General features: G+C 68.9%; 112 protein-coding genes and 2 tRNA genes (1 of these 114 only partly in view). 75 read left to right on the top strand and 39 right to left on the bottom strand.

Going from position 1 to position 112,506, the window contains the following annotated elements; genetic code table 11:
* The 4 genes in view from ileS to ndk are tightly spaced (at most 1 nt apart) and all read left to right on the top strand, a layout consistent with a single transcriptional unit that may run on beyond the window.
* On the top strand, positions 1-940 hold the final stretch of the coding sequence (ileS, locus tag ACWGSM_RS01365) for an isoleucine--tRNA ligase (protein ID WP_452321186.1). 2,444 nt of this gene lie to the left of the window's left edge; 940 of the gene's 3,384 nt are visible here — the last part of the coding sequence; its start codon lies beyond the left edge, outside the window; it ends in the stop codon at positions 938-940.
* Entirely contained in the window at positions 937-2,289 is a 1,353-nt protein-coding gene (locus ACWGSM_RS01360) for a bifunctional folylpolyglutamate synthase/dihydrofolate synthase (protein ID WP_452321185.1), read from the top strand. Before ileS ends, ACWGSM_RS01360 begins: the two co-directional genes overlap by 4 nt.
* Positions 2,286-2,693 (top strand): DUF4233 domain-containing protein, encoded by a 408-nt coding sequence (locus tag ACWGSM_RS01355; RefSeq protein WP_452321184.1) that lies wholly within the window; start codon positions 2,286-2,288, stop codon positions 2,691-2,693. The genes ACWGSM_RS01360 and ACWGSM_RS01355 overlap by 4 nt, the downstream gene beginning before the upstream one ends.
* 1 nt (position 2,694) lies before the next feature.
* Positions 2,695-3,111 (top strand): nucleoside-diphosphate kinase, encoded by a 417-nt coding sequence (ndk, locus tag ACWGSM_RS01350; protein ID WP_452321183.1) that lies wholly within the window; start codon positions 2,695-2,697, stop codon positions 3,109-3,111.
* A 77-nt stretch (positions 3,112-3,188) separates the two neighbouring features.
* On the opposite strand, the gene ACWGSM_RS01345 is transcribed toward ndk, so the two are convergent.
* Positions 3,189-3,800, bottom strand: a complete 612-nt coding sequence (locus tag ACWGSM_RS01345; RefSeq protein ID WP_452321182.1) for a vitamin K epoxide reductase family protein — start codon at positions 3,798-3,800, stop codon at positions 3,189-3,191.
* A 267-nt stretch (positions 3,801-4,067) separates the two neighbouring features.
* Between ACWGSM_RS01345 and ACWGSM_RS01340 the strand changes: the two genes are divergently transcribed.
* Positions 4,068-6,473: an Rne/Rng family ribonuclease gene (locus tag ACWGSM_RS01340; protein WP_452321181.1), complete on the top strand. Its 2,406-nt coding sequence runs from the start codon at positions 4,068-4,070 to the stop codon at positions 6,471-6,473.
* Positions 6,474-6,478: 5 nt separating this feature from the next.
* Here ACWGSM_RS01340 and ACWGSM_RS01335 read toward each other — a convergent pair whose 3' ends face one another.
* Entirely contained in the window at positions 6,479-6,745 is a 267-nt protein-coding gene (locus ACWGSM_RS01335; protein WP_452321180.1) for a DUF4031 domain-containing protein, read from the bottom strand.
* Between the two features lie 212 nt (positions 6,746-6,957).
* Here ACWGSM_RS01335 and rplU point away from each other — a divergent pair, with 212 nt between their 5' ends.
* The 9 genes from rplU to rsfS all read left to right on the top strand — a co-directional run bounded on the left by rplU (position 6,958) and on the right by rsfS (position 13,661).
* Positions 6,958-7,266, top strand: a complete 309-nt coding sequence (gene rplU / locus ACWGSM_RS01330) for a 50S ribosomal protein L21 (RefSeq protein ID WP_099196842.1) — start codon at positions 6,958-6,960, stop codon at positions 7,264-7,266.
* Positions 7,267-7,286: 20 nt separating this feature from the next.
* The gene (gene rpmA / locus ACWGSM_RS01325; protein ID WP_071643174.1) at positions 7,287-7,544 is read left to right on the top strand and encodes a 50S ribosomal protein L27; all 258 of its coding nucleotides are present in this window, start codon (positions 7,287-7,289) and stop codon (positions 7,542-7,544) included.
* 95 nt (positions 7,545-7,639) lie between these two features.
* Positions 7,640-9,139 carry a GTPase ObgE gene (gene obgE, locus ACWGSM_RS01320; protein ID WP_452321179.1) on the top strand — a complete coding sequence of 500 codons (1,500 nt, stop codon included), beginning with the start codon at positions 7,640-7,642 and terminating at the stop codon, positions 9,137-9,139.
* The gene (gene proB, locus ACWGSM_RS01315) at positions 9,136-9,924 is read left to right on the top strand and encodes a glutamate 5-kinase (protein ID WP_452321178.1); all 789 of its coding nucleotides are present in this window, start codon (positions 9,136-9,138) and stop codon (positions 9,922-9,924) included. The genes obgE and proB overlap by 4 nt, the downstream gene beginning before the upstream one ends.
* 54 nt (positions 9,925-9,978) lie before the next feature.
* Entirely contained in the window at positions 9,979-11,256 is a 1,278-nt protein-coding gene (locus ACWGSM_RS01310; RefSeq protein ID WP_452321177.1) for a glutamate-5-semialdehyde dehydrogenase, read from the top strand.
* A 49-nt stretch (positions 11,257-11,305) separates the two neighbouring features.
* Positions 11,306-11,518 carry a hypothetical protein gene (locus tag ACWGSM_RS01305; RefSeq protein WP_452321176.1) on the top strand — a complete coding sequence of 71 codons (213 nt, stop codon included), beginning with the start codon at positions 11,306-11,308 and terminating at the stop codon, positions 11,516-11,518.
* A gap of 6 nt (positions 11,519-11,524) precedes the next feature.
* Complete coding sequence (gene nadD, locus ACWGSM_RS01300) at positions 11,525-12,127, top strand: nicotinate-nucleotide adenylyltransferase (protein ID WP_452321175.1); 603 nt, start codon at positions 11,525-11,527, stop codon at positions 12,125-12,127.
* On the top strand, positions 12,124-13,284 hold the full coding sequence (locus ACWGSM_RS01295; protein WP_452321174.1) for a hypothetical protein: 1,161 nt from the start codon (positions 12,124-12,126) through the stop codon (positions 13,282-13,284). The genes nadD and ACWGSM_RS01295 overlap by 4 nt, the downstream gene beginning before the upstream one ends.
* Positions 13,284-13,661: a ribosome silencing factor gene (rsfS, locus tag ACWGSM_RS01290; protein WP_452321173.1), complete on the top strand. Its 378-nt coding sequence runs from the start codon at positions 13,284-13,286 to the stop codon at positions 13,659-13,661. The genes ACWGSM_RS01295 and rsfS overlap by 1 nt, the downstream gene beginning before the upstream one ends.
* A gap of 33 nt (positions 13,662-13,694) precedes the next feature.
* Here rsfS and ACWGSM_RS01285 read toward each other — a convergent pair whose 3' ends face one another.
* The gene (locus ACWGSM_RS01285; protein WP_452321172.1) at positions 13,695-13,898 is read right to left on the bottom strand and encodes a hypothetical protein; all 204 of its coding nucleotides are present in this window, start codon (positions 13,896-13,898) and stop codon (positions 13,695-13,697) included.
* Positions 13,899-14,096: 198 nt separating this feature from the next.
* Between ACWGSM_RS01285 and ACWGSM_RS01280 the strand changes: the two genes are divergently transcribed.
* The 10 genes from ACWGSM_RS01280 (at position 14,097) to ACWGSM_RS01235 (ending at position 22,627) form a co-directional block, all read left to right on the top strand.
* Positions 14,097-14,172 (top strand) — tRNA-Ala (locus tag ACWGSM_RS01280).
* A gap of 114 nt (positions 14,173-14,286) precedes the next feature.
* On the top strand, positions 14,287-15,516 hold the full coding sequence (locus ACWGSM_RS01275; RefSeq protein WP_452321171.1) for a tyrosine-type recombinase/integrase: 1,230 nt from the start codon (positions 14,287-14,289) through the stop codon (positions 15,514-15,516).
* Entirely contained in the window at positions 15,513-15,815 is a 303-nt protein-coding gene (locus ACWGSM_RS01270) for a hypothetical protein (protein ID WP_363447641.1), read from the top strand. The genes ACWGSM_RS01275 and ACWGSM_RS01270 overlap by 4 nt, the downstream gene beginning before the upstream one ends.
* A 578-nt stretch (positions 15,816-16,393) precedes the next feature.
* A complete protein-coding gene (locus ACWGSM_RS01265) occupies positions 16,394-16,636 on the top strand; it encodes an excisionase family DNA-binding protein (protein WP_363447643.1) in 243 nt (80 codons plus the stop codon).
* Between the two features lie 129 nt (positions 16,637-16,765).
* Positions 16,766-17,263 carry a hypothetical protein gene (locus ACWGSM_RS01260; protein ID WP_452321170.1) on the top strand — a complete coding sequence of 166 codons (498 nt, stop codon included), beginning with the start codon at positions 16,766-16,768 and terminating at the stop codon, positions 17,261-17,263.
* Between the two features lie 776 nt (positions 17,264-18,039).
* Positions 18,040-18,372 (top strand): hypothetical protein, encoded by a 333-nt coding sequence (locus ACWGSM_RS01255; protein ID WP_363447649.1) that lies wholly within the window; start codon positions 18,040-18,042, stop codon positions 18,370-18,372.
* Positions 18,369-19,148 carry a bifunctional DNA primase/polymerase gene (locus tag ACWGSM_RS01250; RefSeq protein ID WP_363447652.1) on the top strand — a complete coding sequence of 260 codons (780 nt, stop codon included), beginning with the start codon at positions 18,369-18,371 and terminating at the stop codon, positions 19,146-19,148. The genes ACWGSM_RS01255 and ACWGSM_RS01250 overlap by 4 nt, the downstream gene beginning before the upstream one ends.
* Positions 19,145-20,329, top strand: coding sequence for a hypothetical protein (locus ACWGSM_RS01245; protein WP_363447654.1), 1,185 nt, complete (start codon positions 19,145-19,147; stop codon positions 20,327-20,329). The genes ACWGSM_RS01250 and ACWGSM_RS01245 overlap by 4 nt, the downstream gene beginning before the upstream one ends.
* Before the next feature lie 451 nt (positions 20,330-20,780).
* Positions 20,781-21,497, top strand: coding sequence for a hypothetical protein (locus tag ACWGSM_RS01240; RefSeq protein WP_366244604.1), 717 nt, complete (start codon positions 20,781-20,783; stop codon positions 21,495-21,497).
* Positions 21,494-22,627 (top strand): DUF262 domain-containing protein, encoded by a 1,134-nt coding sequence (locus tag ACWGSM_RS01235; RefSeq protein ID WP_363447217.1) that lies wholly within the window; start codon positions 21,494-21,496, stop codon positions 22,625-22,627. Before ACWGSM_RS01240 ends, ACWGSM_RS01235 begins: the two co-directional genes overlap by 4 nt.
* Positions 22,628-22,697: 70 nt before the next feature.
* Here the strand turns inward: ACWGSM_RS01235 and ACWGSM_RS01230 are convergent, their stop codons facing one another.
* Both ACWGSM_RS01230 and ACWGSM_RS01225 read right to left on the bottom strand, forming a co-directional pair.
* A complete protein-coding gene (locus tag ACWGSM_RS01230; protein WP_363447219.1) occupies positions 22,698-23,945 on the bottom strand; it encodes a hypothetical protein in 1,248 nt (415 codons plus the stop codon).
* A gap of 441 nt (positions 23,946-24,386) precedes the next feature.
* Positions 24,387-25,526: a calcium:proton antiporter gene (locus tag ACWGSM_RS01225; protein WP_452321169.1), complete on the bottom strand. Its 1,140-nt coding sequence runs from the start codon at positions 25,524-25,526 to the stop codon at positions 24,387-24,389.
* Positions 25,527-25,668: 142 nt separating this feature from the next.
* Between ACWGSM_RS01225 and ACWGSM_RS01220 the strand changes: the two genes are divergently transcribed.
* Positions 25,669-26,841 carry a glycoside hydrolase family 3 N-terminal domain-containing protein gene (locus tag ACWGSM_RS01220; RefSeq protein ID WP_452321168.1) on the top strand — a complete coding sequence of 391 codons (1,173 nt, stop codon included), beginning with the start codon at positions 25,669-25,671 and terminating at the stop codon, positions 26,839-26,841.
* On the opposite strand, the gene ACWGSM_RS01215 is transcribed toward ACWGSM_RS01220, so the two are convergent.
* From ACWGSM_RS01215 to ACWGSM_RS01205, 3 genes are read right to left on the bottom strand one after another with little or no spacing between them, the layout of a single operon-like run.
* Positions 26,838-27,704, bottom strand: a complete 867-nt coding sequence (locus ACWGSM_RS01215; protein WP_452321167.1) for a 3-methyladenine DNA glycosylase — start codon at positions 27,702-27,704, stop codon at positions 26,838-26,840. The genes ACWGSM_RS01220 and ACWGSM_RS01215 overlap by 4 nt on opposite strands.
* Positions 27,701-28,729, bottom strand: a complete 1,029-nt coding sequence (locus ACWGSM_RS01210) for an App1 family protein (RefSeq protein ID WP_452321166.1) — start codon at positions 28,727-28,729, stop codon at positions 27,701-27,703. Before ACWGSM_RS01210 ends, ACWGSM_RS01215 begins: the two co-directional genes overlap by 4 nt.
* Positions 28,730-28,761: 32 nt before the next feature.
* The gene (locus ACWGSM_RS01205) at positions 28,762-29,439 is read right to left on the bottom strand and encodes a DedA family protein (protein ID WP_452321165.1); all 678 of its coding nucleotides are present in this window, start codon (positions 29,437-29,439) and stop codon (positions 28,762-28,764) included.
* 108 nt (positions 29,440-29,547) lie between these two features.
* Between ACWGSM_RS01205 and ACWGSM_RS01200 the strand changes: the two genes are divergently transcribed.
* The 5 genes from ACWGSM_RS01200 to holA all read left to right on the top strand — a co-directional run bounded on the left by ACWGSM_RS01200 (position 29,548) and on the right by holA (position 37,526).
* Positions 29,548-30,822, top strand: a complete 1,275-nt coding sequence (locus ACWGSM_RS01200) for an anthranilate synthase component I family protein (RefSeq protein WP_452321269.1) — start codon at positions 29,548-29,550, stop codon at positions 30,820-30,822.
* A gap of 111 nt (positions 30,823-30,933) precedes the next feature.
* Positions 30,934-33,426: a leucine--tRNA ligase gene (gene leuS, locus ACWGSM_RS01195; RefSeq protein ID WP_452321164.1), complete on the top strand. Its 2,493-nt coding sequence runs from the start codon at positions 30,934-30,936 to the stop codon at positions 33,424-33,426.
* 103 nt (positions 33,427-33,529) lie between these two features.
* Positions 33,530-34,201 carry a helix-hairpin-helix domain-containing protein gene (locus tag ACWGSM_RS01190; RefSeq protein WP_452321163.1) on the top strand — a complete coding sequence of 224 codons (672 nt, stop codon included), beginning with the start codon at positions 33,530-33,532 and terminating at the stop codon, positions 34,199-34,201.
* Positions 34,198-36,456 (top strand): ComEC/Rec2 family competence protein, encoded by a 2,259-nt coding sequence (locus tag ACWGSM_RS01185; RefSeq protein WP_452321162.1) that lies wholly within the window; start codon positions 34,198-34,200, stop codon positions 36,454-36,456. The genes ACWGSM_RS01190 and ACWGSM_RS01185 overlap by 4 nt, the downstream gene beginning before the upstream one ends.
* 29 nt (positions 36,457-36,485) lie before the next feature.
* Positions 36,486-37,526 (top strand): DNA polymerase III subunit delta, encoded by a 1,041-nt coding sequence (gene holA, locus ACWGSM_RS01180; RefSeq protein ID WP_452321161.1) that lies wholly within the window; start codon positions 36,486-36,488, stop codon positions 37,524-37,526.
* 55 nt (positions 37,527-37,581) lie between these two features.
* Here holA and rpsT read toward each other — a convergent pair whose 3' ends face one another.
* The 6 genes from rpsT to ACWGSM_RS01150 all read right to left on the bottom strand — a co-directional run bounded on the left by rpsT (position 37,582) and on the right by ACWGSM_RS01150 (position 44,454).
* The gene (gene rpsT, locus ACWGSM_RS01175; protein ID WP_313356529.1) at positions 37,582-37,842 is read right to left on the bottom strand and encodes a 30S ribosomal protein S20; all 261 of its coding nucleotides are present in this window, start codon (positions 37,840-37,842) and stop codon (positions 37,582-37,584) included.
* 163 nt (positions 37,843-38,005) lie between these two features.
* The gene (locus tag ACWGSM_RS01170; RefSeq protein ID WP_452321160.1) at positions 38,006-38,728 is read right to left on the bottom strand and encodes an alpha/beta fold hydrolase; all 723 of its coding nucleotides are present in this window, start codon (positions 38,726-38,728) and stop codon (positions 38,006-38,008) included.
* 67 nt (positions 38,729-38,795) lie between these two features.
* Positions 38,796-40,505, bottom strand: a complete 1,710-nt coding sequence (locus ACWGSM_RS01165; protein WP_452321159.1) for an ABC transporter family substrate-binding protein — start codon at positions 40,503-40,505, stop codon at positions 38,796-38,798.
* Positions 40,506-40,611: 106 nt separating this feature from the next.
* Complete coding sequence (locus tag ACWGSM_RS01160) at positions 40,612-42,540, bottom strand: ABC transporter ATP-binding protein (RefSeq protein WP_452321158.1); 1,929 nt, start codon at positions 42,538-42,540, stop codon at positions 40,612-40,614.
* Positions 42,537-43,469: an ABC transporter permease gene (locus tag ACWGSM_RS01155; protein ID WP_452321157.1), complete on the bottom strand. Its 933-nt coding sequence runs from the start codon at positions 43,467-43,469 to the stop codon at positions 42,537-42,539. The genes ACWGSM_RS01160 and ACWGSM_RS01155 overlap by 4 nt, the downstream gene beginning before the upstream one ends.
* Before the next feature lies 1 nt (position 43,470).
* The gene (locus ACWGSM_RS01150; RefSeq protein WP_452321156.1) at positions 43,471-44,454 is read right to left on the bottom strand and encodes an ABC transporter permease; all 984 of its coding nucleotides are present in this window, start codon (positions 44,452-44,454) and stop codon (positions 43,471-43,473) included.
* Positions 44,455-44,715: 261 nt separating this feature from the next.
* Between ACWGSM_RS01150 and lepA the strand changes: the two genes are divergently transcribed.
* From lepA to leuA, 13 genes are all read left to right on the top strand, one after another.
* Complete coding sequence (lepA, locus tag ACWGSM_RS01145; RefSeq protein ID WP_452321155.1) at positions 44,716-46,566, top strand: translation elongation factor 4; 1,851 nt, start codon at positions 44,716-44,718, stop codon at positions 46,564-46,566.
* A 60-nt stretch (positions 46,567-46,626) separates the two neighbouring features.
* Entirely contained in the window at positions 46,627-47,277 is a 651-nt protein-coding gene (locus ACWGSM_RS01140) for a DUF1990 family protein (RefSeq protein WP_313356521.1), read from the top strand.
* A 50-nt stretch (positions 47,278-47,327) separates the two neighbouring features.
* The gene (gene hemW, locus ACWGSM_RS01135; protein WP_452321154.1) at positions 47,328-48,554 is read left to right on the top strand and encodes a radical SAM family heme chaperone HemW; all 1,227 of its coding nucleotides are present in this window, start codon (positions 47,328-47,330) and stop codon (positions 48,552-48,554) included.
* A gap of 93 nt (positions 48,555-48,647) precedes the next feature.
* Positions 48,648-49,682 carry a heat-inducible transcriptional repressor HrcA gene (gene hrcA, locus ACWGSM_RS01130; protein WP_452321153.1) on the top strand — a complete coding sequence of 345 codons (1,035 nt, stop codon included), beginning with the start codon at positions 48,648-48,650 and terminating at the stop codon, positions 49,680-49,682.
* Positions 49,683-49,725: 43 nt separating this feature from the next.
* Positions 49,726-50,835 carry a molecular chaperone DnaJ gene (dnaJ, locus tag ACWGSM_RS01125; protein WP_452321152.1) on the top strand — a complete coding sequence of 370 codons (1,110 nt, stop codon included), beginning with the start codon at positions 49,726-49,728 and terminating at the stop codon, positions 50,833-50,835.
* A 31-nt stretch (positions 50,836-50,866) separates the two neighbouring features.
* Positions 50,867-51,595, top strand: coding sequence for a 16S rRNA (uracil(1498)-N(3))-methyltransferase (locus ACWGSM_RS01120; RefSeq protein ID WP_452321151.1), 729 nt, complete (start codon positions 50,867-50,869; stop codon positions 51,593-51,595).
* A gap of 14 nt (positions 51,596-51,609) precedes the next feature.
* Positions 51,610-51,957, top strand: a complete 348-nt coding sequence (locus tag ACWGSM_RS01115) for an HIT domain-containing protein (RefSeq protein ID WP_452321150.1) — start codon at positions 51,610-51,612, stop codon at positions 51,955-51,957.
* 85 nt (positions 51,958-52,042) lie between these two features.
* The gene (locus ACWGSM_RS01110) at positions 52,043-53,068 is read left to right on the top strand and encodes a PhoH family protein (RefSeq protein ID WP_452321268.1); all 1,026 of its coding nucleotides are present in this window, start codon (positions 52,043-52,045) and stop codon (positions 53,066-53,068) included.
* The gene (gene ybeY, locus ACWGSM_RS01105; RefSeq protein WP_313357364.1) at positions 53,065-53,523 is read left to right on the top strand and encodes an rRNA maturation RNase YbeY; all 459 of its coding nucleotides are present in this window, start codon (positions 53,065-53,067) and stop codon (positions 53,521-53,523) included. The genes ACWGSM_RS01110 and ybeY overlap by 4 nt, the downstream gene beginning before the upstream one ends.
* Positions 53,520-54,815 (top strand): hemolysin family protein, encoded by a 1,296-nt coding sequence (locus ACWGSM_RS01100; protein ID WP_452321149.1) that lies wholly within the window; start codon positions 53,520-53,522, stop codon positions 54,813-54,815. Before ybeY ends, ACWGSM_RS01100 begins: the two co-directional genes overlap by 4 nt.
* Entirely contained in the window at positions 54,808-55,713 is a 906-nt protein-coding gene (era, locus tag ACWGSM_RS01095; RefSeq protein ID WP_452321148.1) for a GTPase Era, read from the top strand. The genes ACWGSM_RS01100 and era overlap by 8 nt, the downstream gene beginning before the upstream one ends.
* A 1-nt stretch (position 55,714) precedes the next feature.
* Positions 55,715-56,251, top strand: a complete 537-nt coding sequence (locus ACWGSM_RS01090) for an alcohol dehydrogenase catalytic domain-containing protein (RefSeq protein ID WP_452321147.1) — start codon at positions 55,715-55,717, stop codon at positions 56,249-56,251.
* Between the two features lie 170 nt (positions 56,252-56,421).
* The gene (leuA, locus tag ACWGSM_RS01085) at positions 56,422-58,182 is read left to right on the top strand and encodes a 2-isopropylmalate synthase (protein WP_452321146.1); all 1,761 of its coding nucleotides are present in this window, start codon (positions 56,422-56,424) and stop codon (positions 58,180-58,182) included.
* Positions 58,183-58,198: 16 nt separating this feature from the next.
* Here leuA and ACWGSM_RS01080 read toward each other — a convergent pair whose 3' ends face one another.
* Positions 58,199-58,885 (bottom strand): trimeric intracellular cation channel family protein, encoded by a 687-nt coding sequence (locus ACWGSM_RS01080; protein WP_452321145.1) that lies wholly within the window; start codon positions 58,883-58,885, stop codon positions 58,199-58,201.
* A gap of 36 nt (positions 58,886-58,921) precedes the next feature.
* Between ACWGSM_RS01080 and recO the strand changes: the two genes are divergently transcribed.
* The 3 genes from recO to ACWGSM_RS01065 all read left to right on the top strand — a co-directional run bounded on the left by recO (position 58,922) and on the right by ACWGSM_RS01065 (position 61,588).
* Positions 58,922-59,665: a DNA repair protein RecO gene (gene recO / locus ACWGSM_RS01075; protein WP_452321144.1), complete on the top strand. Its 744-nt coding sequence runs from the start codon at positions 58,922-58,924 to the stop codon at positions 59,663-59,665.
* Positions 59,662-60,465 (top strand): isoprenyl transferase, encoded by an 804-nt coding sequence (locus tag ACWGSM_RS01070; protein WP_452321143.1) that lies wholly within the window; start codon positions 59,662-59,664, stop codon positions 60,463-60,465. The genes recO and ACWGSM_RS01070 overlap by 4 nt, the downstream gene beginning before the upstream one ends.
* A gap of 154 nt (positions 60,466-60,619) precedes the next feature.
* Positions 60,620-61,588, top strand: coding sequence for a hypothetical protein (locus tag ACWGSM_RS01065; protein WP_452321142.1), 969 nt, complete (start codon positions 60,620-60,622; stop codon positions 61,586-61,588).
* 42 nt (positions 61,589-61,630) lie between these two features.
* Here the strand turns inward: ACWGSM_RS01065 and ACWGSM_RS01060 are convergent, their stop codons facing one another.
* Entirely contained in the window at positions 61,631-62,203 is a 573-nt protein-coding gene (locus ACWGSM_RS01060; protein ID WP_452321141.1) for an AAA family ATPase, read from the bottom strand.
* A 56-nt stretch (positions 62,204-62,259) separates the two neighbouring features.
* Here ACWGSM_RS01060 and ACWGSM_RS01055 point away from each other — a divergent pair, with 56 nt between their 5' ends.
* Positions 62,260-62,928, top strand: a complete 669-nt coding sequence (locus ACWGSM_RS01055; RefSeq protein ID WP_452321140.1) for a DsbA family oxidoreductase — start codon at positions 62,260-62,262, stop codon at positions 62,926-62,928.
* A gap of 1 nt (position 62,929) precedes the next feature.
* Here the strand turns inward: ACWGSM_RS01055 and ACWGSM_RS01050 are convergent, their stop codons facing one another.
* Entirely contained in the window at positions 62,930-63,433 is a 504-nt protein-coding gene (locus tag ACWGSM_RS01050) for a glutathione peroxidase (RefSeq protein ID WP_452321139.1), read from the bottom strand.
* Between the two features lie 60 nt (positions 63,434-63,493).
* On the opposite strand from ACWGSM_RS01050, the gene dusB reads away from it, so the two are divergent.
* The 5 genes from dusB (at position 63,494) to ACWGSM_RS01025 (ending at position 68,880) form a co-directional block, all read left to right on the top strand.
* Positions 63,494-64,696: a tRNA dihydrouridine synthase DusB gene (gene dusB / locus ACWGSM_RS01045; RefSeq protein ID WP_452321138.1), complete on the top strand. Its 1,203-nt coding sequence runs from the start codon at positions 63,494-63,496 to the stop codon at positions 64,694-64,696.
* Positions 64,686-66,056, top strand: a complete 1,371-nt coding sequence (locus tag ACWGSM_RS01040) for a deoxyguanosinetriphosphate triphosphohydrolase (RefSeq protein ID WP_452321137.1) — start codon at positions 64,686-64,688, stop codon at positions 66,054-66,056. Before dusB ends, ACWGSM_RS01040 begins: the two co-directional genes overlap by 11 nt.
* Positions 66,056-67,906 carry a DNA primase gene (gene dnaG / locus ACWGSM_RS01035; RefSeq protein WP_452321136.1) on the top strand — a complete coding sequence of 617 codons (1,851 nt, stop codon included), beginning with the start codon at positions 66,056-66,058 and terminating at the stop codon, positions 67,904-67,906. The genes ACWGSM_RS01040 and dnaG overlap by 1 nt, the downstream gene beginning before the upstream one ends.
* Before the next feature lie 36 nt (positions 67,907-67,942).
* Positions 67,943-68,710 carry an ATP-binding cassette domain-containing protein gene (locus ACWGSM_RS01030; RefSeq protein ID WP_452321135.1) on the top strand — a complete coding sequence of 256 codons (768 nt, stop codon included), beginning with the start codon at positions 67,943-67,945 and terminating at the stop codon, positions 68,708-68,710.
* Positions 68,711-68,804: 94 nt separating this feature from the next.
* Positions 68,805-68,880 (top strand) — tRNA-Asn (locus ACWGSM_RS01025).
* A 186-nt stretch (positions 68,881-69,066) separates the two neighbouring features.
* Here ACWGSM_RS01025 and ACWGSM_RS01020 read toward each other — a convergent pair.
* The 3 genes from ACWGSM_RS01020 to def form a co-directional block, all read right to left on the bottom strand.
* Entirely contained in the window at positions 69,067-70,053 is a 987-nt protein-coding gene (locus ACWGSM_RS01020; protein WP_452321134.1) for a diaminopimelate dehydrogenase, read from the bottom strand.
* 43 nt (positions 70,054-70,096) lie between these two features.
* Complete coding sequence (locus ACWGSM_RS01015) at positions 70,097-70,612, bottom strand: septum formation family protein (protein ID WP_452321133.1); 516 nt, start codon at positions 70,610-70,612, stop codon at positions 70,097-70,099.
* An 87-nt stretch (positions 70,613-70,699) separates the two neighbouring features.
* Positions 70,700-71,266 carry a peptide deformylase gene (gene def, locus ACWGSM_RS01010; protein ID WP_452321132.1) on the bottom strand — a complete coding sequence of 189 codons (567 nt, stop codon included), beginning with the start codon at positions 71,264-71,266 and terminating at the stop codon, positions 70,700-70,702.
* 73 nt (positions 71,267-71,339) lie between these two features.
* On the opposite strand from def, the gene ACWGSM_RS01005 reads away from it, so the two are divergent.
* Positions 71,340-72,332, top strand: a complete 993-nt coding sequence (locus tag ACWGSM_RS01005; RefSeq protein ID WP_452321131.1) for a DMT family transporter — start codon at positions 71,340-71,342, stop codon at positions 72,330-72,332.
* Here ACWGSM_RS01005 and pgl read toward each other — a convergent pair.
* Genes pgl through tkt form a run of 6 tightly spaced genes read right to left on the bottom strand, consistent with a single transcriptional unit; the run spans position 72,326 to position 80,458 of the window.
* Positions 72,326-73,105, bottom strand: coding sequence for a 6-phosphogluconolactonase (pgl, locus tag ACWGSM_RS01000; protein WP_452321130.1), 780 nt, complete (start codon positions 73,103-73,105; stop codon positions 72,326-72,328). The genes ACWGSM_RS01005 and pgl overlap by 7 nt on opposite strands.
* A 4-nt stretch (positions 73,106-73,109) precedes the next feature.
* Positions 73,110-74,045: a glucose-6-phosphate dehydrogenase assembly protein OpcA gene (locus ACWGSM_RS00995; protein WP_452321129.1), complete on the bottom strand. Its 936-nt coding sequence runs from the start codon at positions 74,043-74,045 to the stop codon at positions 73,110-73,112.
* Complete coding sequence (gene zwf, locus ACWGSM_RS00990; protein ID WP_452321128.1) at positions 74,042-75,586, bottom strand: glucose-6-phosphate dehydrogenase; 1,545 nt, start codon at positions 75,584-75,586, stop codon at positions 74,042-74,044. Before zwf ends, ACWGSM_RS00995 begins: the two co-directional genes overlap by 4 nt.
* Before the next feature lie 32 nt (positions 75,587-75,618).
* Entirely contained in the window at positions 75,619-77,217 is a 1,599-nt protein-coding gene (locus ACWGSM_RS00985) for a glucose-6-phosphate isomerase (protein WP_452321127.1), read from the bottom strand.
* Entirely contained in the window at positions 77,214-78,326 is a 1,113-nt protein-coding gene (gene tal / locus ACWGSM_RS00980; RefSeq protein WP_452321126.1) for a transaldolase, read from the bottom strand. Before tal ends, ACWGSM_RS00985 begins: the two co-directional genes overlap by 4 nt.
* A gap of 26 nt (positions 78,327-78,352) precedes the next feature.
* Complete coding sequence (gene tkt / locus ACWGSM_RS00975) at positions 78,353-80,458, bottom strand: transketolase (RefSeq protein WP_452321125.1); 2,106 nt, start codon at positions 80,456-80,458, stop codon at positions 78,353-78,355.
* A gap of 255 nt (positions 80,459-80,713) precedes the next feature.
* On the opposite strand from tkt, the gene ACWGSM_RS00970 reads away from it, so the two are divergent.
* A complete protein-coding gene (locus ACWGSM_RS00970) occupies positions 80,714-81,649 on the top strand; it encodes a heme o synthase (protein ID WP_452321124.1) in 936 nt (311 codons plus the stop codon).
* A gap of 75 nt (positions 81,650-81,724) precedes the next feature.
* Here the strand turns inward: ACWGSM_RS00970 and ACWGSM_RS00965 are convergent, their stop codons facing one another.
* Positions 81,725-82,867 (bottom strand): COX15/CtaA family protein, encoded by a 1,143-nt coding sequence (locus ACWGSM_RS00965; RefSeq protein ID WP_452321123.1) that lies wholly within the window; start codon positions 82,865-82,867, stop codon positions 81,725-81,727.
* Between the two features lie 239 nt (positions 82,868-83,106).
* Between ACWGSM_RS00965 and sufB the strand changes: the two genes are divergently transcribed.
* The 11 genes from sufB to ACWGSM_RS00910 all read left to right on the top strand — a co-directional run bounded on the left by sufB (position 83,107) and on the right by ACWGSM_RS00910 (position 92,432).
* Positions 83,107-84,525 carry a Fe-S cluster assembly protein SufB gene (gene sufB, locus ACWGSM_RS00960; RefSeq protein ID WP_452321122.1) on the top strand — a complete coding sequence of 473 codons (1,419 nt, stop codon included), beginning with the start codon at positions 83,107-83,109 and terminating at the stop codon, positions 84,523-84,525.
* Entirely contained in the window at positions 84,525-85,721 is a 1,197-nt protein-coding gene (sufD, locus tag ACWGSM_RS00955; RefSeq protein ID WP_452321121.1) for a Fe-S cluster assembly protein SufD, read from the top strand. Before sufB ends, sufD begins: the two co-directional genes overlap by 1 nt.
* Positions 85,718-86,044 carry a non-heme iron oxygenase ferredoxin subunit gene (locus ACWGSM_RS00950; protein WP_313357811.1) on the top strand — a complete coding sequence of 109 codons (327 nt, stop codon included), beginning with the start codon at positions 85,718-85,720 and terminating at the stop codon, positions 86,042-86,044. Before sufD ends, ACWGSM_RS00950 begins: the two co-directional genes overlap by 4 nt.
* Entirely contained in the window at positions 86,045-86,815 is a 771-nt protein-coding gene (gene sufC, locus ACWGSM_RS00945) for a Fe-S cluster assembly ATPase SufC (protein ID WP_452321120.1), read from the top strand.
* Between the two features lie 9 nt (positions 86,816-86,824).
* Entirely contained in the window at positions 86,825-87,154 is a 330-nt protein-coding gene (locus ACWGSM_RS00940) for a metal-sulfur cluster assembly factor (RefSeq protein WP_313357807.1), read from the top strand.
* Between the two features lies 1 nt (position 87,155).
* Positions 87,156-87,287, top strand: coding sequence for a hypothetical protein (locus ACWGSM_RS00935; RefSeq protein ID WP_452321119.1), 132 nt, complete (start codon positions 87,156-87,158; stop codon positions 87,285-87,287).
* The gene (locus tag ACWGSM_RS00930; protein WP_452321118.1) at positions 87,284-88,693 is read left to right on the top strand and encodes an MFS transporter; all 1,410 of its coding nucleotides are present in this window, start codon (positions 87,284-87,286) and stop codon (positions 88,691-88,693) included. Before ACWGSM_RS00935 ends, ACWGSM_RS00930 begins: the two co-directional genes overlap by 4 nt.
* A gap of 135 nt (positions 88,694-88,828) precedes the next feature.
* Positions 88,829-89,431, top strand: coding sequence for a biotin transporter BioY (locus ACWGSM_RS00925; protein WP_452321117.1), 603 nt, complete (start codon positions 88,829-88,831; stop codon positions 89,429-89,431).
* Positions 89,428-90,108 (top strand): energy-coupling factor ABC transporter ATP-binding protein, encoded by a 681-nt coding sequence (locus ACWGSM_RS00920; RefSeq protein WP_452321116.1) that lies wholly within the window; start codon positions 89,428-89,430, stop codon positions 90,106-90,108. The genes ACWGSM_RS00925 and ACWGSM_RS00920 overlap by 4 nt, the downstream gene beginning before the upstream one ends.
* A complete protein-coding gene (locus ACWGSM_RS00915; protein WP_452321115.1) occupies positions 90,105-90,701 on the top strand; it encodes an energy-coupling factor transporter transmembrane component T family protein in 597 nt (198 codons plus the stop codon). The genes ACWGSM_RS00920 and ACWGSM_RS00915 overlap by 4 nt, the downstream gene beginning before the upstream one ends.
* A gap of 132 nt (positions 90,702-90,833) precedes the next feature.
* A complete protein-coding gene (locus ACWGSM_RS00910; protein WP_452321114.1) occupies positions 90,834-92,432 on the top strand; it encodes an ABC-F family ATP-binding cassette domain-containing protein in 1,599 nt (532 codons plus the stop codon).
* A gap of 18 nt (positions 92,433-92,450) precedes the next feature.
* Here the strand turns inward: ACWGSM_RS00910 and ACWGSM_RS00905 are convergent, their stop codons facing one another.
* From ACWGSM_RS00905 to ACWGSM_RS00895, 3 genes are read right to left on the bottom strand one after another with little or no spacing between them, the layout of a single operon-like run.
* Positions 92,451-93,260 (bottom strand): SURF1 family cytochrome oxidase biogenesis protein, encoded by an 810-nt coding sequence (locus ACWGSM_RS00905; protein ID WP_452321113.1) that lies wholly within the window; start codon positions 93,258-93,260, stop codon positions 92,451-92,453.
* Complete coding sequence (locus tag ACWGSM_RS00900; protein WP_313355841.1) at positions 93,257-93,454, bottom strand: hypothetical protein; 198 nt, start codon at positions 93,452-93,454, stop codon at positions 93,257-93,259. Before ACWGSM_RS00900 ends, ACWGSM_RS00905 begins: the two co-directional genes overlap by 4 nt.
* Complete coding sequence (locus tag ACWGSM_RS00895) at positions 93,451-93,810, bottom strand: DUF3099 domain-containing protein (protein ID WP_452321112.1); 360 nt, start codon at positions 93,808-93,810, stop codon at positions 93,451-93,453. Before ACWGSM_RS00895 ends, ACWGSM_RS00900 begins: the two co-directional genes overlap by 4 nt.
* A 101-nt stretch (positions 93,811-93,911) precedes the next feature.
* On the opposite strand from ACWGSM_RS00895, the gene ACWGSM_RS00890 reads away from it, so the two are divergent.
* Positions 93,912-94,622 (top strand): beta-ketoacyl-ACP reductase, encoded by a 711-nt coding sequence (locus ACWGSM_RS00890; RefSeq protein WP_452321111.1) that lies wholly within the window; start codon positions 93,912-93,914, stop codon positions 94,620-94,622.
* A gap of 30 nt (positions 94,623-94,652) precedes the next feature.
* On the opposite strand, the gene ACWGSM_RS00885 is transcribed toward ACWGSM_RS00890, so the two are convergent.
* The 3 genes from ACWGSM_RS00885 to glgC form a co-directional block, all read right to left on the bottom strand.
* The gene (locus ACWGSM_RS00885; RefSeq protein WP_452321110.1) at positions 94,653-95,348 is read right to left on the bottom strand and encodes an alpha/beta fold hydrolase; all 696 of its coding nucleotides are present in this window, start codon (positions 95,346-95,348) and stop codon (positions 94,653-94,655) included.
* A gap of 62 nt (positions 95,349-95,410) precedes the next feature.
* A complete protein-coding gene (gene serB / locus ACWGSM_RS00880; protein WP_452321109.1) occupies positions 95,411-96,046 on the bottom strand; it encodes a phosphoserine phosphatase SerB in 636 nt (211 codons plus the stop codon).
* A 16-nt stretch (positions 96,047-96,062) separates the two neighbouring features.
* Positions 96,063-97,304, bottom strand: coding sequence for a glucose-1-phosphate adenylyltransferase (gene glgC, locus ACWGSM_RS00875; RefSeq protein ID WP_452321108.1), 1,242 nt, complete (start codon positions 97,302-97,304; stop codon positions 96,063-96,065).
* A 46-nt stretch (positions 97,305-97,350) separates the two neighbouring features.
* Here glgC and glgA point away from each other — a divergent pair, with 46 nt between their 5' ends.
* The 3 genes from glgA to ACWGSM_RS00860 all read left to right on the top strand — a co-directional run bounded on the left by glgA (position 97,351) and on the right by ACWGSM_RS00860 (position 99,675).
* Positions 97,351-98,535 (top strand): glycogen synthase, encoded by a 1,185-nt coding sequence (gene glgA, locus ACWGSM_RS00870; RefSeq protein ID WP_452321107.1) that lies wholly within the window; start codon positions 97,351-97,353, stop codon positions 98,533-98,535.
* 17 nt (positions 98,536-98,552) lie between these two features.
* Positions 98,553-99,335 carry an ABC transporter ATP-binding protein gene (locus ACWGSM_RS00865; protein ID WP_452321106.1) on the top strand — a complete coding sequence of 261 codons (783 nt, stop codon included), beginning with the start codon at positions 98,553-98,555 and terminating at the stop codon, positions 99,333-99,335.
* 85 nt (positions 99,336-99,420) lie between these two features.
* Positions 99,421-99,675 carry a type B 50S ribosomal protein L31 gene (locus ACWGSM_RS00860; RefSeq protein WP_313355833.1) on the top strand — a complete coding sequence of 85 codons (255 nt, stop codon included), beginning with the start codon at positions 99,421-99,423 and terminating at the stop codon, positions 99,673-99,675.
* A gap of 89 nt (positions 99,676-99,764) precedes the next feature.
* Here ACWGSM_RS00860 and ACWGSM_RS00855 read toward each other — a convergent pair whose 3' ends face one another.
* The gene (locus ACWGSM_RS00855; protein ID WP_452321105.1) at positions 99,765-100,472 is read right to left on the bottom strand and encodes an exonuclease domain-containing protein; all 708 of its coding nucleotides are present in this window, start codon (positions 100,470-100,472) and stop codon (positions 99,765-99,767) included.
* Between the two features lie 72 nt (positions 100,473-100,544).
* On the opposite strand from ACWGSM_RS00855, the gene ACWGSM_RS00850 reads away from it, so the two are divergent.
* The 5 genes from ACWGSM_RS00850 (at position 100,545) to ACWGSM_RS00830 (ending at position 104,818) form a co-directional block, all read left to right on the top strand.
* Positions 100,545-101,168, top strand: coding sequence for a LysE family translocator (locus ACWGSM_RS00850; protein WP_452321104.1), 624 nt, complete (start codon positions 100,545-100,547; stop codon positions 101,166-101,168).
* A gap of 142 nt (positions 101,169-101,310) precedes the next feature.
* On the top strand, positions 101,311-101,844 hold the full coding sequence (locus ACWGSM_RS00845) for a single-stranded DNA-binding protein (RefSeq protein ID WP_452321103.1): 534 nt from the start codon (positions 101,311-101,313) through the stop codon (positions 101,842-101,844).
* 45 nt (positions 101,845-101,889) lie between these two features.
* The gene (locus tag ACWGSM_RS00840; protein ID WP_452321102.1) at positions 101,890-102,375 is read left to right on the top strand and encodes a DUF6993 domain-containing protein; all 486 of its coding nucleotides are present in this window, start codon (positions 101,890-101,892) and stop codon (positions 102,373-102,375) included.
* Between the two features lie 189 nt (positions 102,376-102,564).
* Positions 102,565-104,244, top strand: coding sequence for an energy-dependent translational throttle protein EttA (gene ettA, locus ACWGSM_RS00835; protein WP_452321101.1), 1,680 nt, complete (start codon positions 102,565-102,567; stop codon positions 104,242-104,244).
* A gap of 91 nt (positions 104,245-104,335) precedes the next feature.
* Positions 104,336-104,818: an acyl-CoA thioesterase gene (locus tag ACWGSM_RS00830; protein ID WP_452321100.1), complete on the top strand. Its 483-nt coding sequence runs from the start codon at positions 104,336-104,338 to the stop codon at positions 104,816-104,818.
* Positions 104,819-104,821: 3 nt separating this feature from the next.
* Here the strand turns inward: ACWGSM_RS00830 and ACWGSM_RS00825 are convergent, their stop codons facing one another.
* Complete coding sequence (locus ACWGSM_RS00825; RefSeq protein WP_452321099.1) at positions 104,822-105,712, bottom strand: acyl-CoA thioesterase; 891 nt, start codon at positions 105,710-105,712, stop codon at positions 104,822-104,824.
* Positions 105,713-105,776: 64 nt separating this feature from the next.
* Here ACWGSM_RS00825 and ACWGSM_RS00820 point away from each other — a divergent pair, with 64 nt between their 5' ends.
* A complete protein-coding gene (locus ACWGSM_RS00820; protein WP_452321098.1) occupies positions 105,777-106,445 on the top strand; it encodes a hypothetical protein in 669 nt (222 codons plus the stop codon).
* 107 nt (positions 106,446-106,552) lie between these two features.
* On the opposite strand, the gene ACWGSM_RS00815 is transcribed toward ACWGSM_RS00820, so the two are convergent.
* From ACWGSM_RS00815 to pepN, 4 genes are all read right to left on the bottom strand, one after another.
* Positions 106,553-108,217 carry an FAD-binding dehydrogenase gene (locus ACWGSM_RS00815; RefSeq protein ID WP_452321097.1) on the bottom strand — a complete coding sequence of 555 codons (1,665 nt, stop codon included), beginning with the start codon at positions 108,215-108,217 and terminating at the stop codon, positions 106,553-106,555.
* A complete protein-coding gene (locus ACWGSM_RS00810) occupies positions 108,214-108,663 on the bottom strand; it encodes a globin (protein ID WP_452321096.1) in 450 nt (149 codons plus the stop codon). The genes ACWGSM_RS00815 and ACWGSM_RS00810 overlap by 4 nt, the downstream gene beginning before the upstream one ends.
* Positions 108,660-109,733: a mechanosensitive ion channel family protein gene (locus ACWGSM_RS00805; RefSeq protein ID WP_452321095.1), complete on the bottom strand. Its 1,074-nt coding sequence runs from the start codon at positions 109,731-109,733 to the stop codon at positions 108,660-108,662. Before ACWGSM_RS00805 ends, ACWGSM_RS00810 begins: the two co-directional genes overlap by 4 nt.
* A gap of 108 nt (positions 109,734-109,841) precedes the next feature.
* Positions 109,842-112,418 (bottom strand): aminopeptidase N, encoded by a 2,577-nt coding sequence (gene pepN / locus ACWGSM_RS00800; RefSeq protein WP_452321094.1) that lies wholly within the window; start codon positions 112,416-112,418, stop codon positions 109,842-109,844.
* Positions 112,419-112,506: the final 88 nt, after the last annotated feature.

Genomic DNA, 112,506 nt, shown 5'->3' with positions numbered 1-112,506 from the left:
GCTCGAGACGCTGACGCGCGTCGCGGCGCCGCTCGTGCCGCTGATCAGCGAGCGGATCTGGCAGGGACTCACCGGTGGGCGCAGCGTGCACCTGACCGACTGGCCCGACGCCGACGCGTTCCCGGCCGCCGACGACGTGCGCGATGCGATGGATGCCGTCCGCGAGCTCTCCAGCGTCGGAAACGCGCTGCGCAAGAAGCAGAAGCTGCGCGTGCGCCTGCCGCTCGCCCGCCTCACCGTCGTGTCGCCGCTGGCGGCCGACCTCGCGCAGTTCGAGGGAATCCTCCGCGAAGAGCTCAACGTCAAGTCGGTCGAGCTCGTACAGCTGGCCGAGCACACGGCATCCGACTACGGCATCAGCCACCGGCTGAGCGTGAACGCGCGCGCTGCCGGCCCGCGCCTGGGCAAGCACGTTCAGAAGGTCATCCGCGCGGCCAAGGAGGGCGTCTGGAGCGAGGAGAACGGCGTGCTGAGCGCCGACGGCATCGCACTCGAACCGCACGAGTACGACCTCGTGCTGGAGACCTCCGGACGCCCGGAAGGTGAGGCTCTCGCGCTCGTGCCCGGCGGCGGGTTCATGCTCCTCGACACCGTGACCACCCCGGATCTGGAGGCGGAGGGCATGGCCCGCGATGCCATCCGCGTGGTGCAGGAGGCGCGCAAGAACGCGGGCCTGGACGTCAGCGACCGCATCGTGCTGGCCCTGAACGTCTCCGCCGGGAACGCCGAGGCTCTGCGGCAGCACGCCGACCTGATCGCCGCCGAAACGCTCGCGGTCGGTTTCGCGGTGCAGCCGACGGACGACATCGAGACGCTCGCCGAAAGCATCGGCAGCCCGGGCGACGGTGTGTTCCGCACGAGTGCCAAGGCGCTGGGAGCGGAGAAGGCGGCGGTCATCGTCACGATCGATGCGAACGTCTCAGAGGAGGTGGCCGGATGAGTGACGTCCAGCGAGCCGACGTCGTCTACGAGAAGCTGCTCGAACGGGCGGGGGAGCGGTGGGTCCAGCCGCGCAAGGAGCGGGTCGCCCGCATCCTGACCCTGCTCGACGACCCGCAGCGCACCTACCGCGTGGTGCACATCACGGGCACGAACGGCAAGACCTCGACCGCGCGCATGATCGAGAGCCTGCTGCGCTCGCACGGGCTGCGCACGGGGCTGTTCACCAGCCCGCACCTGAAGCGCTTCACCGAACGGATCATGATCGACGGCGAGCCGATCGCCGACGGGGCGATCGCGGACGCCTGGGACGAGATCGAGCCCTTCATCGGCATCGTCGACGCCGAGCTCGAGACGGCAGGCGACGCCCCGCTGACCTTCTTCGAGCTGCTCACCGTGCTCGCGTTCGTCGCGTCGTCGGACGCACCGGTCGACGTGCTCGTGCTCGAAGTCGGCATGGGCGGCTCGTGGGACTCCACCAACACCGCCGACGGCGACGTCGCTGTCTTCGCGCCGATCGACATGGACCACGCCGACCGTCTCGGCGACACCATCGAGGCGATCGCCGAGGTGAAGGCCGGCATCATCAAGGAGGGTGCGGCGGTCGTCTCGGCCGAGCAGAAGCCCGAGGTCGCAGCGGTGCTGCGCCGCGTCGCGGCGGAGAAGGACGCGACGATCGCGTTCGAGGGCGAGGCGTTCGGGCTCAGCGATCAGAAGCTCGCCGTGGGCGGCCAGCAGATCGGCATCCGCGGGCTCGCCGGCGAGTACGTCGACGAGTACCTGCCGCTGTACGGCGCGCACCAGGGCCACAACGCCGCTCTCGCCGTCGCCGCTGTCGAGTCGCTGATCGGCGGTGCATCCCAGCGCATCGTCGGCGACATCCTCGCCGACGGGCTGCAGAACGCGACGTCACCGGGGCGTCTGCAGCTGGTCGGCATCGCGCCGACCGTCGTCGTGGACGCCGCGCACAACCCGCACGGCGCCGCAGCCCTCGCGCGCTCGCTCGACGACAGCTTCGACTTCGACGAGTGGGGCCTCGTGCTCGGCGTCTTCGCCGACAAGGACGCGGCGGGCATCATCGGAGAGCTGCTGCCGCAGGTCGCCGAGGTGTTCGCGACGGCTCCTGATTCCGACCGGGCTGCGGATGCGGATGCCATCGCCGACCTCGTCGAGCAGCGCGGCCGCCGCGCGAGCGTGCACCCCACCCTCGCCGACGCCGTCGACGCGGCGCGTGAATGGGCGGCATCGGCCGACCGCCGTGCCGTCGTCATCGCCGGCTCCATCGTGCTGGCAGGTGAAGCCCTGCTGCTCTCGGAGGAGGAGGACTGGAAGTCGGGGTGGCGCGCGTGAGCGCCCGCGCCGCGCGACCGGCCCGCCCCCCGCGCACCCTGGTTCAGAAGCTCGGGTCGATCGTGCTCGGATTCGAGGCGATCGGCGCCCTGCTCGCCGGACTCGTGATCTTCGGACTCAGAGCGCTGCCCGCGGGCATCCCGCCGTGGTGGGGGATCGTCGCCGGGGTGGCCGTCGCGCTCGCGCTCGTCGCAGTCGCCGGCGCCATCGCGAAGCCCTGGGCGATCCCCGCAGGGTGGGCGCTGCAGGTCATCATCGCCCTCGGCGCCCTGCTCGTGCCGGCGATCGCGTTCGTCGTGCTGATTTTCGGCGGCATGTGGGCGTATGCGACGATCGGTGGGGCCCGCATCGACCGAAAGCGGCCGGCGGGCCCGCCGGCAGAACCTCACACAGAGAGCGAATGACATGGCCACTGAAGAAACCCTCGTCCTCGTCAAGCCCGACGGCGTCGCCCGCGGTCTGACCGGCGGCATCCTCGCCCGCATCGAGGCGAAGGGATACTCGCTCGTCGACCTGCGTCTCGTCGAGCCCGACCGCGACCGGCTCGCCGCGCACTACGCCGAGCACGAGGGCAAGCCCTTCTACGAGCCGCTGCTCGAGTTCATGATGTCGGGCCCGTCGGTCGCGATCCGCCTCGCCGGGAACCGCGTGATCGAGGGCTTCCGCTCCCTCGCGGGAACCACCGACCCGACCACAGCCGCCCCCGGCACCATCCGCGGCGACTTCGGTCGCGACTGGGGCCTCAAGGTGCAGCAGAACCTCGTGCACGGCTCGGACAGCCCCGAGTCCGCAGCACGCGAGCTCAGCATCTGGTTCGACTGAGCACAGACCGCAGACGGGAAGAGGGACGCCCGATCGGGCGTCCCTCTTCCCGTCTGCGCGATCTCTCGGCCGCGGGGTCAGAACACCATGTCGACGACCTCGCCGAGCAGGTCGAGTCCGGCGAGCTGCGCCATGGCGATGATGATCGCGTAGGCGAGGATCGTCGCCAGCGGCACCCACACCATCAGGCGTCCGGCGCGCGCGCGTGCCGCTGAGGACAGTCCGAGGGTGCCGTTGCGTGCGAGATGCACCGCCGTGGCGAAGAACGTGGGAATCGTCACGGCCCAGGTGGCCATGCACCACGGGCACAGGGTGTGCAGGTTGTAGATGCTCTGACCGATCAGCCAGCACACGAAGACGAACGCGCCGAGCACGCCGACCCCGAACAGAGCCCAGAACCACCGCGGGAACCGCACGCCGGCGAGCACGGCGACGCCCATCACGAGCACGGCCATCCATGCGGTCACGCCGATCAGCGGGTTGGGGAAGCCGAACACCGCCCCCTGCCACGACCCGAGGTTCTTGTCGCACTGCAGCATGACGCTCACGTAGCAGCTCGACGTCGCGCCCGGATTCTCGAGCACGTAGAACTTCTCGATCGTCAGCTGGAAAGCCGCCCACCAGCCGAGTACCGCGGCGACGATGAGCCAGATTCCGTAGCCGACGTGACGGGTGCGCGCGGTGGTCATGGCGTGATTATCCCAGCGGCGGCTATGCGGCTCGGGTGAATCGCGGCACGCGAGTCGAATGCGGTTCCGTCGTCGGGTCGCGGAGATGCGATAATGACTCAAGATGACGTCGCGCTCACACGCGATCGAATCGACAAGACTTCGGGGTGATGTGCCCCAGGAGGTCGCGCCAGAGAGCCGACCTCCAGCCGATCGAGTTCGCGGCCGCAGTTTCGCCGCACGAGTTTTCGCGGCGCACGCAGTGCCCGCGCAGGGAGCTAGCCAGAGATGGCCGATGAAAACGATGACAACAACACCCCCACCTTCGACGAGACGCCGGCGCAGCCGGTAGTCGAGGAGACCTCGCCGTCGGGGGCGGGTCAGCACGCCGCCGTGGAGTCGGATGCCGTGGAGCCGGATGCCGCCGAGCAGCAGGGCACCGACCAGCCGGTGGCCGAGCAGCAGCCGGGGATCGAGCCTGCGGCCGCTCTGCAGACGACGCGCGACGAGCCCGCCGAGGCCGCCGCAGCGTCCGCTGAGCAGTCCGCGTCACAGGCAGCCGCGCCCGCCGCTCCGGCCGAGCCTGAGGCGCCGACGCCCGCCACCGCGGTGAGCCTGGGACTGCTTCCCGAGGTGTTCGTCTCGAAGGTGTCGACCCAGCTGCACTTCTACGCACCCGAGATCGTCCCGCTGCCCGCACGCGACAGCCGCGACGACGACGAGGGCGACGATCGCGACAGCACGTTCCGCCGCGGACGCGGCCGCCGACGCGGCGACGGCGACGAGACCCGTGACGAGCCACGGCAGCGCCAGCGTCACGTCGAGTACATCACCGAGCCGAAGGCCATCAAGGGCTCCACGCGCCTCGAGGCCAAGAAGCAGCGTCGGCGGGACGGCCGCGACGCAGGTCGACGCCGTCCGGTGGTGACCGAGGCGGAGTTCCTCGCCCGCCGCGAGTCGGTCGACCGCATGATGGTCGTGCGTGCCAAGAACGGTCGCACGCAGATCGGCGTGCTGGAAGACGACGTGCTCGTCGAGCACTACGTCGCTCGCAATCAGGACGCCTCGCTGATCGGAAACGTGTACCTCGGCCGCGTGCAGAACGTGCTGCCCAGCATGGAGGCGGCGTTCGTCGACATCGGGCGCGGCCGCAACGCGGTGCTGTACTCCGGAGAGGTCGACTGGGACGGCGTCGAGACCGGCAACCAGCCCCGTCGCATCGAGCTGGCGCTCAAGGCGGGCGATCGCGTGCTCGTGCAGGTCACCAAGGATCCGATCGGTCACAAGGGTGCCCGTCTGACCAGCCAGATCTCGCTCCCGGGCCGTTACCTCGTGTACGTTCCGGGCGGCTCGATGAACGGCATCTCGCGCAAGCTCCCCGACAACGAGCGCGCTCGTCTCAAGCGCATCCTCAAAGAGGTGCTGCCCGAGTCGTCCGGCGTGATCGTGCGCACGGCTGCAGAGGGTGCCACCGAGGAGCAGCTGACCCGTGACGTGCAGCGTCTCACCGCGCAGTGGGAACACATCCAGAAGCAGGTGCAGACGCAGCAGGCCCCGGCGCTGCTGCACGCCGAGCCGGATCTGCTCGTCAAGATCGTGCGCGACGTCTTCAACGAGGACTTCACCCGCATGACCATCCAGGGTGACGACGCGCGGCAGACCATCCGTGCCTACCTCGAGAGCGTCGCTCCCGACCTGCTCGACCGCGTCGAGACATACACCGACGACGTCGATCCGTTCGACGCGTACCGCATCACCGAGCAGATCGAGAAGGCTCTCGACCGCAAGGTGTGGCTGCCTTCGGGCGGTTCGCTCGTGATCGACCGCACCGAGGCGATGACGGTCGTCGACGTCAACACCGGCAAGTTCGTCGGCTCGGGCGGAAACCTCGAAGAGACCGTCACCAAGAACAACCTCGAGGCCGCCGAGGAGATCGTCCGCCAGCTGCGCCTGCGCGACATCGGCGGCATCATCGTCGTCGACTTCATCGACATGGTGCTCGAGTCCAACCGCGACCTCGTGCTGCGCCGCCTGGTGGAGTGCTTGAGCCGTGACCGCACGAAGCACCAGGTCGCCGAGGTGACCTCGCTCGGACTCGTGCAGATGACCCGCAAGAAGCTCGGCCTCGGTCTTCTCGAGACGTTCAGCGAGGCGTGCGACGTGTGCGCCGGCCGCGGCGTGATCGTGCACCACGACCCCGTCGTGAAGCACCGCAGCAGCAGCGGATCGAACGGCGGCGGACAGAACCGCCGTTCGCGCGGGGGCTCGTCGCAGCAGTCCGCACCCGCGGCCGAGAAGCAGCCGTCCGTCAACGGCGGCACCCACAGCATCACCGAGGTCGCCAAGTCCGCCCTCGCCGCCATCGCCGCGTCGACCATCGTCGTGAACGACGACGCCGCGCAGGATCAGGTTCAGCCTCAGCCTGCTGCCGAGCCTCAGCCGGCGCCCGAGAGCGACGCCCACAACGGCGCCCAGAGTGAGCGCCCGAAGAAGCGCAAGAAGCGCGGAGGCGAGCGCAAGGGCGCTCCGAAGACGCAGACCGAGCAGCTGCTCGATTCGGTGCTCGACGCTCTTCCCGAGCCGAAGGCACCCGGTCAGGGCCGTAACCGGCGTCGGGTGACGACCGCCATGCTGACCCCGAACGCCTCGACCGACGGGTCAGCGACGGTCGCGCGCTCGAACCCGGAGTCCTGAGCGGATCAGCGACGGTCGCGGGCTCGCACCCGGAGTCCTGAGCGGATCAGCCGTCTGGTGAGCTCCTTGCCGCTCACGTGCGCCGCACCGGCGGCGAGGAGTCTCGGCAGGGCGTCGGCCGGCACGTCGTAGTGGTCGAGATCGAAGGCGCGGCGGGGGATGCCCTGCTGTGCGGCGAACGCATGCAGCTCGTCGAGACTCGAGTCGCTGACGAGATGCGCCCACAGCCTGCCGTGAGCAGGCCAGATGGCGTGGTCGACGAGAACGGTCATGCCGTGATCCTAGACGCGACCCGCGCCGGGCCCGCTTTGCGGCATCGGCGATGATCCGGTAAAGTTGTCCTTTGGTGCGAGACCCCTGGCGGCTTTGCCGATCGCAGGAGAAGTCTTGCGTCCGCATCCTTCGCCTCGCGGCGATGAACGCAAGCAACAGTCTTCCCGTGAGATTCCCGGAGCGATCCGCTCCCCAACGAAACAGGTATGAAGTGGTTTACGCAGTAGTGCGCGCCGGTGGCCGGCAGGAGAAGGTCGAGGTCGGCACGATCGTTCAGCTCGACCGTGTTCAGGCTGCCCAGGGCGAGAACATCGAGCTTCCCGCCGTGCTTCTCGTCGACGGTGCCTCTGTGACCACCGACGCCGACAAGCTGGCGAAGGTCAAGGTCACGGCTGAGGTTCTCGGCAACCTCCGCGGGCCGAAGATCGTCATCCAGAAGTTCAAGAACAAGACCGGCTACAAGAAGCGCCAGGGCCACCGTCAGGAGCTCACGCGCGTCAAGATCACCGGCATCAAGTAAGCACGGAAGAGGCTCAGCACATGGCACATAAGAAGGGCGCGAGCTCGACCCGCAACGGTCGTGACTCCAATGCACAGCGACTCGGCGTGAAGCGCTTCGGCGGTCAGACCGTCAGCGCCGGCGAGATCCTCGTCCGTCAGCGCGGCACCCACTTCCACCCCGGCGCCGGCGTCGGCCGTGGCGGCGACGACACGCTGTTCGCACTCGAGGCGGGCGCTGTCGAGTTCGGCACCAAGGGCGGCCGCAAGGTCGTCAACATCGTCGCAGCCGCTCAGTAAGAGCAGCAGACTTCCGGGACGGGGCGGGCTTCGGCTCGCCCCGTCCTCGTATCCCAGCCCTTCGACGGGCTCAGGGACCCAGTTCAAGGAGTGACATGGTCACCTTCGTCGACACCGTCACGTTGCACCTCCGCGCAGGCAAGGGCGGCAACGGCTGCGTCTCCGTCCATCGAGAGAAGTTCAAGCCGCTCGGCGGACCGGACGGCGGCAAGGGCGGCGACGGAGGCGACATCATCCTCGTCGCCGACCCGCAGGTGACGACGCTGCTGTCGTACCACCACTCGCCGCATCGCAGCGGGGGCAACGGCGGCTTCGGAATGGGCGATCACCGCTCCGGCTACGCCGGCGAGTCCCTCGAGCTGCCCGTCCCGGTGGGCACCGTGGTGAAGAGCGTCGACGGCGATGTGCTGCACGACATGATCATCCCCGGCGAGAAGTACGTGGTCGCCGAGGGCGGCCGGGGTGGGCTCGGCAACGCTGCACTCGCCTCACCCAAGCGCAAGGCTCCCGGTTTCGCGCTGCTCGGCACGCCCGGCCAGGAGCGCTCGGTCGTACTCGAGCTGAAGACCGTCGCCGACGTGGCCCTGGTGGGCTACCCGTCCGCCGGCAAGTCGAGCCTGATCGCCGCCCTGTCCGCGGCTCGTCCGAAGATCGCCGACTACCCGTTCACCACGCTGCACCCGAACCTCGGTGTGGTGCAGGCCGGTGACAGCAGGTACACGGTCGCCGACGTGCCCGGCCTGATCGAGGGCGCCAGCGAGGGCAAGGGACTCGGCCTCGAGTTCCTGCGCCACGTCGAACGCTGCAGCGCCCTGCTGCACGTGCTCGACTGCGCCACCCTCGAGCCGGGTCGCGACCCGCTCTCCGACCTCGACGTGATCCTCGCCGAACTCGCCGCCTACGAGGTGCCCGAGGGGCAGACGCCGCTGCTCGAGCGGCCGCAGATCGTCGCCCTGAACAAGGTCGACGTGCCCGAGGCGCGAGATCTCGCGGAGATGGTGCGCCCCGACATCGAAGCGCGCGGCTTCCGGGTCTTCGAGATCTCGACCGTCGCCCGCGAGGGGCTGCGCGCGCTGAGCTTCGCGCTGGCCGAGCTCGTCGACCAGCACCGCGCCGAGCTCGCCGTGGAGGTGCCGCGCGAGCGCGTCGTCATCCGGCCGAAGGGGGCGAAGGAGCAGTTCTCGATCCGCGTCGAGGGCGGCACCTACGGCAACATCTACCGCGTGCTGGGCGAGAAGCCGGTGCGCTGGGTGCAGCAGACCGACTTCCAGAACGAGGAGGCCGTGGGCTACCTCGGCGACCGCCTCGAACGTCTCGGCGTCGAGACCGCCCTGTTCAAGGCGGGTGCCGTGGCGGGTGCGACCGTCATGATCGGCACCGGCGAGAACAGCGTCGTCTTCGACTGGGAGCCGTCGATCGCCTCGACCGCCGAGCTGATGGGCTCTCCGCGCGGCACCGACATCCGCATCGGCGGCTCGAACCGCCGCACCACCGTCGAGCGTCGTGAGCAGTACCACGACATGATGGATGCCAGGGCCGCGGCCCGCGCCGAGCTCGAGGAGAAGCGCCTCGCATCCCGCGAGGACGAGGAATGACCGCGCGCAGCCGCGCAGAGCTCAGCGCCGCGAGCCGCATCGTCGTCAAGGTCGGATCCTCGTCGATCAGCGGTGAGTCGTCGTGGCGCATCCCGATGATCGTGCAGGCGCTGTCGTCGGCGCACCGTCGCGGCGCGGAGATCATCCTCGTCTCATCGGGGGCGATCGCCACCGGCATCCCGTACCTCGCTCTCGACTCGAGGCCGACTGATCTGGCCACGCAGCAGGCCGCCGCGGCCGTGGGGCAGAACGTGCTCGTCTTCCGGTACCAGGAGGCCCTGCGACCGTTCGGCATCGTCGCCGGCCAGGTGCTGCTGACGACCGGTGACCTCGAGAACCCGACCTCGCGCAGCAACGCGCGACGCGCGATGGACCGGCTGCTGTCGCTGCGCATCATGCCGATCGTCAACGAGAACGACACCGTCGCCACCCAGGAGATCCGCTTCGGCGACAACGACCGGCTCGCGGCGCTCGTCGCGCAGCTCGTCGGCGCGGATGCGCTCGTGCTGCTCAGCGACGTCGAGTCGCTGTATACCAAACCGCCGACGGACCCCACCGCGGTGCCGATCGAGGAGATCCCGGCGGATGCCGATCTGAGCGGTCTCGAGTTCGGCGCGTCCGTCGTGAACAGCGTCGGAACCGGGGGAGCGGCGACGAAGGTCTCCGCCGCGCGCATGGCCGCGGCATCCGGCATCGGCGTGCTGGTGACCAGCGCCGACCTGGTCGGCAAGGCTCTCGAGGGGGAGCAGATCGGCACGTGGTTCGCCCCGTGGGTCGTCGGGTGAACCGCCGGCGTCATGCCGGCCCGGGCCCTGGTCGGGCGTCGATACACTGACCGGATGAGCACATCCCTCGTCACCGATGCCCCCGCGGACACCGCGCAGGATCGCCTGGTGCGTGCCAAGGAGGCCTCGCGTTCGATCGCGCGGCTGACCAGCGCCGACAAGGCGCGTCTTCTCGAGGCGATCGCCCTGGCGATCGAGTCGAGCACCGCGCGGATCGTCGAGGCCAACACCCTCGACATCGAGCGCGGGCGCGCGGACGCCATCGGCGAGTCGCTCATCGACAGGCTGCGCCTGGATGAGCGGCGCGTGGCGGCACTGGCATCCGCCGTCCGCGACGTCGCGACTCTGCCCGACCCGATCGGGCAGGTGATCGGCGGGCACCGGATGCCGAACGGCGTCGCCCTCGAGCAGGTGCGGGTTCCCTTCGGCGTGGTCGGTGCGATCTACGAGGCTCGACCCAACGTGACGGTCGACATCGCCGCCCTCGCGCTGCGCGCGGGCAACGCGGTGGTGCTCCGCGGCGGCAGCGCCGCCCGCGAGTCGAACACGGTGCTGGTCGCGGTGATGCGACAGGCGCTGGCCGATCTGGGGAACGACCCCGAGGCGATCCAGAGCGTCGACGACTTCGGCCGCGACGGGGCGAAGGCGATGATGCACGCGCGCGGGCTGATCGATGTGCTGGTGCCGCGCGGCAGCGCGTCGCTCATCGAGACCGTCGTCACCGAGTCCACCGTGCCGGTCATCGAGACCGGCGCCGGAGTGGTGCACATCGTGATCGACGAGTCGGCGCCGATGGACTGGGCGCGCGACATCGTGCTGAACGCCAAGGTGCAGCGTCCGAGCGTGTGCAACGCGGTCGAGACGGTTCTGGTGCATCGTCAGGCGGCCCCTCAGCTCGTCCCGGTGATCGCGAGCGCCCTCCTCAGCGAGGGGGTCGCCATCCACGGCGACGACATGGTCGCGGGGCTGGTCGCGGGCACGATCCCCGCCACTGAGGACGACTGGGCGGCCGAGTACCTCGGGCTGGAGATCGCGATCAAGGTGGTCGACGATCTCGATGAGGCGCTGGCCCACATCCGCCGGTACAGCACAGGGCACACCGAGTCGATCATCACCACCGATTCCCGCAACGCCGAGCGGTTTCTCGCCGAGGTCGACTCCGCCGTGGTGATGGTGAACGCCTCCACACGCTTCACCGACGGCGGCGAGTTCGGGTTCGGCGCCGAGGTCGGGATCTCGACGCAGAAGCTGCATGCGCGTGGCCCGATGGGGCTCGGCGAGCTGACGAGCACGAAGTGGCTCGCGCGCGGGTCCGGTCAGATCCGCGGGTGAGGACTAGAATGGACAGGCGTTTGCTTGCCATGTCAGGAACGGAGTCAGGATGAACCTCATCGCACAGATCGCGATGGCCGCAGCCGAGACGGAGCACCACGGCAACGTGGCCGCCGAGACCTTCATCTTCGGCGCCATCGCCGCGCTGGTCTTCGCCGTGATGGGTCTGGTGACCCTGTCGTTCCGCCACGTCGCGAACCGTCACGCGGCCAAGGCCGAGGCCTACGCCCTGAGGCACGGCAGGGACGGCCACGGCCACTAGGACCGCATGCACGATTCCAGCGCTCGGGCACCGCGCATCGGCGTGATGGGTGGCACGTTCGACCCCATCCATCACGGTCACCTGGTGGCGGCGAGCGAGGTCGCGCACTCGTTCGGCCTCGATGAGGTCGTGTTCGTGCCGACCGGTCAGCCCTGGCAGAAGCAGAACGTGTCGCCGAGCGAGCACCGCTACCTGATGACGGTGATCGCGACGGCTTCGAACCCCGACTTCACGGTGAGCCGCGTCGACATGGATCGCGACGGGCCGACGTACACGATCGACACGCTGCGTGACCTGAAGGCGCAGCGTCCGGATGCCGAGCTGTTCTTCATCTCCGGCGCCGATGCCGTGGCGCAGATTCTCAGCTGGAGAGACCATGATGAACTGTGGGATCTCGCCCACTTCGTCGCCGTCTCGCGGCCGGGCCACGTGCTGAGCACGGACGGACTGCCCACCGACGATGTGAGTCAGCTCGAAGTGCCGGCGCTGTCGATCTCGTCGACGAACTGCCGAGAGCGAGTCGCCGACGGTCAGCCGGTCTGGTACCTGGTCCCGGACGGCGTGGTCCAGTACATCGCGAAGCATCATCTGTATCGGAGCAAGGCATGAGCACTGAAGAGGACGGGCACACCCTCACGCGCAAGCAGCTGCGTGAGCTCCGCCTGACCGGCTCGACACCGGTCGTCAGCGGTGAGGAGGCGGCCGCCGCGCGTGCTGCACAGACCGGGAGGCCGAACGACGCTCCCGCGGAGTCCGCGCCCGCCGAGCAGCACTCGACCGAGTCGCACGCGACCGAGCCGCACCCTGCCGTCGAGGCCGAGGCCGAGCCCGCCCCGGTCGAGTCGAACACCGCCGAGCCGACCCCCGTCGAGCCGGCTGCGTCGAGCGCGTCGCCTTCCCCCGCCTCAGCTGTTCCGCTCACCCGACGCGCCGCGCGTGCGCAGGAGCGCGGCCGCGCCGATTCCGGTGCCCCCGCCGAGCAGCCGAGTGCTGCCGAAGAGCCGGTCGAGGCCCGGCCGGTCGTCTCCCAGCCGGTCGTCGAAGAGCCGGTCGTGGAACCGGACGTCGTCGAAGAGCCGGTCGTGGAACCGGACGTCGTCGAAGAGCCGGTCGTCGAAGAGCCGGTCGTCGAAGAGCTGATCGTCGACGTGCCCGTCGCCGTCGCCCCTGCTGTCGCGTCCCAGGAGGCCCAGCCCGCGGCATCCGGTCCCGACGTCACGCCCTCCTCGCCCGCAGAAGACGTCGCGAAGACCGATGCCGAGCCCGAGCGCCCGATGGTCGGAGCCGCCTTCGGCATCGGCGTCAAGAGGTCGCCGTCGGGCCCGGGCATGCCCACGGCATTCGACGACCTGCTCGAGACCGGTTCGGCCGGTTCGCACAAGACCTCGAGCACGCTGATCTTCACGCCGTCACCCGGCGCCGGCTCCCTCTCCGGGCCTGTCGCCTCGACCGGTGAGCTGCTGATCACCGGCACCTACGCGCTGCCGGACGGCATGGGTTCGCAGGGCCACGCGCTCGGTACCACCGACGGTAAGGACGTCGACGCCGTGCTCATCGACGGCGAGCTCGCGCCCGCGTCGTCGCCGACGCCCATCGCCGCCAGCTCGGCGATCAGCACGTCGAAGCCCGCCGGCGAGGTCATCCGCCCGCCCGTGCCTGACAAGGGCAGCAAGCTCACTCTCACCCTCGCGATCGTCGCCGGGGGTCTCGCGCTCGCGCTGGCCGCAGCGCTGATCATCGCCTTCACCACAGGAGTCCTCGCTTGATGCAATCCCCTGAAACCGCCGCAGAGATGCTGCAGATCGCCGCTCGCGCAGCAGATGCCAAGGGCGGCGAGGATCTCGTCGCACTGAACGTCTCCGAGCCGTTGCCGCTCGTCGACATCTTCCTGCTGGTGACCGGGAACAGCGAGCGCAACGTCGCCGCCATCGCCGACGAGATCGAGGATCAGCTTCTCGAGGCGGGTCACCGTCGCGTGCGTCGTGAGGGCCGCGCCGAGTCGCGCTGGGTGCTGCTCGACTTCGGAGACCTCGTCGTGCACGTGTTCCACTCCGAAGAGCGCGTCTACTACGGCCTCGAGCGGCTCTGGAAGGACTGTCCGGTCGTTCCGATCGACCTTCCGACGCACGCCGCGGGGGAGTGATCCCGCGCGGTCGGTGAGCGTGTCGCCTGATCGTCAGTCGACGCGTTCGTCGCCTGCCCACGCCTCGTCTTCGTGGTCGGCCCCGGATGCCATCCGGTCGGCGTCGATGCTGTCGATCCGGTCCGGGTCGGCGTCGGGATCCAGTTCGACGTCGCCGTCGACCTCTCGGGTCGGAACGCCTGCGTTCTCTTCGAGATCGGGGTCTTCGGGAAGCATGTTCGGGGTGGGATTCGACATGATCGCTCCTGTTCATGATGACGCACTGCGCGTCGTGTGCGGCGAATCTAGCGCGGTCTGATCCGGCGGGTGGATCGGCTTGACGATGCACCTCGCAGCGGCTAGCCGAGCCGACACTCCCGACCCGGCGGCGCGATTTGGTGCTCGCCCGGCGGTGCGTAGTATGCTGATCAGGTTGCCGAGTTCGGCAGCGAAGATGGGCCTGTGGCGCAGCTGGTAGCGCACCTGCATGGCATGCAGGGGGTCGGGGGTTCGAGTCCCCCCAGGTCCACCAAAATACACCCGGTCACGGGTGATTTCGGGGAAGAGTTTAGACCTCTCCGTGGCATCCGGGCGGCACTCACGGACACTCGTGAGTCTCCCGGAGATTCCGAGAGGGATACCCGAGATGGCTACATCGCAACCCCGTTCCGCGCACCCGAAACGCAAGCGCCCCGCCGCGTGGGGCACCATACGTCGGCGCGAGTCGGGCAAGTTCGAAGCGTTCTACCGAATGGAAGGGCGCACCATCCGCGCCCCGCGCCGGTTCGACAGCGACGCGGAAGCCCAGGCATGGCTCGCCACCGAGCGGGCAGCCCACGTGACTGGCACGTGGATAGACCCCGATCGCGTGACAGTCGCCCCTGCTAGCATTCCCGGCGTGCTCACCCTGGCGAGCACGTTCGAAGCGCTGTGCGAAGCGCTCATCGCAGAGGAAGCGGCATTTGCGGAAGCGCGGCCCGCTTATCTGCATGAGCAGGCTCGACTGATCCGTCGCGTCATCGTCCCGTCGCTCGGCGCGGTGCCGATCGGAGCGGTGAAACCGAGCCTGCTAGACGCTGCCTACCAGCAGTGGCATGCTCATCGCGCCGCCCAGGCGCGCAACGCCCTCGTTGCGCTGCGAAAGGTAGTCAAGCTCGGCAAACGCCGTGACCTTTTCACATTCGACATGGCTGACAGCATCCGTGTGCACCCCCGCACGACGAAAGAGATCGTGACGTTGGAGCCGATACAGCTCGGGCAGTTCCGGCGCACCGTAGACGCGTGGCGCGACCGCCCCGACCGGTACGGCCCGCAGCCGTCCCGACTGCTCCTCGACGTAACCGACGTGATGCTGGCGACCTCGGCGCGGATCGGTGAAGCGCTCGGGCTGCGTGTGCAGGACGTCGATTTCGCGCACGCTCGCACGGTCGTCACCATCGCCGGGACGCTCATCGAGGGGCACGGCCAGCGCAAGCATTGGCAGCCTGCGACAAAGACCGAGGCCGGCATGCGCTCGATTATCGTCCCCGAGTGGGCAGTGCCGACGTTGGAACGCCTCGCCCTGGCGGCGAACCTCCACGGGACCGACTACCTGTTCCACACCAGCACCGGCCTGCCCACAGGCTCGCACTCCGTGCACCGCCAGCTGCGCGCCGTGCGCGAATGGGCAGGCTTGTCATCGGAGCTGGTGCCGCACGTGTTCCGCAAGACCGTGGCAACAACGATCGCAGACCACGAGAGCGGCGGGCTGGACGCGGCAGCGCTCACCCTAGGGCACTCTCGCTCACGCGTCACGGAACAGCACTACGCCAAACGGCGCACACTCGCACCGGACATGCGCGAAGCACTCGCGACGCTTGGGGAGGGCGCTCGATGATCGCGCCCGACGTGACGGCTCGATTCGCCTGCCCGGTGCACTGGTGCGAGGGAAACACCTGGACGCACGGCGGCGACGACGCCATGCCCGATGAGTGGCTGCACGAAAGCGCAAGCATCGCGCTACCCGGAGGAATGACGGTGCACCGACGGTCGACGGCACTGGATCCCGACGAGTGGACGCTGCACACTTCTGACCACGCCGAGATCGCCGAAGCAGCGTCACCCGACCGGCTCGCGGCCCTGCTCGACGCTGCTGCCGCACAGCTGCGGCGCATCGCCAGCGACCCGACGCCTTAGCCCACCTCGAAAAGCCCCCCCGCACAATCTCGTGCGGGGGGCTTTTTTGTGCGCGCCGTCCACTCTCGGCGACGTCGGGACGCCCTGACATGTCCTAGACATGTCATCCGCCGCAGGGGGCAACGCCTGCCAGTGCAGCGAAGTGACGGCCGAGGCCCGCCAGCTCGGCCCGCGCATCAGCTGGATGCTGCCGCCGCTGCAGCTCGACGCCGGCCCTGCACCTCGACGCCGGCTCTGCAGCTCGGCGCCGGCCCGGTCGCTGCCGGCCAGCTCGGCGCGGCGCAGCAGATGGATGCTGCCGGGCAGCTCGCTGCGCCCCGGTGAGATCTCGGCCACGGGGATGCCCGCCCCGAGCACAGCTGGACGCCCCCGGCTCTGCAGCTCGCAGCGACGCGCTCCCTGCCCGCTGACGACCACGTGGGCGCATGTTTTTCGGGTCAATTTACCTAGCGAAACGTCGCGCAATGCCGCGTGTGGGGAATTGCTGGCCCAGCGATCTCCCACGCAACATTGACCGCAACAACCCGCCCCATACCGGAGAGGGACAGACAAGACGCCCCGATGGAAGGAATACCACCATGACCGCCAGCACGATCACCACCCCCGCACCCGCCCCTGCCCCCGAGACATGGCCCGAGCTGCTGACCGTGGCCGAAGCCGCCACATACATCAACACGTCCGAGCGATTCGCCCGCCGACTGGTCTCCGACCGCCGCGTGCAGGTCGTCAAGCTCGGCAAGCACGTGCGCATCCCGCGCCCCGCGCTCGATGAGTACGTGGCGGCGAATACCCGGCAGCCGACCACTGCTGCGCGCGACTGATCCGCAAACTCCCGACCGCCCCGACAACCGCACCGAAAGAAAGAACCACTGACAATGTCTCGATTCACCCGCCCCAAGAAGTCCACGCCCGCATCCACCGCGACCACGCCCACGCCCGCCGCGCTTACCGTGCCGGCCGAGCTGGCCGAGCTGTACGCAGCCGCCACGCCCGACACGGCCGCATTCATGGAACGCGCTTCACGCGAGCTGGCTGCCGAGCGCCGCCGCCGCCAGAATCCTGATTTCGACGGCGCGATCATCGTCACTCCCGAGGATCGGCAGCGCGTCTATACCGACCGCCTGCCCGAGCTACTGGCCCGTGCCGAGCACCTGGCGCGCCTGAGCGCCGCCAGCACAGTCGTGTGGAACGCGAAGCTCGCGGCGGATCGGGCAAAGACGATCGCCGAGAAGCACACTTGCCCGATCTGCCACGAGATCAACAAAGATATCCGGCCGTACTACACGCCTGATTTCGCCGGCGGAACCGCGAGCGTCAGCGATCGCGGCCCGCGCATGTGCCCCGCGTGCCGCCACACGGCCGATCTGCTGCACTCGCAGACAACCGCGACGCCCATGCGGCAGGCAGCCGTGCAGGCGGCACTCGAGACCGCCGCACAGCGAGCCTGACCGCACAGGGGGCATGCCGACACCATCGCGCCGGCGTGCCCCCAGCACTCGAAACAATCCCCCACTGCTCACGAAAGGCCGGCGCGACGGTGATCCCCAGTTCCCGCAATGCACGACGCGCCACCCCGCCGGCCGAAGCCGCCGCCCACCCTGCGCCGCGTGATCCCGACTTCCTCGCATGGGCACTGGCAGACGATGCTCACCCCGACGATCTCGGAGAGCTGAACCGTCGAGCGCTGCGCGACCGTGCGCGCCGCGCGATGGACGCCGACGCGGAAGCGATCGCGCGCGGCATCCCGGCGCGCGGTGAGAGCCTTGAATGGCTCGCTCACCAGCTCCCGGACTATCACCCGCGCCGTGCCGCCGTCCGTGCCCTCGCACGGCGCGCCGGTGCGCCCGCCCGCCCGATTCCGCTACGAGAGCGCAGAGCTGCGCTCATCGCGGCACGCGACCGCGCCTGCGCAGAGCTGCGCGCCATGATCTCGGCTGCCGTCCCGCTCGCGCTGCGAGAGGCGCACGCCCGCGCAGCGACAGCTGCCCTGCGAGTTGCCCCTGTCTGGCGGTTGCCTCGCGCGCCTCGCGCCCCAGCGCCAGCCGGCCTGGTGTAAGCGCGAGCCGATCCCGCCGCACTCTGCGGCACAGGACTGCCGGCCATTTCCGGCACTAGACCGACGCATAGCGCCGGCTCGCGCCTCAGAGCGCCCTGCTCACACCCATAGGCACCCCCGCACCCCGCGACTGCGCCGGTCTGTGTGACTCGAAACGGAACCAAACTCATGCCTACCTACAGCCCCCGCGCCGGAAGCGCCAGCGCCCCCACAGCCACCACACGCTGGTACGTTCAGCGGCGCGCAGACTGCGACCTACCGCCCGAGCTGCCCGAAACGGCACCCCTCGCCGCCAAGCTGGTGCAGGCCGTCTACTACGCGGTGACACCCGAGATCCGCGCTGACATTCGCGCTGGTCGAAACTCGCGCCGCGTCGGAGTCGCGTTCGATCAGGTCGACGCCCGCGCCCTGGTGCCCCTGCGCATGTCCCGGCGCGATCGCGGCCGAGGCATCGACTACCTGGTGAAGCTCGAAGCCGCGCGCGGAGGGGTTCTCTCGTGACTGCCCTGCCCACACGTGACGACGCGCTGCGCCTGGCAGCGGCCGGCTGGCCGGTGATCCCGCTGCGCGGCAAGATCCCGATGACCGCGCACGGCGTGAAGGATGCCACCACCGACCCGCAACAGATCGCGGCGTGGTGGCCCGCCGGGGCGCGCCGCAACATCGGCGCACGCGTGCCTCGCTCGCTCCTGGTGCTCGATATCGACCCTCAGAACGGCGGCAGCCTCGCACAGCTTGCGGACGCCGCAGGCGGGCTGCTACCCCGCACCCTGACCGTGCATTCCGGCCGAGGTACCGGCGGCCGTCACCTGTACTTCCTCAATCCGGGCGGGCCGCTGACCTCAACCCGGCTGCCGGCTGGCATCGACGTCAAGACCGAAACCGGCTACCTCGTCATGCCCCCGAGCCTGCACCCCGACACCGGACAGCCCTACCAGTGGGAGGATGCACCCCCGGCACCCCTGCCCGCCGCCCTGCGCGAGCTGCTGCGGCCGGCTGAGCCTCGCCGCGCGCCTCGCTCGACGCCGGCAAGCTCGACGCAGCACGCCAGCCGGCTGAGCGCGCGTGCGGCGTATCTGGCGGGATTCGTGCAGGACGCCCCCGAGGGCACGCGAAACGGGCGGCTGTTCTGGGCAGCCTGTCAGGCGATCCGGGACGGACACGGCACGCTGACATTCGATCTGCTGGAAGGGGCAGCCGTCGCCGCGGGCTTGACGGAGACTGAAGCGATGCGCACAATCGCAAGCGCACGCCGCACGATAGGCGGCGCGGCGTGACGGTTCCGGTAGTTCCTGCGGCGGTCGAGCCGCTGCCCGATCCGGGAGCGGTGTGGATGAGCGAACGGCCCGAGCTGATTGCGCTGCGCTACGAAGCGAGGCGACGCATTGCCTCGCCGTGGGCGCTGCTGGCTGCCGCTATCAGCCGATCCCTGCTCACGATCCCGTACCCGGTGCGCTATCGCTCTGCGCTGCACCCTGAGGGCACCCCGCTGAATCTCGCGCTGGCCCTGGTGGGGCGCTCTGGCGCGGGCAAGTCCACAGCTATCCGTGGCGCAGCCTGCGCCGTGATGTTCGAAGGGGAGGAAGTGCCCGAGACCGCGCACGCGCGCAGCGGTGAAGCGATCGCGACCATGCTCGGGAAAGTTCACACGGAGAAGGGCGAAGATCCTCAGCTGACATACGCCCGCCTGGATCACGCGGTGTGGCTGCACTGGGATGAGGTGGGCCAACTCGCACAGCAGGGTGACCGCACAGGATCGACCATGCTCGAAACGATCAAGTCTGTGACATCCGGGGAAACCATCGGCGGGCAGAACGCGAAGGGCGACGGCGTGACCATCCCGGCCGGCAGCTACAGGGCAGTACTCACTCTCGGCGTGCAGCCTCGACGGGCTGGGCCGCTGCTGGGCGACGGGGCTGTGGCCGGCGGGCTGTCAGCCCGGTTCGTGTGGCTGGTGGCAGAAGATCCCGATGCAGCCGACGCCCCGCGTCCGAGCGCCGAGCAGCCGCCCGTGTTTGTGCCCCTCTCGCAGTGGGACGGCGTGCGATACGTGGACGCTCTGCCCGAAATGGACGCGGCACACGAAGCGGACACCCGCGCCGCGCACCGAGGGGAGCGCGAGCCGATCAACAGCCGCGTGCTGCTAAACCGGGCGATCATCGCCATAGCGCTGGCGAACATGGCCGGCCGGTCCCACCTGACGGCCGAGGACTGGCACCTGGGGGGCGCTGTGCTCGCTCACTCACTCGACACGCTCGATACGGTGGCCGAGGCGCTGGCCGAACCCGACGACGGCCAGCAGCTGCGATCGCAGCGCGTGGAACAGCGAATGCGGGAGCGGCTGAGCGAGATGCAGGCGCAGGGCATCCCGTTCTACGAAGCGCGCCGGAAGCTGTCCAGGGCGCAGGGGGATCACCTGACCGAGCTGCTGCATGCGGGGAAGTTTGCACCATGGTGAGAAAGCGTGCTACGGTCATGTTTACCACGAGGGCCTAGTAGGGGGGTCAGGGGGGTGGTATATCTACTAACGGTAGATCATGCCGCAGATGAGTGAGCATAGTGCTCCGCACCCCAAAGCGACAGTGCGCCTCGCAGCGTCGAGTCTGATAGACCGATGCTGCGAGGCGCATCGTCGTGTGGCGGGTACTGTGGCGGTCGTGTGGCGGGCGTGTGGCGGCTGCGCGAATCAAGAAAAGCCCTGTTCAGAAGCATAAAAGGTCGTAAGTGTGGCGGTGTGGCGCGTGTGGCGCGTACCGTCACGCGCGTCGATCCGTTTTTTCTGGGAGCGCCCCCAGGACACCCCGCCCCAGTCCACATTCTTACGAGAAGAGGCTCAAATATCCGGGTTGACTAAAGTTTCCTCAGTCACCTATCCCGATCGCTGAGGTGCGGCTACAGCACTCCATCAGATGCAGACCAGCGCGGGGCGCGCCTTGGTGGAGCTGATGGACAGCGCCATGCATACTGGTCGAGTGGGGATGACGGATGCGCAGAAGGCAGTTTCCGCTGCGGTCCGCGGCCTGGACTCTGCAGCGTTCACGAGCATCCACATACTCGACCGCGTTCCCGCGATCTTCGAGGATCGGGAACAGTATGCAGCGTGGCGATCAGATCTCGGCGCAGAACTCGAAGTCGACCCGCTGTGCATCGTGATCGTCGGCAGCACGGCGGTGGGTGTAAGTCTCTCGCCGAAGGACGACAAGAGGTTTCGGCCGTTCCACGACGAATCGGACGTTGACGTGGCAGTTGTATCGGCCCGACACTTCGACGAGGCCTGGCGCTGGCTGCGAGCGCTCGGCCCGCTGGACGCGCTAAAAGGTCGCCCCGATGAAGCGGACCTGCTCGGCTGGCATCGTCGCAGCCTCGTTTTCGACGGCACCATTGCTACAGATAGGCTCTTGCCGTACCTGCCCTTTGGGGCGACCTGGCAGTCGGCGCTCGGGCGCGCATCGCTGCGCGCACCAACTCTCGATCGGGACGTCAAGGCCCGAATCTATCGAGATTTCGAATCCTTGCGTGAGTACCATCGTCGAAACGTAGAGTCGCTGAAGGCAGAGCTCCAACTAGAACCACCCGCAGGTACCCCTATGGTGGCAACCGACGAAAAGGATGAGGCACAAGAATGACCGCCACGACCAACCAGCGGTTCCTATCAGCGACGATGCACACCGTGTCCTGGTTCTGGAAGCGATTCAAGGGTGACGAACTTATCCTTCAGCCGCCATTCCAGCGCAACCCCGTATGGGGTGAGAAGCAAAAAGCTGCCTTGATCGACACGATTCTCAAGGGTTACCCAATCCCAGAGCTGTACCTCCAGACGACCGTGGACGCAAGTGGAGACGAAAAGCACGTCGTCGTCGACGGGCAGCAGCGGATCCGGGCTTGCCTAGAGTTCCTGTCAGATGGATTTCCGCTCGGCGAGGATTCCGGCACGCTCTCTGGCTCCACGTTCGAGGACTTGACCCCCGAGCAGAAGCAGACGATCTTCGAGTACAAGTTCGTCATTCGAGAGCTACCTGCCCTGTCCGAGCCAGAGATACGCGAAATCTTTGGTCGACTCAATCGAAACAACGTCGTGCTCAACGCTCAGGAGTTGCGCCACGCGACCTACTGGGGCGAGTTCATCTCATCGATGAAGGCGATTAGCCAGAACGAATTCTGGGTCACCTCGGGAGTCTTCACAGTCAACGACATCCGCCGCATGTTGGACGTCGAGTTCATCAGCGAAATCTCTGCTGCCCGACTCTACGGGTTGCAAAACAAGAAGACGACACTAGACAAGTTCTATAAGACCTTTGAAGTGGAATTCCCCGACCGATCGCGGATCGAGCACGACTTCGCAACGGTACTCGGCGAACTCGCACAAATTCTCACCTGGCCAACGAAGTCACGGTGGAAGGGCAAAACAGACTTTTACACCCTTTTCCTCGTTCTGGCCAAGCACGAAGGCGACATGCCATTTGATCGCGAGACACGCGATACATTAGCGAGCCGACTGCAGGTGTTCTCGGACTCGGTCAGCGCGTACCTCTCAGATGTCGCGCCAGATGAACAGCTTCTGCAAGCTCGTGGTTACGCGAGAGGCGTGCGCGCATCAAGCGATCTCGGCAGTCGAAGGACGCGCGACACCGCACTCGAAAGTTACTTGTTCGATCTGCCATACGTCCCTCCGGCTGACGTGGTGGAAGAATTTGTAGCAGGGCTCGGCCCTGACGACCAGGACGAAGACGACGACGACGCCAGCCCCGCCACCTAGGGCTCAGGCTTTTCAGCGAGTGGTGTAAGCGAAGATGCCCAGCGCGAGCAAGCCGATAGTTTCTTCTCCGCTAGATTCCAAAATCGGGAGAGCTGGCCACTCGTGCAGCTCGTAAGACCTGCGTAAGCGAGGTCATTGCTTCGAATACTCCCAGCGTTTCGGCCAAGAAGTCGAGATAGGAGATACCGCCGGGATCCTGGTCACTAACAACGCGACCCGTGCGGAGTTCGTGGTGTGCCGTTGCATGGCCGATCGTGTTGCGTCGGCGATTATTCAGGAGTGTGCTCAGTGAGTCCCAGCCAGGCACCTGAGCTGCGTAGGCAACCTTGTAGGCATTCGGAAGCTTGTCGAACTGGGCAAGGCTCTGCACGCGTTGCTTCGGGGGAACGATCGAGGGATGCTCGGTGCCAAAATCGTCGGCGCCACTGCGCTCAAGCGCGTTCTGCGCAGCCACCAGCGGCCATAGGCACTTGCAGGCCAGCTCGAACCCCTGCTGGTACAGGTCACGGACGATCGAAAACTCATCCCTGTAGAGGACAAGCTGCTCAAGCTCTGACCTCGACGTGTCGGGCACGTATCGGCTCAATGCTCCCATCTCCCACGCTTCTCGGCGGTGAATGAAGGCGCTGATCGCCGTGAACAGATCTCTTTCCAGCTGCTTTGCCGCAGCGCCGCGAGAACGCACCACCTCCATGTAGTGGCGATCCGAAAGCACTGCGGAGTGCTTCTTGCCGTACAGCTCGACGATCCGAGCACCGCGATCGCCGTTTTGGCCAAGCACCGTGATCGTAACGAACATGAGGCTTTGGTAGGCCACCGACGTGCGCTCGTGGAACGTGCTACCCACCTTGTCGAGCTGCAGCTTCTCCTTCGCCGTCCTCTCAAACATGGGCCAGTTCTCGTGCAAGAAGTATTGGAACACCATGCGTACCGAGGGCCACACTTGCTCCGTCACTGCGATTGCTCTGCCTCGATCATCTTCGAACTCCATGAAGCGCTTGAACCCCAGCAGGCCAGTGAGCGTCATCGTGGGAGACCCACCGGACGGTCCAAGCGAAACCGCGTCGTATCGAGAGGGCACGAAGGGGTTCACTGTCACGATCGACGCTTCTGAACCGACTTCGCTCTGATCGACCACCTCGCACTCGAAATCGACCTTAAAGCTCTCCAACTCCTGGCCAGACATCTCCGCACTAATCGGGAGCGCGCAGCTCGGGCAAGGCAAGTAGAAACGCGTCCCCGTTGTCGGCTCGACACCGACCCGAGCGGCGAAAGGCTCTGAGCACCCAGGGCAACGCAGAAAGAAGCGCGTGATCATCGTGCAACGCTACCGCGCAGAGATTCCTTTCAGTTCAACGGCCGCCGCGTCCGATGGTTCGGTCATCCTGTTCCGCGCCTCAGCCTGCCGGCACCGCCGGGGCACTCCAACACGTAATAGCGGCACTCACAGACACTCCGGTGCGGTGACCACCGGACAACTGCGGCCAAATATGCTCTAGGCTAATGCCCGGTCAGAGGGCGCTTTGCCCCGAGATTTCAAGCAATCAGCCACGGGCACACAACGTGCAGGGGGTCAGGGGTTCGAGTCCCCTCAGGTCCACCACTATTTCTGTTCGCGATTCTGGTTGCGCGTGAGAATCTGTTCGCTGAGCGACCTCAGGGACGCTCTTCACGATCTCAGCCACCGAGAACACCCGTGAGCGCATCGTGATCGTCGGATTTCCTTCGCTGAGATCCGTCACCGGTTCGCTCGAGGTGTTCAGAGCAGTGTCGTCAGGGCGTAGACCACGAACAGCAGCAGGTGCGCAGCGCCCTGCACCGGACGCGCCCGCCGTGCGCGGAATGTCGCCAGCGTCAGCAGCAGCGTCAGACCCAGCAGCAGCAGATTCAACGGGCTCTCGGCGAGCACGACAGTCTGCCCGGTGATCAGCCCGATGGTCAGCACGGCGGGGATCGTGAGCCCGGCCGTCGAGACGAGAGCGCCATGGCACAGATTGCTCACCCGCTGCATCTCGCCGGCGAGGGCCGCCCGCACCGTGGTGATCGTCTCGGGCAGGAACACGATCATCGCGATGAGGATGCCCGACAGCGCCACCGGCGCGCCGAGGCGGTCGAGGCCGTCATCGAGCAGCGCCGCCATGTCGTGCGAGAGCAGCACGATGGGCAGCGCGAGCGCGAGCAGCAGAAGCGTGCGCGCGATGATCTCCGCCCGGTGCTCGGCCGGCATGAGGCCGACCGACGACCGGGGCGGCGCGTCGCCGGCATCCGCCGCCGTGCCCACCTCCTGAAAATCCGCCCTGCGCGCGCCCAGCTGCCGCAGCAGGAAGAACGCGTACAGCAGCACGACGAGCACGATCACCGCGATCGCGGCGGACGGTGGGTAGGCGCCCGCATCTCCCAGGAGCACCGGGAGCGCGAACGCGACGGCGAGCAGCATGACCAGCACGCCGAGATAGGTGACGACGCCGGCGCGGTTCGCGTGCCGATCCGGATGCCGCCTTCCGCCGACCACCAGCGCGACGCCGACGACGAGATTCATGATGATCATCGACACGGCCATCACCGAGTCGCGGGCGATGGTCTGATGCTCGCCCGGGCCGAGCATGACGGCAGAGATGAGGATGACCTCGATCGCGGCGATCGAGAGGGTGAGCACGAGCGTTCCGTACGGATCGCCGAGCCGGTGCGCGAGATGCTCGGCCTCTGTGACGACACCGAAGGCGCACACGATGATGATCGTGACGATCGCGGCCAAGGTCAGCCACAGCACGGGTGTCGGCAGGTGACTCTCGACGAGGGGAGCGAGCGCGAGGAGAGCGCCGAAGGATCCCCAGCCGAGCACGAGGCGAAGCACGGCGGTGCGCGTCAGAACCGAGCGCAGGAGGATGGAGCGGGTCACGGTGCGAGCCGAATCTGCGGGGTCGTCCCCACCTGTGATGTCGCCGCCGGGTCGTCCCGCCGGTCGCGTCAGCACCAGGCTAGCAAGCAGCACCGAGCGCCCGCACAGCAGAAGATCGGAGTCGCGGAGTAGCGTCGACACCATGCGTGCTCGAGCGATCCGTGCCGCCGCGGCTGCTGCCGTGGCTGTGTGCCTGCTCACCGCCTGCGCACCCACCACACCGTCCGCCGCGCCGTCCGGAACCCGGCACACCTCGTCGGACACGCCGTCGGCCGAACCCAGCCCGCCGCGCGACCCCGCAGCCGAGGCGGTCGCCGCGATGAGCGTGACCGAGCAGGCCGCCAGCGTCGTGATGGGGCACATCTCCGGCACCGATCCGGCGACTCTGCGCGCCTACATGCAGTCGGCGCCGCAGGGGGCCCCGCTCGGTGGATTCATCCTGATGGGCGGGAACATCGGTGCCGATGCGGCTCAGGTCAGGGCACTCAGCGATGCGCTCACCCTCGACCCCGCGCTGCCGCCGCTCATCGCGATCGACGAAGAGGGCGGGGGCGTCCGACGCCTGCCGTGGGACACCCTGCCCGGCGGACAGGGCCTGCACGCCCTCGACCTGGCGCAGACCGAGCAGGTGTTCGCGCAGCGTGCCGCCCTCGTCGCCGAGACCGGCGCGAACGTCAACTTCGGAATCATCGCCGACGTGCCGGCTGACGCCTCATCCTTCATCGCCTCACGTGCGCTCGGTGCCGACGCCGATTCGGCGTCGTCGCGCGTGACGGCCGCCGTCGACGGCGAGGAGGGCATCGTGCTCTCGACGCTGAAGCACTTCCCGGGGCACGGTGCCGCACCGGGTGACTCGCATCACAGCATCCCGTCGACGTCGATGACGCTGGCGCAGTGGCAGGCGGGTGACGCGCGACCGTTCATCGCGGGCATCGACGCCGGCGCCGAACTGCTCATGTTCGGGCACCTGGTGTACACGGCCGTCGACCCCGCCCCCGCGTCGCTGTCGGCGCGCTGGCACGAGATCGCGAGAGACGAACTCGGCTTCGACGGCGTGATGATCACCGATGACCTGGGCATGCTCTCGGCATCCGGCGTCGCCGAGTACCGAGATCCCGTGTCGAACGCGGTGACCGCGCTGCAGGCGGGCAACGACATGGTGCTCATGGTCGCCGGGGCCACGGCCGAGACAGCGCCGCAGATGGCGGCCGGGATCGTCAGCGCCGTCGCCGACGGGCGACTCAGCGCAGAGCGCCTGCGGGACGCCGCGGAGCGCGTCATGCGACTGCGGATGCAGCTCGTGGACGGACGCTAGTCGCGACCGAGCCACGCCGTCAGCAGCGCCTCCCGCAGCGCGTTGCCGCGTTCGGCGAACGCCCGCTGCCGGCGCACATACTCCGCTTTGCCGTCGACCGTCTCGATCCGCACCGGCCGCACGCCCCACGCCGACAGATCGTACGGCGCTGCCTCCATGTCGAGGCGGCGGATGTCGGACGCGAGCTCGAAGGCATCCAGCAGCAGCTCACCCGGAACGAGCGGGCCGAGCTTGACGGCCCACTTGTACACATCCATCCCCGCGTGCAGACAGCCGGGCTGCTCGAGATCGGGCTGACTCTCCCGGCTCAGCGGCAGGCGGTTGCGCGGCACGGCGTCGTCGGTGAAGAAGCGGAACGCGTCGAAGTGCGTGCAGCGCAGCTCGGCGGCCTCGACGACGGCATCCGTCCCGGCACCGCCGAGTCGCAGCGGCACGTCGTGCCGGTGATCGTCGGCGCGGTAGACCATCGCCCACTCGTGCAGCCCGAAGCATCCGAACTGGCCCGGTCGGGCGGCGGTGAGGCGCAGCATCCGCTCCACGAGGGATGCCAGCTCAGGCTTCTCCCCACCGAACGCCGACGCATCGGGCGCGTATCCACGCGGCGCGACGCCGGGCGAGTACCAGCGCCATCCGGCGCGCTCCTCGGCGTCCTGCAGCGTCACACCGGCGCCGGGATGCCACCGCCGCAGCTGCGCGGGCTTATACGAGTAGTACGTGAACAGGAAGTCCTCGACCGGATGCTTCTCTCCGCTCTGCTGCCGGGCGCGATGCGCGGCCGTCAGCGTGTCGGCGCGCTCGGCGTGCGCCTGCGCGCGGGACGACCACTCGGCGCGCGTCAGCGATGCGCGCGTCAGCGTCGTCATGACGGATCGGCGAGGATGCCGACCTCGGTGAGCCGCTCGCGCAGCCCGGCGCCGTCCTCGGCGCTCACCCACGGCACGGTGCCTTCGGCGTGCTCGCCCGACGCACGACCACCGGCGAGCACGGCCTCAGCCGGCAGCAGGCGACGGATCGCGACGGCCGCGACGGAGGAGGGATGCTCCTCGAGGAAATGCGAATAGATCGCCTCGTCGTGCTGGCCGTCGTCGCCGATCAGCAGCCAGCGCACGTTCGGGAACTCCTCCGCGAGCCGGCGCAGGTTGCCGGTCTTGTGCGCCTGACCGCTACGGAACCAGCGGTCGTGGGTCGGACCCCAGTCGGTGAGCAGCATCGCTCCGGCGGGGAAGAGGTTGCGGCTGAGGAACCGCGTCAGCGTAGGGGCGACGTTCCACGCGCCGGTGGAGAGGTAGATCATCGGCGAGCCGGGATGGTCGCGTCGCAGCTGCTCGAGCAGCACCGCCATGCCGGGCACGGGGGTGCGGGCGTGCTCGTCGACCACGAAAGAGTTCCAGGCGGCGATGAACGGCCGAGGCAGCGCAGTGACCATGACGGTGTCGTCGACATCGGAGACCACGCCGAAGTCGACGTTCTCATCGACGACGAACGCGGTCGCCTCGACCGGCTTCTGTCCCTCGACGGACATCGAGAAGGTCTGCCAACCGGGCGGCAGCTCCGCCTCGATGACCGAGTCGATCACCCCGCCGCGGTCGGCGACGACGGTGTGCGTGCGCCCGCCGACCTCGACGACGACAGAGGCGAAGCTGACCGGGATGCTGACGAACGAGCGCCAGCCGCGCACACTGGCCTCTCCGCGGGTCTTCTTCAGCGGCGCCGGGACGATCAGCGCGCGGCCGACCACCCGCACCCAGCCGGCGGTGCTGCCGTAGCCGGGAAACGGGACGATGGTCGCCGAACGTCCCCGTCGGCGGGCGCGGCGCTCGCGCCAGACGTGGACGCGGTGTTCGAGGCGGGCGAACCAGTGGATCTTCGCCGGTGAAGCAGCAGACATCGGCTCCAGTCTTTCACGCCTGGCTGCCGCGGTCACGATCCGGTGTGCCGCCCACCGTCGTCAGCCTCGCCGACGCGACGCATGTGCCGCTCCTCGCGTCGGGCGAGCAGCTTCTTCCCGCCGAGCAGCACCACGAGCAGCGCGACGATGACCCCGACGAACACGTACCCGGCGTAGTGCACCCGCTGGGACAGCTCGGGATAGCTGCCGGCCGCTGTCGCCGCAACGCCCACGTACAGGGCGGCCCACAGGGCACAGGCGGGCAGCGTCCAGGCGATGAACCGGCGATACGCGTATCCGCTCATGCCGACCGTCAGCGGAACGAGGGAGTGCAGCACAGGCAGAAAGCGGGACAGGAAGATCGCCACGCCGCCACGTCGATGCAGGTACCGCTCCGAGCGCCGCCACTGCTCTTCGCCGATCCGGCGCCCGAGCCACGACGCGCGGATGTACGGACCCGCCCAGGTGCCGAGCCAGAATCCGACCGACTCCCCGATCAGCGCGCCGATCACCACGGTCACCCCGAGGGCGAGGCCTTCGACCCAGCCCTCCACGCCGATCGCCGCGACGAGCACAACCGTGTCGCCCGGCACGACCAGGCCGATCAGGATGCTCGTCTCGAGCAGGATCGCCACACCGGCCAGCACCGTTCGCAGCACGGGATCGACGGCCTGAACGGCCTCGATGACCCAGAGCACGATGTCGTTCACACCATGAGCGTAAAGCCTGTCGCGGAGCCATACGCTGTGAAGGTGCCCGCACCCCCTCCGCTCACCGCCTGCGCCGTCGCGCGACCGGCGGGCGCGCACCGTACGGAGGTGGATGCGCTCTTCGCGCACCTGTTCGCAGACGCCGGCCAGGCGTTCTGGCTGGATGCCGGAACCGACCCACGCACCGGATGGAGTCTCATCGGCACCGGCGACGTCGAGCATGACCTCGACGCGGTGCGTCGCGTCGACCTGAGCGGCCCGGCGGCGGCATCCGGCATCCCCTTCCTCGGCGGCTGGGTCGGATGGCTGCCGTACGAGCACGGCGCGGCGGCGAACGGCGCCCCGGTCGCCGACACGGACGCGGCGCCCACCTGGATCGCTGTCACCCGTGCCGTCGCCGTGGACCACGCCGCGGGCGAGGTGCACGCCCTCGCCCCGGCGGCGGACATCGCCGCGTGGGCGGCAGAGGTGGGTGATGCGCTCGCCGCCCCGCCGCTCGAGCCCGCCCCGCCCGCCCCCGCCGGGCAGACCGCGTCACCGCGCCACGAGGTCGCCGAGTACACCGCTCTCGTCGAGGAGTGCCGCGCGGCGATCCAGCGCGGTGACGCGTACCAGCTGTGCCTGACCACCCAGTTCACCGCCGCGCGTCCCGACGACCCGCTGGCCGTCTACCGCCGGATGCGCGCGGCGACGCCTGCGCACCACGGCGGCTACCTGCGGGTGGGTGAGCAGCACGTGCTCAGCGCCAGCCCCGAGCAGTTCCTCGCGACGGGCGGCGGGCGCGCGTCGACGAGTCCGATCAAGGGCACCCGCCCCCGGGGCGTCACTGCGGAGGACGACGCGCGGCTGGCGGAGGAGCTGCGGACGGATGCCAAAGAGCGCGCCGAGAACGTCATGATCGTCGACCTCATGCGCAACGACCTCTCGCACGCGGGCGTTCCCGGCACGGTCGAGGTGGAGCGGCTGTGGCAGGTGGAGACGTATCCCGCGGTGCATCAGCTGGTCAGCACGGTCAGCGTGCGGCTGCGCGACGGGGTCACCTTCGGCGACCTGTGCGACGCGGCGTTCCCGGCCGGCAGCATGACCGGTGCGCCGAAGCTGTCGGCGATGACGATCCTGCATCGTCTCGAACAGGCGCCCCGCGGCGTCTACTCCGGATGCTTCGGGCACGTCGGCCTCGACGGCAGGGTCGACCTCGCGATGGTCATCCGCACGATCCTGATCGACGCGGATTCGGCATCCGTCGGCGCCGGCGGAGGGATCACCTGGCTCTCCCGCCCGGATGCCGAGGCGGCGGAGGTAGCGACGAAGGCGCGCGCTCCGCTCGCCGCGCTCGGCGCAGTGCTGCCGAAGCCCTGGCGGGACCTGCGGCCGGTTTCCTGAGCGCACACCCCTCGCGATACCCTGGAAGGGCCCGATTTCCGGGCTGTTCCGCATCGTCAGATTGGCCGTTCCTTGACCGAGCACGCGTCCCACGCCGAGTCCCCTGAAGTGATGTCTGCGCACGACATCCAGCTCAAGTGGCAGGAGTACTGGGCGCAGAACGAGACGTTCGCGGCGGGCGACGACGACGACGATCGGCCCCGCAAGTACATCCTCGGCATGTTCCCGTATCCGTCGGGCGACCTGCACATGGGCCACGCCATCAACTACCTGTACCCCGACATCGTGGCCCGGTACTGGCGTCACCGCGGACATAACGTGCTCAACCCGGTCGGCTGGGACTCGTTCGGCCTGCCTGCTGAGAACGCCGCGATCAAGCGCGGCGCCGACCCGCGCGAGTGGACCTACAAGAACATCGAGCAGCACAAGGCCGGATTCCGCGGCTACGGCATGTCGTACGACTGGTCGCGCGTGCTGCACACCTCCGACCCCGAGTACTACCGCTGGAACCAGTGGCTCTTCCTGAAGCTGTACGAGCGCGGCCTCGCGTACCGCAAGAAGAGCGCCGTCAACTGGTGCCCGAACGACCAGACGGTGCTCGCGAACGAGCAGGTCGTCGACGGTCGCTGCGAGCGCTGCGGCGCCGAGGTCGTGAAGAAGAAGCTCACGCAGTGGTACTTCAAGATCACCGAGTACGCCGACCGTCTGCTCGACGACCTCGACACGCTCGAGGGGCACTGGCCGCACAAGGTGCTGCAGATGCAGCGCAACTGGATCGGCCGTTCGACCGGCGCCGACGTCGACTTCGTCATCGAGGGTCGCGACGAGCCGGTCACCGTGTTCACCACGCGCCCCGACACCTTGCATGGCGCGACGTTCTTCGTGATCGCCCCCGACTCCGATCTGGCTGCCGAGCTGGCATCCGGTTCGTCGTCTGAGGTGCGCACGCGCTTCCAGGACTACCTCGAGACGGTGCAGAAGCAGACCGAGATCGAGCGGCAGTCGACCGACCGCCCGAAGACGGGCGTGTTCCTCGAGCGCTACGCGATCAACCCCGTCAACGGCGAGCGGATGCCGATCTGGGCCGCCGACTACGTGCTGGCCGACTACGGCCACGGCGCCGTGATGGCGGTGCCCGCGCACGACCAGCGCGACCTCGACTTCGCCCGCGCGTTCGGCCTGCCGGTCAAGGTCGTCGTCGACACCACCGTCACCGGCGGCGCGAACGAGGGCGAGGACCTCGCCGAGCTCGACCCCGCGGTGACCGGCACCGCGCTGGTCGGCAACGGCCGCCTGGTGAACTCCGGCGACCTCGACGGCGTCGACAAGGCCGACGCGATCGCCCGCACCATCACGCAGCTCGGCGAGGCGGGCACCGGCCGCGCGGCGAAGAACTACCGCCTGCGCGACTGGCTGATCTCACGTCAGCGCTTCTGGGGCACGCCGATCCCGATGCTGCACCTCGACGACGGGAGTGTCGTTCCCGTACCCGAAGACCGTCTGCCCGTGCAGCTGCCGAGCGTCGAGGGTCTCGACCTGCGCCCGAAGGGCTCGTCGCCGTTGGGCGCGGCGGAGTCGTGGGTGCGCACGGTCGATCCGGCATCGGGTGAGCCCGCGCTGCGCGACGCCGACACCATGGACACCTTCGTCGACAGCTCGTGGTACTTCCTGCGCTTCCTGTCGCCGCACAGCGACCAGTTCGCCTTCGACCCCGAGCAGGCGAAGCGCTGGGCGCCGGTCGACGGATATTTCGGCGGTGTCGAGCACGCGATCCTGCACCTGCTGTACGCGCGCTTCATCACCAAGGTGCTGTTCGATCTGGGTCTGATCGACTTCGAGGAGCCGTTCTCGAACCTGGTGAACCAGGGCATGGTCATCATGGACGGCGCGAAGATGTCGAAGAGCAAGGGCAACCTCGTCGAGCTGTCCGACCTGCTCGGGCAGTACGGCGCCGACGCTCTGCGCCTGGGCCTGGCCTTCGCCGGCCCCGTGGAAGACGACAAGGAGTGGAACGGCGTCTCGCTCTCGGGTGCGCAGAAGTTCCTCGCCCGCGCGCTGCGCGTCGCCGACGAGGTGGCGAGCGAGCCGGGCACGGCTTCGGATGCCGGTGACGCGGCCCTGCGCCGCATCACCCACCGCCTGCTGGCGGACGCGCCGGCGCTCGTCGAGCAGACGAAGTTCAACGTCGTCGTCGCTCGTCTCATGGAGCTGGTGAACGGCATCCGCAAGACGATCGACACCGGCGCAGGTGCCAGCGACCCCGCCGTGCGAGAGGCGGCCGAGACGGTCGCGATGATCCTCGAGCTCATCTCGCCGCACACGGGTGAGGAGATGTGGGCCCGGCTCGGACACCAGCCGCCGGTCAGTGCCGTGCAGTGGCCGGATGCCGATCCCGCGCTGCTCGTGCAGGACACGGCGACCGTCGCCGTGCAGGTCAATGGCAAGGTGCGCGCGACCCTCGAGGTGGCCGCCGACATCTCCGACGCCGACCTCGAGGCCGCCGCGCGCGCCGACGAGAAGGTGCAGCGCGCCCTGGAGGGCAAGGAGATCGTGCGCGTGATCGTGCGTGCGCCGAAGATCGTCAACTTCGCCGTCAAGGGCTGAGGTTCTGCCGGAGACTGTGCACAGCCCGCCCTCCTGAGGGAGTTTTGCACAGTCTCCGGGATCCGCGGGCAGCGCTGCGCGGCGGGCGGCCTAGCGTGACAGGGTGTCATCCGACGAGTCCGCAGAGCCGGATGCCCGCGCGCGCCCGCGCCTGAGGCTGGGCATCGGCGCGGCGGTGACGCTCGGGCTGGTGGTGCTGTCGGCCGCGGTCGGCTGGGGGATCCTGCGCGGGCAGGCGGCGCCCACCGAGAGCATCGCGCTGGACGGCGGCTCGTCGGCGTCGGCCGGAACCGGCGACGGTGCCGGAGACGGGTCTGCCGTCGCGCCGCCCGAGGGGCTGTACGTGCACGTGCTGGGCGAGGTCGTCGCCCCCGGCCTGTACATCGTCGACCCGGATGCCCGGCTGGTCGACGCCCTGGCGGCCGCCGGCGGCACGCTCGAGTCCGCCGACCTGCAGGCGGTGAACCTCGCACGACCGCTGAGCGACGGCGAGCAGATCGTCGTGCCGAAGATCGGCGCGCAGCCGCCGCCCGGCGCGGCGGAGGGCGGAGGAGGCGGCGGGGGCGGCGGAACCCAGACCGACGGCGTCGTGAACCTCAACACAGCCGACCAGACCGCGCTCGAGACCCTGCCGCGCATCGGCCCGGCGCTCGCGCAGCGGATCATCGAGTGGCGCGACGAGAACGGACGCTTCCGCTCCGTCGACGATCTGCTGGCCGTGCCGGGAATCGGGGAGAAGCTGCTCGCCGGTGTGCGCGAGAAGGTGCAGGTGTGAAGGATCTGCGCACGACCGTGGTCGCGGTGGTGCTCTGGGGGATGGCCCTGCTGCTCAGCCACATGCCGGGACTGGTCGCGGCCGCGATCCCGGTCGCGCTCACCGCGGCGGTGCTGCTCGTGGTCACCCGCCGCCGCCGAGCGGGGCTCGTCGTGCTCGTTCTGCTGTGCGGTGCGGGTCTCGCCGCGACCGTCGCGGCCGCGCAGCCGGCGCGCGACGCCCTCGCGGCGCAGGACGGGCACGTCATCGAGGCGCTCGTCGAAGTCAGCTCATCGGCATCCGTCGGCAGCGACGGGCGCCTGTGGTTCGATGCGCAGACCGTCGCGATCGGCCCGCCCGGGCACCCGCAGCACGTCTCCGGCCCGGTGCGGGTCGGCGTCGCACCGATCGACGGAGCAGACCTCGGTGCGGTGCTGCAGGTGACGGGGCCGGGCAAGCGCACGGATGCCGGTGAGCGGGCCGCCCTCGTGCTCTTCGGCACGCGCGCGGAGGTGACGACGCCGGCATCCGGGATCTTCGCCGTCGCCGCGACCACGCGCGCCGAATTCATCGAGCGGGCGAGCGGATTGCCCGAGCCGGGTGCCGGGCTGCTCCCGGGGCTCGCAGTGGGCGACACGAGAGCGGTGCCGGAAGACGTCAGCGCCGCGATGCTGGCATCCGGTCTCAGCCACCTCACGGCGGTCTCTGGGGCGAACTGCGCCATTGTCGTCGCGGCCGTCTTCTGGCTCGTCTCGCTGCTCGGCGGCGGGCGGCTGCTGCGAATCGTGCTCGCGCTGCTCGCCCTAGCAGCGTTCGTCGTGCTCGTCACACCCGAGCCGAGCGTGATCCGCGCGTCGGTGATGGCCGCGCTCGCGATGCTCACCCTGCTGCTCGGGCGGCCGAGCGCGGGCCTGGCGATGCTGTCGCTGGCCGTCTGCGGGCTGCTCATCGCCGATCCCTGGCTGTCGTCGACGCCGGGATTCGCGCTGTCGGCGGCGGCGACGGCGGCCCTGCTCGTGCTGTCGCGTCCGCTGCTGCGCGGTCTCGGCCGCTGGATGCCCGTGCCGCTCGCGCTCGCCCTATCAGTGCCGCTCGCGGCGCAGCTGGTGTGCGGCCCGATCGTCGCTCTGTTCTCGGACACGCAGTCCGTGGTCGGGGTGGTCGCCAACCTGCTCGCCGCGCCCGCCGCGCCCGTCGCGACCGTGGTCGGGCTGCTGGCCTGCCTCACCTCTCCCGTGCCGGCGCTGGCAGACCTGCTCGCGGCGGCGGCGTGGCTGCCGGCGGCATGGATCCAGACCACCGCGACGGTGTCGGCGGCGCTGCCCGGTGCGACCGCGGCCGTTCCCGCCGGTCCGGTGGCCGCGATCGTGGTCGCGGTGCTCAGTGCCGCCGTGACGCTGGTGCTCGTGCGCCCTCGCTCGCGGTGGCTGCGTCTCGCGGCGGCCGCCATGGTCGTGGTCGCGGTGGCCGCCTCGATCGCACGGATGCTGCTGAGCGGGCCGCTCGCATCGACGACCACGTCCGGGGCGTGGGTGATCGCCGCCTGCGACATCGGGCAGGGCGATGCGGTGCTCGTCCGATCGGGATCGCAGACCGCCCTCGTCGACACGGGACCGGATGCCGACGCCCTCGCCGACTGCCTCGCGCAGACCGGCATCGACCGCATCGACCTGCTCGTGCTGACCCATTTCGACCTCGACCATGTGGGAGCGGCGAGCACGCTCGCCGGCCGGGTCGGCACCGTGCTGCACGGACCCATCGCCGAGCCGGACGATCAGCGGATCCTCGACGAGCTGCAGGCCGGTGGCGCCGTTCTGCGGGACGGATCGGTGGGCACGCACGGGTCCTTGGGATCGGCGGAGTGGCGGGTGGTCTGGCCGCCGCCGGACTCGGCGGCCTTCCCCAGCGGCAATGACGCGAGCATCGTCGTCGACATCGCCGGTGGGGGAGTGCCCCGGATGCTCATGCTCGGCGACCTCTCGGCCGCTCCCCAGCGCCAGCTGCTCTCGAGCGGCCGCATCAGCGGAGAGTATGCGGTGGTCAAGGTCGCGCATCACGGCAGCCGTGATCAGGAGCCGGCGCTGTACGCGCAGATCGCGGCACCGGCGGCGCTGGTCAGCGTGGGGGTGGACAACGACTACGGGCATCCGCGGAAGGAGACCCTGGCGCTCCTCGAGGCCGCAGGTTCCCGCGCGCTGCGCACCGATCAGCGCGGCCTCGTGCTGCTCGGACAGCAGGACGGCCGGCTCGTCGTGTGGACCGAGCGCCAGGAGTGAAGGTCGGCACCCGCCGGTAGGCTGAGAGCATGGCAGCTCCTCGTTCTTCGGCACGCAGCACGCCCGCGAAGAGCGCCAAGGTTCCGCAGGTCTCCTGGCGAGAGCCGCGTCCGGCGCCGATCGTGCTCGTGTCCGGCCCCGAGGAGGTGCTCGCCGAGCGCGCGATCGCCGGTGTCCGCGACTACCTGCGCGCCGAGGACCCGGCGCTCGAGGTCAGCGACATCCGTGCCGACGACTACGCCGCGGGCGCCCTGCTCACGCTCACCTCGCCGTCGCTGTTCGGCGAGCCGCGCCTCGTGCGTGTGGCGGGCGTCGAGAAGTGCACCGACGCGTTTCTGCAGGAGGCCGTGCGCTACCTCGACGCGCCGCAGGACGGCGCGACCGTGATCCTCCGCCACACCGGCGCCACGGTGCGCGGCAAGAAGCTGCTCGACGCCGTGCGCGCGGGCACCGGCGGTGGCATCGAGATCCCGTGCGCCGCAGTGAAGCGCGACTCGGATCGCGTCGACTTCGCCGCCGGTGAGTTCAAGGCGGTGAAGAAGCGCATCCAGCCCACCGCGCTGCGCGCGCTCGTCTCGGCGTTCGCCGACGATCTCACCGAGCTGGCGGCCGCCTGCCAGCAGCTGATCGGTGACGTCGAGGGCGACATCACCGACGACGTCGTCACGAAGTACTACGGCGGCCGGGTCGAGGTGTCGGCGTTCGTCGTCGCCGACACGGCGATCGCCGGTCGCTACGGCGACGCCCTCGTCGCGCTGCGCCATGCCCTGGCATCCGGAGCCGACCCCGTGCCGATGGTCGCGGCCTTCGCCATGAAGCTGCGCACCATGGCGCGCGTCGCCGGCCGCCGCGAGCCCAGCCGCCAGCTCGCGCAGCAGCTCGGCATGAAGGACTGGCAGGTCGACCGCGCGCGGAAGGATCTGGCCGGGTGGAACGAGCGCTCCCTCGGCATGGCCATCCAGGCCACGGCCCGTGCCGACGCCGAGGTGAAGGGCGCCGCACGCGACCCGATCTTCGCGCTGGAGCGCATGGTGACCGTCGTCGCCACCCGCGACGCGTTCGCTTCCTGATACAGCAGAAGGCCCGCCCCGCGAACGGGACGGGCCTTCGAAGCATCTGCTCGGGTCAGAGAGCGGCGACCTTCTTGGCGATGGCCGACTTGCGGTTCTTCGCCTGGTTCTTGTGCACGACACCCTTGCTGACGGCCTTGTCGAGCTTCACGGACGCGAGCTTGAGGGCGCCCTCTGCGGCCTCCTTGTCGCCGGAGGCGACGGCCTCGCGGGTCTTGCGGACCAGCGTCTTCAGCTCGCTCTTGACGGCGCGGTTGCGCTCCTGAGCCTTCAGGTTGGTCTTGTTGCGCTTGATCTGCGACTTGATGTTTGCCACGTGTGGACACTTTCTGTCTGGATGGATTCGGTGTGCTGCCGACGGTAGAGGGGCGTCGCACAGCGGTCGTGAGGGACAACCCACACGCAAGCCAAGAGTCAATGCTACCAGCACTGAAGGGCTGGTGCCGAACCGGTCGGTGGTGCGCCTGTTCGACGGTGCCTCAGCTTCCGGCATTCAGCGTCGCGAGCGCCAGTCGCAGCACCGCGTTGAACACCGTGGGGCGCATCGCCGTCACCAGGTGCGTGGCGTGGGGTACGACGATCAGCTCGGCATGCGGCGCGAGCCGCTGGAACAGCGCCTCGTTGACCCGCAGCTGGTCGAACTGGCCGTTCACGAACCACAGCGGCACGCGGATGCGCGGAAGCGCGGCCTCCAGGTCGAGCACCGCGAGGCTGCTCAACGCCGCGTCCTGCGCGTCGAAGGCGTACCCGCCGGCAGCGAAGTCGGCGCGCGTGTCGACCGGCAGGGTCGCGGCCAGCACCCGATCGGTGAGCCACTGCCCTCGCTGCGGCAGCGAGTTCATCGCCCGGGCCAGAACACGATACGCGCGCAGTGCCGCGCCGCGGGGGAGCGCCGTGCACGAGACAGCCACGACTCCCGCGATCGGCGGGGTGTCCTCGCCACCGGCGTAGGCGAGCGAAAGCAGCCCGCCCATCGAATGACCCACAAGCAGCACGGGCCCGTGGGCTGCCGCGGCTCGCACCGCGGCATCGATGGTGTGCAGCGCCTCGTGCAGGGTGAAGTCCTCGTCCATCCGCGTGCCGTGCGCGGGAAGGTCGACCGCCGTGGCCGGGATGCCGTTCTCGGCAAGCCAGGAGAGCTGCGAACGCCACATCGTCGACGACGTGCGGATGCCGTGCACGAGGACGACCTGGACGCTCACCTCCTCAGCATATGAAGAAAGCGGGGCCGGTGGGTCAACCACCGGCCCCGCTCAGATCGTGCTGTGCTTACTTCTCCCAGCCGACGTTCTCAACCGGCTGCACGCCGAAGAGATCGAGACCCACGTAGGGCTCCGGGGTCAGGTTGGCGAGGCCCGTCTTGGCCGCCGAGATGGACGGTCCGTTGTACAGGGGGATGAGGCCCCAGTCCTGGAAGATCTCGGCCTCGAGCTTCATGGCCGCAGCCGTCTGCTTCTCGGGGTCGTTGATCGACTCGACCTCTTCGTGGATGCGCTCATCCATCTCGGGCGTCTGCACGCCCGAGAGGTTCAGGCCCATGTCCTGGCAGTACAGCTGGCAGAACCATGCCGCGCCGAACGGGTCGGACGAGGTGAAGCGCAGGCTGAAGATGTCCCAGTTCTTGCTGTTGTAGTCCTCGGCGAACTTGTTCGCCGGCCGGACGTCCACCTTGACCTCGATGCCGATGGCCTTCTCCTGGGCCTGGATCGACTGCGCGAGGGCCTTCTGGGTCGGGTCGTCGTTGTGGATCGGGTAGGTGACCGAGAGCTTGACGCCGTCCTTCTCGCGGATGCCGTCCGAGCCCTCCTTCCAGCCCGCCTCGTCGAGGAGCTTCTTGGCGCCGTCGACGTCGAACTTGTAGCCGGCTTCCTCCAGCGCGTTCGAGTAGCCCGGCTGGAACGAGAAGAGGGTCAGCGAGCCGGCCGGCTCCTCCTCGTATCCGAGGCCGTTCCACGCGATCTTCTTCTGCTGGTCGATGTCGATGGCCTTGAAGAACGCCTCGCGCACCTTGACGTCCGCGAACTGCGGCTTCTCGGCGTCGACCTCGAGCAGCGTGTTGGCCGTCTGCTGGGCGCGGTAGACCTCGATGTCCTTCATGTCCTTGACCTGCGCGAGGCGGTCCTTGGTACCCACGCCGACCATGTCGATCTCGCCGTTCTTGAACGCGTTGATCGAGGCCTGCGAGTCCATTCCCTTGAAGGTGACCTTGTCGAGCAGCGGCTTGTCGCCCCACCACTTGTCGTTCGGCTTGAACGAGATGAAGTCCTTGTTCGCGTCGAACTCGTCGACCGTGTAAGGGCCTGCGCCCCACTCGGCGTGCGGCTCGTCGATCATCGCGGAGTTGAAGGTGTCCGGGTCGGCCAGCGCCGGGTGGATGATTCCCGTCAGGAACGGCATCTGCGGCCAGGCGAACTCGCCCTTGAAGGTGACGATCGCGGTCTTGGGCGTGTCGCCCTGCTCGACCTTCTCGATCTCCTTGTAGCCGTCGGTGGCGTTCGGGACGAAGCCCTCCTCGGTGGAGCGGCTGGCCTTCCACGTCGCGTCGATCGCCGTCCAGTCCATCGGCGTGCCGTCGTTCCAGGTGGCCTCGTCGGTGAACGTGAAGGTGATCTGCGTCTTGCCGTCGACCGTGTCGATCTTCCACTCGTCGAGGTACGCGTCGTGCTTGTAGGGCGTGCCGTCCGGCTTCTGCAGCAGGATCTGCGGCATGTACCACGCGGCGACACGAGCGGTGTCGGCGCTGCCGTCACCGTGGAAGGAGTTCAGCTGCTCCGGGATCTCGTTGATCGGGAAGTTGACCGTGCCGCCCTCCTTGAGGTTCTCGCGCGGCTGCGGGTTGTAGTCCGCGGCCGAGGTCTCGGCTGCGCTGCCGTCATCGCCGCTGCCACCCTTGTCTCCGGTGTCAGAGGCGCACCCGGTGAGGACGAGTGCGAAAGCGCCGGCCATTGCCAGCGCTCCCATCAGCTTCTGCTGCTTCATGGTGCTCCTTTCGCCTTACGGCGTGTCATATGGGGAGGATAGTTCGCGCTTCCCGGCATCCGGCGGGCGCGACAGTGAATCGGGACTAACTGTTATCGGACGGTGATCAGACAGTCGCCGGACGCGTCGACATCGTCTCCGGGTCGAAGACGACCCGCTGGCGGGTGCGCTCGACATCGGGGTCGGGCACGGGAATGGCCGACAGCAGCGCCTGCGTGTACGGGTGCTGCGGGTTGTCGAAGACCTCGTCGACGTCGCCGTGCTCGACGAACTCGCCGAGATACATCACAGCGACGCGGTCGGCGATGTGGCGGATCACCGACAGGTCGTGCGCGACGAAGAGGTACGACAGGCCCAGCTTGACCTTCAGCTCGTCGAGCAGGTTGATCACGCCCGCCTGGATCGACACGTCGAGCGCCGACACCGGCTCGTCGAGCACGATGATCTTAGGGTTGGTGGACAGAGCGCGGGCGATGCCGATGCGCTGGCGTTGCCCGCCCGAGAACGCCCCGGGGAACCGATCGCGGTGGGCGGGGTTCAGCCCCACCAGGTCCATCAGCTCCTGCACTCGGGCATTGACGTCGTCCTTCGCCATCCCGATGGCGCGCATGGGCTCGGCGATGATGTCGGTGACGGTCATGCGCGGATCGAGTGCACCCATCGGGTCCTGGAAGACGATCTGGATGTCGCGGCGCAGCCGGCGCTCCAGCTTGCGGTCGTGCAGCTCGTTCACGCTCGTGCCGGCGATGATGATGTCGCCGTCGGCCTGCTTCTCGAAGTCCATGATCTGCAGCAGCGTCGTGGTCTTGCCCGATCCGGACTCGCCCACGATGGCCATGGTCTCGCCCTCGCGCACGTCGAAGCTGACACCCTTGACCGCCTGCACCTCGCCGACCTTGCGCTTCAGGAAGGCGCCCTTGGTCAGCGGGAACGTCTTGACCATGTTGCGCACTTCGAGCGTCACCGGGCGCTGCTCGCGCGGCGTGCGGGTCAGGTCGCTCTCGGGGATCGGGGCGACCGGGTACACCGGCAGACCGCCGATGCGACCGTCGTCGTCGATCTCGTCGGCTCGGATGCAGGCAGCGAGATGCGCCTGCCCACTGCCGGTGGCCACGGGAAGCAGCTCGGGCTCCCGTTCGACGCAGGCGGCCACGGCGATCGGGCAGCGCGCCGCGAACGGGCACGCGTCCGGCAGGTCGATCAGCAGCGGCGGGTTGCCCTTGATCGGGGTGAGCGGCTCCTTCTCGGTCTTGTCGACACGGGGGATCGCACCCAGCAGACCGATCGAGTACGGCATGCGGGTGCGGTGGAACAGCTCGTGCGCGGGGGCGTGCTCGACGGGCTTGCCGGCGTACATCACCATGACGTCGTCCGCGGTGCGCGCCACCACGCCCATGTCGTGCGTGATCATGATCACGGCGGCGCCGGTCTCGTCCTGCGCCTTCTCGATGAGGTCGAGGATCTGCGCCTGGATGGTCACGTCCAGCGCCGTCGTCGGCTCGTCGCAGATGATCAGTCGCGGGTTGTTCGCCATCGCGATGGCGATGACCACGCGCTGGCGCATGCCTCCGGAGAACTCGTGCGGGAACGATTTCATCCGCTTCTCGGGTTCGGGAATGCCGACCAGGCGGAGCAGCTCGAGCGAGCGGTCCCAGGCGTCGGTGCGCGACAGGCTGCGATGCACCGTGAGCGCCTCGATGAGCTGGTCACCGATCGTGAACACCGGGGTGAGCGAGGTGAGCGGGTCCTGGAAGACCATTGCCATGCCGTTGCCGCGGATCACCGACATCTGCTTGTCGGTCTTGCCCAGCAGCTCCTCGCCCTCGAACTGGATGGATCCGGTGACGCGAGCGTTCTCGTCGAGCAGTCCCATGATCGCCAGCGAGGTGACCGACTTGCCCGAGCCGGACTCGCCGACGATGCCGAGCGTCTTGCCGGCCTCGAGATCGAAGGAGACGCCGCGCACGGCGTCCACGCGGCCGGCTTCGGACGCGAAGCTGACCCTGAGGTCACGGACGGAGAGTACGTTGCTCATGCACGGCCTCCTGCCGCAGAGGTGGGATCGAGGGCATCCCGCAGACCGTCGGCGACGAGCGCCATCGACACGGTCAGCAGGGTGAGCGCCAGCGCGGGGAAGTAGAACAGCCACGGCGCGCTGGTGACGCTGGCCGCCCCCTCGCCGATCAGCGAGCCGAGCGACACATCAGGGATCTTCACCCCGAAGCCGATGAACGACAGACCGGTCTCCGTCATCACCGCGGCTACCACCCCCAGTGTGAAGTTGATCACGAGCAGCGAGCCGACGTTCGGCAGCAGGTGCCGTAGCACCACGCGCATTCCGGGGACGCCCATGTAGCGCGCCGCGTGCACGTATTCGCGCTCGCGCAGTGACAGCGCCATCGTCCAGATCACGCGGGCCGGGAAGAACCAGCCGGTGAAGATCAGTGCGAGCGAGATCACCCGCCAATCGCCACCCGCGTCGTTGGAGACCAGGGCGAGGATGAGGAAGGTCGGCACGACCATGAAGAAGTGGATGATCACGAGGGTGACGCGCTCGACACGACCGCCGAAGTAAGCCGCGGCCGTGCCGACGATCGCCGAGATCACGGTCACTCCGATCGAGACGACGAGGGCGATCATCAGCGATCGCTGCAGACCGACGAAGGTCTGCGTGAACGTGTCGTTGCCCGAGGCATTCGTGCCGAAGAAGTGGTCGGACGAGGGGCCGGTGGAGAGATTGAGGAAGTCCATCTCGTTGACATCCCAGCCGGACAGCGGCGGGACGACGACGGATGCCAGCGCGAGCAGGACGAACACGACGATGCCGAACACCGCCGGCTTGTTGCGCATGAACCGGCGCGTGTAGAGCGTCCACTTCGACAGCTGCTTGGTCGGCACCCGCTCGGCGGTCGTGTCGGGCCCGACGGGCGGCTGGATCTGGGAGTCGATCATCTGGTTGGTCATGTCAGCTCACCCTCACTCGCGGGTCGAGGACCACGACGGCGATGTCGGCGAGCACGGCGCCGATCGCGGTCAGGACGGCACCGAAGGCGGCGACGGCGACCACGCCGTGCACGTCGTTGCCGTTGATCGTGGTCAGGAAGTAGCGGCCCATGCCCTGCCAGGCGAAGATCGTCTCCGTCAGGATCGCGCCGGTGAAGATCGCCGGGATCGAGAACGCGACCTGCGTGGCCACGGGAATCAGCGACGTGCGCAGCGCGTGCCGCCGGATCGCCTGTGACTTCGTCAGGCCCTTCGCACGAGCGGTGCGCACGTAGTCGGCACTGATGTTGTCGAGCAGCAGGGAGCGCTGCAGGAAGTGCGTTCCGGCGTATCCGGTCACGACGAGGGCGATCGTCGGCAGGATCAGATGCTGCAGCGCATCGACGAGCACCGGGAAGAACCCGGTCACCCCCTGGCTCGAGGAGCCGGTGACGTAGAAGACGCGCGTGCCGACCCAGTTGTTGAAGTTGATGGCCAGGATGACGACGGCGAGCGCCGCGACGATGATGTTGATGTTCATCGTGATGATCGACACGGCCTGCCAGATGCGGTCGCCGAGCTTGTACTGGCGGGATGCCGTGTACACGCCGATCCAGATGCCGAGCACGGTCATGATGATGGTCGCCCCGAGCACCAGCTCGGCGCTGACCCACATGCGGTAGCCGATCTCGTTGTTCACCGAGCCGCCGGTGGGGCTCAGGCCCCAGTCCCACCGGAGCAGGATGCCCGTGAGCCAGGTCCACCACCTCTCGATCAGCGGAGTGCTCTCGCTGAGGTTTCGCGGTCCGAGCAGACCTTCGATCTGCTCCGGACTCAAGGGCGGCTTGCGGCCGACGTAGTTGCTTCGCGGATCGAGGAATGACCAGGCAAGGAAGTAGGTGACATTCGTCGCGACCACGATCATGAGCAGCCAGCCGAGTGTCCGGCGCACGAGATACTTGATCAAAGTGGAGGGTCTTTCTCTTCTACAGCCGTGCCCGGGATCTCCGACGCGACGCTGAGTCGGGATGACGTTCTGGGTCATTCCGCTTCCAGCCTACGTCGACACCGGCAGGACGGCCGTGACGGAGTCGTATAGCCGACGGGATCCAGTCTCACCGGATCGCTTCGGGCAACTTCGCGAGACTATCACCGGTGCGCAGGAATGGGGGATTGAGCCTGCGGAACGTAGACTTGTCAGAACCCTCTCGGACGCACCAAGGACCACATGTCACCCCGCGCTCTCACCCCGCTGTCTCCGGCAGCGACGCCCGCCACGCAGATCCGCAACTTCTGCATCATCGCCCACATCGATCACGGCAAGTCGACGCTGGCCGATCGGATGCTGCAGGTCACCGGCTCGGTGGCGGATCGCGACATGCGCGCCCAGTACCTCGACCGCATGGACATCGAGCGCGAGCGCGGCATCACGATCAAGAGCCAGGCGGTGCGGATGCCCTGGTCATCGGGCGACGAGACCTTCGCGCTCAACATGATCGACACCCCGGGACACGTGGACTTCACCTATGAGGTGTCCCGCTCACTCGCCGCCTGCGAGGGCGCGATCCTGCTCGTCGACGCCGCGCAGGGCATCGAGGCGCAGACCCTCGCCAACCTGTACCTGGCGCTCGAGAACGACCTGCACATCATCCCCGTGCTCAACAAGATCGACCTTCCGGCCGCCGACCCCGAGAAGTTCGCGAAGGAGCTCGCCGACCTGATCGGCGGCAGGCCCGAGGACGTGTTGCGCGTCTCGGGCAAGACGGGCGTCGGCGTCGAGGAGCTGCTGGACCGCATCGTGCGGGACATCCCTGCTCCGGTCGGCGATCCGGATGCCCCGGCGCGCGCGATGATCTTCGACTCGGTGTACGACTCGTACCGCGGCGTCGTGACCTACGTGCGCATGGTCGACGGCAAGCTGAACCCGCGCGAGCGCATCCAGATGATGTCGACGAGGGCGATGCACGACCTGCTCGAGATCGGGGTGTCTAGCCCCGAGCCGATCCCGTCGAAGGGGCTCGGCGTCGGCGAGGTCGGCTACCTCATCACCGGAGTGAAGGACGTGCGCCAGTCGAAGGTGGGCGACACGGTCACCACCGCACGGGGAGCCGCCACCGAGGCGCTTGCCGGCTACACCGACCCGAAGCCGATGGTCTTCTCGGGCGTCTACCCGATCGACGGCAGCGACTACGCCGAGCTGCGTGAGGCGCTCGACAAGCTCAAGCTGTCGGACGCGTCGCTGCAGTACGAGCCCGAGACGTCCGTTGCGCTCGGCTTCGGCTTCCGCTGCGGCTTCCTCGGGCTGCTGCACCTCGAGATCATCACCGAGCGGCTCTCGCGGGAGTTCGGACTCGACCTCATCACCACCGCTCCCAGCGTGATCTACGAGGTCATCACCGACACCGGTGAGACGGTCATCGTCACCAACCCGAGCGAGTACCCCGACGGCCGTGTCGCCTCGGTGTCGGAGCCCATGGTGAAGACCGCGATCCTGCTGCCGAAGGACTACGTCGGCACGGTCATGGAACTCTGCCAGTCGCGACGCGGCGCGCTGCTGGGCATGGAGTACTTCTCTGAGGAGCGCGTCGAGTTGCGCTATCGCATGCCGCTCGGCGAGATCGTGTTCGACTTCTTCGACCAGCTGAAGTCCAAGACGCAGGGCTATGCGAGTCTGGACTACGAGCCCGACGGTCAGCAGGAGGGCGACCTGGTCAAGGTCGACGTGCTGCTGCAGGGAGACAAGGTCGACGCGTTCAGCGCGATCGTGCACCGCGAGAAGGCGTACGCCTACGGCACGATGATGGCCGAGCGCCTGCGCAAGCTCATCCCTCGGCAGAACTTCGAGGTGCCCATCCAGGCGGCGATCGGCGCGCGCATCATCGCGCGCGAGACCATCCGTGCCCTCCGCAAGGACGTGCTCGCCAAATGCTACGGCGGTGACATCAGCCGCAAGCGCAAGCTGCTCGAGAAGCAGAAGGAGGGCAAGAAGCGCATGAAGATGGTCGGTCGCGTCGAGGTGCCCCAGGAGGCGTTCATCGCCGCGCTGTCGGGTGACGTCGAGGGCAAGGACAAGAAGTAGGTCGCTCCGGACGCGGTGTCGTTCGGAGACTGTTCAGACAGGTCGCTTAGGCTGGAGATCATGCGTCGGGGGACTTTCCGAGAAGGCACGGTTGACTATGCCGCGGTGGGCGCGACCCACGCGCCCGACCTCATGCAGTACCCGCCGGAGCGCAGTATTCCCGCCGAGGCATCCTGGCGTCTCGGCAGCGGTGAAGACCGTTTCCGCACAGCCGGAGAATCGCTGCTGTCGTGGACGGCGCAGCGCGCCGCGGGACTCGAGCTGCGCGATGTGCGCCCGGCGGCCGGCTCCGCCTACACCGGCGTCAGCTTCGACGCCGAGGGCGCGCCCATCGCGCCGAACCGCACCCAGGTCGAGCAGCGTTTCGCCGCCGACGGGATGCCGTTCGTCGCGCCGGGAATGACCCTGCAGCTGCATGGCCGCGTCAAGGGCATGAGAGCGGATGCCGAACTGCGCGTGATCTCGGTGACGGAAGAGCGTCGCCGCATCGGCTTCGTGCTCGGCACCGTCGGCGGCTCGGTGGTGAGCGGTGAGGAGTCGTTCGACATCGAATGGCGCGAGGACACCGACGAGGTGTGGTTCACCGTGCGGGCGTTCGATGCTCCCGTGGCCCTGCTGTACCGGCTTCCCGGCATGGTGCGCCGTCGCCGTCGCGAGCTGTTCGCTCTCTACCTGCGCGCCATCTCGCCGTTGTACGCCACCCCGATCTGATGGTGCGCACACTCTGATGGCACAGGCATCCTGATGGCACGGACGCTTTGATGGCCGGGCCTCTTCCGCTGGGGGATCCGGCGCCGGCCGACGGCCGCCTGCCCGTTGACATCGCCGTCGACCCCTCCGTGCCCTTCTCGGCCTACCTGCACGTGCCGTTCTGCCGCGTGCGCTGCGGGTACTGCGACTTCAACACCTACACCGCGAGCGAGCTGCGCGGAGCCAAGCAGGACGAGTACGCCGACACTCTGATCCGCGAGATCGCGCTCTCGGCCGCAGTGCTCGGCGAAGCCGGCGGCATCCGTCCTCTCGACACGGTCTTCTTCGGCGGCGGCACGCCGACCCTGCTGCCCGCCGGTGACCTGGCGCGGATGCTCGGCGCGGTGACGTCGGCATTCGGCATCCGCGACGGCGCCGAGGTGAGCGTCGAGGCCAACCCCGACACCGTGACACCCGAGGTGGTGCGGACGCTGGTGGATGCCGGGGTGACCCGCCTCTCCGTCGGGATGCAGTCCGCCGTGCCGCACGTGCTGGCCGCGCTCGACCGCACCCACCGTCCGGAGAACGTGCGCACGGCCGTCGACGCCGCGCGCCATGCCGGCCTCGACGTGAGCGTCGACCTCATCTACGGCGCGCCGGGAGAGTCGCTGACCGACTGGGAGCGGTCCCTCGACGCGGCCATCGCTCTCGAGCCCGATCACATCTCCGCCTACGCGCTCATCATCGAGGACGGCACCAAGCTCGCCAGGCAGATCCGGCGGGGCGAGGTGCCCGCGCCCGACGACGATCTGCAGGCCGACATGTACGAGTCCGCCGATCAGCGGCTGGGAGCCGCGGGCTTCGAGTGGTACGAGGTGAGCAACTGGGCCCGTGCCGACGGAGGCGACCACCGCTCGCGGCACAACATGGCGTACTGGCGCGGCTCGGACTGGTGGGGCTTCGGGCCCGGTGCGCACAGCCACGTCACGGGTCTGCGCTGGTGGAACGTCAAGCATCCGGCCGCGTACGCGCAGCGGCTCGCCCTCGGCGAGTCGCCCGCAGCGGGCCGCGAGCGGCCCGATCCCGCGGCGCGCACGCTCGAGCGGGTGCTGCTGCAGAGCCGTCTCGCGGAGGGCCTGCCGATCGACGACATCGCCGCAGGGCGCCGCGACCGGGTCGCCGAGCTGATCTCGGACGGGCTGGTCGACGCGGCCGCGGCTCTGCGACAGCGTCGCGTGCGCCTCACCCTGCGGGGTCGGCTGCTGGCGGATGCCGTGGTGCGCGCGCTCACCGAGTAGCGGGCGGGACTCGCGCGGCGGTCGCGGGCCGACCGGCGGGTGCGAACGGGTAGGATTGGCACTCGGAACGTTCGAGTGCCAGCGGGAGGGATGATGGTCACACAACGAGGCCTCGAGGTCCTCCGCGCTATCGTGCAGGACTACGTCGCGACCCACGAGCCGGTCGGCAGCAAGTCGATCGTCGAGCGCCACGCGTTCGGCGTCTCCGCCGCGACCATCCGCAACGACATGGCGCAGCTCGAAGACGAAGAGCTCATCACCGCCCCGCACACCTCGTCGGGCCGGGTGCCGACCGACAAGGGCTACCGGGTGTTCGTCAACCACCTCGCCCAGGTGCGCCCGCTCTCGGTACCGCAGCGCACGGCCATCGAGTCGTTCCTCGCCGCCCCCAGCGACCTCGACGATCTGATGGCGCGCACGGTGCGCGTGCTCACCCAGCTCACCGGGCAGGTCGCTCTCGTCCAGTACCCGTCGTTCGCGCGAGCGAGCATCACGCACGTGGAGCTCGTCGCGCTCGCCCCGAATCGCATGCTGGTCGTGCTGGTCACGGATGCCGGTGGCGTGTCGCAGCGCATCTCGCCGCTGCCCATCGACATCGACGACGACGACCTGGCCGTGCTGCGCGCCCAGCTCGCCGCGCTCATCACCGGCCGCGCGGTCGGCGAGGCGTCCGAGCGCATCGCCTCGGTCATCGACACGCAGACCGGCTCCCGCCTGCAGCCGGCGCTGTCATCGTTGGCGGCCGTGATCGCCGAAGAGCTCGCGGAGTTCCGCCAGGAGCGGCTGGTGATGGCAGGGGCCGCCACCCTCGCGCGGCGCGAGCAGGACTTCCGCGGCAGCATCCACCCTCTGCTCGAGGCGATCGAGGAGCAGGTGACCCTGCTGCGGCTGATGACCGAGATGGTGACCGACGAGCACGGTCTGGCCACCAGCATCGGCACCGAGAACGCCCCGTTCGGACTCGGTGAGGCGTCGATCGTCGCCAGCAACTACGCCGCGCCCGGCGGCACGGCGCGCGTCGGCGTGATGGGGCCGACCCGCATGGACTACCCGAGCAATCTCGCCGCAGCGCGGGCCGTGGCCCGCTACCTGTCGCGCATGCTCGAAGAAGACGAGGCAGCCCGCTGATCCGGGCCGCCGCACACACGAACGCACACGAAGAAAGGTGACCGTGGCGGATCACTACGAGGTCCTCGGGGTGTCGAAGGACGCCTCTCAGGACGAGATCAAGAAGGCCTACCGCAAGCTCGCCAGGCAGCTGCACCCGGATGTGAACCCGGGGGAGGACGCGGCGGAGCGGTTCAAACTCGTCACGCACGCGTACGACGTGCTCAGCGACGAGGACTCCCGGCGTCGCTACGACATGGGCGGCGACCAGAACGGCGGCTTCGGGGGAGGGTTCGGCGGTTTCGGCGACATCTTCGAGACGTTCTTCGGTGCCGCGGGCGGTGCCCGTGCGGCGCGTCCCCGGTCGCGCCGCGAGCGCGGACAGGATGCCCTGGTGCGCATCAACCTCGAGCTCGGCGACGTCATCTTCGGCGTGCACAGGGACATCGAGGTCGACACCGCGGTGCTCTGCGAGACCTGCCACGGCAGCTGCTGCCAGCCCGGCACGTCTCCCATCACCTGCGACGTCTGCGGTGGCAGCGGTCACGTGCAGCGTCAGGTGCGCAGCCTGCTCGGCAACGTCGTCACCACCCAGCCATGCGGCAGCTGCGAGGGCTACGGCACGGTCATCCCCAACCCGTGCGGATCGTGCGCAGGGCAGGGCCGAGTGCGCTCGCGCCGCACGGTCGCCCTCGACATCCCGGCCGGGGTCGAGACCGGCCTGCGCCTGCAGCTGCCCGGCTCGGGCGAGGTCGGCCGGGCGGGCGGCCCGAACGGCGACCTGTACGTCGAGGTGGCCGTCGCACCGCATCCGGTGTTCAGCCGAGACGGCGACGATCTGCTGGCGACGCTCGAGGTGTCGATGACGGATGCCATCCTCGGCACCACCACGACCATCGATGGCCTCGACGGATCGGTCGACCTCGAGCTGCGCGCGGGCGTGCAGTCCGGTGATGTGCTGACCATCGCCGGGCGGGGCATCACGCCGTTGCGCGGATCGCAGCGCGGAGACCTGCGCGTGGGCGTGCAGGTGATCACGCCGACCAAGCTCGACGGGGCGCAGCGCAAGCTCATCGAGGACTTCGCCAAGAAGGCGAAGACCCCGGCTCCCCACCTCGCCCAGTTCCAGCAGGGGCTGTTCTCGAAGCTGCGCGACCGCTTCCGCAGCCACTGACCGACGACCCACCACTGCCGATCGGAGCCCCATGGCCCTGCACTTCGTCGTACCCGACTGCACCGACGCCGCCATCGGCGAACTCGTCCGGCTCACCGGATCCGAGGGGAAGCACGCCTCGGTGGTGCGCCGTGTGCGGGTCGGGGAGACGGTGACCATCGGCGACGGCCGCGGTGTGTGGCTCGAAGGTGCGACAGAGGACGTCACGGCATCGCAGGTCACGGTGCGGATCACCGGACGCCAGGTGCAGAACGGTCCCGAGACGCGCATCGTGCTCGTGCAGGCACTCGCCAAGGGCGACCGCGACGAGATGGCCGTGCAGGCCGCGTGCGAGCTCGGCGTCGACGAGATCGTGCCCTGGCAGGCGGCGCGCAGCGTGTCACGCTGGGACGGGCCGAAGGCGGTGAAGGGCCGGGAGCGCTGGGCGACGATCGTCCGCGAGGCGGCCAAGCAGGCGCACCGAGCGTGGGTTCCCGAGGTGGCCCCCGTGCAGTCCACCGCGCAGCTCGCCGCGCGAGCGGCGGATGCCCGGCTGCTCGTGCTCGATCCGTGGACGCAGACGCCGCTGACCAGCATCCGTCCCGACGGCCGCGACCTCGTGCTCGTGGTGGGTCCGGAGGGCGGGATCACCCCCGACGAGCTGGAGCGTCTCGAGGCGACCGGCGCCGAACGCGTTCGCCTGGGCGACACGGTGCTGCGCACCTCGACCGCCGGCCCCGCGGCGATCGCGGTGCTCTCGGCCAACCTGGGCCGCTGGTGAATAGACTTGCAGGCATGAGCGAACCCTCGATCTTCACCCGCATCTTGAACGGGGAGATCCCCGGCGACATCCTCGCCGAGACCGACCGCGTGTTCGCGATCCGCGACATCGACCCTCAGGCGCCGCTGCACGCGCTCGTGGTCCCCAAGACCGAGCAGTACCGCGACGTCACCGAGCTCGCCGCCGGCGACCCGGGCCTGATGGCCGAGATGGTGGCCCTCGCCAAGCAGATCGCCGCAGAGCACGCCAACGGCGAGTACCGCCTGATCTTCAACAACGGCGCCAGCGCCGCGCAGTCGGTCTTCCACGTGCACGCACACGTGCTCGGAAACATCGAGGAGGGCAAGCTCGTTGGCTTCTGACGACAGCGCACACGCTGAGAACCCACCACCGCGGTTCCCCGCGCAGCCCGAGCGCACCGAGCGCATCTTCGCGGACGGCATCGCCATGGTGCAGCTGCTCGGCCCGCAGGACCGGCTGCTGCGGATGCTCGAGAAGCAGCATCCGAGCGTGCAGGTGATGGTGCGCGGCAACGAGATCACGCTGGGCGGCTCTACCGACGACGTCGCCGCGGCGAAGCGACTCGTCGACGAGCTGATCGAGATGACCCGTTCCGGGCACGACCTCGCGCCGAGTGATGTCGAGCACTCCGCGCGGATTCTGCGCCGCGACGACGGGCCCCGGCCCAGCGAGGTGCTCGGCGAGGCGATCCTGTCGACCCGCGGCAGAGTCATCCGTCCGAAGACCCTCGGGCAGAAGGAGTACGTCGACGCGATCGAGCAGAACACCATCGTGTTCGGCATCGGGCCGGCCGGCACGGGCAAGACCTATCTCGCGATGGCGAAGGCCGTGCAGGCGCTGCAGCGCAAAGAGGTGCAGCGCATCATCCTCACCCGACCCGCCGTCGAGGCGGGGGAGAGGCTCGGGTTCCTGCCCGGGTCGCTGACCGACAAGATCGACCCGTACCTGCGCCCGCTGTACGACGCACTCAACGAGATGATGGACCCCGAGGTCGTGCCGCGGCTGATGGCGACCGGCACCATCGAGGTGGCGCCTCTGGCCTACATGCGCGGTCGCACGCTCAACGATTCGTTCGTCGTGCTCGACGAGGCACAGAACACCACTCCCGAGCAGATGAAGATGTTCCTGACCCGCCTGGGGTTCGGCACGAAGATGGTGGTCACCGGCGACATCACCCAGATCGACCTGCCGCAGGGCGCGTCGGGACTCCGCCTGGTCACGCGCGTGCTCGGCGACATCGACGACATCCACTTCTCACGACTGACCAGCGACGACGTCGTGCGGCACTCGCTGGTCGGCCGCATCGTCGACGCGTACAGCGAGTACGACGAGCAGCGCACCGCGGCACGCGTCGAGCGGGAGCAGGCGCACCAGTTCGCGAATCGCGCCGAGCGTCGCGGCGGAGCGCCGCAGAGTCCCCGAGACCGCATGCCGAAGCGAGGCCTGAAATGATCGAGATCAACAACGAATCGGCGATCGCGGTCGATGAGACCGTGCTGCAGCGGCTCACCGACTTCAACCTCGCGCAGCTGCACGTCAGCCCCGACGCCGAGGTCGCGATCGTGCTCGTCGACGAGGGCGCCATGGAGTCGCTGCACGTGCAGTGGATGGATGAGCCGGGACCCACCGACGTGCTGAGCTTTCCGATGGACGAGCTGCGTCCCGGCAGCCCGGAGAACCCCACGGCCCCCGGCCTGCTGGGCGACATCGTGCTGTGCCCGCAGGTCGCGGAGGCACAGGCGCAGACGGCCGGCCACTCGCTGATGGACGAGCTCATCCTGCTGACCACGCACGGTCTGCTGCACCTGCTCGGCTTCGACCATGCCGAACCCGACGAGGAGCGTGAGATGTTCGGGCTGCAGAAGTCGCTGATCGAGGGCTTCGCGCGCGTCGAACGCGGTCGATGACCCCAGCGATACTTCTCGCAGCCGCCGTGCTGCTGGTCGCCTTCGGCGGCCTGATGGCTGCCGTCGATGCGGCGTTCTCGGTCAGCTCGAACACCGACCTCGAGAACATGTCAGGCGACGGCCGTAACGCTGCCGCACTCGCGCGCATCGCCGCTGATCCGGCCCCGCACGTGAACGCCGTCGCCTTCATGCGCGTGCTCTCGGAGACCGCCGCGGCGGTGTTCGTCACCGTCGCCCTCGACGCCCTGCTGCCGAGCATCTGGTGGGCGATGCTCGCTGCCGCCGCGCTGATGACCGGCATCACCTTCGTGCTCGTCGGATCCAGTCCGCGCTCGTTCGGCCGGCTGCACGCGACGTCGATGCTGCGCACCTGGGCGCCGGTCGTGCGGGGCATGCGCATTCTGCTCGGACCGCTCGCCCAGGCGCTGGTGGCGGCGGGTCAGCGGGTGACGCCCGGCACCGGCCGCAGCAGCTTCGCCTCTGAGGAGCAGCTGCTGAGCATGGTCGACGAAGCCGCATCGAACCTGCTCATCGAGGAGGACGACCGCGACCTGATCCACTCGGTGTTCGACTTCACCGACCAGTTCGTGCGCGCGGTGATGGTGCCGCGCACCGAGATGATGACCGTGGATGCCGAGGCGACCACGACCGAGGCGATGGAGCTCTTCCTGCGCACCGGAGTCTCGCGCATGCCGGTCGTCGACGACGACGCGGACGACGTCGTCGGCGTGCTGTATCTGAAGGATCTCGTGCAGTTCGCGTATCGCGACGAGAGCGCATGGCGCGGGCGACCGGTGCGGCCGATCGCGCGACCGGCGGTCTACGTGCCCGAGTCGATGCGCGCCGAGACGCTGTTGCAGCAGATGAAGCGCGACGCCGTGCATGTGTGCATGGTCATCGACGAGCACGGCGGCATCTCGGGGCTGGTCACGCTCGAGGACCTCATCGAAGAGCTGGTGGGCGAGATCGCCGACGAGTACGACCGCGGCCCCGCCGAGGTCGTGGAGCTGCCGGACGGCCGGTACCGCGTCAACTCGCGCCTCGGTCTCGAGGACGTCGGCGACCTGTTCGGGCTCGAGCTCGAAGACGACGACGTCGACTCGATCGGCGGTCTGCTCGCGAAGGAACTCGGCCGTATCCCGCAGCCCGGAGCCACCGTGACCGTGCACGGCCTCGTGCTCACCGGCGGCGCGTCGCGCGGCCGCGGACGCGGGATCGCCACGGTGTTCGTCGAGCGGGCACATGACACCGTGGAGGATGATGATCGTGATGGAGGAGACCGGGATGACTGAGCATGACGACCAGACCCGCAGCGGCTTCGTGACCTTCGTCGGTCGCCCGAACGTCGGCAAGTCGACGCTGACGAACGCGCTGGTGGGCGAGAAGATCGCGATAACGAGCGAGAAACCGCAGACGACGCGGCGGGCGATCCGGGGCATCCTGAACCGTCCCGAAGGACAGCTCGTGATCGTCGACACCCCGGGCATCCACAAGCCCCGCACGCTGCTCGGCGAGCGGCTCAACGATCTCGTCGAGCAGGTTCTCGGCGACGTCGATGTGATCGGCTTCTGCGTTCCCGCCACCGAGAAGGTCGGCCCCGGCGATCGCCGCATCGCGGCATCGCTCGACGGATACCGGCGCGCGAAGAAAGTCGCGATCGTCACCAAGACCGACGCCGCCGACCGCGACGACATCGTCGAGCGGCTGATGGAGGTCGACTCGCTGCGCGAGGACTGGGCTGCCGTCATCCCGCTCTCGGCACTCACGCGCGAGCAGCTCGACGTGCTGGCCGACGAGATGCTGCAGCTGATGCCCATCGGCCCGCGCCTCTACGAGGATGGCATCGTCACCGACGAGTCCGATGAGGACCGCATCGCCGAGATGATCCGCGAGGCGGCACTGGAGGGCGTGCGCGACGAGCTGCCGCACTCGATCGCGGTCGTCGTGGACGACGTCGCTGCCCGGGAGGACAGCGACCTCACTGATGTGCACGCGTCGATCGTCGTCGAGCGCGACAGCCAGAAGGCGATCATCATCGGACGCAAGGGCGCCCGGTTGCGTGACGTCGGCGCGGCCGCGCGCGAGGGGATAGAGGAGCTGCTGGGCACCCGCGTGTTCCTGAAGCTGCACGTCAAGGTCGCGAAGGAGTGGCAGCGCGACCCGAAGCAGCTGGGGCGGCTCGGGTTCTGAGATGGCCGCACGCTGGGTCGCCTACACAGGGGGCTCACCCGATGGGTGGAGCTTCGAGCAGCACGAGGTGGCGGCACCCGGTCCCGGAGAGGTGACCATCCGCGTGCACGCCGCCGGCGTGAACCCGGCCGACGCCAAGCATGTCGCCTCGTCGAGGCCCGGCGCCGAGCTGCCCGTGCCGATCGGATACGAGGTCTCCGGCGTGGTCACGTCGGTCGGTCCCGACACGGAGATCGTGACTGGCCGGGTCGCGGTCGGCGACGAGGTCATCGCCTTCCGTGTGAACGGCGGATACGGAACGGAGCTCACCGCGCCGGCGCAGAAGGTGCTGCGCAAGCCCGCGACGCTCACCCACGCGGAGGCGGCCAACCTGCTGCTCGCCGGCACCACGGCATCCGCCATGCTGCACGCCGTGAAGGCGCAGCCCGGCGAGCTCGTCGTGCCCGTCGCGCAGAAGTATCCGCTCGATCAGGCGCCGCAGGTGCTCGCGGTCCTCGCTGAGGGGCATCCGGGTGGCGAGTTCGCGTTGATCCCCTGAATCGCCTCCTGGGTGAGCAATGTGCCAAGCGGGGTGTTAGCATCGATGCATGCCTCTGGGCGGTCTGCTTCTTCTTAGCTGCCGCGACGAGTCCTGACAATCGGGCCTCTCTCGTCGCGGCGCTTGTGTTGGCCTGAGCACGTTTTCTGACGAAGAGAAGCAGCCCCATCATGAAGAACAACCAGAAGCCCACCTCGATGCCGGTGCACAAGTACCGTCCGTTCCATGAGCAGATCCGCGTCGACCTGGAAGACCGCACCTGGCCGTCGAAGCGCATCACCGAGGCGCCGCGCTGGTGCGCCGTCGACCTCCGAGACGGCAACCAGGCCCTGATCGATCCGATGTCACCCGAGCGCAAGCGCGTGATGTTCGAGCTGCTCGTGAGCATGGGATACAAGGAGATCGAGGTCGGTTTCCCCTCTGCCAGCCAGACCGACTTCGACTTCGTGCGGCAGCTAATCGAAGAGGACCTCATCCCCGACGACGTCACGATCCAGGTGCTGACGCAGTGCCGCGAGCACCTGATCGAGCGCACCTACGAGGCCATCACCGGCGCCAAGCAGGCGATCGTGCACTTCTACAACTCGACCAGCGTGCTGCAGCGCGAGGTCGTCTTCCGCTCCGACCGCGAGGGCGTCAAGCAGATCGCGCTGGAGGGCGCGCGCCTGTGCCGGCAGTTCGAGAAGCGCATCCCCGACACGCAGGTCTACTACGAGTACTCGCCCGAGAGCTACACCGGCACCGAGCTGGAGTATGCGGTCGAGGTCTGCAACGCCGTGCTCGAGGTGCTCGAGCCGACGCCCGACCGCAAGGTGATCATCAATCTGCCGGCAACCGTCGAGATGGCCTCGCCCAACGTCTACGCGGATTCGATCGAGTGGATGAACCGCCATCTGGCGCATCGAGAGAACGTGATCCTTTCGCTGCACCCGCACAACGATCGGGGCACGGCGATCGCCGCCGCCGAACTCGGGTACCTGGCCGGCGCGGATCGCATCGAAGGATGCCTGTTCGGCAACGGCGAGCGCACCGGCAATGTCGACCTGGTCGCCCTCGGCATCAACCTGTTCACGCAGGGCGTCGACCCGCAGATCGACTTCAGTGACATCGACCAGGTCAAGCGCACTGTCGAGTACTGCAACCAGCTGCCCGTGCCGGAGCGCAGTCCGTGGGCCGGCGACCTGGTGTTCACGGCGTTCAGCGGCTCGCACCAGGACGCGATCAAGAAGGGCTTCGAAGCGATGGCCGCAAAGGCCGCGGAGCAGGGCGTCTCGGTCGATGACATCGAGTGGGGCGTGCCTTACCTGCCGGTCGACCCGAAGGATCTCGGCCGCTCGTACGAGGCCGTGATCCGCGTCAACTCGCAGTCGGGCAAGGGCGGCGTCGCCTACCTGCTGAAGACCGACCACGCGCTCGACCTGCCGCGCAGGCTGCAGATCGAGTTCTCGGGGGTCGTGCAGGCGAAGACGGATGCCGAGGGCGGCGAGGTCACCAGCGAGCAGATCTGGTCGATCTTCCACGACGAGTACCTGCCGGCCGACGACGACACCGCCAAGTGGGGTCGGTTCGAGCTGCTCGGCACGCAGACTCGCAGCGACATGTCCGGCGAGGTCTCGCTCGATGTCGTGCTGCGCGACGGCGAGACCCGCGAGCAGGCATCCGGTCGGGGCAACGGCCCCATCGCGGCGTTCATCGAGGTGCTGCGCGAGCGCGGCTTCGAGATCTCGCTGTATGACTACGTCGAGCACACCCTGTCGACGGGTGGCGACGCGCAGGCCGCCGCCTACGTCGAGCTGCAGGTCGACGACCAGCGCCTGTGGGGCGTCGGCATCGACGGGGACATCTCGACGGCGTCGCTCAAGGCGATCGTGTCGTGCGTGAACCGCTCGAGCCGCACCCGCGAAGCTGCCGGCGAGCTCGCTGCGGTGTGAGCGCGGATGATCCCGATCACGGCTTGATGATCGGGATCATCCCCGTCTCGGTGGCCACCTTGCGGCGGTACAGGCGCCGCTGCTCGGGCAGTGAGACGTCGAACACCACGGCGAGCACCCGGATGACCGCGGTCACGACGATGCCGACCACAGCAGCGATGGTGATAGAGACGTCGAAGGCGTTCAGGACGATGATGGTCGTGCATCCGACCCCCGCCGCCACGGCGTAGAGCGAGCCGACGTGCATGATCGCGACGGGCAGACCCATGAGCACGTCACGCAGCACGCCGCCGCCGACCGCAGCGCAGACGCCGATGAACACGGCAGGCACTGGAGGGATGCCGAAGGCGATCGCCTTGCTCACGCCGAACGCGCCGAACATGCCGATCACGGCGGCGTCGAGCACGACGATCAGGGTGTTGACGCGGTTGAAGACGCCGGCGAGCAGCATTCCGAACAGCGCCGCACCGGTCGCGGTGATGAGGTACCAGTCGTTCTGCAGGGTCGCGGGCGGCTGCCCGATCAGCAGGTCGCGGATGAGACCGCCGCCCATGCCGATCATGATGCCGATGATCGCGACGCCGAGCCAGTCGAGGCGGCGCTGACCCTGGAAGCCGGAGGCGAACATCGCCCCCTGGATGCCCCCGAGCGCGACGCCGAGAAGATCAGCCCACAGCGGGATGGTGAAGAGCGGTTCCGTCACCCGTCCATTCTGTCGTGCCCGGGAGATAATCGAAGGGTGCCCACCTATCGAGACGAAGCGGTGATCCTGCGCACCCACAAGCTGGGTGAGGCCGATCGCATCGTCACGATGCTCTCGCGACGCAACGGCAAGATCCGTGCGGTCGCGAAGGGCGTGCGACGCACCTCATCGAAGTTCGGCTCGCGGCTCGAGCCGTTCATGGTCGCCGACGTGCAGATGTACAAGGGGCGCTCGCTCGACATCGTGCAGCAGGCCGACTCGCTGGGCGCCTACGGGGCCGACATCGCCGTCGACTACGAGCGCTTCACCGCGGCCAGCGCGATGGCCGAGACCGCCGACCGGCTCAACGAGGCCGAGGCGACCGCCGAGCAGTACCTGCTGCTCGTCGGCGGGCTGCGGTCGCTCTCGCGCGGCGAGCATGCCGCCCGCAGCATCCTGGATTCCTATCTGCTTCGCGTCATGGCCCTGTCGGGCTGGGCGCCCGCCCTCGACCAGTGCGCGCGCTGCGGCGCCGCGGGCCCGCACCGGCACTTCGGCGCACAGCTGGGCGGGTCGGTGTGCGACTCCTGTGCGCCGGCCGGCAGCCCGCGGATCGGAAGCTCGGCCCTTGCGCTGATGCGCGCCCTGATGGGCGGCGACTGGACGATGGTGGATGCCGCGCCTCCGGCCGACCTGGCGGCCGCCTCCGGCACGGTCGCCGCCTACGCCCAATGGCATCTCGAGCGCGGCATCCGCTCACTCGAGCACGTCACGCACCCGTCGAGCATTGGAGCACGGTGACCCCGAAGCCCTACACGCACAAGGACGCGGTGCCCTTCCGGCCGCTCGACTGGACAGGCAAGACGCCGCCGGCGTTTCCCGCCGTGCCGGAGCACGTCGCGATCGTGATGGACGGCAACGGGCGCTGGGCGAACCGTCGCGGCCTCAACCGCATCGAAGGGCACAAGGCCGGCGAGGAGGTGCTGCTGGACGTCGTCGCCGGCGCCATCCAGGCCGGCGTGAAGCACCTGTCGGTGTACGCGTTCTCGACCGAGAACTGGGCGCGCTCGCCTGACGAGGTGCGCTTTCTCATGGGCTACAACCGCGACGTGCTGCACCGTCGACGCGATCAGCTGAACGAGTGGGGCGTGCGCGTGCGCTGGGCGGGACGCAAGCCCCGGCTGTGGGGGTCGGTCATCAAGGAGCTGCAGTTCGCCGAGCAGCTCACCCGCGACAACGACGTGCTCACCCTGACCATGTGCGTGAACTACGGCGGCCGTGTCGAACTCGTCGACGCCATGCGGGCGATGGCGGAAGAGGTGAAGGCGGGGCGGATGCGCCCGAGCGCGATCACCGAGAAGCAGATCCGCCGGCACCTGTATGTGCCGGAGATGCCCGACGTCGATCTGTTCCTGCGCAGCTCGGGCGAGCAGCGCACATCGAACTTCCTGCTCTGGCAGGCCGCGTACGCCGAGATGGTGTTCCTCGACACGCTCTGGCCGGACTTCTCCCGCGAGGAGCTGTGGCGGGCGATCGAGATATACCTGTCGCGCGACCGTCGCTTCGGCGGGGCGGTGGACACGCCCGACGCGTCGGTCTGACGCTGCTGGTAGGAGCCTTCGCCCGACGCGTGCGTCTGTGTCGCTCAGAGTCGGCGGGCGATGTCGGGGTGCAGGCTGCCGTGCCCGTCGAGCTGGGCGGGGGTCTCGTCGACACCGGCGAGGGTGGTCGCGGCGACCGTGACCTGATGCGGGCGTGGATGTTCTCGAGCCCGGTGCCCATGATCTCGCTCGGCGTGGCCCTGAGCAGGAGGTCGCTGAGCAGTTCGGTGCGGATCTCGTCGAGCCCGCGGCCGTCGGTCGGGATCTGGATCACGACGGGACCTGCGGCGATGATGCGTTCCATCGCATCGTCGTACGCCTCCCATGCGCCGGGAAGCTCGAACGGGTCGAACGGGTCGGCGGCGGCCTTCGCTGCGGCTTCGGCTTCGGCGCGAGCGGCCTCGAACTCGAAGTCGGCGTCGAGGTCGGCGGGGAGGGTGGGGATGCGGTTCTCGGGGTGCTGTCTCTGCGCGCGGGCCATCGTGGTGAGACGGTCGAGGATGGCGACGGCCTTGTAGGTGGGCATGATGGCCTGCAGCAGCGACATCTCGTCATCCAGCTCGCGCACGCTGACGACCTGATCCGCAGTCGCCGCGCGGTGCCGCTCGGTCACCGTCTGCGGCACCAGCGCCGCGACAAGCTCGCGCACGTGGGCGCGGGTGCGGGCGGGTGCTTCGGTCTCGGCGAACTCCAGCGCTGCCGCCTCGTACAGCGGCCACTGCGCCTCAGTCATCGCGCCGGCGCTGCGCGCCTGGATCAGTGGCCCCGCCGCACGAAGGATCTCCCGCACGTGCGCGACGCCGATCCGCCCGGCAGCGTACGAGGCGCGCAGGTTCGGGAAGTCATCGCACAGGGCGCGGGCATCCGTGAATGCCTGCTCGACGGTGCCCTTCGCCATCCGCCCCGCTGCGGAGTACTCCGCCACCATCGACCGGCGGATCGCCTCGCGGTGCATCGGAGCGGCCGCGACATCGGCATCCATCACCTCGACGCGCTCAGCCAGCAGCGTCGCCGCCCGCTCCTCGAGGCGATTGATCTCGGCGCGCACGTCGAGCCACTCGTCCAGCAGCTCGCGCTGCCGAGCGAACGGATCAACAGAAGTGGTGGACATACGAGAACATGAGAACGTACCTCCGAAATTCGCTGCGGGAGGGAGAGCGGGCGCTCAGGAATCGGCCGCCGCGATCCGCGTCAGCCAGCGTTCGGTCTCGCGGGGATGGCGGAAGCGCACGATCGTCAGATGCGGATGCCGCACCTCGACGTCCGGCATCCGCTCCGCCCACTTGTGCAGGGTTCTCGTCTGCCACAGCAGGATGTTGTCCGCAGCATCGCGACGGAACATGTTCGAGATGCCGCGTTCTCGGTTGCCGTTCCACAGCTCGGTCCGCAGCAGCTGCCGAGCGACCGTGCGGCGCACGAGACGCGTGCGCACCACGCGATAGGGATAGTCCAGCCAGAGCGCCAGCTGCGCACGCGGCGCCAGGATCTCGTCCGTGCCTTTACTCGTGTACTGCCACTCGGTGACCCAGCGCTCGTCGGACGCGAAGGTCCGCACATCGTCGAGGAACTCCGGCCGGGGCGTCCACTTCGGACCGTGGAACAGTCCGTCGATCTCGACGTGCCGCAGACCCCAGATCCCGGCGACGCGCTGCGCGAGCGTGGTCTTGCCCGATCCCGTCACGCCGGCGATCAGCACCCGCCGCGGGCGGACGGGGAGGGGATCGTCGGCGGTGAGCACTCGAGAAGGCTACCGGAACGGGAATATGCGCACCGGGGCATGCAGTTGCATCGAATGTGAGCGAACCCATCTCCATCGACATCTGGTCCGACATCGCCTGCCCCTGGTGCTACATCGGCAAACGCAACCTCGAGAAGGGGCTCGCCGCGACGGCCGGCGATGACGACGCACCTCAGGTGCGGGTCACCTTCCACTCGTTCGAGCTCTCGCCCGACACCCCGGTCGACTTCGACGGCGACGAGATCGACTTCCTCGCCGGGCACAAGGGCATGCCGCGAGAGCAGGTCGAGCAGATGCTCGGCCATGTGACGAACGTCGCGGCGGGCGCGGGGCTCGAGTACCGCTTCGATCTGCTGCAGCACACCAATACCGTCAAGGCGCATGAGCTGTTGCACTTCGCGAAGGAGAAGGGCCTGCAGCACGAGATGGAGGAGAGGCTGATGTCGGCCTACTTCACCGAAGGCCGGCATGTGGGGCGGATCGACGACCTCGCCGCCCTGGCAGAAGAGGTGGGACTGGATGCCGCCGAAGCACGCTCAGCACTCGAATCGAACGTCTACCTCGACGCCGTCCGCGCGGATCAGGCGCAGGCGCGCGCCTACGGCATCAACGGTGTGCCGTTCTTCGTCATCGACGGTCAGTACGGCGTGAGCGGCGCTCAGCCGCCCGAGGCGTTCGAGAGCGTCATCCGCGACGTGTGGGCGCAGAAGGCCGCCGCGAGCTGATTCAGCGTCCGGCCTCCGCCAGGGCCGTCTCGATCGCCGAGACGATCTCGACGGAGTCCGGGAGCTGCTTCGGCCGGAAGCGCTGCACCGACCCGTGGGCATCGACGAGGAACTTCTCGAAGTTCCACTCCACCCGGCCGGCTCTGCCGCCGGCATCCGGCGTCTCCTTCAGCACCTTGTACAGGTCGTGCGCGCTGCGCCCGTTGACCTTGACCTTGTCGTTGATCGGGAAGGTGACGCCGTAGCTCGTCGAGCAGAACTCGAGGATCTTCTCGATCGACCCCGGCTCCTGGCCGAAGAACTGGTTGCAGGGGAAGCCGATCACGCTGAAGCCGCGGTCGGCGTACCGCTGCTGCAGCTGCTCGAGCTGCGTGTACTGCGGAGTGAGCCCGCACTTCGAGGCGACGTTGACCACCAGCAGCACGTCGGCGCCGATGTCGTCGAGCGTCTTCTCGGCGCCCTCGGCATCGGTGAACGGGATCTGTCGCAGGGTCGCATCGGCCATCTCCACAGCCTATGCGTGCTGTGCCCTGACACAGCCGCTGTCTGGGAGAATGGGGAAGACATGACTATCGCCGCTGCCCTTCGACACGCTCAGGGACCCACCGTCGCGCAGGCTCCCGCTCTGCGCATCGGCCCGATCGCACTCGACACGCCGGTCGTGCTGGCCCCGATGGCCGGCATCACGAACACGGCCTTCCGGCGTCTGTGCCGCGAGTACGGTGCGGGTCTGTACGTCAGCGAGATGATCACCTCGCGGGCGCTCGTCGAGCGCAACGCGATCACGATGCGGCTCATCCAGCACCACGAGAGCGAGACTCCGCGCTCCATCCAGCTGTACGGCGTCGACCCCGCGACGATCGCCGAGGCCGTGCGGATCATCGTCGCCGAAGACCGGGCCGACCACATCGACCTGAACTTCGGCTGCCCGGTTCCCAAGGTCACCCGCAAGGGCGGTGGGGCCGCGCTGCCGTGGAAGATCGGCCTGTTCTCCGATATCGTGCAGCGGGCGGTGAAGGCCGCAGGCGACGTGCCGCTCACGGTCAAGATGCGCAAGGGCATCAACAAGGACCACCTCACCTTCCTCGACGCCGGTCGTGCGGCGGAGGATGCCGGTGCCGCCGCCGTCGCGCTGCACGCGCGCACCGCGTCGGAGTACTACTCGGGCCACGCCGACTGGAGCGCCATCGGCGAGCTCAAGCAGGCGGTCACCAGCATCCCCGTGCTGGGTAACGGCGACATCTGGTCGGCCGCGGATGCCGTGCGGATGATGGACGAGACCGGCTGCGACGGCGTCGTTGTCGGCCGCGGGTGCCTGGGCCGGCCATGGCTGTTCGGCGAGCTCGCCGCGGCGCTCGGCCCTTCGGCCCAGTCCGGTGGCGAGCCCGCTGCCGTCGTCGACGCGACGCTCGGGTTCGTCAAGGACGCCTTCCGGCGGCACGCCGAGCTGCTCGTGGAGTTCTTCGAGGATGAGGACCGCGGCTGCAAGGACATCCGCAAGCACGTCGCCTGGTACTTCAAGGGGTATCCCGTGGGCGGCGAGCTGCGTGCGGCGCTGGCACGGGCATCCACCCTGCAGGAGATCGACGATCTGCTGGGCACGATCGGCGATGCCCCGTACCCCGGCGTCGGCGCGGAGGGGCAGCGCGGCCGCGCCGGTTCGCCCAAGCGCACCGCCCTGCCCGAGGGCTGGCTCGACTCGCGCGAGATCGGCGAGGGCGTCGGCGACATGATGCGCGGAGCGGAGACCGAGAACGATGGCGGCTGACGTCGTGCGCGGCTACGGCGACCATGACGCCGAGCGCTTCTTCTCGGAGACCCATCGGTCGGAACGCGACGACTTCTCCCGCGACCGCGCGCGCGTGCTGCACTCCGCGGCGCTGCGTCGTCTCGCGGCGAAGACGCAGGTGCTCAGCCCCGCCAGCACCGCCGACTTCGCGCGCAATCGGCTCACCCACTCGCTCGAGGTCGCGCAGGTCGGCCGAGAGCTCGCCAGCGCCCTGGGCGTCTCGGCCGACGTGGTCGACACAGCGTGCCTGAGCCACGATCTCGGGCATCCGCCGTTCGGGCACAACGGAGAGCGAGCCCTGAACGAGTGGGCCGAGGACATCGGCGGCTTCGAGGGCAACGCCCAGTCGCTGCGCATCCTCACCCGCCTCGAGGCGAAGGTGCTCGACGACCGCGACCACTCCGTCGGGCTCAACCTGACCAGAGCCAGCCTCGACGCGACCTGCAAGTATCCGTGGACGGTCGACGAGCCCGTCCCCGACCCGGGCGGCCGGCTGAAGTTCGGCGTTTACCCGGAGGACGAACCGGTCTTCCGGTGGATGCGCGAGGGCGCCGCCGGTCGCGAGCGGTGCATCGAGGCCGAGATCATGGACCTCTCCGACGACATCGCCTACTCGGTGCACGACTTCGAGGACGCGATCGTGAACGGCTACGTCGACGTGGCGCAGCTGTCGGACCCGATCGAGCACCACCCGCTGATCGGACACATCCAGCAGTGGGTCGGGTACGACTACACCCGCGACGAGCTGGCCGACGCGCTGTACCGGCTCACCCGCGAGACGATGTGGATGCGGTCGTTCGACCGCTCGCGTCGCGACCTCGCGCGGCTGAAGAACCTCACCAGCGACATGATCGGCCGCTTCGCGCGCGGCTCGGTGGCGGCCACCAGGGCCGCCTACCCGGGTGACACCCTCGCGCGCTACAGCGCGCACGTCGTGATCCCGCGTGAGGTCGAGACCGAGATCGCCGTGCTGAAGGGCATCATGGGCCAGGCGATCGTGACCATCGATGCGCGCAAGGGCGTGTACAAGGAGCAGCGTCGCGTGCTGCATCGTCTGGCAGACGCGCTGTGGTCGACGGATGCCCTGTGGTCGGCGGGCGCCGACGTGCTCGAGCCGGCGTTCTCCGCCGACTTCCTCGCGGCCGATTCCGATGCGCAGCGCGCGCGGGTGGTCGTCGACCAGGTCGCCAGCCTGACCGATCAGACCGCCGTCGACTGGCACAACCGACTCGTCGGCGAGATCGATCCCGCCGAGGTGGGGATCTGGTCGCCGCGGCATGCGCGCCCCGGCGTGCACCGCCGATCCGAGTCGCGGGTGGTCGTCGAAGGGGCCGTCTGATGCCCCGGATCCTGCAGGCCGACGTCGAAGAGGTCAAGACCCGCACGAACATCGCCGACATCGTCGGAGAACGCGTCGCGCTGAAGTCCGCCGGCGTCGGATCGCTCAAAGGCCTCTGCCCGTTCCACGACGAGAAGAGCCCGAGCTTCCACGTGCGCCCGCAGGTCGGGTACTACCACTGCTTCGGCTGCGGCGCATCCGGAGACGTGTACTCGTTTCTGCGCGAGATGGATCACGTCAGCTTCACCGAGGCTGTCGAGCGGCTCGCCGCCCGGGTGGGCTACTCGCTGCACTACGAGGACGGCGGTGCGGCGCCCGAGACCAGCGGACGCAGCCGGCTGTACGCCGCCAACACGGCGGCGGGGGAGTACTTCCGCTCGCAGCTGCTGAGCCCCGAGGCCGAGACCGCACGGCGCTTCCTCGGCGAGCGCGGCTTCGACGCCGGGGCCGCGGCCCACTTCGGCGTCGGCTACGCGCCGCGCGGCTGGGACAACATGCTCAAGGCGCTGAGCGCCAAGGGCTTCACACGCGACGAGCTCACCGCGGCCGGGCTGGTCTCGGCCGGCCAACGCGGCGTCTACGACCGGTTCCGCGGCCGGGTCGTGTGGCCCATCCGTGACGTCACGGGGCAGACCATCGGCTTCGGCGCACGCAAGCTCTACGACGACGACCAGGGCCCGAAGTACCTGAACACCCCCGAGACGCCGATCTACAAGAAGGCGCAGGTGCTGTACGGGCTCGACCTGGCCAAGCGCGACATCGCGCGCGGCGACCCGAGGCGCGTCGTGGTGGTCGAGGGGTACACCGACGTCATGGCGTGCCACCTCGCGGGCGTCACCACGGCGATCGCCACCTGCGGTACCGCGTTCGGCACCGAGCACATCAAGGTGCTGCGCCGGGTGATGGGCGACGACTCGGCGGCGGGCGAGGTCGTGTTCACGTTCGACGGAGACGAGGCGGGTCAGAAGGCGGCGCTGCGCGCATTCTCAGAGGATTCCCGCTTCACGGCGCAGACCTTCGTCGCCGTCGCGCCCGACGGCCTCGATCCGTGCGACATGCGTCTGCAGCGGGGGGATGCCGCGGTGCGCGGACTGATGGATGCCAAGGTCCCCATGTTCGAGTTCGCGATCGATCGCAAGCTCGCCGGCTACGACCTGGCTACCGTCGAAGGCCAGGTCGGCGCGCTGCGCGCCGCAGCACCCATCGTCGCCGAGATCCGCGACGAGCTGCTGCGCCCCGGATACGAGCGGGTGCTGGCCCGCCGGCTGGGAATGGACCCCACGGCCGTGCACCAGCAGGTGCAGCGTGCAGCCCGGGGTGAGCGCGAGCAGCCCGCGCAGCGTCAGCAGCCGACGGCCGGTGACAGCGCCGAGGGCACCTCGCGAGTCCGACTGGTGGATCTGCCGCGCACGCCCGAGGTCGCGCTCGAGCGGGACGCGCTGATGGGTGTGCTGCAGTACGGGCACCGGCTCGACCAGCAGATGCTGGCGCGCGCGCTGAGCGAGCCGTTCCGGAACCCGGCTCTGGATGCGGTGCGCGATGCGGTGGCATCCGTCGGCGATCGTACGCGCGTCGGCTGGGCGACGGCGGCGGCGGATGCCGTGCGCGAGCCGTACCGCAGTCTCGCGGGCGAGCTGCTGATGATGCCCTTCCCGGCACGCGACGACGAGGGAGCACTCGCGTCGTCGGCAGATCTCTGCCGCCGGCTGATCCTGCGCGCCATCGAACGCGAGAAGCACGAGCTGCTGGGAGCCGTGCAGCGGGTGCCGGCCGACTCGGATGGCGGACGAGCGCTGCGCATGCGGCTGCGCGACGTGGATGCCGAGCGACTGCGGTTCGCCGAGTCCTGAGCGCTTTCGGGCTGAGAACCCGGCAGGATGGACATCATGCCTGCCGACAGCGAGTTCGCCATCGACTGCCACGATCTGGTCATCGACCGGATCGGACACGGCGGGACCACCCGCGCGGTCGACGGTGTGACCTTCTCGCTCAGGCCCGGCGAGCTGATGTGCATCGGCGGGGCCACCGGCGCGGGCAAATCGACGCTGGTGACGGCGCTGGCCGGGATGGGCGACGCGTCGCTGAAGGTCGCGGGCGGCAGGGCCACGGTCTGCGGGGTGGACATCCGCAAGCCGGGGCGCAGACGCCGCACCCTCACCGCCCTCAGCGGTCACCTCGGCCAGGCGGCGGGCGCATCGCTGCCACCCAGACTCACGGTCGGCGAGGCGATCTCCGAGCCGATCACCTCGCGCGAGAAGAAGGTCAACGGCAAGGCGCTGGCCATCCGGGTGGCGTCGCTGCTCGACGAGCTGCACCTGCCGCTCGGACTCGCGTCGAAGTTCCCCTACGAGCTGAGCGCCGGCATGCGCCAGCGCGTCGCGATCGCCCGTGCGCTCATGCTCGAACCGCATGTGCTGATCGCCGATGAGCCGCTCGCGAACCTCGACCTCGAGGTGCGACCCGTCGTCTTCGACGCCATCACCCGCCGCCGCACCGAGCGGGCCATGGCAGCTCTGCTGGTGACGAACGACGCCGCGTTCATCCGCGAACTCGGAGCCGAGGCGCTGCTGCTGAAGTCCGGTCATGTCGTGGCTCGGGGAGTCGGCTCGAACCTCGTCTGGGCCCCGAACGCCGAGGCCGACATCGCTCGCTGACCACGCCACGCCCGGGCGGCGCCCGGGTTCAGCAGTGCTCCCGGAGTTTGCTAAGCTGGGGGAGTTGCCCGCGCAGCGGGGAACGACCGAATGATCCTCGGTAGCTCAATTGGCAGAGCAGCCGGCTGTTAACCGGCAGGTTCTTGGTTCGAGTCCAAGCCGGGGAGCCACCCCCTCGAAACCCCGCCCTGTGGCGGGGTTTCGTCGTCTCGGCGTGCCGCTGGGATGATCGTCCGGCGGAGATCACAGACCGGATGCCCGGGATCCGGCGTGTCGGTGCTGATCGGCGCAGCGGCGCGACGAAGGCGTCCCGGATCATCCGAGACGTCCCACGGGCGCGACACAGCCCGTTCGCGTCAGAGCAGCTCGGCGCGCAGCCGCTCGGGGGACTTGGGGGAGAGCAGCCCCGGTGCGATGTCGAACGGCGTCTTCGCGCCGTGAGCTCCGGATGCCGACAGCCGCGCAGCGGCCCGGGCATACGCCACGAGGACACTGGCCGTGAACTCGGGGTTTGACTGCAGTGCGAGCTGGAACTCCACGGTCTGCGAGACCCTGTCGGAGGTCGTTCCGCTGCGGATCACGAAGCCGCCGTGCGGCGCGCCCGCGTGATCGCGCGCGAGCTCCTCGGGCGACACGACGTGCACCGTCGTGTCGTACGGCTCGAAGTAGTCGGGCATCGTCACGATCGCCTCGCGTACGGCATCCGGATCCGCGCCGTCCTCCAGCACCACGAAGCACTCTCTGGTGTGCTTGTCGCGCGTGCTCAGCTCGGGTCGGTCGCCGGCGCGCACGCGATCCACCGCCTCCTCGGACGGGATCGTGTACTGCACGCCAGCGGCGACGCCGGGCACGCGCCGGATGGCGTCGGAGTGCCCCTGGCTGAGACCGCGGCCCCAGAACGTGTAGGTCTCGCCCTGCGGCAGGATCGCCTCGCCGTACAGCCGCTGCAGCGAGAACAGACCCGGGTCCCACCCCGTCGAGATCACCGCAGTCGTTCCCGCGGCACGGGCAGCGGCGTCGACCGTGGCGAAGTGCTCGGGTATGCGCGCATGCGTGTCGAAGCTGTCGACGACCGAGAAGCGGGATGCCAGCGCCGGTGTCTGCTCTGGCAGGTCGCTCTTCGAGCCGCCGCACAGGATCAGCACGTCGATCTCGTCGTGCATGGTGTGGAGCTCGGCGATGCGTCGCACCGGGACGCCGGGATCGACCGTGTCGACGGAGGCGGGATCGCGCCGCGTGAAGACCCCGACCAGACGCATATCGGGGTTGCGTGCGAGCGAGCACTCGACCCCGCGGCCGAGGTTGCCGTAGCCGACGATGCCGATGCGGATGTGCGTGTTCACGTGCGAGCTCCTGTCGTCGTGCCGGTCGGGATCGGGAGGCCGCTCAGGCTTTGGTGCCCTTGGCTGACCCCCGCAGCGGGGAGCCGTCTTCGCTGTACAGCACGCACTGGACGGTGCGGTCGTCGAGCTGCTCCCAGCCGTCGGCGGTCGGAGAGAGGTACGCGTAGCTCAGCGACGAGTCCGCCTCGCTGATCCCGACGAAGCTCTCGAACTGCGGATCGCAGGTCTCCCACGCGGTCTGCTCGATGGCATCCTGCGCCGGGAACTCTCCGTCCGGCAGATCGAACTCGTAGAAGATCTCCTCGTCGTGCGGGTCGCCGCACGGCACGACGTTCGTCTCGCTCAGCTCGGTGCTCGACGCGCCGTCGGCCAGCTTGCAGTCGCCCACCTTCAGCTCGAAGATGTCGACTTTCGCCTCGGACGTGCTCTGACCGCCTTCATCCCGTTGCGCTCCAGCGCCGGAGAGGCTGAGCGGGATGCCGCAGCCGGCCAGGACGATGGCGAGGGCGATCGTCGATCCCGCGACGGCGATGGGGCGGACGTGAACGCGAGGAGGCATCGGATGGGCTCCAGGGCAGAAGGGGGGAGGCGGGATGTCGCCTCTCAGAACGTACTGACGCCCGACGACGTTCGGCAAATCCGCAGGTCAGCCCTCGAGGTCGTCCACACCGGGCATCCAGCTGTGGGAACCGCGATTCCAGCCCCGCTTGCGGGCGATCTTCTGCACCGTCTTCCAGTCCGACTCGTCGAGGCGGTCGACGTACAGGATGCCGTCGAGATGGTCGAACTCGTGCTGCATGATGCGCGCCCTCCAGCCGTCGACCTCGATCCGCACGTCGCGTCCCTCGAGGTCGGTGCCCGTGACGAGCACGCGGTCGGAACGACGCAGGGCGAACCGCTCACCAGGGAATGACAGGCAGCCCTCGGACTCCTCATCCGGGTCGGGGGAGCCGGGCTCGAGAGGGGCCATCCACAGAACCGGGTTGATGATCTCGCCGCGCCACGGGTTCTCGTCGTCGTCGACGTACGAATAGACGTAGATGCGAAGGCCCGCGCCCACCTGCGGCGCGGCAAGGCCCACGCCGGGAGCGACATCCATGGTCTCGTACATGTCGGCGACGAGCGCTCGGATCTCGTCGGTCACTTCGCGGACCTCGCTCGCGGGTGCGTGAAGGACCGGATCGCCCATGATGCGAATCGGAAGAACAGCCACGCCACAACCCTAACGGGCCGGAACTGCCGGGTAGGGTGAAACGGTGCAGCATGGGGCGGACTTCGCAGGGAATATGAGTGAGCAGCTGGTCGGGGTGTTCCAGAACCCCGCTCTGCTGCTCGGCATCCCCTTGGCGCTGGCCGGGGCCGTCTTCATGTCGCTCGGTGCGCAGTACCAGCACCGCGGAGTCGAGAAGGTGGAGCGGCTCAGCGGCACGCACGGCGCGACCGGCCTCAGCGGCGCCCAGCTCAGGGCGTTGCTGACCCGCCCGTCGTGGATCATCGGCACGATGATGCTGGGCCTCGCGATCGCCTGCCAGCTCAGCGCCATCGCCATCGCCCCGCTCATCGTCGTGCAGCCGCTCGGCGCGATCGCGCTCGTCGTCACCACCCTTCTGAACGCCCGGATCTCCGGTCACACGCCGACCAGGCAGTCTCTGATCGCGATCGCCTCGTGTCTCGGCGGCATCTTCCTGTTCGTCGTCCTCGCCGCGCTCTACGCGACCGAACGACCGATCAGCAACGATGATCTGTTCATGATCCTCACGATCCTGCTGGTCGTGATCATCGTGCTCGGCGCATGCTGGCTGATTCTGCGACGCCGCATGCGCGCCCTGTTCTACGTCACCGGCGCGGGGATCCTGTACGGCTTCGTCGCAACCCTCGCCAAGGCGGTCATCAGCCGCATCCAGGCGGGGAACTTCGAGTGGCTCACCGTCGTCTGCGTCATCGCGCTCATCGCCGCCGCGGCAGTGGGGGCGTACTTCGTGCAGACCGCGTACAGCTCGGGCCCGCCCGACCTCGTCATCGCCGGTCTGACGGTCGTCGACCCGATCGTCGCCGTGCTCATCGGCGCGCTCGTGCTCGGCGAGGCCGCTGCGGCGCCGTTGTGGGTCGTCGTGCTGTTCGTCGTGGCCGGGGCGATCGCCATCTGGGGCGTGTTCAGCCTGGCGCGGTACCACCCGCAGGTGCTCAGCGACAGTCAGGAGCTCGGCATCCGACGGGGCAGCGACCCTTCGGCGGATCCGGGGACGCACGGCGCAGGCGGGTCTGAGAGCGCTCAGTAGTCCCGGTCGATGAGCTCGGGGGAGACCTCGGCGGCTGCAGCCTCGTCGACGAAGAACACCGTGCGGCGGCGCCCCTTGGCGCCCGCGGCGGGCACACTCGCGTAGCTCGCGCCGGCGAGGGCGAGACCGAGAGCGGACGCCTTGTCTGCCCCGGTCAGCACCAGCCAGACGCGCTTGGCGGAGTTCAGTACCGGCCGGGTCAGCGTGACGCGCTCCGCCGGCGGCTTCGGGGAGTCGCGCACGGGCAGCGCCGCTGCATCCGTCACCGTCACCTCGGGATGATCGGGGAAGAGCGACGCGATGTGCCCGTCGGGTCCGACGCCGAGGAAGCAGACGGCGAACGAGGGCCACTCGCCGTGCACGCTGGCGAAGCGGGCGAGCTCGGCGGCGTAGGCATCCGCGGCTTCGTCGAGGGTGACACCGTCGCTGGGAGCGGCCACCTCGTGCACGTTCTCGGCCGGCACGGGGATGTGATCGAGCAGCGCCCGTCGCGACTGCAGCGAGTTGCGGTCGGGGTCGTCGCGCTCGACGAAGCGCTCGTCGCCCCACCAGAAATGCACCAGCGACCAGTCGATGTCGGCCGAGCGCGGATCCTCTGCCGTGGCTGCGAGCACAGCCCCGCCCATCGAACCGCCCGTGAGGCACACATGCGCGACGCGACCGTTGCCGGTGCGGGCCTGCAGCCGCGTGATGAAGCGGTCTGCCACGCGCGTCGCGAGCTCGGCGGGGGTGGGCTCGACGACCACCGACTTCGTCGTTCCCTGGACCTTCATTCGCTCACACCTTCTGCTCGGGCGGACCGAGGTGCGTCCAGCCCTCGGTGATGACTCGACCATAGAGCAGATCCGCGTCGAGGCGGCGCAGCTCCTCGGCGAGGCACTCGCGCAGCGTGCGCCGCGGCAGGTGCAGCTCATGATCCGGCTGGCCGGGCTGGGTCAGCACGGCGACGCCCGGCGAGGGGCGCTCGAGCAGGATGTCGCCGCTGGCACGGGTGAGACGCACCGACTTGATGCCCTCCTCCCACACGCTCGGGTCCTCGTACGACCACGTCACTGGCACCTGCAGCGCCATCTGCAGCCATGCGGCGAGCAGCGCGGTCGATGGCGACGCCGCAGCGCCGCGCACCTCGGCGCCGGTGACGTCTTCGAACGGCGGCTGGTCGAGCACGGCCGCGAGCTGCTCGCGCCAGTGCGTGAGGCGGGTCCAGGCGAGATCCGTGTCGCCGGGGGCGTGCGTGCGGCCCAGCATGCTGAGCCGGTCGCGCACGTCGGGGCTCGTGGCCGCGTCGGTGATGCGACGCTGGGCGATCCGCCCGAGGGGCGAGTCCGCGGCATCCTGCGGTGCCTCATCAGGCCACCACGCGACGACCGGAGCATCCGGCAGCAGCAGCCCGGTGACCAGGCTCTCGGCGTTGCTCGCGGCGTCGCCGAAGGCGCGCAGCACCACGACCTCGCTCGCGCCCGCGTCGCCGCCGACGCGGATCTGCGCGTCCAGACGGGCCTCGCCGTCGCCGACGGTGAGGACGATCACCCGCATCGGATGCTCGCGGGATGCGTCGTTGGCCGCCTCGATCGCCTCTTCGGCCACGCCGTTGCGGGCGGCGATGATCAGGGTGAGCACGCGACCGAGGGCGACGGCGCCGCCCTCCTCGCGCATGTTGACCAGTCGCTTGGCGACCTGGCTGATCGTCGTGTCGGGGATGTCGATGATCACGGGCGTCTCCAGACTCGTCCGTCGCGGGCAAGGAGCTGATCGGCCGAGGCGGGGCCCCACGAGCCGGGGGCGTACTGCTCGGGCTGCTCGTCGAGCGATGCCCAGTACTGCTCGATCGGGTCGAGGATCTTCCACGAGAGCTCGACCTCCTCGTGCCGCGGGAACAGCGGGGGGTCGCCGAGCAGCACATCGAGGATGAGGCGCTCGTACGCCTCCGGGCTGGCCTCGGTGAAGGCGTGGCCGTACCCGAAGTCCATGGTCACGTCGCGCACCTGGGTGCCGGCGCCGGGAACCTTCGAGCCGAAGCGGATGGTGACGCCCTCGTTGGGCTGCACGCGGATGACCAGGGCGTTCTGGCCGATCTCCGACGCGCGGCCCATCAGATGGTGCGGTGCGCGCTTGAAGACCACGGCGATCTCGGTGACCCGTCGGCCCAGCCGTTTTCCGGTGCGCAGGTAGAACGGCACCCCCGCCCAGCGGCGGGTGGCGATCTCGAGCTTGAGGGCGGCGTACGTCTCGGTGGTCGACTGCGGGTTCATGCCCTCCTCCTCGAGGAAGCCGTTCACCTTCTCGCCACCCTGCCAGCCGCCGGCGTACTGGCCGCGGGCGGCCGCCGTCGACAGATCCTCGGGCAGCTGAACGGCCTCGAGCACCTTCTCCTTCTCAGCGCGCAGGTGCTCTGCCGACAGGCTGATCGGCTCTTCCATCGCGGTGAGCGCGAGAAGTTGCAGCAGGTGGTTCTGGATGACGTCGCGCGCCGCGCCGATGCCGTCGTAGTAGCCGGCGCGGCCGCCCACCCCGATGTCCTCGGCCATGGTGATCTGCACGTGATCGATGTGGTTTCGGTTCCAGATCGGCTCGTACAGTTCGTTGGCGAAGCGCAGCGCGAGGATGTTCTGCACTGTCTCCTTGCCGAGGTAATGGTCGATGCGGAAGATCGAATCGGCGGGGAACGCGACCTCGAGCGCGCTGTTGAGCGCGCGCGCGGACTCCAGGTCGTCTCCGAACGGCTTCTCGATCACGACGCGGCGCCAGCAGGTGTCGTCGTCGCTGTGCTCGCCGACCAGGCCGGATTCCTTCAGCTGGCGCGCCACCGTCGGGAAGTCCTTCGGCGGGATCGACAGGTAGAAGGCGTGGTTGCCCATGGTGCCGCGTTCGACGTCGAGCGTCTCGACGGTCTCGCGCAGACGCGCGAAGGACTGCGGGTCGTCGAACGTGCCCTGCACGAACCGGATGCCCTGCAGCAGCTGCTGCCAGGTCTCCTCGCGGAATTCGGTGCGGGAGTGCTCCTTGACGGCGTCGTACACGACCTCCGCGAAGTCCTGGTCCTCCCAGTCGCGCCGGGCGAAGCCGACCAGGGCGAAGCCGGGGGGCAGCAGGCCGCGGTTGGCAAGGTCGTAGACCGCGGGCATGAGCTTCTTGCGCGACAGATCGCCGGTCACGCCGAAGATCACCAGGGCGCTGGGACCTGCGATGCGGTTCATCCGGCGATCGTCGGGATCGCGGAGAGGATTGTGTCCGCGGGAGACGGTGGCAGTCATCGGTGGGGTATCTCCAAGTCGTGAGGACGATCTCACTGAGCGGCTTCGAAGAGCGCCAGCACGTCATCCACGGCGTCTGTGATGGTGAGGGTGACGACCGGTCGGCCGAGACCGGCGAGGACGGCCGCGTCACCGGCTGCCTGCGCCTCGATCAGCTGCCCGAACGTGAACGGACGTCCCGGGATCTCGAGGTCGACGTCGGTGCGCTCGGTGACCTGCAGGAACACGCCCTGAGCCGGACCGCCCTTGTGGTACTGGCCCGTCGAGTGCAGGAAGCGGGGACCCCATCCGAACGCGGTCGGGCGTCCGGAGTCGGCGGCCACCATCTCGCGCAGCCCCTGGAGCTGCGGCATCTCGGTCCTGTCGACGTACGCCTGGATCGCGACGTATCCGTCAATGCCCAGCCGTGCCCACAGGGCGTCGAGAACACCGGCGAGCGTCCCCGAGACGAGCAGTGCCGGGTCGGACGCGCGCACCTCGATCCCGCTCTCGACGAAAGCCGCCGGGGCGGTCTCCGGACGCGCATCGAGGAGCCCTCGTGCGGCGGTCTTCGCGGCTTCGACGTCGGGCTGGTCGAACGGGTTGATGCCGAGCAGGCGGCCCGCGATCGCCGTCGCGTACTCCCAGAGCAGGAACTGCGCACCGAGCGTTCCGCTGACGAGGATCTCACCGTGGTGTCGCAGGTGGAACTCGGCGGCGTCGTCGACGAGGCGCACGAGCTGCAGGTCTGCGGGCCGGGACTCCACTTCAGGGGAGACGGGCAGCAGCACGACCGGGAGGATCCCGGTGCCGGCCTTCCCTGTGGATTCGGCGATCAGCTGCTCGATCCAGTCGGGCAGCCCTTCGATGTGGGTGCCGTCGCTGATGAGTCCGAGCTTGTCGCGGCGTGGTTCGGTTCCCACGATCGCAGCGGCGAGCCGCAGCGCCGGGTTATCCGGCGAGTCGACGGCGAACTGCAGCAGCGACGCCTCCGCCTCGTCGAGCAGCTCGTCGATGTCGGCGCCTGCCAGGCCGGCGGGGACCAGACCGAAGGCCGTGAGTGCGGAGTACCGTCCGCCGACGTTCGGGTCGGCGGTGAAGACGCGATACCCGGCATCCCGAGCCGATGCCTCCAACGGGGATCCGGGGTCGGTGACGACGATGATGCGCTCGGCCGGGTCGATGCCGAGGTCGCTGAAGGCCGCCGCGAAGGCGCGACGCTGCGAGTCGGTCTCGATCGTGGATCCCGACTTCGACGAGACGACCAGTGCCGTCCGGGCAAGCCCTTCGTCGATCGCTCGCAGCACCTGAGCCGGGGCTGTGCTGTCGAGGATGGTCAGCGGCACGCCGGCGGTGTTCGCGATGACCTCGGGAGCGAGCGACGAGCCGCCCATGCCGGCCAGCACGATCCGATCGATCCCTCGCGCGCGGAGGTCGGCGCGCAGGGCGACGATCTCCGCGACGAGCGGGCGGGAGTTCGATACGGCGTCGACCCAGCCGAGACGTGCGGATGCCTCGGCCGAGGCATCCGCACCCCACAGGTCGCTGTCGGCTGCGGTGACACGTGACGCGACGAGGTCGTCGACCAAGCCCGGCACGAGCTGCTCGACGGCGGCCTGCGCCGCCTGCGACACGTGCACCGAGACGGTCATCGTGCGGCTTCCAGAACCTTCGCGACGCTGTCGAGCAGGCCGTGCCACGAGTCGATGAACTTGGCGACGCCCTCCTCCTCGAGCACCCGGGTGACGTCGTCGAAGTCGACGCCGACGGCCTTGAGGTTCGCCATCACCTCGTGCGATTCGGCGTAGGTCGAGGTGATGGTGTCGCCGGTGACCTCGCCGTGATCGAAGGTGGCCTCGAGCGTCTTCTCGGGCATGGTGTTGACGACACCGGGGGCGACCAGCTGGGTCACGTACAGCGTGTCGGGCAGGCTCGGGTCCTTGACGCCGGTCGATGCCCACAGCGGACGCTGCAGGTTGGCGCCGAGGGCGACGAGATCCTGCGCGCGCTTCTCGGCGAACTTCTTCTCGAAGAGCTCGTAGGCGAGGCGTGCGTTGGCGAGGCCCGCCTTGCTCTTCAGCGCCAGCGCCTCTTCGGTGCCGATCTCCTCCAGACGCCGGTCGGTCTCGGTGTCGACGCGCGACACGAAGAACGACGCGACCGAGTGGATGCTCGACAGATCGAAGTCGGCGGAGTGCGCGCGCTCGAGGCCGGCCAGGTAGGCGTCGATGACGTCGTTGTAGCGCTCCAGGCTGAAGATCAGGGTGACGTTCACGCTGATGCCGGAGGCGATCGCCTCGGTAATCGCGGGAAGACCGGCCTCGGTGGCAGGGATCTTCACCAGCAGGTTGGGGCGGTTGATCTTCTGCCACAGCTCCTTGGCCGACGCGACCGTGCCCTCGGTGTCGTGGGCGAGGTCGGGGGAGACCTCGATCGAGACGCGTCCGTCGATGTGGTCCGTCGACTCCCACACCGGGCGGAAGACGTCGAGCGCGTTCGCGACATCCTGCGTGGTGGCGGCGAAGATCGCTTCGGACGCACTGGCGCCCGCGACGGCGAGCTCGTGGGTCTGCTCGTCGTAGGAGGTGTCGTTCTCGTCCATCAGCGCCGTCGCGAAGATCGTCGGGTTCGTGGTGACGCCGACGACGTTGCGGCTCTCGATGAGCTGCTGGAGGTTGCCGGAGCTGATCCGCGTGCGCGACAGGTCGTCGAGCCAGATGCTGACGCCGGCCTGCGCGAGGTTCTCGGTGGGGGTGCTCATGATCTCTTGCTCTCCTTCTGCGGCGCTCAGCGCGCCGCGTCGGCGATGGTCTCGCGCGCGGCCGAGACGACCGCCTCGGCGGTGACGCCGAACTTCTCGAACAGGGTCTTGTAGTCGGCCGACGCACCGAAGTGGTCGATGCCGATCGAGCGACCGCGGTCGCCGACGATGCCGCGCCAGCTGGCGATGGAGCCCGCCTCGACAGAGACGCGGGCGGTGACGGATGCCGGCAGCACCGACTCGCGGTACGCCTCGTCCTGCTCGGAGAACCACTCCAGCGAGGGCGCCGACACGACGCGGGCGTTGACGCCCTCCGCCGCGAGCGTCTCGCGTGCGGCGACGGCGAGCTGCACCTCGGAGCCGGTGGCGATGAGGATCACGTCGGGCGTGCCACTCGGAGCCTCGGCGAGCACGTAGGCGCCCTTCGCCGTGTGCGCGGCCGAGGCGAACGTGTCGCCGGCGGCCTCGCCGTCGCCGCGCTCGAAGACGGCGATGTTCTGCCGGGTCAGCGCGATGCCGGCGGGTCCGCCGTGGCGGCGCAGCAGCTCGAGCCACGCCGCGGCTGTCTCGTTGGCGTCGGCGGGGCGCACGACGGTGAAATTGGGGATGAGGCGCAGCGACGCGAGCTGTTCGATCGGCTGGTGGGTCGGACCGTCCTCACCCAGCGCCACGGAGTCGTGGGTCCAGACGAAGATGCTCGGAACGTTCATGAGGGCGGCCAGACGCACGGCGGGGCGCATGTAGTCGCTGAAGATGAGGAACGTGCCGCCGAATGCACGGGTGGGACCATGCAGCACGATGCCGTTGATGATCGCTCCCATCGCGTGCTCGCGGATGCCGAAGTGCAGCACCCGGCCGTACGGGTTGCCCTTCCACTCGTGAGTCGACCACTCGGTCGGGATGAACGACGGCGCGTCCTTGATGGTGGTCAGGTTCGACTCAGCCAGGTCGGCCGAACCGCCCCACAGCTCGGGCAGCTGAGCGGCGAGAGCGTTGATGACCTGACCGGATGCCGCACGGGTCGACACGTCCTTGCCGGCCTCGAAGACCGGCAGCGCGTCGGCGATGTCCTCGGGAAGCTCGTGCGCCTCGAGACGGTCGAGCAGCGCCTTGCGCTCCGGGTTCGCCTCGGCCCACGCGTCGAACGACTTCTGCCACTCGACGCGGACGTCGGCCGCCCGCTCTGCGAGCGTGCGGGTGCGCTCGATGACGTCGTCTGCGACGACGAAGTGCTGCTCGGGGTCGAAGCCGAGCACCTTCTTGGTGGCGGCCAGCTCGTCGGCGCCCAGCGCGGAGCCGTGGATCTTGCCCGTGTTCTGCTTGCCGGGGGAGGGCCAGCCGATGATGGTCTTCAGGATGATGAGCGAGGGCTTGGACTGCTCGCCCTGCGCGGCGGTGATCGCGGCGTGGAGCTCGGCGACGTCCTCGACGTACTGGCCGGTCTTCTTCCAGTCGACGGTCTGCACGTGCCAGCCGTACGCCTCGTAGCGTGCAGCGACGTCCTCGGTGAAGGCGACGTCGGTGTCGTCCTCGATCGAGATCTGGTTGGAGTCGTAGATCGCGATGAGGTTGCCGAGCTGCTGGTGGCCGGCGAGCGACGACGCCTCGCTGGTCACGCCCTCCTGCAGGTCGCCGTCACCGGCGATCACGTAGACGAAGTGGTCGAACGGGCTGGTGCCGGCAGCGGCATCCGGATCGAACAGCCCGCGCTCGTACCGGGCGGCGTACGCGAAGCCGACGGCCGACGCGAGGCCCTGGCCGAGCGGCCCCGTGGTGATCTCGACGCCCTTGGTGTGCCCGTACTCGGGATGGCCCGGAGTCTTCGATCCCCAGGTGCGCAGCGACTCGAGGTCTTCGAGCTCGAGTCCGAAGCCACCGAGGTACAGCTGCACGTACTGCGTCAGCGACGAATGACCGACCGAGAGGATGAAGCGGTCGCGGCCCAGCCAGTCGGTGTCGGCCGGGTCGTGACGCATCACGCGCTGGTAGAGGAGGTACGCCGCGGGGGCGAGGCTCATCGCCGTGCCGGGGTGACCGTTGCCCACCTTCTCGACGGCATCCGCCGCGAGCACTCGGGCGGTGTCCACCGCGCGTCGATCGATCTCATCCCAGTGCAGTTCTGTCACAGCCATACTCCTTAAGACGCGAGGGGACGCTCCCGCATTCCTGCGCCTTCCGCGTCTTCACGGAGTGGATGTGCACAGCAGCGGGTGCGCGAGTGGGTTTCAGCATAGCGGGGCGCACACGACGGTCCGGAGAGTGTTGCATCCGCCTGCAGGAGGGCGGATAATCCTCCGCCCGCCCGCGGCTTCGCGCAGCGCCTCGCGCCGCTCGTGCGCCGACCCGGCACGACACGCCGGGTGGCATAGAATGGGGGGACGTCCGCCATGTATAAGGAGGGGATCGCGATCTCGACCACATCGCAGGCCGCCGCGACTCATCACTCGCTCGGTCAGAGGGTCCGCGGTTACATCGCCCTCACCAAGCCCCGCGTGCTCGAGCTTCTGCTCGTCTCCACCGTCCCGGTGATGTTCCTCGCCGAGCGCGGGATGCCCGACATCTGGCTCGTCGTCGCGACGGTCATCGGCGGCGCGATGAGCGCGTCGTCCGCGGCGTCGTTCAACATGTACCTCGATCGCGACATCGACGTGCACATGAAGCGCACCGAGAACCGCCCTCTCGTCACCGGTGAGGTCTCGCCGCGTGGGGCCCTGGTGTTCTCGTGGGTGCTGGCCGTGGCATCCACCGTCTGGCTGCTGCTGACCACCAACTGGCTCACCGCGACGCTGTCGGTCGTCGCGATCTTCTTCTACGTCGTGATCTACACGATGATCCTCAAGCGCCGCACAGAGCAGAACATCGTCTGGGGCGGCATCGCCGGATGCTTCCCCGTGCTGATCGGCTGGAGCGCCGTCACCGGCTCACTGGACTGGCCGCCGTTCGTGCTCTTCGTGCTCGTCTTCCTCTGGACGCCGCCGCACTACTGGCCGCTGTCGATGAAGTACAAGGACGACTACGACGACGTCGACGTGCCGATGCTCGGGGTCACCCGCTCGGCCTCGCAGGTCGGTCTGCAGGTCATCCTGTATGCGTGGGCGACCGTGGTGTGCTCGCTGCTGCTCGTGCCCGTCGCGCACATGGGACTGGTCTACACCGTTTCGGCGCTCGTCTTCGGCGGCTGGTTCGTCTACGAGTCGCACCGCCTGTACAACCGCGCCGTGCGCGGCGGCGAGCCGCGCCCGATGCGCGTGTTCCACGCGTCTATCACGTACCTCACGCTGATTTTCCTCGCCGTCGCGGTCGACCCGCTTCTGCCGTTCTGATCTGCCGCCGGCACCATCGCGAAGAGGCCCCCACCGGAATCCGGCGGGGGCCTCTTCGCATGATTCGCGATGCGCTCAGGTGACGGGCTTCTTCAGCTTCGTGACGACGACCACGTAGGTCGCCGCGGAGAGCGCCGCGAGCACCATGTGCACGCCCACGAGCACAGGCGGGAGCCCGGTGCGGGCCTGCAGCACGCCCACGCCGACCTGCACGGCGATCGCCGCCGTGAGCGCCAGCAGCCAGGTGCGCGGACGCAGGCGCATGGCCCAGCTCGCGACGAGCAGCGTCAGCACGAGCGCGGCCAGGATGTAGCCGGGCCAGGAGTGCACGTGTGCCAGCACCGTCGCGTCGACGCCCTCTCGCCGGATCGCCTCGTCGCCCGAGTGCGGCCCGGATCCGGTCGTCAGCACGCCGACCACGATGGTGGTCGCGAGAGCGAGACCGGTGACGTGGGTCAGCACCGAGAACCACGTCGGCACGGCCGACACGCGGGGCGCATCACCGGCGTCGAGCCGAACGAGGAACAGCGCCGTCACGCACACGAGCGCGAGTGAGACGGTGTAGTGGAAGCCCACGATGAAGGCGTTCAGGCTGCTGATCACCGCGAATCCGCCGACCACGGCCTGAGCCATCACACCCACCAGCACCACCCAGGCGAGCACCGCCAGGTCTTTGCGGGGCATCGTCTGGCGCAGCGAATCGGTGGCTCCGACGAGCACCGCCAGCAGCAGCGCTGCCGACATGAACGCTGCGGCGATCACGGCCGTCGTCCGCTCATCGGCTCCCGGCACGCCCACCACGGCGATTCCGGTGTACACCAGCACGCCGAGCGCGATCCCGCCCAGCGCGAACCACACGGCGCGCACCACGAGGCGGCGGCCGCTGACGACGTGCAGGGTCAGCATCAGCACCGCGAGCGCCAGCAGCCCGACCACGCCGGTCATGACGCGGTTGCCGAATTCGATGGCTCCGTGCAGGCCCTGCACCTCGAGGATCGGCACGAGCGACTCGGGCGTGCACAGCGGCCACTCAGAGCATCCGAGTCCCGACCCGGTCAGGCGCACGGCTCCACCGGTGCCGATGATGATGACCTCGGCGAGGAAGGAGAGCCACGCGAACACGCGCAGCCGTCGACCGATCGTCGTCGGCAGCCACCCGAAGGAATCGCCGCGGGAGCGGCTGCGCGTGATCGTATCCGCAGCGCTGGTGTGGTTCATGGTGCCTCCGGTTCGCGGAATCGACAGGCGGGCGCGGCCCGCTCGCGAAGCGGAACCTGTAGAATCGGGATTGTGATGAGGGGCGCACACAGCGCGAAATCCCTCACCGATAGTTTAGGCGCGAGTCCTGCGCCGAAGATGAGGGCCCATGAGCGGCATCCTTTCCCTGAAGACTCGACGGGGAACCGGTGTGCCGGGGCGGATGACACCGTCTGGGCCCATATTGAGGAGAGTGAGTCATGTCGGATGTGCTGATCGACCGCCCGGAACTCGATGGGCTGGGGGTGTACGAGTTCGGCTGGCACGACGCTGATGCCGCCGGAGCCAGCGCGCGCCGCGGCCTCTCTGAGGACGTCGTGCGCGACATCTCGGCTCTCAAGAGCGAGCCGGAGTGGATGCTCAAGACCCGCCTCAAGGGGCTGTCGCTGTTCGACCGCAAGCCGATGCCCACCTGGGGCGCGGATCTGAGCGATATCGACTTCGACAACATCAAGTACTTCGTGCGCTCCACGGAGAAGCAGGCGCAGAGCTGGGAAGACCTTCCCGACGACATCAAGAACACGTACGAGCGACTCGGCATCCCCGAGGCCGAGCGCCAGCGCCTGGTCGCCGGCGTCGCCGCGCAGTACGAGTCCGAGGTCGTCTACCACCAGATCCGCGAGGACCTCGAGCAGCAGGGTGTCATCTTCATGGACACCGACACGGCGCTGCGTGAGCACCCCGAGTTCTTCGAGGAGTACTTCGGCACCGTCATCCCGACGGGCGACAACAAGTTCGCCGCGCTCAACACGGCCGTGTGGTCGGGCGGCTCGTTCGTGTACGTGCCCAAGGGCGTGCATGTCGAGATCCCGCTGCAGGCGTACTTCCGCATCAACACGGAGAACATGGGTCAGTTCGAGCGGACCCTGATCATCGCCGACGAAGACAGCTACGTCCACTACATCGAGGGCTGCACCGCCCCGATCTACAAGTCGGACTCGCTGCACTCGGCCGTGGTCGAGATCATCGTGAAGAAGAACGCCCGCGTGCGCTACACGACGATCCAGAACTGGTCGAACAACGTCTACAACCTCGTCACCAAGCGGGCGGTCGCCCACGAGGGCGCCACCATGGAGTGGGTCGACGGCAACATCGGCTCCAAGGTGACGATGAAGTACCCGTCGATCTACCTGATGGGCGAGCACGCCAAGGGCGAGACGCTCTCGGTCGCCTTCGCCGGTCCCGGTCAGCACCAGGATGCCGGCGCGAAGATGGTGCACATGGCGCCGTACACGCAGTCGTCGATCGTGTCGAAGTCGATCGCCCGTGGCGGCGGCCGCTCGGCCTACCGCGGCGAGGTCCGTGTCGACGCCACAGCGCACCACTCCGCCAACTCGGTGGTCTGCGATGCGCTGCTCGTCGACACCCAGTCGCGCTCCGACACCTACCCGGCGATCGACATCCGCGTCGACGACGTGCAGCTCGGTCATGAGGCCACGGTCTCGAAGGTCAGCGAGGAGCAGCTCTTCTACCTGCAGTCCCGCGGCATCGAGGAGACCGAGGCCATGGCGATGATCGTGCGCGGGTTCATCGAGCCCATCGCGCGCGAGCTGCCGATGGAGTACGCGATGGAACTGAACAAGCTCATCGAGATGGGCATGGAAGGATCGGTCGGCTGATGACGGCCCCCACTCAGGCGCCCGAGCTGGCGCCGCAGACGAACGCGCACATCGACCCGGCCGCACAGGTCGCGAACGCCGGTTTCGTGCCGGTGCAGACCCGCTCCGAGCGGCCCCGGTCGTTCGACCCCGACGACTTCGGCGCCCCCACCGGACGCGAGGTCAACTGGAAGCACACTCCCGTCGCGCAGCTGAAGCCGCTGTTCGCGACGGCCGGCGCGACCGACGCGGTCTCCTACGCCTTCAGCCACGAGCGGTACGTGAGCGCACGGCTCGCGCACGGCGAGACCCCGCGGGGCGAGTTCTTCGTCCCCGAGGACGTCGTCTCGGCCGTGGCATGGCAGGGTGCGGCTGAGGCGCTGCACCTCAGCATCCCCGCCGACGAGGAGGTCGCCGAGCCGATCATCGTCACGATCGACGGCCGCGGAGGCCGCGCCGACGCGCACCTCGTGATCGAAGCAGGGCGCCACAGCGTCGCGACGGTCGTGCTGCAGCACACCGGCTCCGCCCAGTACGCGCAGAACGTCGAGATCATCGTGCGCGACGGAGCGAAGCTCAAGGTCGTCACCGTGCAGCGCTGGGAGGACGACGCGGTGCACGCGTCGGCTCACCAGGCGCGCGTCGACCGCGATGCCGAGCTCACCCACATCGTCGTCAGCCTCGGCGGCGGCGTGGTGCGCGTGAACCCGAACGTCGAGCTCGCGGGCACCGGCTCGCACGGCTACCTGTACGGACTGTCGTTCGCCGACGCTGGCCAGCACCTGGAGAGCCAGGTCTACCTGCACCACAAGGGCGCGCACACCACCGGAGACGTGCTCTACAAGGGCGCTCTGCACGGCGAGAGCGCGCACAGCGTGTGGGTCGGCGACGTGCTGATCGGACCGGACGCCACCGGCACCGACTCGTACGAGGCGAACCGCAACCTGGTGCTCACCGAGGGCGCACGCGCCGATTCGATCCCGAACCTCGAGATCCAGACCGGCGACATCGCCGGTGCCGGGCACGCGAGCGCCACCGGTCGTTTCGACGATGAGCAGCTGTTCTATCTGCAGGCTCGCGGCATCTCGGAGGAGGAGGCTCGTCGCCTCGTCGTGTTCGGCTTCCTCACCGAGGTAGTGCAGCGCATCGGCATCCCCGAGCTGCAGGACGAGCTGACCGCCGCCCTCGAGGCCGAGCTCGAGGCGGTGAGCGCGTGAGCGCACAGCGCGCCTGCAGCGTCAGCGAACTCGAACAGGACACGCCGCTGCGCGTCGAGCTCGACGGGATCGCGATCTCGATCGTGAAGGACAGCGACGACGAGATCCACGCGATCGGCGACCGCTGCACGCACGGCGACATCTCGCTGTCCGAGGGGTTCGTGGAAGGCAAGACGCTGGAGTGCTGGGCCCACGGCTCGGCGTTCTCGCTCGAGACCGGCCGCCCCCTCAACCTCCCCGCTTACGAGCCCGTCCCGGTCTTCGTCGTCGAGATCGACGGCGACGACGTGCTCATCGACCCCACTGTCACTAAGGAAGTCTGAATGTCTGTTCTCGAGATCCGCGACCTGCACGTAACGGTCGAGACCGATCAGGGCACGACGCCGATCCTCAACGGGATCGACCTCACCATCAACACCGGTGAGACGCACGCCATCATGGGCCCCAACGGCTCGGGCAAGTCGACCCTCGCCTACACGATCGCCGGTCACCCCAAGTACACCGTCACCCAGGGCACCATCACCTTCGACGGTGAGGACGTGCTGGCGATGAGCGTCGACGAGCGCGCCCGCGCCGGCCTGTTCCTCGCCATGCAGTACCCGGTGGAGATCCCCGGGGTGACCGTCACCAACTTCCTGCGCACCGCGAAGACCGCGATCGACGGCGAGGCGCCCTCGATCCGGCAGTGGACGAAGGACGTCAAGTCGGCCATGTCGAACCTGCGCATGGACCCGAAGTTCGCCCAGCGCAACGTCAACGAGGGCTTCTCGGGCGGCGAGAAGAAGCGTCACGAGATCATGCAGCTCGAGGTGCTCAAGCCCAAGTTCGCCGTGCTCGACGAGACCGACTCGGGCCTCGACGTCGACGCGCTGAAGATCGTCTCGGACGGCGTGAACCGCGCCAAGGAGGCGAGCAACCTCGGTGTGCTGCTGATCACCCACTACACCCGCATCCTGCGCTACATCCGCCCCGACTACGTGCACGTCATCGTCAAGGGACGCATCGTGGAGGAGGGCGGATCAGAGCTCGCCGACCGGCTCGAGGACGAGGGATACGACCGCTTCCTCGACCCCGCCGAGCCCATCGAAGCGTAGGCTGAGAGCATGACCGCGACGCTCACTCCCGAGAAGTACGACGAGGTCACCGAGGCTCTCAAGGACGTCATGGATCCCGAGCTCGGGATCAACGTCGTCGACCTCGGCCTGATCTACGATCTCTCGTGGGACGACGAGAACGACGCACTGGTCATCCACATGACGCTGACCAGCGCCGGATGCCCGCTCACCGACGTGCTCGAGGAGCAGACCGCCCAGGCGCTGGACGCGGTGGTCGACCAGTTCCGGATCAACTGGGTGTGGATGCCGCCGTGGGGCCCGGAGAAGATCACCGACGACGGGCGCGACATGATGCGCGCGCTCGGCTTCGCGATCTGAGATGACGGCGCACGTCGTCGCTCTCGCGCCGACGGAGCAGCAGCGCACGAGTGAGAAGCAGCGGGGGTACCCGGAAGGGGTGCTCCCGCTCTTCGTCGTCGAGACAGGTGTCCCCACTGAGGCGGAGGCGTGACGACCGGCGCTCCGTCGGCGACGATCTGGGACAGCACCCGTCTCGGGATCACGATCGGCTCGGTCGTGCTCATCTTCCTCGCGGCGATCGAGGCACTCGCCGTCACCACGGTGATGCCGGTCGTGAGCGCGGATCTGCACGGCGAGGCGCTCTACGCGGTCGCGTTCTCGGGCACGCTCGCGACGAGCGTGATCGGGATGGTCGCCGCCGGAACCTGGAGCGATCGCACAGGGCCGCGGGCGGCGCTGTACACGTCGGTCGCGCTGTTCCTGGTCGGGCTGGTGGTCTCGGGCATCGCCACCGACATGTACACCTTCCTCGCCGGCCGGCTCATCCAGGGACTGGGGGCGGGTGGCCAGACGGTCGCGCTGTACGTGGTGGTCGCGCGCGTGTACCCGCCGCACCTGCACGGTCGCATCTTCGCGGCGTACGCCGCCGCCTGGGTCATTCCGTCGATGATCGGGCCGTTCCTCGCGGGGCTCGTCACTGAGATGCTGCACTGGCGCTGGGCGTTCCTCGGCGTCGCCGTGCTGACGGCCGGTGCGTTCGTGCTCGTCGCGCAGCGTCTGAGCGGGGTCTCACTCGTGGCGGATGCGCGCGATGCGGGGCAGGGGGATCCGGATGCCGTCGCCGACACCCCGGCCGTGGCACCCGTGCCCGGTTCGTTCGCGACGCGCATGCTGCTCGCCGTCGTCGTGGCCGCCTGCGCGGTGGGCGTCGGCTTCACCGTCGAGGTGCCGTTCCCTGTCGGCGGAGCGCTGGCCGCGATCGGCATCATCGTGATCGGCGTCGCCCTGCTGCCGCTGCTTCCGCAGCGCACCCTGCGTGCGGCACCCGGCCTGCCGAGCGTCGTACTGACCCGTGGACTCATCGCAGGCGCCTTCTTCGCCGCCGAGGCGTACATCCCGAAGCTGCTGATGGACGAGCACGGCTTCTCACCGTCGATCGCCGGCCTGGCGCTGACGCTCGCAGCTCTCGGCTGGTCGAGTGCGTCGGCTGTGCAGGGACGCTGGGGAGAGAGCCTAGGCAGTCGTCGCATCATGCTCATCACCTTCACGCTTCTCGCCACGGCGATCGCCGGCGTGCTGGCGGTGGTGCTCGTCTGGCCACTGCCCTGGATCGTCGTCGTGGGGTGGGGACTCGCCGGCGCGGGAATGGGTCTGCTCTATCCGCGCCTGACGGTGCTCACCCTCGCGTACTCGACGACCCGCGATGAAGGATTCAACTCCTCTGCGCTGTCGATCTCGGATGCCACCGGATCCGCCCTCGCGGTGGCCGTCGCCGGTCTCGGGTTCGTCGCCCTTCCGCTGCTGGGCAGCGGCTTCGCGACCGTCTACGCGTTCGCCGCGGTCCTCACTGTGCTCGCCCTGCTGCCGGGCCTGCGGATGGGCGATCCGGTCCGCTGACGGCGCAGGTCGACAAGATCTGCCCGCCCACGCTGTAGGTGTCGTCGTGCGCCGATCGGGATTCCGTCAATACTGTGGGAATCGTCAACGTGATCGCCGTTCCGGTGCACGTAGCCCACGATCCCTGGAGGACCGATGACTCCCGACCGCCGTCCACTCAGCGCTGATCTCGCACGCATCGCCGTGTTCGCCGCTCTCGTGATCGTCCTCGGCACGGTCATGGTGCCGCTGCCGAGCGGGGTCCCGATCACCGGCCAGACGCTGGGAGTCATGCTCGCCGGACTCGTGCTCGGCGCCCGGCGTGCTCCTCTGGCGATCCTGCTCGTGCTGGCGCTCGCGGCGATCGGGCTGCCCGTGCTGGCCGGAGGCCGTGGTGGACTCGGTGCCTTCGTCGGACCGACCGCCGGGTACCTGGCCGGCTGGGTGGCGGGCGCGATCGTGATCGGGCTGATCGCGCACAGCGGGCGCTTCACCTGGTGGCGTGCGGCCATCGGCGCCGTCGTCGGCGGCATCGTCGTCGTCTACCTCTTCGGGATCCCCGTGCAGGCCGCGGTCACCGGGGTGCCGCTCGATCTGACCGCGCTGTCGAGCGTCGCCTTCCTGCCCGGCGACCTGATCAAGGCGACGCTGGCGACCGTGCTCGCGGTCGCCCTCCGCCGGGCGTATCCGCGCGCCTTCCCGACCGGTCCGGGCGCACCCGCGCGCGCTCTCGGCGCCGGGGCCGTCGCTGCGCAGTGACGACGGCGCACATCGCGTTCGACGACGTCTCCTACACGGTCGACGGCGTCACGATCCTGAGCGGTGTCACAGCGCGGCTGACCGCGCCGCGCATCGCGGTGATCGGCGCGAACGGCTCGGGGAAGTCGACGTTCGCCCGCATGATGAACGGGCTGCGCCGGCCCACCACGGGCGCGGTGCGCGTGCTCGGGCTGGATCCGGCCGCAGACGGGTCGCGGGTGCGCTCGCGGGTCGGGTTCGTGTTCACCAACCCCGAGGCGCAGATCCTCATGCCGACGCCCGCCGAAGACCTGGCGCTCTCTCTCGGCTCCGTGCCGCGAGGCGCGCGCAGGACGCAGGTCGAGCAGATCCTCGACCGGTACGGGTTGGCAGGACGAGGAGATCAGCCGGTCTCGGAACTGTCGGGCGGCCAGCGACAGCTGCTGGCGCTGGCCGCGGTGCTGTGCACGGACCCGCGGCTCGTCGTCGCCGACGAGCCGACGACGCTGCTCGACCTGCGCAACGCCCGCCGGATCGCGGATCTGCTTCTGGGGCTCGCGGTGCCCGTCGTCATCGTCACACACGACCTCGAGCTGGCAGCCCGCTGCGATGAGGCGGTGCTCTTCGACGACGGGCGGCTGGTCGCCGCGGGGGAGCCGCGGAGCGTGATCGAGACGTATCGGCGGATCAGCGCGTGATCTCGTTGTACCGACCGGGTGACAGCATCCTGCACCGGATGCCGGTGGGAGCGAAGCTGCTGGGCCTGGCGTGCAGCGCGCTGGCGATCTCGGTCGTGCGCCCCGGCACGACAGGGACGCTCGTGCTGCTCGGTGTCGCGTCGATCGGGCTGCTGGCGGCCGGCGCCGGGGCGCGTGGTCTTCTGCTCGCCTGGTGGCGTCTGCGCTGGCTCGTTCTGGTGCTGGGCGGCGCGCTCGTGGTCTTCGTGAGCGCTGCCGCGGCCGTGCAGAACACCGGGCGGGTGGTGGCCCTGCTGCTGCTCGCCGAGACCGTGACGAGCACCACGCGGACGGGCGACCTGCTCGACGTGCTGCGTCGGCTGTTCCGACCGCTGCGCGTGTTCGGCATCGACCCCGAGACCCCGGCTCTCGCCGTCTCACTGACCATCACGATGGTGCCGGTGCTCACCGGCCTGCTCGAGCAGGTGCGCGACGCGCAGCGGGCCAGGGGAGTGCGGCTGGGCGCGCGGGCCGCCGTGCCGCTGCTCGTGCTCGCGATGAAGCATGCCGACGACGTCGGCGATGCGCTCACGGCCCGCGGGCTCGGTCGCTGACGCCGCAGCAGCCGCGGACGTCCCGCCCGCCGGTCGTCGGCACACCCCACCCTGAACGAGCCCCGAACCGGCCGCGAACTATACTGGGAGGCTGGCCCTTCGGCCACCCTCCCCCTACGAACGGATACCGCTGTGCTCGCCGTGCATGACCTCGAGATCCGCGTCGGAGCCCGCGTGCTCATGTCGGACGTGTCGTTCCGGGTCACCGCCGGCGACAAGATCGGCCTCGTCGGCCGGAACGGCGCGGGCAAGACGACGCTCACGAAGGTGCTCGCCGGTGACGTCCTCGCCTCCGAGGGCAAGGTCGCACGCTCGGGCGAGATCGGCTACCTCCCGCAGGATCCCCGTATCGGCGATCCCGAGATGCTCGCCAGGACCCGCATCCTCGACGCACGTGGTCTCGGCACCATCCAGCTGGGCATCACCACGGCCTCGCACGACATGGCATCCGACGATCCGAAGATCGCCGAGCGCGCCATGCGGAAGTTCGCCAACCTCACCGAGCGCTTCGAGGCGCTCGGCGGCTATGCGGCTGAGGCCGAGGCGGCATCCATCGCCAACAATCTCTCGCTGCCCGACCGCATCCTCGATCAGCCGCTGAGCACCCTCTCCGGCGGTCAGCGCCGCCGGATCGAGCTCGCGCGCATCCTGTTCTCCGACGCCGACACGATGATCCTCGACGAGCCCACCAACCACCTCGACGCCGACAGCGTCGTGTGGCTGCGTGAGTTCCTGAAGAACTACAAGGGCGGACTCATCGTCATCAGCCACGATGTCGAGCTCGTCGGCGAGACGGTCAACCGGGTGTTCTACCTCGACGCGAACCGTCAGGTCATCGACATCTACAACATGAACTGGAAGAACTACCTGCGCCAGCGGGTGGCCGACGAGGAGCGCCGCAAGAAGGAGCGCGCGAACGCCGAGAAGAAGGCCACGCAGCTGCAGCTGCAGGCCGCGCGCTTCGGCGCCAAGGCGTCGAAGGCCGCCGCAGCGCACCAGATGGTCGCCCGCGCCGAGAAGCTGCTGTCGGGCCTCGACGAGGTGCGCCAGGTCGACCGGGTCGCCAAGCTGCGTTTCCCGAAGCCCGCACCGTGCGGGAAGACCCCGCTTATGGCATCCGGTCTGTCGAAGTCGTACGGCTCGCTTGAGATCTTCACCGACGTCGATCTCGCGATCGACCGCGGTTCGAAGGTCGTCGTGCTGGGGCTCAACGGCGCGGGCAAGACCACGCTGCTGCGTCTGCTGGCCGGGGTCGACCAGCCCGACACGGGTCAGCTCGAGCCCGGCCACGGGCTCAAGATCGGCTACTACGCCCAGGAGCACGAGAACCTCGACGTGAAGCGGTCCGTGCTCGAGAACATGATCTCGGCCGCGCCCGACCTGAACGAGACCGAGGCACGCAAGGTGCTCGGATCCTTCCTCTTCACCGGCGACGACGTGCACAAGCCGGCGGGCGTTCTCTCGGGTGGCGAGAAGACCCGACTGTCGCTGGCGACCCTGGTCGTGTCCGCGGCCAACATGCTGCTGCTCGACGAGCCGACGAACAACCTCGACCCCGCCTCCCGCGAGGAGATCCTGGGTGCGCTCGCGCACTACGAGGGCGCGGTCGTGCTCGTCTCGCACGACCCGGGAGCGGTCGCATCGCTCAACCCTGAGCGTGTGCTGATCCTGCCGGACGGCGTCGAGGACATCTGGAGCAAGGAGTACCAGGACCTCATCGAGCTCGCCTGAGCTCCCAGACGGTGGGGATCAGCGCATCGCGGAGTCGAGCAGCGCGTCCTCGTCGTCGGCGTCCCGGTCGCGCCGGCGCGGCTGCCGCGGCGGCAGCTCTCCGGCATCCTCCCTCGCCTTCACGATCTCGATGCGGATGACGTAGCCGATGAAGGCGAAGCCCATCGCGGCGAACAGGATCCACTGGATCGCGTACGACAGGTGCGGGCCGGGGTCGTCGGTGGGGGCGTCGAACCCGCCCAGAGCGGGTGCCCCGGCCGGATCCTCGGACACGAGCTGTCCGTACGTGCTCGTCACGAGCGACGGGTTCACCCGGTCGGCGATCGTCGGCAGATGGATCGTGGGCACCTGCCCCTCCGGTGCGGTGCGACCCGACGCGGGGAGACGCTCGCCCTGGCGCAGCCGCACCACCACGGTGCTCTCTCCAGCGGGGGGCTCGGGCACGGTCCTCGGCACGGTGTCCTCACCCGACGAGATCCAGCCGCGATCCACGAGCAGCACCAGACCGCTCTCATCGCGGAAGGGCACGAGCACCTCGAACGCGCTCGTGCCGCCGTGCGGTCGGTTGCGCACGAGCATCTGCTCGTCGGCGAGGTACTCACCGCGCAGCAGCACCGGATGCCACTCATCGGCGGGCGCGAACGCCGCATCGTCGCCGAGCAGATCGACGACGGGCACGGGCGCGGCGTCGTAGTTTCGCTCGACGAGTGCGATCTGCCCGGCACGCGACTCGTTGCGGTCGAACTGCCACTGCGCCAGGAAGGCGCACGCGATCGCGAAGCCGATCGCGATGAGCAGGTACACGCCCCAGCGCATCAGACGGCTCACGCAGGAATCCCCTCGTGCACGGCCACGGGGAAGTCCCGTGCCCTGAGGTAGTCGCTCAGGAACCCCACGTGCGCGTCGCACGCGAGCCAGATCTTGCGCCGATCCTCCGCATGGATGCGGGGATTGCGCCACACGATGTGATGCGTGGCGGGCTCGCGGCATTCCGCCCGCGCGCATTCGAACTCGGCAGTCATCGGTCGGCCCCACGGTCGTCGTGACTTTCCACGATGGTGATCACGTCCGGCTCGGCAGGGGTCGCGGCGGGCGACGAAGCACCGGGCGCCTCGAGCTGCGCCAGCGGGGACTCCACGGCCCTGGGCGTGCTGTCGCTGCCCGCGTTCGCGTAGACCACGGCGATGTACGGGAGGAAGATCGCGGCGACGGCGAACGCCCACGTCCACCACCCGAGCGGCTGCACGACGACCATGAGCAGGAAGCACACCGTGCGGATGATCATGGTCAGCGCATAACGGCGCACGCGGTGATCAGCCTCGTCCTGCGGCGACGGCGGCAGGGAGGTGACAGCGGGGGCGCGGCGCTTCTCTTTCACGGTGCTTCCAGCCTACGCCGCGCACGGTGCATCGGACGTCGTCCGGTGCGGCCGCGCTCGGTAGGATGGCGTGCGATCCGGTCCCCAGTCAGGAGCCCCATATGAGCGCTGAGCGCGTCGTCCTCGTCACCGGCGGAAACCGCGGCATCGGCCGCGCCATCGCCGAACGCTTCGTCCGCGACGGATACCGTGTCGCAGTCACGGCACGCAGCGGTGAGGGCCCGGAGGGCACGCTGACCGTCCGCGCCGACGTCACCGACGCCGCCGCCATCGACGCGGCGTTCACCGAGGTCGAGCAGCAGCTCGGGCGGGTCGAGATCGTCGTCGCGAACGCCGGGATCACCAAGGACACCCTGCTGATGCGCATGAGCGAGGACGACTTCGACAGCGTCGTCGCGACGAACCTCGGCGGCACCTTCCGCGTGGTCAAGCGCGCGTCGAAGGGCATGCTGCGCGCGCGCTTCGGACGCGTCATCCTCATCTCCAGCGTCGTCGGCCTGTACGGCTCCGCCGGGCAGGTCAACTACTCGGCGTCCAAGAGCGCGCTGGTCGGCTTCGCCCGCTCCCTCACGCGCGAGCTGGGCGGGCGCGGCATCACCGCGAACGTGGTCGCACCGGGCTTCATCGAGACGGACATGACGGCCGAGCTGCCGGAGGAGACGCAGAAGCAGTACAAGGCGAGCATCCCCGCGGGCCGTTTCGCGACGCCGGATGAGGTCGCCGGCGCCGTCGTGTGGCTCGCCGGCGACGACGCCGCCTACATCTCCGGAGCCGTCATCCCGGTCGACGGCGGCCTCGGCATGGGCCACTGAGGCCGGTCACGACCCGGCTCCGTCGGGCGGTCAGCGGTCGACGGCGGCCACCAGCAGCGCGGCCAGCCGATCCGGCGCGGTGAACTGCGGCCAGTGGCCGGAGTCGATCTTCACGACCTCGGCGTTCGCGATCGCCCGGTACTCCTCGCCGTAGGGCCCCCAGCCGTCGGCCTCGGCATCGACGCGCGCCTGGTCGTACGAGCCCATCAGCATCGTCACCGGCACACCGTGCCGGCTCTCGTGGGTGAGGGCGATGGGGTCGCTGGGCACGCGCGCGGGCACGCTGCGCGTCAGCGGAAGTGTGCGCGCTCGGGTCTCGTCGTCGAGGTCGTATACGTCTTCCTCGGGGAAGAAATCCCAGCCGGGGAACGGCACGACACCGTCGACGAGCGGGAAGTCGCTGATCTCCTGACCCGGTGCGGGCGGGATCGTGTCGACGAACACGACCCGTCGCACGCGCTCCGGGCGGGCATCCGCTGCGCCCCAGATGACGTTGCCGCCACCGGAATGTCCGATGAGCGCGACGGGCTGCTCTGCCGCGTCGATGTGCCGCACGACCGCGTCTACCCAGTCCGCCATGCGGACGTCGGATGACGCGGCGGCCGGCTCACCCACCCCCGGCATGGTAAGTGCGAGCGGATCGTGCCCGGCGGCACGAAGCGCGTGCACCACCGGATCCCACGACGACGCGTCGAGCCACAGACCGGGAACGAGGATGATGTCCATGCGAAGACGCTACGCGCAGGCTCCGACATCGTCCAGCGTCGGCGCCCGCCGCGCGGCGCCCCTCAGGGCAGCAGCGGGATGATCTCGGACAGATCCTGCGGCCCGACGACCAGCGACGCGGCCGCGCGCACGGCGGGCTTCGCGTTGAAGGCGATTCCGAGCCCTGCCACGGCCATCATCGTGAGGTCGTTCGCTCCGTCCCCGATCGCGATGGTCGCGTGCGGTGCGACGCCCAGCTCGGCAGCCCAGCTCTGCAGAGAGGCCGCCTTCGCATCGGCATCCACGATCTCGCCGTCGACGGTGCCGGAGAGTGATTCGCCCTCCAGCGTCAGCCGGTTCGCGCGCCAGCGATCGACGCCCAGTCCGGGGGCGATGTGGTCGAGGATCTCGTGGAACCCGCCGGAGACGACACCGACCACCCCGCCGCGTTCGTGCACCGCCCCGGTCAGCTCGCGCACGCCGGGCGTCGGCTCGATACGCGCGCGCACGCGCTCGAAGGCGGTCGTCGGCACGCCGCGCAGGGCTTCGACACGCGAACGCAGGCTCGTCGCGAAGTCCACCTCGCCGCGCATCGCCGCCTCGGTCGCCGCCTGCACCTCGGCCCGGCGGCCCGCTTCGTCGGCGAGCAGCTCGATCACCTCATTGCGGATGAGGGTGGAATCGGCATCGAGGACGACGAGGAATCGCGCAGCGGTCACCCGTCGAGCGTAGCGGTCAGCGGGTGATGCGAACGCCCTTGCCGACGACCGTGATGCCCGAGTCCGTCACCGTGAAGCCGCGCTCCAGATCCCGGTCGCGATCAACGCCCACCGTGGCCCCCTCCTCGAGGATGACGTTCTTGTCGAGCACCGCGCGTCGCACGCGCGATCCGAGGCCCATCTGCACGTTGTCGAGCAGTACGGAGTCGGTGATGGTCGAGCCGCCCAGGGCGACCCCGCGCAGTCCGATCACACTGCGCTCGATGTGCGTGCCCGAGAGCACCGACCCCGCGGCGACGATCGAGTCGATCGCATTGCCGATCCGGCCGACGGCATCGCGCACGAACTTCGCCGGCGGCATGTTGACGTTCTGCGTGCGGATCGGCCAGTCGGTGTTGTACAGGTTGAAGATCGGCAGCGTCGAGATCAGGTCCATGTGCGCGTCGAAGTACGAGTCGATGGTTCCGACGTCCCGCCAGTACGAGCGGTCGCGCGGCGACGAACCCGGCACGACGTTCTGCTTCATGTCGTAGTAGCCCGCTTCGCCGCGCTGGACGAAGTAGGGGATGATGTCGCCGCCCATGTCGTGCCCGGACGAGGCGGATTCGCCGTCCGCCTCGACCGCCGCGACGAGGGCATCGGCGTCGAAGACGTAGTTGCCCATCGAGACGAGCACCTCGTTGGGGGAGTCGGCGAGGCCCACCGGGTCGGCGGGCTTCTCGAGGAAGTCGCGGATGCGTCCGGTGTCGGGGTCGGCGTCGATCACCCCGAACTGCGAGGCCAGGGCGATCGGCTGACGGATGCCCGCGACCGTCGCCGGCGCGCCGGACGCGATGTGCGCCTCGATCATCTGCTGGAAGTCCATGCGGTAGACGTGATCCGCGCCGATCACCACGACGATGTCCGGCTTCTCGTCGTTGATGAGGTTGAGGCTCTGCAGGATGGCATCTGCGGAGCCGGAGAACCAGCGCTTGCCCAGACGCTGCTGCGCGGGCACCGAGGTGACGTAGGAGTCGAGCAGCGCCGACATGCGCCAGTTCTGCGAGACGTGCCGATCGAGGCTGTGCGACTTGTACTGCGTCAGCACGACGACCTGTCTCAGTCCCGAGTTGATGAGGTTGGAGATGGCGAAGTCGATCAGCCGGTACTGGCCGCCGAAAGGCACCGCCGGTTTGGCTCTGTCTGCAGTGAGGGGCATGAGTCGCTTGCCCTCACCGCCGGCGAGGATGATCCCGAAAACCTTCTTAGGAGCCGACATGCGTCCACCATAGAGCGCCCGGTGGCCGATGTACTACCGTGCAGTCATGCGAGTCGACATCATCACCAAGGAATACCCGCCGGAGATCTACGGCGGCGCCGGCGTGCATGTCGCAGAGCTCGTGGCTGCGCTGCGCAGCAGCATCGACGTGCAGGTCCGGGCGTTCGGGAGTGAGCGCGCCGAGCCGGGGACCCGGGCGTATCGGACGCCGTCCGAACTCGCCGCCGCGAATCCGGCCCTGCAGACCCTCGGCACCGATCTCGTCATGGTCGGCGACGTCGCCGGAGCCGACCTCGTGCACAGCCACACCTGGTACGCGAACTTCGCCGGGCATCTCGCATCTCAGCTGCACGGCATCCCGCACGTGCTCACGGCCCACAGTCTCGAGCCGCTGCGACCGTGGAAGGCCGAGCAGCTGGGGGGCGGCTATGCCGTCTCGAGCGGCATCGAGCGGCTCGCGTACGAGAACGCTGCCGCCATCGTCGCCGTCAGCGACGGGATGCGCCAGGACATCCTGCGCAGCTACCCGCAGGTCGACCCGCAGCGTGTGCGCGTCATCCACAACGGCATCGACGTCGAGCGCTGGCGTCCGGTGTCGAATCCCGGGTTCCTGGCGAGCATCGGAATGGATCCCTCGCGTCCGTCGGTCGTGTTCGTCGGCCGCATCACCCGGCAGAAGGGGCTGCCCTACCTGCTGCGTGCGGCCCAGCTGCTGCCGAAGGACGTGCAGCTCGTGCTCTGCGCCGGCGCCCCGGACACCCCCGAGATCATGGCGGAGGTGCAGGCCGGCGTCCGTCAGCTGCAGCAGACACGCGAGGGTGTCATCTGGATCGAGCGGATGCTGCCGCGTGACGAGCTGTCTGCGATCCTCGCCGCGGCCACCACGTTCGTGTGCCCCTCGGTGTACGAGCCGCTGGGCATCGTGAACCTCGAGGCGATGGCGTGCGGCGCGGCCGTCGTCGGCACCGCCACGGGTGGCATTCCGGAGGTCGTCGACGACGGTGTGACCGGCCGTCTGGTGCCGATCGAGCAGCTGCAGGACGGCACCGGCACGCCCGTCGATCCGGAGCGCTACGTCTCGGATCTCGCCGCCGCGCTCACCGAGGTCACGAGCGATCCCACGCGGGCGCGGCAGTACGGCGAAGCCGGACGTGAGCGTGCCCGCAGCCGGTTCAGCTGGGGGGCGATCGCCGACACCACGCGCGCGCTGTACGAGGAGCTGATCGCCTGAGCCGATAGGCTGGCGTCATGTCGAGCGCTCTGGATCTCACCGATGTCGTCGTGCGTCGCGAAGGCCGCAACATCGTCGATCGGGTGACCTGGTCGGTGTCCGAGGATCAGCGCTGGGTCGTGCTCGGGCCCAACGGCGCGGGCAAGACGACGCTGCTGCAGCTCGCCGACACGCTCATGCACCCGACGTCCGGAACGGTGACCGTGCTGGGCGAGACCCTCGGGCGCACGGACGTGTTCGAGCTGCGTCCGCGGATCGGCTTCGCCTCATCCGCGATGGCTCGCCGCATCCCGCGCGACGAGACCGTGCTGAACACGGTGATGACTGCGGCCTACTCGGTGACGGGCCGCTGGAGAGAGGACTACGAGTCCATCGATGAGCGTCGCGCGCAGCGAGTGCTCGCGGACTGGCGCCTGGAGCACCTCGCCGAGCGGCTGTTCGGCACACTCAGCGACGGCGAGCAGAAGCGCGTGCAGATCGCACGGGCCGTGATGACCGATCCCGAGCTGCTGCTGCTCGACGAGCCCACCGCGAGCCTCGACCTCGGCGCACGTGAGGAGCTGCTGCAGCTGCTCGGCGGTTATGCCGCATCGCCGATCACGCCGGCGATGGTCATGGTCACGCACCACGTGGAGGAGATCCCCGTCGGCTTCACCCACGTGCTGCTGCTGCGCGACGGTGGTGTGGTGGCGGCCGGCCCGATCGCCGAGACGCTGACGGCAGAGGCTCTCACCGAGGCGTTCGGCATGCCGATCCTGCTCACGCAGGACGGCGGACGCTACGCCGCACGCGCCGCCTGAGTGGTGTAAAGTAGACCCTCGGTGCGATCGCACCGCAGACTTCCCTCGTCTCTGGCAGAATCCAGGGCACCACGTAAGGAATCCCATGAAGACTGACATCCACCCCGAGTACCAGGCCGTCGTGTTCCGCGACCTCGGCTCGGGCGAGACCTTCCTCACCCGCTCCACCGTCACGGGCGACAAGACGATCGAGCTGGACGGTGTGGAGTATCCCGTCATCGACGTCGAGATCTCGTCGGCTTCGCACCCGTTCTACACGGGCAAGCAGCGCATCATGGACTCCGCCGGTCGCGTCGAGAAGTTCAACCAGCGCTTCAAGGGCTTCGGCGGCTCCAAGTAAGCCGCCCACGACGATGGCCCCGCCCCGGCGGGGCCTTCGTCGTACCCGGCGTCCGGTCGCATCCCGCGGACCGACGCGCGAGAACCTGCTCACCCGCGAACGGGCCACGTGCCGTCGAGAGGCTGCTCCGGGTCGATCCGTCCGATCCCGACGAAGTACTCGGTGAGACTCGCGGCCTGATCTCGCGCCCAGCCGATCTGCCTGGTGTGCAGCTCCGCCGCGGAGCGCGGCCACGCGAACTCCCGTGCGAGGGCGAGCGCCACCCGACCCGCGGCCACGGCATCCGCCGACGCCTCGTGCGCGTCATCCAGCGGAACGGCGTAGTGGTCGGCGACGACCGTGAGCGTGCGCTTGCCGGGCCGGTACCGGTCGAACGCCTTATCGATCACCAGCGGGTCGATCACCGGTGACGGAGCGGCCAGCTCGGGGATGCTGTGGCGGCGCGCCTCGTGGGCCAGAAGAGAGAAGTCGTACGAGGCGTTGTACGCCACGATCGGCAGCCCCTGTGCGAACAGGGCCCGAAGCGCGTGCACGATCTCGGCCACCACGTCACGCGCAGGGCGACCGTGCGCCCTGGCGTACTCTGTGCTGATCCCGTGCACGGCTGCCGCCCCGTCGGGGATCGGCACTCCGGGATCGGCCAGCCAGTCGCGGGCGGCGAGCTCTCTGCCGTGCCCGTCGAGCACGCCGACGTGCGCGGTGACGATGCGATCCTGCCTCACGTCGACGCCCGTCGTCTCGAGATCGAACACGCCCACGCGGGTGAGCCAGGCCGGAGCATCGAGCGGAAAGGTCATGGCCACACCATAGGAGCGGGCGCCGACACTGCCGATTCCGCGCCGGCCGCGCACTCTCACTACGCTGTGCTGGTGACCTGGACGGTATGGCTCTCGCTGCTCGCTGCGTGCGTGGTGATCAGCTTCACCCCCGGGGCCGGCGCCATCAACACGATGAGCAACGCGCTCGTGCAGGGCTGGCGCCGCTCGCTCTGGGGCGTGCTGGGTCAGCAGGCCGCCCTCATCGTGCACGTCGTCGTCGTCGCTGCGGGGGTGGGGCTGTTCGTCGCACGTTCGCCGATGCTGTTCGAGATCATCCGCTACGCGGGCGCGGCGTACCTGGTGTACCTCGGCATCCGGATGCTCCTTGCGACGCCGGAGGCGCAGAGCCTCGACCCGTCCGCTCGGGTGCGGGAGGGCGCCTGGTCGATCTTCCGACGCGGATTCTGGGTCAACCTCCTCAACCCCAAGGCGATCGTGTTCTTCCTCGCCTTCGTGCCACAGTTCGTCTGGCTGGACCACGATCCGCTGCCGCAGTACCTCGTGCTCGTCGGCACCGTGATCGTGGTGGACATCCTGGTGATGTGGTTCTTCTTCGCCGCCGCGGCGAAATCCTTCCGGCGGTTCACGCAGGATGCCCGCGGCCAGCGCATCCTGAACGCGGTCTTCGGAACGCTCTTCATCGCCGTCGCCGCTCTGCTGCTGTTCCTGCACTGACAGCGCCCTGCGTGTCGGTTTTCCTGCACCGATCACTTCGTCGTCGCGTTCTCCACCATCACTGCGAAATCGGCCTGCGGCGTCCGGCGCGGGCGTGCACTCTGGTCGGACCCGGGCCGGTCCCGGCAACGAAGGAGCACCCATGAGCATCACCAACGACGTCCTGACCATCGCCGGGAACATCGGCAACGACCCCGTCGCCAACGAGACTCGCAGTGGCAAGGCGGTGATCAACTTCCGCGTGGCCACGTCTTCGGGCTACTTCGATCAGCGCACTGGGGCGTGGGTCGACGGCGGCACCAACTGGTACGCGGTGTCGGCGTTCGGCAAGCTCGCCGAGCACGCCAAGGCCTCGCTGCACTGCGGCGACCCCGTCATCGTCGTCGGGCGGCTGCGCCAGAAGGAGTGGGAGGCGAACGGCAAGAAGGGCATCGACGTCGAGCTCACCGCCGACTCGATCGGCCACGACCTGCGGCGGGGCACGAGCGCGTTCGCGCGCCGCCCACGCCCGGAACAGGCCGGCGTCGCCCCCGCCGCCGACGATGCACCGGTTTTCGACGAGCCCACCGAGGCCGATCGGGATGCCTGGGCCGGTGCGGGACTGCGGCTGACCGACGAGCCGGATTCCGTCGACGCTTCCGGCGAACCTCGCGACGACGCACTGACCCGCGCGTGACGGCCGGCGCGACGGGGACGGAGGTGCAGCGCCTAGACTCTAGGCGTGCGTCACAGGTACTCCGTCTCCGTCCGGCGGTGCGCGCACTTCGGCTCGCTGCTGGCGAGCACGGCTGCTCTTGTGCTCGCGCTGACAGCCTGCGGGCCGATGGCGACTCCCGACACGTCATCAGGTGCGCCCGCGACTCACGAGGCCGACGCGTCTGCCGCGCCGACCGAGGCGGATGCCGCACTCGCCTCGTTCACCGAGGTCACCGCCGGCGTGTGGGCATCCGACTCGCGTGCGCAGGGCCGCGCCTACATCGACGCGCTCGAAGTGGCCGGTTTCGCGAAGGACGCCATGCAGGTCACCGCCGACCGGAGCACGGTCGGCAACGCCGCCGAGAGCCTTCAGTTCTCGGCCGCCTGGAGTGACACGCAGTGCCTGGTCGGTCAGGTCGGACCGTCGACCGGAGAACCCGTCACCGCGCTGCTCCCGCGACTGGCAGACGGGGCGTGTCTGGTGGGCGCCACCCGCCCCATCGACTGGTGATCCAGCGCCCCGCTCGCCTGCACGGCGCCTGAGCGCTGCCGCGCGCGTCGACCGGTAGGCTAGGAAGCCGAGCCGATCGGCACGGGGACCCCCGCCGTCGGCCGCACACACTTCGCGCATCCGGCACTCGGCATGCGCCGCGCCGGATCACAGGCGCTGAGACAGGTCTTCCAGAGGAGCGGTGAAGGTATGGCTGAGTACATCTATTCCATGGTGCGAGCCCGCAAGGCGGTCGGCGACAAGCTCATCCTCGACGACGTGACGATGGCGTTCCTGCCGGGCGCCAAGATCGGCATGGTCGGCCCGAACGGCGCCGGAAAGTCGACGATCCTGAAGATCATGGCCGGTCTCGACACCCCCTCGAACGGCGAGGCCAAGCTCACCCCCGGCTTCAGCGTCGGCATCCTGATGCAGGAGCCCGAGCTCGACGAGACCAAGACCGTGCTCGAGAACATCCAGGACGGCGTGGCGATCAAGCCGAAGCTCGACCGGTTCAACGAGATCTCGGCGCTGATGGCCGACCCCGACGCCGACTTCGACACGCTGCTCGCCGAGATGGGCGTGCTGCAGGAGGAGATCGACGCGGCCGACGGCTGGGACCTCGACTCCCAGCTGGAGCAGGCGATGGACGCTCTGCGCACGCCGCCGGCCGATGCCGAGATCGCGCCGCTCTCGGGCGGTGAGAAGCGCCGCGTCGCGCTGGCGAAGCTGCTCCTGCAGAAGCCCGACCTGCTGCTGCTCGACGAGCCCACCAACCACCTCGACGCCGAGAGCGTGCTCTGGCTCGAGCAGCACCTCAAGGACTACAAGGGCGCGGTCATCGCGATCACGCACGACCGGTACTTCCTCGACAACGTCGCCGAGTGGATCGCCGAGGTCGACCGCGGCCGTCTGATCGGCTACGAGGGCAACTACTCGACCTATCTCGAGAAGAAGGCCGAGCGACTCGACATCCAGGGCAAGAAGGACGCCAAGCTGGCCAAGCGCCTGAAGGACGAGCTCGAGTGGGTCCGCTCCAGCGCCAAGGGCCGGCAGACCAAGTCGAAGGCGCGTCTGGCGCGCTACGAGGAGATGGCGGCGGAGGCCGAGCGCACCCGCAAGCTCGACTTCGAAGAGATCCAGATCCCCGCAGGTCCCCGCCTCGGCAGCGTCGTCATCGAGGCGAAGAAGCTGCACAAGGCGTTCGGTGACCGCGTGCTCATCGACGGACTGAGCTTCAGCTTGCCGCCGAACGGCATCGTCGGCGTCATCGGACCGAACGGCGTGGGAAAGACCACGCTGTTCAAGACCATCGTCGGCCTCGAGCCGCTCGACGGAGGCGACCTGAAGATCGGCGAGACCGTCAAGATCAGCTACGTCGACCAGTCCCGCGCGAACATCGACCCGAACAAGACGCTGTGGGAGGTCGTCTCCGACGGACTCGACTTCATCACGGTCGGCAAGACCGAGATCCCCTCGCGGGCGTACGTGTCGAAGTTCGGCTTCAAGGGCCCGGACCAGCAGAAGAAGGCCGGTGTGCTCTCCGGTGGTGAGCGGAACCGTCTCAACCTCGCGCTGACGCTCAAGGAGGGCGGCAACCTGCTGCTTCTCGATGAGCCGACCAACGACCTCGACGTCGAGACCCTGAGCTCGCTCGAGAACGCCCTGCTCGAATTCCCGGGTTGTGCCGTGGTCATCACACACGACCGGTGGTTCCTCGACCGCATCGCCACGCACATCCTCGCCTACGAGGGCACCGATGAGAACCCGGCGCAGTGGCACTGGTTCGAGGGCAACTTCGAGGCGTACGAGCAGAACAAGATCGAGCGAATGGGCCCGGAGGCGGCGCGCCCGCACCGCACGACCCACCGCAAGCTGACCCGCGACTAGACCCCACGCCCCACTTCGAACATCGCTTCGCGCGCTGTCCGGAGCCTCCGGGGCGCGGGGCCCCCATGTCGATAGGAACCTGACGGAAGTCATGACCAGCAACACTCCCCGGCTGCACATCCCCATCCACCTGCGGTGGGGTGACCTCGACGCGTTCAACCACGTCAACAACACCTCGATGCTCAAGCTGCTCGAGGAGGCGCGCGTGCGCGCCTTCTGGAAGCCGGAGCCGGGGGAGCAGGCACCCCAGACGGCGATCCTCGAGTCGGGGATCGATCAGGGAGTCCTCACCCTGATCGCCCGTCAGGAGATCGAGTACCTCGCGCCGGTGCCGTATCAGCGTCGTCCTCTCGAGGTGCAGATGTGGTTCGGCAAGCTCGGCGGCTCGAGCCTCGAGGTCTGCTACGAGGTGCACAACGATCCTGCGAGCACCGAGCGCATCCTGTATGCGCGCTCGACTGCCGTGATCGTGCTCGTGGATGCCGCCACCGGCCGGCCGGTGCGGATCAGCCCCGAGATGCGCGAGGCCTGGGAGCCGTACGTCGGGGAGCCGATCAGCTACGCGCGTCGCTGACGCTCAGGCGTCGGGCGACGGCACTCGCACCATGATCTCCTGCGCCACGCTGGCGAGCAGCGTGCCCTCGCGGTCGTAGATCCGACCCGTCGAGAGCCCGCGTCCGCCACGGGCGTTGGGCGATTCCTGCACGTAGAGCACCCATTCGTCGGCGCGGCCGAAGCGGTGCCACCACATCGCGTGGTCGAGGCTCGCGACTTTGAGTCCAGGCGTGCTCCAGGTCACGCCGTGACGGCGCAGGATCGGCTCCTGAATGGTCATGTCGCTGAGGTACGCGAGCGCCGCCCGGTGCAGGCGCGGATCGTCCGGCATCCCGGCCCGCATCCGCATCCACACGGCCTGGCTCGCGACTCGCTCGCCGGCCACGTCGATGAAGAGGGGCCCCTCGACGTGACGCACGTCTGCGGGACGCTCGGCGAGCATCTTCCGCGTCAGCGGGTGCACATCTCCGACGAGCTCCTCGTCGGGGCGCAGCTGCTCCGGATCGGGGATGCCGTCGGGCATCGGCTCCGCGTGATCGGCGCCGGGGTCCTCGTCCTGGAACGAGGCGATCATCGAGAAGATCGGCACGCCGCCCTGGAACGCCTGGCAGCGTCGCGTCGAGAACGAACGCCCGTCGTGGATGCGGTCGACCGAGAAGGTGATGCTGCTCGCGGTGTCTCCCGGGCGCAGGAAGTACCCGTGCATCGAGTGCACGACGCGGTCCTCGGGGAGGGTGCGCTCGGCGGCCACCAGTGACTGAGCCAGCACCTGACCGCCGTACACCCGCCCGGTGGGCATGAAGTGCGAGCGGCCGGTGAAGATGTCCTCGGTGGTCCTCGCCTCCGACTCCGCCAGATCCAGGACGTCGAGAAGGGCGTCGACGGATCGGCGGGCATCTTGCTCAGCGGTCATCCGACCAGTCTAGATCGACGGGTCGACGCCTCTCGGCCGGCGGTCATCCGGCTAACGTAGAGGAGTGACCAGACCGCTCGTGCTTGCCGACGCCCAGACCGCACGCGACGTGCTCACCTTCGCGGGGCGAGCAGCTCAGGCCGGCGCCGACGGGGTGCGACTGCAGGCGGCCGATGGCGTGCTCGCCCTCACCTCCGCCGCGCTCGCTCCGCAGAGCCTGTTCGACCAGACGCCGACGGTGCTGGCGATGCGCATCGTGCGCGCTGATCCCGAACTGCACTGCGACATCGTCGTCGACGAGCTCGCGGAGGGCGAGAACCCGCACGAGCTCGCCCTGCCCGACACCGGTCGGGCGCCCGCCTGGGCGGGCGTCGCCCCACCGCGCGCCGAGTGGATGCACGTGGGCGATCTGACCGCGCAGACTGTCGCGGAGCGCGCCCAGTGGGGGATCTCGGCCGTCGCGCACGGCACCGCACCGGGCTCCGGGGAGGAGGCGGTGCGTGCCCTGCGCGCGCGCATCTGGGGTGAACCCGACGAGGCTCTGTCCGGGCTGCCGCGCGGTGTCGCATTCGCCGCGCACGCCTTCGGATTCATAAACGGCGCCGAGGAGGTGCGGATCACGCAGTCGGGTCGCTGGACGCGCCTCGCGTTCGCTCGCGGGCACGTGCTCAGCCGCGGCCCGGCCGTGACCGGCCTCACCGCCGTGCGTGGTACGGGCCCCTCGGCAGGCTGAGGGACCCAGTAGGTGGGACGGGCTTGGCAGGTGGCGGCCCTCCGGCAGGCTCAGTGACTCAGTAGGCAGCGGCTCGGGTGCCCAGGAAACAGGGGTCGGGGCCCTGGTCAGCGCGCGGCGGCTCGCCCGGCCTGGCGGCCGGAGAACAGGCATCCACCGAGGAAGGTGCCCTCGAGCGCGCGGTAGCCGTGCATCCCGCCACCGCCGAAGCCGCTCGCCTCGCCCGCCGCGAACAGGCCGGGGATGGCGTTGCCCGCGGCGTCCAGCGCACGACCGTCGAGGTCGGTGTGGATCCCGCCGAGTGACTTGCGGGTGAGCACGTGCAGTTTGACCGCGACCATGGGACCGGCGGACGGATCCTGCAGGCGATGCGGCGCAGCCGTGCGGATCAGCCGGTCGCCCCGGTATCCCCGCATCGAGCGCAGCATGGCGATCTGCGCGTCCTTGGTGAACTCGTTGTCGATCTCACGGTCGCGTGCGACCACCTCCTCGCGAACCCGGTCGATGTCGAGCAGGTCGCCGCCGGGCTTGGCGCGCATGCCGGCGAGCAGCGAATCCAGATCGTCTTCCACGACGAAGTCCGCGCCCTCGTCGAGGAACGCCTGCACGGGGGCGGTCGGACCCTTCGCGATACGCGATCGCAGCAGCAGCCTGACGTCGCGCCCCGTCAGATCGGGATTCTGCTCGCTGCCCGAGAGCGCGAACTCCTTCTCGACGATCTTCAGCGACGTCACGAACCAGGAGTGGTCATGGCCGGTGCGACGCAGATGCGCCAGCGTGCCCAGCGTGTCGAAACCCGGATACAGCGGCACCGGCAGGCGCCTGCCGGTGGCATCCAGCCACAGCGACGACGGTCCGGGCAGGATCCGGATGCCGTGCCCCGGCCACACCGGATCCCAGTTCTCGATCCCCTCCACGTAGTGCCACATGCGGTCGGTGTTGATCAGGGCGGCGCCCGCTGCGCGCGTCACCGCCTGCATGGAGCCGTCGACGTACGCGGGAACGCCGGTGAGCATGTGCTCGGGCGCCGTGCCGAGGCGCTCGGGCCAGGACGCGCGAACGAGATCGTGATCCCCGCCGATGCCGCCGGAGGCGACGATCACGGCATCCGCCCTGATCTCGAAATCGGCCACCGGCTCACGCGACGTCGGCGCACCCCGCGGGGCGAGGGTGTCGGCGAGCACCCTGCCGCGAGCGCCGACGACGCCGCCGGAGCGGACGATGAGAGCCGCCACTCGGTGACGGGGGAGGATGCTCGCACGCCCGTCGGCCTCGGCCTGCTCGACGGCGGCGACGAAGGGGGCCACGATGCCGGGACCGGTGCCCCAGGTGATGTGGAAGCGCGGCACCGAGTTGCCCGGTCCGATCGCGCTGCCGCCGCCTCGTTCGGCCCAGCCGACTACAGGGAAGAACCCGACGCCGCGCTCGCGCAGCCACGCACGCTTCTCGCCGGCGGCGAACTGCAGGTACTCCTCCGCCCAGCGCTTCGGCCAGGTGTCCTCGGGCCGGTCGAAACCCGCGTTGCCGAACCAGTCCTGCCGTGCGAGATCGAGAGAATCCCGGATGCCCATCCGGCGCTGCTCGGGAGAGCCGATGAGGAACAGACCGCCGAACGACCACCACGCCTGCCCGCCGAGGTTCTGGCGCGGCTCCTGATCGATGACCGTGACACGCCTGCCGGCGGCCAGCGCCTCGGCGGCGGCCACCAGCCCCGCGAGCCCCCAGCCGATCACGAGAACGTCGGTCGCGAGGGTGCGGGGCAGGGCTGTCATGTGGTCTCCGTCGACTCCGGGGCTGTGCGGTTCTCGAGCGTGGGGCGGCCCTGGGGGCTCGTGCCGATGCCCGAGGGCTCGAATGTGTTCACCATGGCATAAGCGGCGCGCTCGAGGTAGTCCCACAGGGTCGCCTCGTGCATGGGCGAGAGCTGCACCTCGTCGAGCGCGGTGCGCATGTGACGCAGCCAGCGGTCGCGGGCGTCGGGGTCGATGTGGAAGGGAACGTGCCGCATCCGCAGCCGCGGATGTCCGCGCTGCTCGCCGTACGTGGCCGGCCCGCCCCAGTACTGGGCCAGGAACCACGTGAGACGATCGGCGGCTGGCCCCAGATCCTCTTCCGGGTACATCGGCTTGAGGACCGGGTCGAGCGCGACCTCGCGGTAGAACACCGCCACCAGGCGCTCGAAGGTGGGCTGTCCGCCGACCTCGTCGTAGAACGTCACTGCGTGCCGCCTTCCTCGTCGGTCGTCTTCTTGCGTCGCCAGATGCCGCGATCGACGATGCGCGGCACGCCGGTGACCGGATTCGGCTTCGTGACGGGCGGGTTGGCGCCACGCACCCGGCGGGCGCCGTCGAGGCCGGTCAGCGTCACCGCGGCGAGACGCGGCACCTCGACGCCCTTCTCGGCCAGTCCAGCCCGCAGCCGGCGACGCAGCTCCTGCGAGACGTCGTCCATCGCGTTGGCGCGTGTCTTCATGACCACCCGCACCACGAGCGCGTCGCCGTCGATGCTCTCCAGCCCCCAGATCTCCGGCTTCGCGATGATCCGCGTGCGCCACTTCGCGTCCTTCGCCAGGGTCTGCGCGGTCTCCATCATCGACTTCTCGACGAGTTCGAGATCGGCATCCGGGGTGACCCCCAGGTCGATGATGGCACGTGCCCAGCCCTGCGACATGTTCCCGATGCGCGTGACCTCGCCGTTGCGGACGTACCAGAGCGTGCCGTTCACGTCGCGCACCTGCGTGATGCGGACGCTGACGTACTCGACGACGCCGGATGCCAGACCGAGATCGACCACGTCGCCGATGCCGATCTGGTCCTCGGCCACGAGGAAGATGCCGTTCAGCACGTCCTTTACGATGTTCTGCGCGCCGAAGCCCAGGCCGGCGCCGACGGCGGCCGTGAGCAGGGTCAGCGAGCCGAGCAGGCTGGGAGTCAGCGCGTTCACGGTGAGCACCAGCGCGATCACCACGAGCATCACGTTGACGATGTTCTGCAGGATCGAGCCGAGCGTGCGGGTGCGCTGGACGAGGCGCATGTCGGCGAGCGGGGACCGCTCGAGAGCCTGCGTGTCGTCGACGCGCGCCTTCGACTTGGCGCTGTTCACGATGCGCTGCACCACGCGACGGATCACCAGTCGCAGGATGAACGCGATCGCCACGCAGCTTGCGATGATGATGGCGACGGTGAGTGCCCTGCCGCCGACCTTGAGCAGGATGTCGAGAATGCCGCCCCACCATCCAGGATCAGTGGGGTCGGGCGCGGGGGTCTCGGCGGCGAAGCGGATGTCCATCACCTCGATTTTAGCGATCGGGTCCCCGCGCATGCTGGATGCCGCGGTTCCGGATGCCGCGGTCCCGAGGCTCCGGCCGGCGCGGGGCGACGGTCGGAGCCTCGGGGATCAGTCCTCGGCGTCGCGCGCCTGCGCGGCGAGCGCCCGCTCGACATCGGCGAGGTTCTCGTGCACGAGCCGACGCAGAGCCGGGGCGGCGTCCTGGTGCTCGGCGAGCCAGGTGCGCGTCGCGTCGCGCAGCTCGACGCTCGCGAGCGAGCGCGGGTACAGGCCGACGACCAGGTAGTCGGCGATCTGGTAGGTGCGCTCCTCCCAGATCGGCAGCAGCATCTCGAAATACTTCGGGACGAACGCGCGGAGCACCTCGACACCCGACGGGTGCACGAAGCCGAGAGCGGCCGAGCGCACGATGGTGTTCGGCAGGTCGCTGTTGTCGATCAGCGACGACCACGCGGCCTGCTTGGCCTCGGCGGTCGGCAGCGCGGCGCGTGCCTGAGCGGCGAACTCCGCACCCTTCGACGTGTTGTCCGCGGCGAGGGCCGCATCGATCGCCGCGGCATCGGTCGCACCGGCCGCCGCGAGGCCGACGAGCAGCAGCCACGTCAGGTCGGCGTCGATGTCGAGGCCCGGGAGGGTCTCCTCGCCCGCTCGCAGCCGGCCGACGATGCCGGCCTGCTCGGGCGTGGCGATCGAGTTGGCGAACGCGGTCACGAGCTGCAGCTGGCTGTCGCTGCCGGCCTCGGCGTGCTGCGCGAGGGTCCACAGGCCGTCGGCGATCCGCTCGCGGGCGGCAGCGCGCGATTCGGGGGCGACGTAGATGTTCGCTGCGAGCTGCAGCTGCGCGAGCGTCGTGCGCACCGTCGTCGATTCGGTCTCGTGGCCGATGTTGCCGAGCACGAGTTCGATGTAGTCGGTGGCGGCGGTCTCGGCATCCCGGGTCTGGTCCCACGCCGCACCCCACACGAGCGAGCGCGCGAGGGGGTCGGAGATGTCGGACAGGTGCGCGATGGCCGTCTCCAGCGAGCGCTCGTCGAGGCGGATTTTCGCGTACGCGAGGTCGTTGTCGTTGAGCAGCACCATGTCAGGACGCTCGAGGCCCTGCAGCTCCGGCATCTCGGTGCGGTCGCCGTCGACGTCGACCTCGACGTAGTGGGTGCGCACGAGCTCGGACCGACCGGCCGACTCGCTCAGGTTGTAGAACCCGATGCCCAGGCGGTGCGGGCGGATCGTCGGGTAGTCGGCCGGAGCCGTCTGCGTCACCGCGAAGCGGGTGATGACCCCGGCGGCGTCGTCGACGATGACCGGTGCCAGCGTGTTGACGCCCGCCGTCTCGAGCCACTTCTTCGCCCAGGTGGTCAGGTCGCGACCGCTGGTCGCCTCGAGCTCGGTGAGCAGGTCGCTCAGCTCGGTGTTGCCCCAGGCATGTTTCTGGAAGTACTGGCCGACACCGGCGAAGAACGCGTCGATGCCGACCCAGGCGGTCAGCTGCTTGAGCACCGAGCCGCCCTTGGCGTACGTGATGCCGTCGAAGTTCACCATCACGTCTTCGAGGTCGTTGATCTCGGCGACGATCGGGTGCGTCGAGGGGAGCTGGTCCTGGCGGTACGCCCAGGTCTTCTCCATCGCGTTGAACGTCGTCCAGGCGGCCTTCCACTCGGTGGCCTCGGCGGTGGCGATGGTGGATGCCCACTCGGCGAACGACTCGTTCAGCCAGAGGTCGTTCCACCACTTCATGGTGACGAGATCGCCGAACCACATGTGCGCGAGCTCGTGCAGGATCGTGACGACGCGGCGCTCCTTGACGGCGTCGGTCACCTTGCTGCGGAACACGTACGTCTCGGTGAAGGTCACCGCTCCGGCGTTCTCCATGGCGCCCGCGTTGAACTCGGGCACGAACAGCTGGTCGTACTTCTCGAACGGGTAGGGCACGCCGAACTTCGCCTCGAAGTACTCGAAGCCCTGGCGGGTCTTGTCGAAGATGTAGTCCGCGTCGAGGTGCTGCCACAGGCTCCTGCGGCCGTAGACGCCGAGCGGGATGACCCGGCCCGACGAGCTGGTCAGCTCGGAGAAGGTGGCCTCATAAGGGCCCGCGACGAGCGCGGTGATGTACGACGAGATGCGCGGGGTGGGGGAGAAGCCCCAGGTCGCCACGCCCTCGGAGCCGGACGACGCATCGTGCACGATCGGCTCGGGGGTCGGGGAGTTGGAGACGACCTTCCACGCCGAGGGCGCGGTCACGGTGAACTGGAACGTCGCCTTGAGGTCGGGCTGCTCGAACACGGCGAACACGCGGCGGGAGTCCGGCACCTCGAACTGCGAATAGAGGTAGACCTCGCCGTCGACGGGATCGACGAACCGGTGCAGCCCCTCGCCGGTGTTGGTGTAGAGGCAGTCCGCGTCGACGATCAGGACGTTCTGGGCCTGCAGGTCGTCGAGCGCGATGCGCGAGTCGTCGAAAGCGGTGCTCGGATCGACCTGCTCGCCGTTGAGCGTGATCTCTCGGACATCGCGCGCGATGAGGTCGATGAAGGTCGACGCGCCGGGCGTCGCGGTGAAGCGGACCACGCTGCGCGAGCCGAACACCTCCGCACCCTTGGTCAGGTCGAGCGAGATCTCGTACGACTGCGTGTCGATGACGGCACGGCGCTCCTGCGCTTCGATACGTGTGAGGTTTTCTCCAGGCACAGCTGATTTCTCCCATTGGTGGAGGGGACGTCGTGGTGCGTCGACGCTGCTGGCGCCGACGGCAACCATGACAGCCTACGCCAGCCCC

This window comes from Microbacterium sp. NPDC055521 (assembly GCF_053619695.1).
The sequence above is the reverse complement of the archived record's forward strand: the minus strand, read 5'-3'. Positions and strand labels throughout refer to the sequence as shown.

Excerpts from the sequence above, each read along its gene's own strand:
- ACWGSM_RS01360 (WP_452321185.1), top strand. The coding sequence starts at position 937 with ATGAGTGACGTCCAGCGAGCCGACGTCGTCTACGAGAAGCTGCTCGAA.
- ndk (WP_452321183.1), top strand. The coding sequence starts at position 2,695 with ATGGCCACTGAAGAAACCCTCGTCCTCGTCAAGCCCGACGGCGTCGCC.
- ACWGSM_RS01345 (WP_452321182.1), bottom strand. The coding sequence starts at position 3,800 with ATGACCACCGCGCGCACCCGTCACGTCGGCTACGGAATCTGGCTCATC.
- ACWGSM_RS01340 (WP_452321181.1), top strand. The coding sequence starts at position 4,068 with ATGGCCGATGAAAACGATGACAACAACACCCCCACCTTCGACGAGACG.
- ACWGSM_RS01335 (WP_452321180.1), bottom strand. The coding sequence starts at position 6,745 with ATGACCGTTCTCGTCGACCACGCCATCTGGCCTGCTCACGGCAGGCTG.
- rpmA (WP_071643174.1), top strand. The coding sequence starts at position 7,287 with ATGGCACATAAGAAGGGCGCGAGCTCGACCCGCAACGGTCGTGACTCC.
- obgE (WP_452321179.1), top strand. The coding sequence starts at position 7,640 with ATGGTCACCTTCGTCGACACCGTCACGTTGCACCTCCGCGCAGGCAAG.
- proB (WP_452321178.1), top strand. The coding sequence starts at position 9,136 with ATGACCGCGCGCAGCCGCGCAGAGCTCAGCGCCGCGAGCCGCATCGTC.
- ACWGSM_RS01310 (WP_452321177.1), top strand. The coding sequence starts at position 9,979 with ATGAGCACATCCCTCGTCACCGATGCCCCCGCGGACACCGCGCAGGAT.
- ACWGSM_RS01305 (WP_452321176.1), top strand. The coding sequence starts at position 11,306 with ATGAACCTCATCGCACAGATCGCGATGGCCGCAGCCGAGACGGAGCAC.
- nadD (WP_452321175.1), top strand. The coding sequence starts at position 11,525 with ATGCACGATTCCAGCGCTCGGGCACCGCGCATCGGCGTGATGGGTGGC.
- ACWGSM_RS01295 (WP_452321174.1), top strand. The coding sequence starts at position 12,124 with ATGAGCACTGAAGAGGACGGGCACACCCTCACGCGCAAGCAGCTGCGT.
- rsfS (WP_452321173.1), top strand. The coding sequence starts at position 13,284 with ATGCAATCCCCTGAAACCGCCGCAGAGATGCTGCAGATCGCCGCTCGC.
- ACWGSM_RS01285 (WP_452321172.1), bottom strand. The coding sequence starts at position 13,898 with ATGTCGAATCCCACCCCGAACATGCTTCCCGAAGACCCCGATCTCGAA.
- ACWGSM_RS01275 (WP_452321171.1), top strand. The coding sequence starts at position 14,287 with ATGGCTACATCGCAACCCCGTTCCGCGCACCCGAAACGCAAGCGCCCC.
- ACWGSM_RS01270 (WP_363447641.1), top strand. The coding sequence starts at position 15,513 with ATGATCGCGCCCGACGTGACGGCTCGATTCGCCTGCCCGGTGCACTGG.
- ACWGSM_RS01265 (WP_363447643.1), top strand. The coding sequence starts at position 16,394 with ATGACCGCCAGCACGATCACCACCCCCGCACCCGCCCCTGCCCCCGAG.
- ACWGSM_RS01255 (WP_363447649.1), top strand. The coding sequence starts at position 18,040 with ATGCCTACCTACAGCCCCCGCGCCGGAAGCGCCAGCGCCCCCACAGCC.
- ACWGSM_RS01240 (WP_366244604.1), top strand. The coding sequence starts at position 20,781 with ATGCAGACCAGCGCGGGGCGCGCCTTGGTGGAGCTGATGGACAGCGCC.
- ACWGSM_RS01235 (WP_363447217.1), top strand. The coding sequence starts at position 21,494 with ATGACCGCCACGACCAACCAGCGGTTCCTATCAGCGACGATGCACACC.
- ACWGSM_RS01230 (WP_363447219.1), bottom strand. The coding sequence starts at position 23,945 with ATGATCACGCGCTTCTTTCTGCGTTGCCCTGGGTGCTCAGAGCCTTTC.
- ACWGSM_RS01220 (WP_452321168.1), top strand. The coding sequence starts at position 25,669 with ATGCGTGCTCGAGCGATCCGTGCCGCCGCGGCTGCTGCCGTGGCTGTG.
- ACWGSM_RS01215 (WP_452321167.1), bottom strand. The coding sequence starts at position 27,704 with ATGACGACGCTGACGCGCGCATCGCTGACGCGCGCCGAGTGGTCGTCC.
- ACWGSM_RS01210 (WP_452321166.1), bottom strand. The coding sequence starts at position 28,729 with ATGTCTGCTGCTTCACCGGCGAAGATCCACTGGTTCGCCCGCCTCGAA.
- leuS (WP_452321164.1), top strand. The coding sequence starts at position 30,934 with ATGTCTGCGCACGACATCCAGCTCAAGTGGCAGGAGTACTGGGCGCAG.
- holA (WP_452321161.1), top strand. The coding sequence starts at position 36,486 with ATGGCAGCTCCTCGTTCTTCGGCACGCAGCACGCCCGCGAAGAGCGCC.
- ACWGSM_RS01165 (WP_452321159.1), bottom strand. The coding sequence starts at position 40,505 with ATGAAGCAGCAGAAGCTGATGGGAGCGCTGGCAATGGCCGGCGCTTTC.
- ACWGSM_RS01160 (WP_452321158.1), bottom strand. The coding sequence starts at position 42,540 with ATGAGCAACGTACTCTCCGTCCGTGACCTCAGGGTCAGCTTCGCGTCC.
- ACWGSM_RS01155 (WP_452321157.1), bottom strand. The coding sequence starts at position 43,469 with ATGACCAACCAGATGATCGACTCCCAGATCCAGCCGCCCGTCGGGCCC.
- lepA (WP_452321155.1), top strand. The coding sequence starts at position 44,716 with ATGTCACCCCGCGCTCTCACCCCGCTGTCTCCGGCAGCGACGCCCGCC.
- ACWGSM_RS01140 (WP_313356521.1), top strand. The coding sequence starts at position 46,627 with ATGCGTCGGGGGACTTTCCGAGAAGGCACGGTTGACTATGCCGCGGTG.
- hemW (WP_452321154.1), top strand. The coding sequence starts at position 47,328 with ATGGCCGGGCCTCTTCCGCTGGGGGATCCGGCGCCGGCCGACGGCCGC.
- hrcA (WP_452321153.1), top strand. The coding sequence starts at position 48,648 with ATGGTCACACAACGAGGCCTCGAGGTCCTCCGCGCTATCGTGCAGGAC.
- ACWGSM_RS01120 (WP_452321151.1), top strand. The coding sequence starts at position 50,867 with ATGGCCCTGCACTTCGTCGTACCCGACTGCACCGACGCCGCCATCGGC.
- ACWGSM_RS01115 (WP_452321150.1), top strand. The coding sequence starts at position 51,610 with ATGAGCGAACCCTCGATCTTCACCCGCATCTTGAACGGGGAGATCCCC.
- ACWGSM_RS01110 (WP_452321268.1), top strand. The coding sequence starts at position 52,043 with ATGGTGCAGCTGCTCGGCCCGCAGGACCGGCTGCTGCGGATGCTCGAG.
- ybeY (WP_313357364.1), top strand. The coding sequence starts at position 53,065 with ATGATCGAGATCAACAACGAATCGGCGATCGCGGTCGATGAGACCGTG.
- ACWGSM_RS01100 (WP_452321149.1), top strand. The coding sequence starts at position 53,520 with ATGACCCCAGCGATACTTCTCGCAGCCGCCGTGCTGCTGGTCGCCTTC.
- era (WP_452321148.1), top strand. The coding sequence starts at position 54,808 with ATGACTGAGCATGACGACCAGACCCGCAGCGGCTTCGTGACCTTCGTC.
- ACWGSM_RS01090 (WP_452321147.1), top strand. The coding sequence starts at position 55,715 with ATGGCCGCACGCTGGGTCGCCTACACAGGGGGCTCACCCGATGGGTGG.
- leuA (WP_452321146.1), top strand. The coding sequence starts at position 56,422 with ATGAAGAACAACCAGAAGCCCACCTCGATGCCGGTGCACAAGTACCGT.
- ACWGSM_RS01050 (WP_452321139.1), bottom strand. The coding sequence starts at position 63,433 with ATGGCCGATGCGACCCTGCGACAGATCCCGTTCACCGATGCCGAGGGC.
- dusB (WP_452321138.1), top strand. The coding sequence starts at position 63,494 with ATGACTATCGCCGCTGCCCTTCGACACGCTCAGGGACCCACCGTCGCG.
- ACWGSM_RS01040 (WP_452321137.1), top strand. The coding sequence starts at position 64,686 with ATGGCGGCTGACGTCGTGCGCGGCTACGGCGACCATGACGCCGAGCGC.
- dnaG (WP_452321136.1), top strand. The coding sequence starts at position 66,056 with ATGCCCCGGATCCTGCAGGCCGACGTCGAAGAGGTCAAGACCCGCACG.
- ACWGSM_RS01030 (WP_452321135.1), top strand. The coding sequence starts at position 67,943 with ATGCCTGCCGACAGCGAGTTCGCCATCGACTGCCACGATCTGGTCATC.
- ACWGSM_RS01015 (WP_452321133.1), bottom strand. The coding sequence starts at position 70,612 with ATGCCTCCTCGCGTTCACGTCCGCCCCATCGCCGTCGCGGGATCGACG.
- ACWGSM_RS01005 (WP_452321131.1), top strand. The coding sequence starts at position 71,340 with ATGAGTGAGCAGCTGGTCGGGGTGTTCCAGAACCCCGCTCTGCTGCTC.
- pgl (WP_452321130.1), bottom strand. The coding sequence starts at position 73,105 with ATGAAGGTCCAGGGAACGACGAAGTCGGTGGTCGTCGAGCCCACCCCC.
- zwf (WP_452321128.1), bottom strand. The coding sequence starts at position 75,586 with ATGACTGCCACCGTCTCCCGCGGACACAATCCTCTCCGCGATCCCGAC.
- ACWGSM_RS00985 (WP_452321127.1), bottom strand. The coding sequence starts at position 77,217 with ATGACCGTCTCGGTGCACGTGTCGCAGGCGGCGCAGGCCGCCGTCGAG.
- tal (WP_452321126.1), bottom strand. The coding sequence starts at position 78,326 with ATGAGCACCCCCACCGAGAACCTCGCGCAGGCCGGCGTCAGCATCTGG.
- tkt (WP_452321125.1), bottom strand. The coding sequence starts at position 80,458 with ATGGCTGTGACAGAACTGCACTGGGATGAGATCGATCGACGCGCGGTG.
- ACWGSM_RS00970 (WP_452321124.1), top strand. The coding sequence starts at position 80,714 with ATGTATAAGGAGGGGATCGCGATCTCGACCACATCGCAGGCCGCCGCG.
- ACWGSM_RS00965 (WP_452321123.1), bottom strand. The coding sequence starts at position 82,867 with ATGAACCACACCAGCGCTGCGGATACGATCACGCGCAGCCGCTCCCGC.
- sufB (WP_452321122.1), top strand. The coding sequence starts at position 83,107 with ATGTCGGATGTGCTGATCGACCGCCCGGAACTCGATGGGCTGGGGGTG.
- sufD (WP_452321121.1), top strand. The coding sequence starts at position 84,525 with ATGACGGCCCCCACTCAGGCGCCCGAGCTGGCGCCGCAGACGAACGCG.
- sufC (WP_452321120.1), top strand. The coding sequence starts at position 86,045 with ATGTCTGTTCTCGAGATCCGCGACCTGCACGTAACGGTCGAGACCGAT.
- ACWGSM_RS00940 (WP_313357807.1), top strand. The coding sequence starts at position 86,825 with ATGACCGCGACGCTCACTCCCGAGAAGTACGACGAGGTCACCGAGGCT.
- ACWGSM_RS00935 (WP_452321119.1), top strand. The coding sequence starts at position 87,156 with ATGACGGCGCACGTCGTCGCTCTCGCGCCGACGGAGCAGCAGCGCACG.
- ACWGSM_RS00925 (WP_452321117.1), top strand. The coding sequence starts at position 88,829 with ATGACTCCCGACCGCCGTCCACTCAGCGCTGATCTCGCACGCATCGCC.
- ACWGSM_RS00900 (WP_313355841.1), bottom strand. The coding sequence starts at position 93,454 with ATGACTGCCGAGTTCGAATGCGCGCGGGCGGAATGCCGCGAGCCCGCC.
- ACWGSM_RS00890 (WP_452321111.1), top strand. The coding sequence starts at position 93,912 with ATGAGCGCTGAGCGCGTCGTCCTCGTCACCGGCGGAAACCGCGGCATC.
- ACWGSM_RS00885 (WP_452321110.1), bottom strand. The coding sequence starts at position 95,348 with ATGGACATCATCCTCGTTCCCGGTCTGTGGCTCGACGCGTCGTCGTGG.
- glgC (WP_452321108.1), bottom strand. The coding sequence starts at position 97,304 with ATGTCGGCTCCTAAGAAGGTTTTCGGGATCATCCTCGCCGGCGGTGAG.
- glgA (WP_452321107.1), top strand. The coding sequence starts at position 97,351 with ATGCGAGTCGACATCATCACCAAGGAATACCCGCCGGAGATCTACGGC.
- ACWGSM_RS00865 (WP_452321106.1), top strand. The coding sequence starts at position 98,553 with ATGTCGAGCGCTCTGGATCTCACCGATGTCGTCGTGCGTCGCGAAGGC.
- ACWGSM_RS00860 (WP_313355833.1), top strand. The coding sequence starts at position 99,421 with ATGAAGACTGACATCCACCCCGAGTACCAGGCCGTCGTGTTCCGCGAC.
- ACWGSM_RS00855 (WP_452321105.1), bottom strand. The coding sequence starts at position 100,472 with ATGACCTTTCCGCTCGATGCTCCGGCCTGGCTCACCCGCGTGGGCGTG.
- ACWGSM_RS00845 (WP_452321103.1), top strand. The coding sequence starts at position 101,311 with ATGAGCATCACCAACGACGTCCTGACCATCGCCGGGAACATCGGCAAC.
- ettA (WP_452321101.1), top strand. The coding sequence starts at position 102,565 with ATGGCTGAGTACATCTATTCCATGGTGCGAGCCCGCAAGGCGGTCGGC.
- ACWGSM_RS00830 (WP_452321100.1), top strand. The coding sequence starts at position 104,336 with ATGACCAGCAACACTCCCCGGCTGCACATCCCCATCCACCTGCGGTGG.
- ACWGSM_RS00825 (WP_452321099.1), bottom strand. The coding sequence starts at position 105,712 with ATGACCGCTGAGCAAGATGCCCGCCGATCCGTCGACGCCCTTCTCGAC.
- ACWGSM_RS00815 (WP_452321097.1), bottom strand. The coding sequence starts at position 108,217 with ATGACAGCCCTGCCCCGCACCCTCGCGACCGACGTTCTCGTGATCGGC.
- ACWGSM_RS00805 (WP_452321095.1), bottom strand. The coding sequence starts at position 109,733 with ATGGACATCCGCTTCGCCGCCGAGACCCCCGCGCCCGACCCCACTGAT.